This is a genomic window from Nocardioides xinjiangensis, from assembly GCF_017916455.1.
Classification (GTDB): Bacteria; Actinomycetota; Actinomycetes; order Propionibacteriales; family Nocardioidaceae; genus Nocardioides; species Nocardioides xinjiangensis.
Map to the genome: position 1 here is coordinate 2106966 of NZ_JAFMSY010000001.1, position 113805 is coordinate 2220770.

Annotated in this window: 107 protein-coding genes, 1 tRNA gene and 1 riboswitch (2 of these 109 running past the window's edge); of the genes, 69 read left to right on the forward strand and 39 right to left on the reverse strand. The window is 73.7% G+C overall.

Annotated features, from left to right (window positions below):
- The 3 genes from J3P38_RS09900 to topA form a co-directional block, all read left to right on the forward strand.
- Positions 1–1991: the 3' portion of a PQQ-dependent sugar dehydrogenase gene (locus J3P38_RS09900; RefSeq protein ID WP_210503437.1), read on the forward strand. Its footprint begins 148 nt before the window's first position; only the last 1991 of its 2139 coding nucleotides appear in the window; its start codon lies off the left edge, out of view; it ends in the stop codon at positions 1989–1991.
- Positions 1992–2061: 70 nt separating this feature from the next.
- Positions 2062–3063, forward strand: a complete 1002-nt coding sequence (locus tag J3P38_RS09905; protein WP_210503438.1) for a sugar phosphate isomerase/epimerase family protein — start codon at positions 2062–2064, stop codon at positions 3061–3063.
- A 176-nt stretch (positions 3064–3239) separates the two neighbouring features.
- A complete protein-coding gene (gene topA, locus J3P38_RS09910; RefSeq protein ID WP_210503439.1) occupies positions 3240–5951 on the forward strand; it encodes a type I DNA topoisomerase in 2712 nt (903 codons plus the stop codon).
- Positions 5952–6016: 65 nt separating this feature from the next.
- Here topA and J3P38_RS09915 read toward each other — a convergent pair whose 3' ends face one another.
- From J3P38_RS09915 to J3P38_RS09925, 3 genes are all read right to left on the reverse strand, one after another.
- On the reverse strand, positions 6017–6385 hold the full coding sequence (locus J3P38_RS09915) for a rhodanese-like domain-containing protein (RefSeq protein ID WP_210503440.1): 369 nt from the start codon (positions 6383–6385) through the stop codon (positions 6017–6019).
- Between the two features lie 70 nt (positions 6386–6455).
- On the reverse strand, positions 6456–6851 hold the full coding sequence (locus tag J3P38_RS09920; protein ID WP_210503441.1) for a hypothetical protein: 396 nt from the start codon (positions 6849–6851) through the stop codon (positions 6456–6458).
- Positions 6852–6939: 88 nt separating this feature from the next.
- Positions 6940–7845: a GNAT family N-acetyltransferase gene (locus J3P38_RS09925; RefSeq protein WP_210503442.1), complete on the reverse strand. Its 906-nt coding sequence runs from the start codon at positions 7843–7845 to the stop codon at positions 6940–6942.
- A 123-nt stretch (positions 7846–7968) separates the two neighbouring features.
- On the opposite strand from J3P38_RS09925, the gene tmk reads away from it, so the two are divergent.
- The 3 genes from tmk to J3P38_RS09940 are packed head-to-tail and all read left to right on the forward strand — an operon-like array spanning position 7969 to position 11347.
- Positions 7969–8607, forward strand: coding sequence for a dTMP kinase (tmk, locus tag J3P38_RS09930; RefSeq protein WP_210503443.1), 639 nt, complete (start codon positions 7969–7971; stop codon positions 8605–8607).
- Entirely contained in the window at positions 8604–9782 is a 1179-nt protein-coding gene (locus J3P38_RS09935; RefSeq protein WP_210503444.1) for a DNA polymerase III subunit delta', read from the forward strand. The genes tmk and J3P38_RS09935 overlap by 4 nt, the downstream gene beginning before the upstream one ends.
- Positions 9782–11347, forward strand: coding sequence for an alpha/beta hydrolase (locus J3P38_RS09940; RefSeq protein WP_210503445.1), 1566 nt, complete (start codon positions 9782–9784; stop codon positions 11345–11347). The genes J3P38_RS09935 and J3P38_RS09940 overlap by 1 nt, the downstream gene beginning before the upstream one ends.
- 311 nt (positions 11348–11658) lie before the next feature.
- Here the strand turns inward: J3P38_RS09940 and J3P38_RS09945 are convergent, their stop codons facing one another.
- Entirely contained in the window at positions 11659–12102 is a 444-nt protein-coding gene (locus J3P38_RS09945; RefSeq protein WP_210439588.1) for an OsmC family peroxiredoxin, read from the reverse strand.
- Between the two features lie 136 nt (positions 12103–12238).
- On the opposite strand from J3P38_RS09945, the gene J3P38_RS09950 reads away from it, so the two are divergent.
- A tRNA-Thr gene (locus J3P38_RS09950) sits at positions 12239–12311 on the forward strand.
- Positions 12312–12491: 180 nt separating this feature from the next.
- A complete protein-coding gene (locus J3P38_RS09955; RefSeq protein ID WP_210503446.1) occupies positions 12492–13601 on the forward strand; it encodes an aldose epimerase family protein in 1110 nt (369 codons plus the stop codon).
- On the opposite strand, the gene J3P38_RS09960 is transcribed toward J3P38_RS09955, so the two are convergent.
- The gene (locus tag J3P38_RS09960) at positions 13555–14127 is read right to left on the reverse strand and encodes a TetR/AcrR family transcriptional regulator (RefSeq protein ID WP_210439601.1); all 573 of its coding nucleotides are present in this window, start codon (positions 14125–14127) and stop codon (positions 13555–13557) included. The genes J3P38_RS09955 and J3P38_RS09960 overlap by 47 nt on opposite strands.
- 72 nt (positions 14128–14199) lie before the next feature.
- Here J3P38_RS09960 and J3P38_RS09965 point away from each other — a divergent pair, with 72 nt between their 5' ends.
- Positions 14200–15342 carry an MFS transporter gene (locus J3P38_RS09965; RefSeq protein WP_210503447.1) on the forward strand — a complete coding sequence of 381 codons (1143 nt, stop codon included), beginning with the start codon at positions 14200–14202 and terminating at the stop codon, positions 15340–15342.
- Here J3P38_RS09965 and J3P38_RS09970 read toward each other — a convergent pair.
- Complete coding sequence (locus J3P38_RS09970; protein WP_210503448.1) at positions 15339–15701, reverse strand: hypothetical protein; 363 nt, start codon at positions 15699–15701, stop codon at positions 15339–15341. The genes J3P38_RS09965 and J3P38_RS09970 overlap by 4 nt on opposite strands.
- Before the next feature lie 190 nt (positions 15702–15891).
- Here J3P38_RS09970 and J3P38_RS09975 point away from each other — a divergent pair, with 190 nt between their 5' ends.
- Positions 15892–16461 carry an RDD family protein gene (locus J3P38_RS09975; RefSeq protein WP_210503449.1) on the forward strand — a complete coding sequence of 190 codons (570 nt, stop codon included), beginning with the start codon at positions 15892–15894 and terminating at the stop codon, positions 16459–16461.
- Positions 16462–16551: 90 nt separating this feature from the next.
- Positions 16552–19458 carry an AfsR/SARP family transcriptional regulator gene (locus tag J3P38_RS09980; protein ID WP_210503450.1) on the forward strand — a complete coding sequence of 969 codons (2907 nt, stop codon included), beginning with the start codon at positions 16552–16554 and terminating at the stop codon, positions 19456–19458.
- A gap of 17 nt (positions 19459–19475) precedes the next feature.
- Here the strand turns inward: J3P38_RS09980 and J3P38_RS09985 are convergent, their stop codons facing one another.
- Positions 19476–20738, reverse strand: a complete 1263-nt coding sequence (locus J3P38_RS09985; RefSeq protein WP_210503451.1) for an ROK family protein — start codon at positions 20736–20738, stop codon at positions 19476–19478.
- 89 nt (positions 20739–20827) lie between these two features.
- On the opposite strand from J3P38_RS09985, the gene zwf reads away from it, so the two are divergent.
- From zwf to J3P38_RS10050, 14 genes are all read left to right on the forward strand, one after another.
- Positions 20828–22339 (forward strand): glucose-6-phosphate dehydrogenase, encoded by a 1512-nt coding sequence (gene zwf, locus J3P38_RS09990; RefSeq protein WP_210503452.1) that lies wholly within the window; start codon positions 20828–20830, stop codon positions 22337–22339.
- Positions 22336–24210 carry a phosphogluconate dehydratase gene (gene edd, locus J3P38_RS09995; RefSeq protein ID WP_210439608.1) on the forward strand — a complete coding sequence of 625 codons (1875 nt, stop codon included), beginning with the start codon at positions 22336–22338 and terminating at the stop codon, positions 24208–24210. Before zwf ends, edd begins: the two co-directional genes overlap by 4 nt.
- Positions 24194–24832 carry a bifunctional 4-hydroxy-2-oxoglutarate aldolase/2-dehydro-3-deoxy-phosphogluconate aldolase gene (eda, locus tag J3P38_RS10000; RefSeq protein WP_246855656.1) on the forward strand — a complete coding sequence of 213 codons (639 nt, stop codon included), beginning with the start codon at positions 24194–24196 and terminating at the stop codon, positions 24830–24832. Before edd ends, eda begins: the two co-directional genes overlap by 17 nt.
- Positions 24833–24980: 148 nt before the next feature.
- On the forward strand, positions 24981–25712 hold the full coding sequence (locus tag J3P38_RS10005) for a hypothetical protein (RefSeq protein WP_210439609.1): 732 nt from the start codon (positions 24981–24983) through the stop codon (positions 25710–25712).
- 133 nt (positions 25713–25845) lie between these two features.
- A complete protein-coding gene (locus tag J3P38_RS17725) occupies positions 25846–26886 on the forward strand; it encodes a glycosyltransferase family 2 protein (RefSeq protein WP_210439610.1) in 1041 nt (346 codons plus the stop codon).
- Positions 26883–29075 (forward strand): glycosyltransferase family 2 protein, encoded by a 2193-nt coding sequence (locus J3P38_RS18365; RefSeq protein ID WP_307807833.1) that lies wholly within the window; start codon positions 26883–26885, stop codon positions 29073–29075. Before J3P38_RS17725 ends, J3P38_RS18365 begins: the two co-directional genes overlap by 4 nt.
- Positions 29072–29887 (forward strand): polysaccharide deacetylase family protein, encoded by an 816-nt coding sequence (locus J3P38_RS10015; protein WP_210439612.1) that lies wholly within the window; start codon positions 29072–29074, stop codon positions 29885–29887. The genes J3P38_RS18365 and J3P38_RS10015 overlap by 4 nt, the downstream gene beginning before the upstream one ends.
- Positions 29884–30954, forward strand: coding sequence for a GNAT family N-acetyltransferase (locus J3P38_RS10020; RefSeq protein WP_210439613.1), 1071 nt, complete (start codon positions 29884–29886; stop codon positions 30952–30954). The genes J3P38_RS10015 and J3P38_RS10020 overlap by 4 nt, the downstream gene beginning before the upstream one ends.
- A 112-nt stretch (positions 30955–31066) precedes the next feature.
- Positions 31067–33310, forward strand: coding sequence for a phosphotransferase (locus tag J3P38_RS18370; RefSeq protein WP_210503454.1), 2244 nt, complete (start codon positions 31067–31069; stop codon positions 33308–33310).
- Positions 33307–35097 carry a hypothetical protein gene (locus J3P38_RS10030; RefSeq protein WP_210439615.1) on the forward strand — a complete coding sequence of 597 codons (1791 nt, stop codon included), beginning with the start codon at positions 33307–33309 and terminating at the stop codon, positions 35095–35097. The genes J3P38_RS18370 and J3P38_RS10030 overlap by 4 nt, the downstream gene beginning before the upstream one ends.
- On the forward strand, positions 35094–35480 hold the full coding sequence (locus tag J3P38_RS10035; protein ID WP_210439616.1) for a hypothetical protein: 387 nt from the start codon (positions 35094–35096) through the stop codon (positions 35478–35480). The genes J3P38_RS10030 and J3P38_RS10035 overlap by 4 nt, the downstream gene beginning before the upstream one ends.
- Positions 35477–35659 carry a hypothetical protein gene (locus J3P38_RS10040; RefSeq protein ID WP_210439617.1) on the forward strand — a complete coding sequence of 61 codons (183 nt, stop codon included), beginning with the start codon at positions 35477–35479 and terminating at the stop codon, positions 35657–35659. Before J3P38_RS10035 ends, J3P38_RS10040 begins: the two co-directional genes overlap by 4 nt.
- A gap of 77 nt (positions 35660–35736) precedes the next feature.
- Positions 35737–36606, forward strand: coding sequence for a glycoside hydrolase family 16 protein (locus tag J3P38_RS10045; protein ID WP_210503455.1), 870 nt, complete (start codon positions 35737–35739; stop codon positions 36604–36606).
- 90 nt (positions 36607–36696) lie between these two features.
- Positions 36697–37578 carry a hypothetical protein gene (locus tag J3P38_RS10050; protein WP_210439619.1) on the forward strand — a complete coding sequence of 294 codons (882 nt, stop codon included), beginning with the start codon at positions 36697–36699 and terminating at the stop codon, positions 37576–37578.
- A 37-nt stretch (positions 37579–37615) separates the two neighbouring features.
- Here the strand turns inward: J3P38_RS10050 and J3P38_RS10055 are convergent, their stop codons facing one another.
- The 3 genes from J3P38_RS10055 to J3P38_RS10065 all read right to left on the reverse strand — a co-directional run bounded on the left by J3P38_RS10055 (position 37616) and on the right by J3P38_RS10065 (position 42089).
- A complete protein-coding gene (locus tag J3P38_RS10055; RefSeq protein WP_210503456.1) occupies positions 37616–39196 on the reverse strand; it encodes a peroxidase family protein in 1581 nt (526 codons plus the stop codon).
- 41 nt (positions 39197–39237) lie between these two features.
- Positions 39238–39852 carry a hypothetical protein gene (locus J3P38_RS10060; RefSeq protein ID WP_210503457.1) on the reverse strand — a complete coding sequence of 205 codons (615 nt, stop codon included), beginning with the start codon at positions 39850–39852 and terminating at the stop codon, positions 39238–39240.
- A 137-nt stretch (positions 39853–39989) separates the two neighbouring features.
- Complete coding sequence (locus J3P38_RS10065; RefSeq protein WP_210439622.1) at positions 39990–42089, reverse strand: acyltransferase family protein; 2100 nt, start codon at positions 42087–42089, stop codon at positions 39990–39992.
- Positions 42090–42371: 282 nt separating this feature from the next.
- On the opposite strand from J3P38_RS10065, the gene J3P38_RS10070 reads away from it, so the two are divergent.
- The gene (locus J3P38_RS10070) at positions 42372–42746 is read left to right on the forward strand and encodes a PaaI family thioesterase (RefSeq protein WP_210439623.1); all 375 of its coding nucleotides are present in this window, start codon (positions 42372–42374) and stop codon (positions 42744–42746) included.
- A gap of 4 nt (positions 42747–42750) precedes the next feature.
- Here J3P38_RS10070 and J3P38_RS10075 read toward each other — a convergent pair whose 3' ends face one another.
- Entirely contained in the window at positions 42751–43416 is a 666-nt protein-coding gene (locus J3P38_RS10075) for a PAS and ANTAR domain-containing protein (protein WP_210439624.1), read from the reverse strand.
- 181 nt (positions 43417–43597) lie between these two features.
- Between J3P38_RS10075 and J3P38_RS10080 the strand changes: the two genes are divergently transcribed.
- The gene (locus tag J3P38_RS10080; RefSeq protein ID WP_210439625.1) at positions 43598–44287 is read left to right on the forward strand and encodes a GAF and ANTAR domain-containing protein; all 690 of its coding nucleotides are present in this window, start codon (positions 43598–43600) and stop codon (positions 44285–44287) included.
- A 437-nt stretch (positions 44288–44724) separates the two neighbouring features.
- A complete protein-coding gene (locus J3P38_RS10085) occupies positions 44725–46218 on the forward strand; it encodes a S8 family serine peptidase (RefSeq protein WP_210503458.1) in 1494 nt (497 codons plus the stop codon).
- A gap of 183 nt (positions 46219–46401) precedes the next feature.
- On the opposite strand, the gene J3P38_RS10090 is transcribed toward J3P38_RS10085, so the two are convergent.
- Both J3P38_RS10090 and J3P38_RS10095 read right to left on the reverse strand, forming a co-directional pair.
- Complete coding sequence (locus tag J3P38_RS10090; protein ID WP_210439627.1) at positions 46402–46845, reverse strand: RidA family protein; 444 nt, start codon at positions 46843–46845, stop codon at positions 46402–46404.
- Positions 46846–46848: 3 nt separating this feature from the next.
- Positions 46849–47298 (reverse strand): cupin domain-containing protein, encoded by a 450-nt coding sequence (locus J3P38_RS10095; RefSeq protein WP_210439628.1) that lies wholly within the window; start codon positions 47296–47298, stop codon positions 46849–46851.
- 122 nt (positions 47299–47420) lie between these two features.
- Here J3P38_RS10095 and J3P38_RS10100 point away from each other — a divergent pair, with 122 nt between their 5' ends.
- The 4 genes from J3P38_RS10100 (at position 47421) to J3P38_RS10115 (ending at position 51424) form a co-directional block, all read left to right on the forward strand.
- Positions 47421–48137 carry a winged helix-turn-helix transcriptional regulator gene (locus tag J3P38_RS10100; protein WP_210503459.1) on the forward strand — a complete coding sequence of 239 codons (717 nt, stop codon included), beginning with the start codon at positions 47421–47423 and terminating at the stop codon, positions 48135–48137.
- Positions 48138–48152: 15 nt separating this feature from the next.
- A complete protein-coding gene (locus tag J3P38_RS10105; RefSeq protein ID WP_210503460.1) occupies positions 48153–49763 on the forward strand; it encodes an amidohydrolase in 1611 nt (536 codons plus the stop codon).
- 136 nt (positions 49764–49899) lie between these two features.
- Complete coding sequence (locus tag J3P38_RS10110; protein WP_210503461.1) at positions 49900–50454, forward strand: M15 family metallopeptidase; 555 nt, start codon at positions 49900–49902, stop codon at positions 50452–50454.
- A gap of 379 nt (positions 50455–50833) precedes the next feature.
- Positions 50834–51424 carry a rhomboid family intramembrane serine protease gene (locus J3P38_RS10115; RefSeq protein ID WP_210439632.1) on the forward strand — a complete coding sequence of 197 codons (591 nt, stop codon included), beginning with the start codon at positions 50834–50836 and terminating at the stop codon, positions 51422–51424.
- 70 nt (positions 51425–51494) lie between these two features.
- On the opposite strand, the gene J3P38_RS10120 is transcribed toward J3P38_RS10115, so the two are convergent.
- The 3 genes from J3P38_RS10120 to J3P38_RS10130 are packed head-to-tail and all read right to left on the reverse strand — an operon-like array spanning position 51495 to position 53175.
- Positions 51495–52508 (reverse strand): cation transporter, encoded by a 1014-nt coding sequence (locus tag J3P38_RS10120; protein WP_210503462.1) that lies wholly within the window; start codon positions 52506–52508, stop codon positions 51495–51497.
- Positions 52505–52981 carry a transporter substrate-binding domain-containing protein gene (locus tag J3P38_RS10125; RefSeq protein WP_210439634.1) on the reverse strand — a complete coding sequence of 159 codons (477 nt, stop codon included), beginning with the start codon at positions 52979–52981 and terminating at the stop codon, positions 52505–52507. The genes J3P38_RS10120 and J3P38_RS10125 overlap by 4 nt, the downstream gene beginning before the upstream one ends.
- Positions 52981–53175, reverse strand: a complete 195-nt coding sequence (locus J3P38_RS10130) for a hypothetical protein (protein ID WP_210439635.1) — start codon at positions 53173–53175, stop codon at positions 52981–52983. Before J3P38_RS10130 ends, J3P38_RS10125 begins: the two co-directional genes overlap by 1 nt.
- Before the next feature lie 541 nt (positions 53176–53716).
- On the opposite strand from J3P38_RS10130, the gene J3P38_RS10135 reads away from it, so the two are divergent.
- Complete coding sequence (locus J3P38_RS10135) at positions 53717–54337, forward strand: flavodoxin family protein (protein ID WP_210503464.1); 621 nt, start codon at positions 53717–53719, stop codon at positions 54335–54337.
- Positions 54338–54376: 39 nt separating this feature from the next.
- Here the strand turns inward: J3P38_RS10135 and J3P38_RS10140 are convergent, their stop codons facing one another.
- Positions 54377–55051 carry an HAD family hydrolase gene (locus J3P38_RS10140; RefSeq protein WP_210503466.1) on the reverse strand — a complete coding sequence of 225 codons (675 nt, stop codon included), beginning with the start codon at positions 55049–55051 and terminating at the stop codon, positions 54377–54379.
- A 127-nt stretch (positions 55052–55178) separates the two neighbouring features.
- On the opposite strand from J3P38_RS10140, the gene J3P38_RS10145 reads away from it, so the two are divergent.
- From J3P38_RS10145 to J3P38_RS10155, 3 genes are all read left to right on the forward strand, one after another.
- The gene (locus J3P38_RS10145) at positions 55179–55838 is read left to right on the forward strand and encodes a hypothetical protein (RefSeq protein WP_210439638.1); all 660 of its coding nucleotides are present in this window, start codon (positions 55179–55181) and stop codon (positions 55836–55838) included.
- Positions 55839–55924: 86 nt separating this feature from the next.
- Positions 55925–56701, forward strand: coding sequence for a helix-turn-helix transcriptional regulator (locus tag J3P38_RS10150; protein ID WP_210439639.1), 777 nt, complete (start codon positions 55925–55927; stop codon positions 56699–56701).
- On the forward strand, positions 56698–57660 hold the full coding sequence (locus J3P38_RS10155) for a TIGR03557 family F420-dependent LLM class oxidoreductase (RefSeq protein ID WP_210439640.1): 963 nt from the start codon (positions 56698–56700) through the stop codon (positions 57658–57660). Before J3P38_RS10150 ends, J3P38_RS10155 begins: the two co-directional genes overlap by 4 nt.
- 13 nt (positions 57661–57673) lie before the next feature.
- Here the strand turns inward: J3P38_RS10155 and J3P38_RS10160 are convergent, their stop codons facing one another.
- From J3P38_RS10160 to J3P38_RS10175, 4 genes are all read right to left on the reverse strand, one after another.
- Positions 57674–58156, reverse strand: a complete 483-nt coding sequence (locus tag J3P38_RS10160; RefSeq protein WP_210439641.1) for a hypothetical protein — start codon at positions 58154–58156, stop codon at positions 57674–57676.
- 61 nt (positions 58157–58217) lie between these two features.
- On the reverse strand, positions 58218–58892 hold the full coding sequence (locus tag J3P38_RS10165) for a DUF6766 family protein (protein ID WP_210439642.1): 675 nt from the start codon (positions 58890–58892) through the stop codon (positions 58218–58220).
- A gap of 82 nt (positions 58893–58974) precedes the next feature.
- Positions 58975–59382, reverse strand: coding sequence for a hypothetical protein (locus J3P38_RS10170; protein WP_246850035.1), 408 nt, complete (start codon positions 59380–59382; stop codon positions 58975–58977).
- A gap of 63 nt (positions 59383–59445) precedes the next feature.
- Positions 59446–59979 (reverse strand): CinA family protein, encoded by a 534-nt coding sequence (locus J3P38_RS10175; RefSeq protein ID WP_210439643.1) that lies wholly within the window; start codon positions 59977–59979, stop codon positions 59446–59448.
- Between the two features lie 176 nt (positions 59980–60155).
- Between J3P38_RS10175 and J3P38_RS10180 the strand changes: the two genes are divergently transcribed.
- From J3P38_RS10180 to J3P38_RS10190, 3 genes are read left to right on the forward strand one after another with little or no spacing between them, the layout of a single operon-like run.
- Positions 60156–61337 (forward strand): zinc-dependent alcohol dehydrogenase, encoded by a 1182-nt coding sequence (locus J3P38_RS10180; RefSeq protein WP_210503468.1) that lies wholly within the window; start codon positions 60156–60158, stop codon positions 61335–61337.
- Positions 61334–62290: an iron-containing redox enzyme family protein gene (locus J3P38_RS10185; protein ID WP_210439645.1), complete on the forward strand. Its 957-nt coding sequence runs from the start codon at positions 61334–61336 to the stop codon at positions 62288–62290. Before J3P38_RS10180 ends, J3P38_RS10185 begins: the two co-directional genes overlap by 4 nt.
- A complete protein-coding gene (locus tag J3P38_RS10190; protein WP_210439646.1) occupies positions 62287–62487 on the forward strand; it encodes a CDGSH iron-sulfur domain-containing protein in 201 nt (66 codons plus the stop codon). The genes J3P38_RS10185 and J3P38_RS10190 overlap by 4 nt, the downstream gene beginning before the upstream one ends.
- Before the next feature lie 15 nt (positions 62488–62502).
- On the opposite strand, the gene J3P38_RS10195 is transcribed toward J3P38_RS10190, so the two are convergent.
- The 7 genes from J3P38_RS10195 to J3P38_RS10225 are packed head-to-tail and all read right to left on the reverse strand — an operon-like array spanning position 62503 to position 69300.
- The gene (locus J3P38_RS10195) at positions 62503–63120 is read right to left on the reverse strand and encodes a methyltransferase (protein WP_307807834.1); all 618 of its coding nucleotides are present in this window, start codon (positions 63118–63120) and stop codon (positions 62503–62505) included.
- Positions 63117–64778 (reverse strand): phytoene desaturase family protein, encoded by a 1662-nt coding sequence (locus J3P38_RS10200; RefSeq protein ID WP_307807835.1) that lies wholly within the window; start codon positions 64776–64778, stop codon positions 63117–63119. The genes J3P38_RS10195 and J3P38_RS10200 overlap by 4 nt, the downstream gene beginning before the upstream one ends.
- Positions 64775–65212, reverse strand: coding sequence for an SRPBCC family protein (locus J3P38_RS10205; RefSeq protein ID WP_210439647.1), 438 nt, complete (start codon positions 65210–65212; stop codon positions 64775–64777). The genes J3P38_RS10200 and J3P38_RS10205 overlap by 4 nt, the downstream gene beginning before the upstream one ends.
- The gene (locus tag J3P38_RS10210; protein ID WP_210439648.1) at positions 65209–66066 is read right to left on the reverse strand and encodes a glycosyltransferase family 2 protein; all 858 of its coding nucleotides are present in this window, start codon (positions 66064–66066) and stop codon (positions 65209–65211) included. Before J3P38_RS10210 ends, J3P38_RS10205 begins: the two co-directional genes overlap by 4 nt.
- The gene (locus J3P38_RS18375; protein ID WP_210503470.1) at positions 66063–67094 is read right to left on the reverse strand and encodes a glycosyltransferase; all 1032 of its coding nucleotides are present in this window, start codon (positions 67092–67094) and stop codon (positions 66063–66065) included. Before J3P38_RS18375 ends, J3P38_RS10210 begins: the two co-directional genes overlap by 4 nt.
- Complete coding sequence (locus J3P38_RS10220; protein ID WP_210439650.1) at positions 67091–68158, reverse strand: glycosyltransferase family 4 protein; 1068 nt, start codon at positions 68156–68158, stop codon at positions 67091–67093. Before J3P38_RS10220 ends, J3P38_RS18375 begins: the two co-directional genes overlap by 4 nt.
- Positions 68155–69300 carry a glycosyltransferase gene (locus J3P38_RS10225; RefSeq protein ID WP_307807836.1) on the reverse strand — a complete coding sequence of 382 codons (1146 nt, stop codon included), beginning with the start codon at positions 69298–69300 and terminating at the stop codon, positions 68155–68157. The genes J3P38_RS10220 and J3P38_RS10225 overlap by 4 nt, the downstream gene beginning before the upstream one ends.
- Positions 69301–69461: 161 nt before the next feature.
- Between J3P38_RS10225 and J3P38_RS10230 the strand changes: the two genes are divergently transcribed.
- The 3 genes from J3P38_RS10230 (at position 69462) to J3P38_RS10240 (ending at position 72224) form a co-directional block, all read left to right on the forward strand.
- Positions 69462–70172 carry a GAF and ANTAR domain-containing protein gene (locus J3P38_RS10230; protein ID WP_210503474.1) on the forward strand — a complete coding sequence of 237 codons (711 nt, stop codon included), beginning with the start codon at positions 69462–69464 and terminating at the stop codon, positions 70170–70172.
- 129 nt (positions 70173–70301) lie between these two features.
- Positions 70302–71282, forward strand: a complete 981-nt coding sequence (locus J3P38_RS18380; RefSeq protein ID WP_210439652.1) for a helix-turn-helix transcriptional regulator — start codon at positions 70302–70304, stop codon at positions 71280–71282.
- A gap of 117 nt (positions 71283–71399) precedes the next feature.
- Complete coding sequence (locus J3P38_RS10240) at positions 71400–72224, forward strand: sigma-70 family RNA polymerase sigma factor (RefSeq protein WP_210439653.1); 825 nt, start codon at positions 71400–71402, stop codon at positions 72222–72224.
- 50 nt (positions 72225–72274) lie between these two features.
- Here the strand turns inward: J3P38_RS10240 and J3P38_RS10245 are convergent, their stop codons facing one another.
- From J3P38_RS10245 to J3P38_RS10255, 3 genes are read right to left on the reverse strand one after another with little or no spacing between them, the layout of a single operon-like run.
- The gene (locus J3P38_RS10245) at positions 72275–73711 is read right to left on the reverse strand and encodes an NAD(P)/FAD-dependent oxidoreductase (protein WP_307807837.1); all 1437 of its coding nucleotides are present in this window, start codon (positions 73709–73711) and stop codon (positions 72275–72277) included.
- Positions 73708–75078, reverse strand: coding sequence for an aspartate aminotransferase family protein (locus J3P38_RS10250; protein ID WP_210439654.1), 1371 nt, complete (start codon positions 75076–75078; stop codon positions 73708–73710). The genes J3P38_RS10245 and J3P38_RS10250 overlap by 4 nt, the downstream gene beginning before the upstream one ends.
- Positions 75071–76630, reverse strand: a complete 1560-nt coding sequence (locus tag J3P38_RS10255) for a CoA-acylating methylmalonate-semialdehyde dehydrogenase (RefSeq protein WP_210439655.1) — start codon at positions 76628–76630, stop codon at positions 75071–75073. The genes J3P38_RS10250 and J3P38_RS10255 overlap by 8 nt, the downstream gene beginning before the upstream one ends.
- A gap of 150 nt (positions 76631–76780) precedes the next feature.
- Between J3P38_RS10255 and J3P38_RS10260 the strand changes: the two genes are divergently transcribed.
- The 5 genes from J3P38_RS10260 (at position 76781) to J3P38_RS10280 (ending at position 81538) form a co-directional block, all read left to right on the forward strand.
- Positions 76781–78376 carry a PucR family transcriptional regulator gene (locus J3P38_RS10260; RefSeq protein ID WP_307807838.1) on the forward strand — a complete coding sequence of 532 codons (1596 nt, stop codon included), beginning with the start codon at positions 76781–76783 and terminating at the stop codon, positions 78374–78376.
- Positions 78377–78425: 49 nt separating this feature from the next.
- Entirely contained in the window at positions 78426–78761 is a 336-nt protein-coding gene (locus J3P38_RS10265; protein ID WP_210503476.1) for a cupin domain-containing protein, read from the forward strand.
- Positions 78762–78779: 18 nt separating this feature from the next.
- Positions 78780–80207, forward strand: a complete 1428-nt coding sequence (locus J3P38_RS10270; protein ID WP_210439657.1) for an aminobutyraldehyde dehydrogenase — start codon at positions 78780–78782, stop codon at positions 80205–80207.
- Between the two features lie 82 nt (positions 80208–80289).
- Positions 80290–80679 (forward strand): hypothetical protein, encoded by a 390-nt coding sequence (locus J3P38_RS10275; protein ID WP_210439658.1) that lies wholly within the window; start codon positions 80290–80292, stop codon positions 80677–80679.
- A gap of 94 nt (positions 80680–80773) precedes the next feature.
- Positions 80774–81538 (forward strand): SurA N-terminal domain-containing protein, encoded by a 765-nt coding sequence (locus J3P38_RS10280; RefSeq protein ID WP_210439659.1) that lies wholly within the window; start codon positions 80774–80776, stop codon positions 81536–81538.
- A gap of 22 nt (positions 81539–81560) precedes the next feature.
- On the opposite strand, the gene J3P38_RS10285 is transcribed toward J3P38_RS10280, so the two are convergent.
- A complete protein-coding gene (locus tag J3P38_RS10285) occupies positions 81561–81905 on the reverse strand; it encodes a response regulator (protein WP_210503477.1) in 345 nt (114 codons plus the stop codon).
- 121 nt (positions 81906–82026) lie between these two features.
- Here J3P38_RS10285 and J3P38_RS10290 point away from each other — a divergent pair, with 121 nt between their 5' ends.
- Positions 82027–83982: an ATP-binding protein gene (locus tag J3P38_RS10290; RefSeq protein WP_210439661.1), complete on the forward strand. Its 1956-nt coding sequence runs from the start codon at positions 82027–82029 to the stop codon at positions 83980–83982.
- A gap of 19 nt (positions 83983–84001) precedes the next feature.
- Here the strand turns inward: J3P38_RS10290 and icmF are convergent, their stop codons facing one another.
- From icmF to J3P38_RS10305, 3 genes are read right to left on the reverse strand one after another with little or no spacing between them, the layout of a single operon-like run.
- On the reverse strand, positions 84002–87250 hold the full coding sequence (gene icmF / locus J3P38_RS10295) for a fused isobutyryl-CoA mutase/GTPase IcmF (protein ID WP_210503478.1): 3249 nt from the start codon (positions 87248–87250) through the stop codon (positions 84002–84004).
- 39 nt (positions 87251–87289) lie between these two features.
- The gene (locus J3P38_RS10300) at positions 87290–87778 is read right to left on the reverse strand and encodes a MarR family winged helix-turn-helix transcriptional regulator (RefSeq protein WP_210439663.1); all 489 of its coding nucleotides are present in this window, start codon (positions 87776–87778) and stop codon (positions 87290–87292) included.
- Between the two features lie 11 nt (positions 87779–87789).
- The gene (locus J3P38_RS10305; RefSeq protein WP_210439664.1) at positions 87790–88536 is read right to left on the reverse strand and encodes a helical backbone metal receptor; all 747 of its coding nucleotides are present in this window, start codon (positions 88534–88536) and stop codon (positions 87790–87792) included.
- Positions 88537–88619: 83 nt separating this feature from the next.
- On the opposite strand from J3P38_RS10305, the gene J3P38_RS10310 reads away from it, so the two are divergent.
- Positions 88620–89768: an aldehyde dehydrogenase family protein gene (locus J3P38_RS10310; RefSeq protein ID WP_210439665.1), complete on the forward strand. Its 1149-nt coding sequence runs from the start codon at positions 88620–88622 to the stop codon at positions 89766–89768.
- Here J3P38_RS10310 and J3P38_RS10315 read toward each other — a convergent pair.
- Together J3P38_RS10315 and J3P38_RS10320 are read right to left on the reverse strand one after the other, a co-directional pair.
- Entirely contained in the window at positions 89725–90165 is a 441-nt protein-coding gene (locus J3P38_RS10315) for a GNAT family N-acetyltransferase (protein ID WP_210439666.1), read from the reverse strand. The two genes, J3P38_RS10310 and J3P38_RS10315, sit on opposite strands and share 44 nt — an antisense overlap.
- Positions 90162–91061: an alpha/beta hydrolase fold domain-containing protein gene (locus J3P38_RS10320; protein WP_210503479.1), complete on the reverse strand. Its 900-nt coding sequence runs from the start codon at positions 91059–91061 to the stop codon at positions 90162–90164. The genes J3P38_RS10315 and J3P38_RS10320 overlap by 4 nt, the downstream gene beginning before the upstream one ends.
- A 43-nt stretch (positions 91062–91104) precedes the next feature.
- A riboswitch (TPP riboswitch) is annotated at positions 91105–91214 on the forward strand.
- On the opposite strand from J3P38_RS10320, the gene J3P38_RS10325 reads away from it, so the two are divergent.
- The 5 genes from J3P38_RS10325 to J3P38_RS10345 all read left to right on the forward strand — a co-directional run bounded on the left by J3P38_RS10325 (position 91204) and on the right by J3P38_RS10345 (position 98347).
- Positions 91204–92307, forward strand: coding sequence for a thiamine ABC transporter substrate-binding protein (locus J3P38_RS10325; RefSeq protein WP_210439668.1), 1104 nt, complete (start codon positions 91204–91206; stop codon positions 92305–92307). It overlaps the preceding riboswitch by 11 nt.
- Positions 92283–94010 (forward strand): ABC transporter permease, encoded by a 1728-nt coding sequence (locus tag J3P38_RS10330; RefSeq protein ID WP_307807839.1) that lies wholly within the window; start codon positions 92283–92285, stop codon positions 94008–94010. The genes J3P38_RS10325 and J3P38_RS10330 overlap by 25 nt, the downstream gene beginning before the upstream one ends.
- Positions 94011–94014: 4 nt before the next feature.
- The gene (locus J3P38_RS10335; RefSeq protein ID WP_210439669.1) at positions 94015–95016 is read left to right on the forward strand and encodes an ABC transporter ATP-binding protein; all 1002 of its coding nucleotides are present in this window, start codon (positions 94015–94017) and stop codon (positions 95014–95016) included.
- A 21-nt stretch (positions 95017–95037) separates the two neighbouring features.
- Complete coding sequence (locus J3P38_RS10340) at positions 95038–96084, forward strand: phosphatase PAP2 family protein (RefSeq protein ID WP_307807840.1); 1047 nt, start codon at positions 95038–95040, stop codon at positions 96082–96084.
- 799 nt (positions 96085–96883) lie between these two features.
- On the forward strand, positions 96884–98347 hold the full coding sequence (locus J3P38_RS10345) for a C40 family peptidase (protein WP_210503480.1): 1464 nt from the start codon (positions 96884–96886) through the stop codon (positions 98345–98347).
- A 15-nt stretch (positions 98348–98362) separates the two neighbouring features.
- Here the strand turns inward: J3P38_RS10345 and J3P38_RS10350 are convergent, their stop codons facing one another.
- The gene (locus J3P38_RS10350) at positions 98363–99238 is read right to left on the reverse strand and encodes a sulfotransferase domain-containing protein (RefSeq protein ID WP_210503482.1); all 876 of its coding nucleotides are present in this window, start codon (positions 99236–99238) and stop codon (positions 98363–98365) included.
- 35 nt (positions 99239–99273) lie between these two features.
- Here J3P38_RS10350 and J3P38_RS10355 point away from each other — a divergent pair, with 35 nt between their 5' ends.
- A complete protein-coding gene (locus J3P38_RS10355; RefSeq protein WP_210503483.1) occupies positions 99274–101346 on the forward strand; it encodes an acyl-CoA dehydrogenase family protein in 2073 nt (690 codons plus the stop codon).
- Positions 101347–101430: 84 nt separating this feature from the next.
- Positions 101431–102006, forward strand: coding sequence for a hypothetical protein (locus J3P38_RS10360; protein ID WP_210503484.1), 576 nt, complete (start codon positions 101431–101433; stop codon positions 102004–102006).
- 90 nt (positions 102007–102096) lie between these two features.
- Here the strand turns inward: J3P38_RS10360 and J3P38_RS10365 are convergent, their stop codons facing one another.
- Positions 102097–102633, reverse strand: a complete 537-nt coding sequence (locus J3P38_RS10365) for an inorganic diphosphatase (protein ID WP_210440743.1) — start codon at positions 102631–102633, stop codon at positions 102097–102099.
- Positions 102634–102735: 102 nt separating this feature from the next.
- On the opposite strand from J3P38_RS10365, the gene dacB reads away from it, so the two are divergent.
- The 13 genes from dacB to J3P38_RS18385 all read left to right on the forward strand — a co-directional run.
- A complete protein-coding gene (dacB, locus tag J3P38_RS10370; protein WP_210503485.1) occupies positions 102736–104217 on the forward strand; it encodes a D-alanyl-D-alanine carboxypeptidase/D-alanyl-D-alanine endopeptidase in 1482 nt (493 codons plus the stop codon).
- Positions 104218–104309: 92 nt separating this feature from the next.
- Positions 104310–105326 (forward strand): zinc-dependent metalloprotease, encoded by a 1017-nt coding sequence (locus J3P38_RS10375; RefSeq protein WP_210439674.1) that lies wholly within the window; start codon positions 104310–104312, stop codon positions 105324–105326.
- Positions 105323–106297 carry a tRNA lysidine(34) synthetase TilS gene (tilS, locus tag J3P38_RS10380; protein WP_210503486.1) on the forward strand — a complete coding sequence of 325 codons (975 nt, stop codon included), beginning with the start codon at positions 105323–105325 and terminating at the stop codon, positions 106295–106297. Before J3P38_RS10375 ends, tilS begins: the two co-directional genes overlap by 4 nt.
- 99 nt (positions 106298–106396) lie before the next feature.
- Positions 106397–106762, forward strand: a complete 366-nt coding sequence (locus tag J3P38_RS10385) for a response regulator (RefSeq protein ID WP_210503487.1) — start codon at positions 106397–106399, stop codon at positions 106760–106762.
- A gap of 34 nt (positions 106763–106796) precedes the next feature.
- Positions 106797–107348, forward strand: coding sequence for a hypoxanthine phosphoribosyltransferase (hpt, locus tag J3P38_RS10390; RefSeq protein ID WP_210439677.1), 552 nt, complete (start codon positions 106797–106799; stop codon positions 107346–107348).
- Between the two features lie 114 nt (positions 107349–107462).
- Entirely contained in the window at positions 107463–109520 is a 2058-nt protein-coding gene (gene ftsH / locus J3P38_RS10395) for an ATP-dependent zinc metalloprotease FtsH (RefSeq protein WP_374222611.1), read from the forward strand.
- A gap of 38 nt (positions 109521–109558) precedes the next feature.
- Positions 109559–110137 (forward strand): GTP cyclohydrolase I FolE, encoded by a 579-nt coding sequence (gene folE, locus J3P38_RS10400; protein ID WP_307807860.1) that lies wholly within the window; start codon positions 109559–109561, stop codon positions 110135–110137.
- 41 nt (positions 110138–110178) lie between these two features.
- Positions 110179–111015 (forward strand): dihydropteroate synthase, encoded by an 837-nt coding sequence (folP, locus tag J3P38_RS10405; RefSeq protein WP_210503679.1) that lies wholly within the window; start codon positions 110179–110181, stop codon positions 111013–111015.
- Entirely contained in the window at positions 111012–111386 is a 375-nt protein-coding gene (folB, locus tag J3P38_RS10410; RefSeq protein WP_210503489.1) for a dihydroneopterin aldolase, read from the forward strand. Before folP ends, folB begins: the two co-directional genes overlap by 4 nt.
- On the forward strand, positions 111379–111948 hold the full coding sequence (gene folK / locus J3P38_RS10415) for a 2-amino-4-hydroxy-6-hydroxymethyldihydropteridine diphosphokinase (RefSeq protein WP_210439680.1): 570 nt from the start codon (positions 111379–111381) through the stop codon (positions 111946–111948). The genes folB and folK overlap by 8 nt, the downstream gene beginning before the upstream one ends.
- 7 nt (positions 111949–111955) lie before the next feature.
- Positions 111956–112450: a DUF3180 domain-containing protein gene (locus J3P38_RS10420; protein WP_210503491.1), complete on the forward strand. Its 495-nt coding sequence runs from the start codon at positions 111956–111958 to the stop codon at positions 112448–112450.
- Between the two features lie 10 nt (positions 112451–112460).
- Complete coding sequence (locus J3P38_RS10425; RefSeq protein ID WP_246855657.1) at positions 112461–113078, forward strand: hypothetical protein; 618 nt, start codon at positions 112461–112463, stop codon at positions 113076–113078.
- 108 nt (positions 113079–113186) lie between these two features.
- A protein-coding gene (locus tag J3P38_RS18385) for a GNAT family N-acetyltransferase (protein WP_210503492.1) crosses the window boundary here: on the forward strand, positions 113187–113805 show its 5' portion. Its footprint extends 470 nt past the window's final position; only the first 619 of its 1089 coding nucleotides appear in the window; the start codon lies at positions 113187–113189; its stop codon lies beyond the right edge, outside the window.

Here is a 113805-nt window from a genome sequence, read left to right on the forward strand (position 1 = left end):
AGAAGGTCACCCTCAACGACCGCCCCGGTGAGCCCGTGGACCTCGCCGTGCTGCCCAACGGCGACGTCCTTCACACCACGCGCGCCGGCGTCATCTGGCACAACGACGCCAAGACCGGCGTCAACAGCATCGCGGGCCGGATCCCGGTGTACCTCCACGACGAGGAGGGCCTGCAGAGCATCGCCCTCGACCCGGGCTACGACGGCAAGAAGAACAAGTGGATCTACCTGTACTACTCGCCGCCGCTCGACACCCCGGCCGACGACCCGGCGACCGAGTCCATCAACGAGGGCGACGCGCCGGAGACCGGCACGGCGGCGGACTTCGCGCGCTACAAGGGCTTCCTGCGGGTCTCGAAGTTCCGCTACTCGGGCGGCCAGGTCAGGCTCGGCACGGAGCGCAAGGTGCTCGACGTGCCGGTCGACCGCGGCATCTGCTGCCACGTCGGCGGCGACATCGTCTTCGACTCCAAGGGCAACCTGATCCTGTCCACCGGTGACGACTCGAACCCGTTCCAGTCCGACGGCTACGTGCCCCTCGACGAGCGGGCCGACCGCAACCCCGCGTTCGACGCCCAGCGGACGTCGGCCAACACCAACGACCTGCGCGGCAAGATCCTGCGGATCAAGCCGAAGCCCGGCGGCGGCTACACGATCCCGAAGGGGAACCTGTTCAAGAAGGGCACCCCGAAGACGCGCCCGGAGATCTACTCGATGGGCTGGCGCAACCCGTTCCGCATCGAGATCGACCCGGTCACCGACGACCTGTGGGTCGCCGACTACTCGCCCGACGCCAAGAAGCCCAAGGCCGACCGCGGTCCCGCCGGCCACGGCAAGTGGGCGGTCGTCGACGAGCCCGGCAACTACGGCTGGCCCTACTGCGCGACCGCGCGGCTGCCGTACAACGACTACGACTTCGGCACCGAGAAGAGCGGCAAGAAGTTCGACTGCGCGGCCCCGGTGAACACGTCCGTCCACAACACCGGCAAGCGCAAGCTCCCGCCGGTCGAGCAGCCGGAGGTCTGGTACAGCTACGGGAAGTCGAAGAGGTTCCCCGCGCTCGACAAGAAGGACGGTGGCATCGGCCCGATGGCCGGCCCCGCCTACCAGTTCGACCGCAGGGACACCCTCGGCCGCAACCCGGTCGCCTGGCCCCGGCGCTACGACGGCACCCCGCTCTTCTACGAGTGGACCCGCGACTACATCAAGGGCTTCCACGTCGACGGCGCGAGGGTCGGGATCGAGGACGTCGTCCCGGGCATCGTCACCGACAACCCGATCGACATGGAGTTCGGCCCCGACGGCGCGCTCTACGTCCTCGAGTACGGCGACGGCTACTTCGCCGAGAACCCCGACGCCCAGCTCTCTCGCATCGACTTCATCGGCAAGGGCGGCAACCGCAGCCCGGTCCCGGCGATCGAGGCGGAGCCGACGGCCGGCCGCGCACCGCTGACCGTCGCGTTCTCGAGCAAGGGCACCAAGGACCCGGACGGCGACAAGAAGCTGCGCTACGCCTGGGACTTCGACGGTGACGGCAAGGTCGACAGCCGCAAGGCACGGGCCAGCTGGACCTACACCGAGGACGGCACCTACCGCGCCAGCCTCCGCGTCACCGACCGGGGCGGTCGCCGGGCCTCGACCGACGTGGACATCGTCGTCGGCAACCAGGCGCCGGAGCTGGAGTTCGTCACCCCGGTGGCCGAGCAGCCGTTCCGCTTCGGCGACACCGTGGCGTACGAGGTCAAGGTGACCGACGACGACCCCGTCGACTGCAGCCGGGTCACCGTGACCTACGTGCTCGGTCACAACACCCATGGGCACCCGCAGTCCACAGCCACCGGTTGCACCGGCTCCCTGGTCACCACGGTGCCCGGCGGGCACGACCCCGCGACCGACGACCTCTCCGCCGTCTTCGTCGCGGAGTACACCGACGCGGGCTCCCAGCCCGGTCTCAGCGGATCGGCCGAGGTCGTCCTCGAGCCGGCCGGCTGAGCGCCGACATCCACGCAAGTCCCCCGAGAAACCCCCGAGAAATCCCGAGAAACCCAGGAAGTAGGCACACATGTGTTTCGGATATGACGGCGACGCCGCGCTGAGCGAGTCGCTGGAGCGAAAGGGCGCCAGCCGACGCGGCCTGCTGCGTGGCGCCGTGGCGGGTGCGGCCGGTGCGGCCGTGGTCGGTGCCGGGTCGCCGGCCCTCGCCGCCCACCCGGGCAAGGGCAGGGGCAACGGCCACGGGCGGAAGCGGGAGGTCCCCACCGACCTCATCAGCATCCAGCTCTACACGCTGCGCGACGCGATGAAGACCGGCGAGAGCGTCCGGCGGCAGCTCGACCAGCTGGCGAAGTTCGGCTACGAGCGTGTCGAGCGGGCCGGCCTCTACCCGGACGCCGGCATCGACACGGCTGCGAAGCTCAAGGCCGAGTTCGACGCTCGTGGCATCTGGGCGTCGTCCAGCCACGACGGCATCAGCAGCAACGCGGCCGCCCTCAACAAGAAGCTCGACGACGCCCAGACGTTCCGTCAGAAGTACATCGTCGTGCCCTACCTCAACTCCAACAACAAGAGCGACTGGCAGAAGTGGGCCGCGCAGATGAACACCGAGGCAGCCGCCGCCCGGCGTCGCGGGCTGCGCTACGGCTACCACAACCACGCCCACGAGTTCACGATCGAGTTCGCCGACGGCACGACGCCGTGGGAGGTGCTGATGTCCGAGCTCGACCCGAAGCTCGTGCACCTCGAGGTCGACCTCTACTGGGCGTACACGGCGGGCGTGAACCTCGGCGTGTCCGACCCGCTGGCCTTCGCCAACCAGGTCATCCGCACCTCGCCGTTGAAGGTCCGGCAGTACCACGTGAAGGACCGCCACGGCGCCGACGCGGCCGTGCTCTACAAGCAGCAGCCCGGCGACATGGCCGACCTGGGCCTGGGGGTCATCGACTTCCGGGCCATCTTCAAGAAGCACCAGGTCGAGGAGTACATCGTCGAGAACGACACCCCGGACTTCTCCCCGGCGGCGACCGCCAACACGGGGTTCCGCTACCTCGAGGGCCTCGAGTTCTGACCCGTACGCCAGCCTGACGCGCTCGGGCCCCACGTCCTCGCGGCGTGGGGCCCGAGCCGTGTCCGGCGGCTGGTCGCGAGGCCCCTGTGGACCGCGCGGCGTGGAGATATGGGCTGGTGGCGCTACGGTTGCGGCGCTGAGCAACATCGCAGCAGCAACAAGAGGGAGCACACCAAGTGGCAAAGCTCGTGATCGTCGAGTCGCCTGCGAAGGCCCGCACCATCGGCGGGTACCTGGGCAAGGACTACGTCGTGGAGTCCTCGATCGGTCACATCCGCGACCTGCCGAACAACGCCGCGGACACGCCGGCCAAGATCAAGGACAAGCCGTGGGGTCGGCTGGCCGTCGACGTCGACAACGGCTTCGAGCCCTACTACGTCGTCCCCCGCGACAAGAAGAGCCACATCTCCAAGCTCAAGAAGCTGGTCAAGGAGTCCGACGCGCTCTACCTCGCCACCGACGAGGACCGCGAGGGCGAGGCGATCGCCTGGCACCTGCTCGACGAGCTCAAGCCGCCGAAGGGCCTGCCGGTCCACCGGATGGTCTTCCACGAGATCACCAAGCCCGCGATCCTCGCCGCGGTCGAGAACCCGCGCGAGATCAACGACGACCTCGTCGAGGCCCAGGAGGCGCGGCGCATCCTCGACCGGCTCTACGGCTACGAGGTCTCGCCCGTGCTGTGGAAGAAGGTCATGTCCGGCCTCTCCGCGGGCCGCGTGCAGTCGGTGGCGACCCGCCTCGTCGTCGACCGCGAACGGGAGCGGATGAAGTTCCGCGTCGCCTCCTACTGGGACCTCGACGCCACCTTCGACGCCGGCACCGGCCACGACCCGCGGATGTTCCCCGCCCGGCTCCACTCTGTCGACGACGTCCGGGTGGCCCGCGGCTCCGACTTCGACAACACCGGCGAGCTCAAGCGCGGCGAGCGCGTCCACCTGTCCCGCGCCGACGCCGAGGGGCTGGCCGCCGGCCTCGCCGAGACGACGTACGACGTGCGCTCGGTCGAGTCCAAGCCCTACCGCCGCTCGCCGTACGCGCCCTTCCGCACCACCACGCTGCAGCAGGAGGCCAGCCGCAAGCTCGGCATGAGCGCGAGCGTGACCATGTCGGTCGCGCAGCGCCTCTACGAGAACGGCTTCATCACCTACATGCGCACCGACTCCACGACGCTGTCGGACGCGGCGGTGGGTGCCGCGCGCGACCAGGTGCGCGAGCTCTACGGCGCGGAGTACCTCCCCGACGCGCCCCGGACCTACGCGTCGAAGGTCAAGAACGCCCAGGAGGCGCACGAGGCCATCCGCCCGGCCGGCGAGACGTTCCGCACGCCGGCGCAGACGGGCCTGTCGGGAGAGCAGTTCCGGCTCTACGAGCTGATCTGGATGCGCACCGTCGCCTCGCAGATGAAGGACGCCACCGGCAACTCGGTCACCATCCGCCTCGGCGGCGCCGCCGCCGACGGCCGTGACGTCGTGTTCAGCGCGAGCGGCCGCACGATCACGTTCCACGGCTTCCTCAAGGCCTACGTCGAGGACATCGACGACGCGTCCAAGCGCCGCGACGACGCCGAGACCCGGCTGCCGAACCTGACCGAGGGGGCCGCGGTGTCCGCCGCGACGCTGACGCCGGAGGGCCACGAGACCAAGCCGCCGGCGCGCTACACCGAGGCGACGCTGATCAAGGAGCTCGAGGACCGCGAGATCGGCCGCCCGTCGACGTACGCCTCGATCATCGGCACCATCCTCAACCGCGGCTACGTCTACAAGAAGGGCACGGCGCTGGTGCCGGCGTGGCTGGCGTTCTCCGTGGTGCGGCTGCTGGAGGAGCACTTCCCGCGGCAGGTGTCCTACGAGTTCACCGCCTCCATGGAGGACGTGCTCGACGAGATCGCGAGCGGCCGGCGCGACCGCGCGACCGAGCTCGCCGAGTTCTACTACGGCTCCACCGACGTCACCGGCCTCAAGACCCTCGTCACCGAGCTCGGCGACATCGACGCCAAGGAGATGGCGACGTTCCCGATCGGCGAGCCGGAGGACGGGATCAACCTCCGCGTCGGGCGCTACGGGCCCTACGTCGAGGGTCCCGGGCCCGACGGCGGCGACGCCGCGCCCGTGCGCGCCAACGTCCCCGACGACCTGCCGCCCGACGAGCTCACCGTGGCCAAGGCCAAGGAGCTGCTCGCCAACCCCGCCGGCGAGGAGCAGGTCGTCGGCACCCACCCCGACACCGGGCTGCAGATCGTCGCCAAGAACGGCCGCTTCGGTCCCTACGTCACCGAGGTGCTGCCCGACGACGCGCCGAAGTCGGCCAAGCCCCGCACCGGCTCGCTCTTCTCGTCCATGTCCCTCGACACGGTCACCCTCGAGCAGGCCGTGAAGCTCCTCGACCTGCCGCGCATCGTCGGCGTCGACGACGACGGCACCGAGATCACCGCGCAGAACGGCCGCTACGGCCCGTACCTAAAGAAGGGCACCGACTCGCGCTCGCTCACCAGCGAGGACCAGATCTTCGACATCACCCTCGACCAGGCCAAGGCCATCTACGCCCAGCCCAAGCAGCGCGGGCGCGGCGCGGCCACCCCGCCGCTGAAGGAGCTCGGCAACGACCCCGTCTCCGGCCAGCCGGTCGTGGTGAAGTCGGGCCGCTTCGGCGAGTACGTCACCGACGGCGAGTACAACGCCACGCTCCGCAAGGACGACACCGTGGAGTCGATCACCCTCGAGCGTGCGGCCGAGCTGCTCGCCGAGCGGCGCGAGCGCGGCCCGGCCAAGAAGGCGACCAAGGGCGCGAAGAAGGCCCCCGCCAAGAAGACCGCCGCGAAGAGGACCGCCGCGAAGAAGACCGCGACCAAGAAGACGGCCGCGAAGAAGACCGCTGTGAAGAAGGCCTGACCGGCCGCCTGACCGCCCGCACCGATCGGGCCGCACCCGATCGGGCCGGGCTGGGCCGGCGTCCGTCAGCAGACGGGCAGGCCCTCGTCCTTCCACGCCCGGAACCCGCCCACCAGGTCGGTCGCGCGGTGCACCCCGAGCCGGCGGAGCGTGGCGGCGGCGAGGCTGGAGGAGTAGCCCTCGTTGCAGACCACCACCACGTGCAGGTCGTACGCCGCCTCCGGCAGCCGGGCCTCGCACGCGGGGTCGAGCCGCCACTCGAGCACCGTCCGCTCGACCACGAGCGCACCGGGCAGGCCGCCCTCGCTGACGCGGTTGGCCTCGGGGCGGATGTCGATGGGGACGGCACCGTCCTCCTGCGCCTGCAGCGCCTCGGTCGGCGAGAGCCGCACGAGGTCCGCCCGGGCCTCCGCCAGCAGCTCGTCGATGGTCATGGGTCCATCCCAGCGTGGCCGCCGGTGCGGCCGCCACGCCCGAGGAGGCGGGCGGTGGCAGCAGCCGGACTCAGCTCGACGTGACCGCGGTGCCCTGCCGGGCGTCCTTCAGCTCGAGCAGCCCGCCCATCACCCAGGCGATCCCGCCGAACAGGGTCAGGTAGAGACCGATGGCAGCGGCGCCGTTCATGTCGAGCAGCCCGATGAGCGCGACCAGCGCCGCGAGGACGAGCGACGCCACGAGGCTCGCCTTCGCGGGAATGCGCAGCTGGGGGAGCAGACCGGTGCGCGTCGCGAGCGCCACGGCGCCGAGCACAGCCAGGACGAGCGTGATGACCCCGTCGCCTCGGATGCCGGACACGCTGATCCCGAAGATCGACACCCACGGGAGGAAGGCCGCGAGCGCGACGACGAGGATGGCGATGCCGGACACGCGCTGCGGCGTGGAGAAGCGGGTGAGGTCCATGGCGGGCAGGTTATCGGCGCCCGGCCGCGTGCGCGGGCGTTTCGACGAAGCGCTGTCCGGGCCGTCGTCGACGCTCCGGGCCCGCGCCTCAGAGCGCGATCGCCCGGTTGACCCAGGTGGACGCGACCTCCATGCCGACCTTCTCGTAGAGACCGCGGGCGCCGGCGCGGGTGTCGGTCGAGAGGTAGCACCGCACCGCTCCGTGCTCCCGGGCTCGGGCGAAGGCGTCGACGAGCATCGCCGGCGCCAGCCCACGGCCCCGGTGGTCGGGGCGGACGGCGATGCGGGCGACGTACGCACCCTCGCCTGCGAGGAACACGTGCGTGGCACCCACGACGCGGCCGTCGGGTGCGGCAAGGAGGCGCAGGTTCCAGGGCTGGTGGCCCGGACGGCCCCACACGCGGGCGCCGAAGTCCTCGAGGCTCATCCGCTCCCGCTCCGACCACTCGAGGAAGCAGTCCTCCAGCAGCGTCCAGACGACCTCGTGGTCGGACTCCTCGGCACTGCGGATCGCGAAGCCGTCGGGCAGCGGCCGGGCGGCGACCTCGCGCTCGGGCGGCAGCTCGAGGTCCCACGCGGTCCAGCGCACGGCGTAGCCGAGGTCGGCCATCAGCCGGTCGGCGGCGCTGCCCTCGGGCACCTGCGTGCCGATGCGCGCCGAGCCGGCCGCCCGCGCCCTGGCCTGCAGCCAGTGGGCGAGGGCGGTGCCGATCCCGCGGCCCTGGTGGTCGGGGAGCACGGCCGTGTAGGCCACGTCGGCGTCGCTGTGGTCGGCGTAGGCGACGAGCCGGTCGCCGTCGAAGACGCCGATCGTGCTGGCGGTGATGTCGTAGCTGGGCCGCTGCCAGTCGGCCACCACGTCCTCCACGGTCATCTCGGACTCGCCGAGGTCGACGACCTCCTCCGCGGCGATGACGGCGTGGACCGCCTCGGCGTCGGCGAGGGTCAGGGGACGGGTGCTGAGGCCCGCGGGCAGGCCGTCGATGGTGGTCATGGCAGCAGTGTGCGGCCCGGACCTTGCGGATCGCTTGCGGCTGGGTCGCGGACCGTCCACCCGCCCCGGGCGCGAGCGGGCTCGCCGCGCATCCCTGTCCCACCGCGCCCGTAGGGTGTCCCCGTGAGCGCAGGAGTGTTGTCGGAGCGCGGGCTGTTCGTCTGCTTCGAGGGAGGCGAGGGAGCCGGCAAGTCCACGCAGTCGCGCCTGCTGCACGACTGGCTCGTGGAGCGGGGCGAGACCGTGCTGCTCACCTTCGAGCCGGGCGACACGTCGGTCGGCAAGGAGCTGCGACGCATCGTGCTCGACCCGGCGACCGGCGACCTCTCCGACCGCACGGAGGCCCTGCTCTACGCCGCCGACAAGGCCGAGCACGTCGACCACGTCGTGCTGCCCGCCCTCGCCCGCGGCGAGGTGGTGATCACCGACCGCTACGTCGACTCCACGCTGGCCTACCAGGGCGCCGGGCGCACCCTCGACGTCGGCGAGGTGGAGGCCGTCGCCCGGTGGGCCACCGGCGACCTGCGCCCGCACCTCACCGTCGTGCTCGACCTCGACCCGGAGGCGGGCCTCGACCGCCTGTCCGGGCGCGACCGCATCGAGGGGCAGTCGCTCGCCTTCCACCAGCGGGTCCGTCAGGGCTTCCTCGACCTCGCGGCCGCCGACCCCGAGCGCTACCTCGTCCTCGACGCGCGTGCCCCCGTCGACGAGATCGCGGGGTCGATCCGGGAGCGCGTCGCGCCCCTGCTGGAGCGGTCGTGACCACCGCGAGCGCCACTGCCAGCGTCTGGTCCGGGCTCGTCGGCCAGCGCCCGACCATCGAGGTGCTGCAGCAGGCGGCGGAGGGTCACGGCATGACCCACGCCTGGCTCGTCACCGGTCCCCCCGGCTCCGGCCGCTCCAACGTCGCCCGGTCCTTCGCCGCCGCGCTGCAGTGCGAGCAGCGCACCGGGTGCGGCCGGTGCGAGGCCTGCCGGCTCGGCATGAGCGGCTCCCACCCCGACATCACGTGGGTCAGGTCCGAGACATCGGTCCTGTACGTCGACGACATGCGCGACCTCGTGCAGTCGGCCGCGAAGTTCCCCGCCATCGGCCGGTGGCAGATCGTCGTCATCGAGGACGCCGACCGGCTCGGCACCCCGGAGAACCCGCGCACCGGCAACGCGCTGCTCAAGGCGATCGAGGAGCCGACGCCCCGCACGGTCTGGCTGCTGTGCGCCCCGACCGTGCGCGACGTGCTGCCAACCATCCGCTCGCGCTGCCGCACCCTCACCCTCGCCACACCCGGCACGGAGGACGTCGCGGCCTTCCTCGTGCGCAACGAGGGGGTCTCCGAGACCCTGGCCGGCTTCGCAGCCCGCGCCAGCCAGGGCCACATCGGCCGGGCGCGCGCGCTCGCACTGGACGAGGAGACCCGTTCGCGCCGGCGCGAGGTGATCAGCATCCCGGCACGGCTCACCTCGCTCGGGTCGTGCATGACTGCGGCGACCAACCTCGCCGAGCTCGCCAAGGAGGAGACCGAGGCGATCACGGCCACGGCCGAGAGGCGCGAGCTCGAGGAGCTCCAGTCCATCTTCGGCAGCGAGCGCAAGGACCTCGCCAACCGGTCCTACCGGGCCGCGCTCGCCGGGCTGGAGAAGCTGCAGAAGCAGAAGGCGAAGCGTCGGGTGCTCGACGTGATCGACCGCGCGCTGATGGACCTCGTCTCGGTCTACCGCGACGCCATCGCGCTCTCGGTCGGCGCGCCCGGCGTGCTGGTCAACGAGGAGCTGCGCGGCGACGTGGCACTGGTGGCCCGCGCCGCCTCGCCGGAGCAGCTGCTGCGGATGATCGACGCGATCTTCACCGCCCGCGAGCAGATGCTGGAGTTCAACGTGCCGCCGCAGCTGGCGCTCGAGTCGATGACGGTCGCCCTGCGGCTGCCCGGAGGTCGCTGATGCGCAGGCTCCTCGCGCTCCTGGTCGTCTTCGCGCTGGCGGTGACCGCCTTCGTCGCGGTCGGGCTCGCCATCCAGGGCGGCGGCCGCGACGCCGCCGACACCTCGGACGCCCCGCCGACCCCGTCGCCGACGACACCGCCGCCTGCCGCCGTGACCGAGGCGCCGGACCCGTCGTTGGCCGACTTCTACTCCCAGCGCATCGACTGGCAGCCCTGCGAGCGCGACGAGGCGCAGGACTGCGGCTTCCTCACGGTGCCGGTCGACTACGCCGACCCCGCCGGCGACACGATCGAGCTCGCCCTGCTGCGGGTGCCGGCGAGCGGGTCGCGCGTCGGCTCGCTCGTGGTGAACCCTGGCGGCCCCGGCGCCCCCGGGACGTCGTACGCCGCGCTGGGCCGGCAGGTGTTCCGCGAGCCGCTGCTCGACGCCTTCGACGTCGTCGGCTTCGACCCGCGCGGCGTCGGCCGGTCGGCGCCGGTGGACTGCCTCAGCGACGCCGAGCTCGACGCCTACCTCGCCGGCGACCCCACGCCCGACACCCCTGCCGAGCAGGCCGACCACCGCGAGGCGGTGCTGTCGTTCGGCGAGCAGTGCGCGGAGGGCTCGGGACCGGTGGTCGGGCACGTCACGACGACCGAGGCCGCCCGCGACATGGACGTGCTGCGCTCCGCGCTCGGCGAGGAGCAGCTGGCCTACTTCGGCGCCTCCTACGGCACCAAGCTCGGCGCCACCTACGCCGAGCTCTTCCCCGAGCGCGTCGGCCGGTTCGTGCTCGACGGCGCGGTCGACGTCTCCCTCGACGCCCGGCAGCTGGCGCTCGAGCAGGCCACCGGCTTCGAGACCGCGCTGCGCGCCTACGTCCAGAACTGCCTCGACTCCACCGACAACTGCTTCCTCGGCGACACCGTCGACGAGGGCATGGCGACGATCTCCGGGCTGCTCGAGGAGATCGAGCAGCAGCCGTTGCCGGCGGGCGAGCGCGAGCTCACGGTGGGCAACGCGTTCTACGGCATCATCACGCCGCTCTACAACCGCGACTACTGGTTCCTCCTCAGCACTGCCCTGGCCTCGGCCCTGGAGGGCAAGGGCTCGGCGCTGATGAACCTCGCCGACGCCTACGCCTCCCGCAACCCCGACGGCAGCTACGCCGACAACTCGGTCGAGGCGAACTACGCGATCAACTGCCTCGACGACCCCACCTCGGTGCCCTTCGCCGAGGTGCCGTCGCTCTTCCCGGCCTTCGAGGAGGCGTCGCCGACCTTCGGCCGGGTGTTCGCGTGGGGGATGACCGGCTGCCGCGGCATCGAGGTGACCTCGCGCGAGGAGCCGTTGACGATCCGGGGCGAGGGCGCGGCGCCGATCCTGGTGCTGGGCACCAGCCGCGACCCCGCGACGCCGCTGAGGTGGGCGGTGGCACTGGCCGAGCAGCTCGAGTCGGGCGTGCTCGTCGAGCGCGACGGCGATGGCCACACGGCGTACAACGCCGACAACGCGTGCATCGACACCGTCGTGGAGGACTACCTCATCGACGGGGTCGTGCCCGACGACGGGACGACGTGCTGACCTGACGTCGCGCGCTGCCCGGGCGCCGGGGGCTCGGGGGCCTTCGGGCTCCGGGTCGGCGCTTCCCGCCGGCGGCGGCCTGCGTCATCCGGATCGGCACCTATTGGTACGCCTTCGTATGACGCTGGGGCGGCGGGCCCGGGCGACGTCATACGGACCAGCGCCTATTGGTGCGGCTTCGTATGACGCTGCGGCGGCGGGCCGGCCGGCGTCATACGGACCAGCACCTATTGGTGCGGCTTCGTATGACGCTGGAGCCGACCGGCCGAGGGGCGGCGGGGCCGGCCAGCAGCCGGCCGGCCCGGCCGCAGTCAGCCCTCGAGCGCCGCGTCGAGCGTGATGTCGACGGCGGCGAGCGCCTTGCTGATCGGGCAGCCGACCTTGGCCTTGTCGGCGGCCTCCTTGAAGCCGGCCTCGTCGAGGCCGTCCACCTCTCCGCGGACGGTGAGCTTGATGCCGGTCAGCTTGTTGCCGCCGGCCTGCTCGTCGGGCCCGAGTGTCACGTCGGCGTTGATGTCGAGCGCGTGCACCGTGCCGCCCGCGTCGCCGACGATCTTCGACAGCGCCATCGCGTAGCAGGCCGAGTGCGCCGCCGCGACGAGCTCCTCGGGGCTGGTCGTGCCGTCTGCGGACTCGGCCGCGCGCTTGGGGAACGAGACGTCGTAGGTCCCGACGCCGGAGCTGGTCAGCTCGACCTGGCCGGAGCCGTCCTGGAGGCCGCCCTTCCAGGCGGTGCGTGCGGAGCGAGTGGGCATCGTGTCTCCTGTGTGACGAGGCGGGATGTCGGGTCGTCCTCGAACCTAGCCGGTGCCTCCCACCCCGTGATTTCTGTCCGGGTGAACGTCGTCCGTATACTCGCCCGCGGCCCTTCGAGCAGCGCTCCCGGGCCACGCCGCCTTAGCTCAGTCGGTAGAGCGAATCACTCGTAATGATTAGGTCGTCGGTTCGATTCCGACAGGCGGCTCCGACTCCCCCGTGGACCCGAGACCACGGGGGAGTCTTCTGTGTCCGGCCCCGGCTTCGCCCACAGCACGTCCGCACGAGCCGGCGCAAGCCCGTGCGGCGTGGACCCGGCCGCGGGCGGCGGACGGGAATCCCCGGCCGGCCGGATCCGGCACGGAGGCGATGACCGAGGATGGAGCCCGTGACCCGGAACCACGTGTTCGGCCGGCTGCCCGACGGGCGTGACGTCCACCTGCTCCCGATCGGCGCCGCCCCGGGCGTCGAGGTCGAGGTGCTGACCCTCGGGGCGACCGTCCACCGGATGGTCGTCACGGGCGGCGACGGCGAGCGGCGCAACGTCGTCCTGGGCCACCCCGACGTCGAGGAGCGGCTCGCGAGCGGCGACTACGTCGGCGGGACCATCGGGCGCTACGCCAACCGCATCGCCGCCGGCCGCTTCCCGCTCGCGGGACGCGAGGTCGAGGTGCGGACCCACGACCGGGGCAACAGCCTGCACGGCGGGCCGGACGGGTTCGACGCGCGCCTCTGGGACGTCGTGTCGCACACCGCCGACGAGGTGGTGCTGCGGCTGGTCAGCCCCGACGGTGACCAGGGCTTCCCCGGCGCGGTCACCGCGACGGCGCGCTACGTCGTCGACGGCGACACGGTGCGCGTGACGATGGAGGCCACGACCGATGCGACGACGGTCGTCAACCTGACCAACCACGCCTACCTCAACCTCGACGGCGAGGGCGCCGGGACGATCGACGGCCACCTGCTCGCGGTCGAGGCCGACGAGTACACTCCCGTCGACGCCACCGGCATCCCGCTCGGCGGGCACGCCACGGTGGCGGGCACGCCGTTCGACCTCCGCGAGCCGACCGTGCTGGGCCCGGCGCTGCGTGCCGAGCACCCGCAGGTCGTGGCCGCGCGGGGCATCGACCACGACTACGTCGTCCGGGGCACGGGGCTGCGCCGCGCCGCCGTGCTCTCCTCGCCGGTCACCCGGACGTCCGTCGAGGTCTGGAGCGACCAGCCGGGCCTGCAGGTCTACACCGGCAACTTCCTGGACGGGACCCGCCGCTCGACCAGCGGCGCGCGCTACCGGCAGGGTGACGGGATCGCGCTGGAGCCGCAGCTCTTCCCCGACTCGCCCAACCGGCCGGAGTGGCCCTCACCCGTCCTCGAGCCGGGGGAGACCTACCGCTCCACCCTGGAGTGGCGCTTCTCCACCGAGCCGGTTTTAGGTCTCGGCGTACGCCGTCTCAGGTCGCCCGCAGGAACGCCCGCGCCGCGTCCCGGGCATGGGTGACCGGGTCGGCCGGCGTGCCTCGCAGGAGGCTCGCGAGCACGCCGTTGTAGAGCAGGAGCACGACCGCGGTGAGGGCGTCGGGGTCCGGGTGCCGGGTCTCGCCCGCGAGCCGGCGCAACCGGGCGGTGAGCGCCCGGGTGTCCTCGGCGACGAGCTCGAGGGCCGGGTCGGCACCGTCGCTGGGCGCCGCGCGCTCCGAGGCGGTCGCGAGGAAGCAGCACCACTGTGTCGGCTGGGCAGCGGCGCGGAAGGTCGCGATCGCGTCGAAGATCGCCAGCACCCGGTCGGCGGGCGACGCGGCAGCCTCGACGGCGGCGTCCCAGTGCTCCGTCCACGCGGCGAGCCGTCGGGCGAGCACCTCGCGCAGCAGGTTGTCCTTCGAGCCGAAATGCTTGTAGAGCGTCACGACCGCGACGCCGGCCTCGGAGGCCACCCGGTCCACCCCGGTGACCGCGATGCCGTCGCGGAAGAACAGCGCCTCTGCGGCGTCGAGCACACGCGCGCGCCGCTCAGCCGTGGGATCCACGCAGGTACTGTAACGCTCGTTATGGCAAAACGATCGTTTCACCTCGCGGGCCTAGGCGCGGCGGTCGCCGGCATGCTGCTCATCGCCGCGACCTACGGACTGGCGCGGTTCGGCGTCGGCCTCCACGCGCCCGGCCTCGCGGCGACTCGTCCCCAGGTGGCGGGCGTCCTCGGCTGGGCTGCCGCGGCCCAGTTCCTCTCGTACGCGACGGCCGCCGTGGTCGCCGCGAAGCTGGTCGACCAACGGCCGCGCGCCGGACTGGTGCTCGCCGGCGCCACCGCGACCGCGGGCTGCGTGGGCGTCGCGGTGGCGACGCACCCGGCGGCGTTCGTCGCTGCGGTGGTGGTGGGCGGCATGGCCGGAGGGTTCGCCTCGCCCGCACTGGTCCCGGTGGTGGACGCCGTCACGGTTCCTGCGCGCGCAGGCACGGCGCAGTCGCTGGTCAACGCCGGCACCGCCGTCGGGGTCGTCGCGGCCGGCGCGACGGCGGCCGCCTTCAGCTCGACGACCGCCGCCTGGCTGGCGATGGCAGCGGCGTGCGCGGTGGCCACGCTCGAGGCGTGGTGGCCCGTCCGGTCGCGCGAGGACCTCGCCGCCGCCGCAGGCACCCGACCCGCCCGCGGTGCCGTCCGGAGGCGAGCGCTCGCGGTGCCGGCCGTGGCGGCGGTCGTGGTGGGCGCCGGGTCGGCACTCACCTGGACCTTCGGGCCGCTGCTGCTGACCGGGGCCGGCGTCCTGCCGGCGAGGAGCGTGGGCGAGCTGTGGACGGCGCTCGGGGTCGGCGGCCTCCTCGGTCCGCTCGCCGGGGTGCTGGTCGTGCGAGCCGGGCTACGGGGGGCCTGGGCCCTCTGCTCGGCCGCGCTGGCGCTCGCCAGCGCGGGGGTGGGAGTGGCGGTCCCGACCGACGACCGGTGGCTGGCCCTGGTCGCGATGGCGGCGTTCGGAGCCGGCTACATGGCGATGTCCGCGGTGCTGATCCTGTGGGCTCGGCGCGCGTGGCCGCGGCGCTCGGGTGCCGGCACGTCGGTGCTCTTCGTCGCCCTGGCGACCGGTCAGGCCCTGGGGTCGGCTGCGTTCGGGGTGGCACGGTCCCACGTGAGCACCCCGTGGCTGGCCGCGGTGGCGGCGTGCCTCTGCGCGGCCGGTGCGGGCATCGGCCTGGTCGGTCGTGGCGCCGCACCGCGGGGCACGGTGATGTCCCGACACCGGGGCTAGACGTCGACCAGCCCGCCGGCGTCCACCACGACGACGCGCGCTCCGGACAGCGAGGGGCGTACGACGTACGCCCGCCCGCTCAGCACGCGGAGCGTGGCGCCGTCGAGCACCGCCGTGCTGTCCTCGCCCAGCCCCAGCGCGACCGGCGAGGCGCCGGAGGCCACCTCGGACACCAGCCGCCCGAGACCGGTGAGCCCGCGGTCCAGCGCCGCGACGGGACCGCGCACCGCGCCCGAGCCGGGTGTGCCGAGCCCGGTGACTGCCCGGCCGGCCACGACCTCGTCGTGACCGGTCGCCCACGGCGCCCGGAGCAGAGCCGAGGCGGTGGTCGATGCGTCGGTCGTGAGGAGCGTCGCCATGGGGTGCCTCCTGGTGGTGAGGGGGTCGGGGGAGGGCCTGCACACGATCGTGCGGGACCGCGCTTGCGCGAGGCTTGCGCCCCGACGGCGTCCGGGCGGGCCGGTCGTGGTCGCAAGGCCGGCGCAAGCACTCCGCAAGGCCGCCGACACACGCTCCTCCGGTCACCCACTCACGAAGGAGAGCACGTCCGTGTCCACCGCCCCGCCCAACACCCCTTCGAACGCCACCCCGAGCGCCACCCCGAACGCCAGCCCGACCGCCACGTCAGACCCGTCCGTCCCCGACCCGCACCTCGGCGGGGTCTGGGAACGCGTCGCCGCCCGCGTCGTCGACCACGTCCTGGTGGCGGTCGCCTGCGCCCTGCTGCTCCTGCCCCTCGCGTCCGTCGGGGCCCTGCTGCCCCAGCCGGGCGGATACCTCCTCGGCGCCGTCGGGACGCTCGTCGCGTCGGCACTGACGGTGGGCTACTTCACGGTGCTCGAGTCGCGCGACGGGCAGACGCTGGGCAAGCGGCTGCTGGGGCTCCGGGTCGTCGACCACGCCGGCCGGGTGCCGACCCGCGAGCAGGCGCTGCGCCGCAACCTCTGGACCGGCCTCGGCGTCGCCGGCGTCGTCCCCGTGGTCGGAGGCCTCGTCGGCGCGCTCGCCACGACCGTCGCGGCGGTGCTGATCCTGCTCGGCGTCCTGTCCGACGTCGCCGAGCGGCGCGGCTGGCACGACCGGCTCGCCGGCGGCACGCGCGTGCTCCACACGCGCTGACGGTCCTCGGCGCGCTCCGGAGCGCTCGGAAACGACCTGCGGGCACGGTTCACCCTCGGTACTCTCCCTCCCGAAACGAGGGGGACGTACATGGCTCACACAGCCACAGGTGTGGAGTTCCGGGTGCTGGGGGCGCTCGAGGCGCACCTGGACGGGACGCCGGCGCGGGTCACCGCGGCGCTGCAGCGCGAGGTGCTCGCCCAGCTGCTCGCCGCGCAGGGACGCTGGGTCAGCGACGAGCTGCTCGTCGACTGCCTGTGGCCGGAGCACCCTCCGGAGGGCGCCCTGGACAACCTGCGCGCGCTGGTGTCCCGCCTGCGTGCACTGCTGGACCCCGGCAAGAGGGGCCTCATCGCCCGCGAGCCGGGCGGCTACCGCCTCTCCCGCGAGCGCGCGGTGGTCGACGACGCCGTGCTGGAGGAGGCGCTGGAGGGCGGATCCGCAGGACCCCGGTCCGCCGCGCAGCGGATCGACCTCCTCGAGCGCGCGCTGGCGACCTGGCGGGGTGAGCCGTACGCCGGACTCTCGGACCGCGGGCACGTCGCGGTCGAGCGTGCGCGACTGCTCGCGCTCCGCGAGGAGGTGCGCCTCCAGCGCCTCGCCGTCCTGCTCGACGCGGGGCGGACCTCGTCCGTGCTGCCGGAGCTGGAGCGGCTCACCGTCGAGGCGCCGACGCACGAGCGCGCGTGGGAGCTGCTGGCGCTGGCGCGCTACCGCGCCGGTGACCAGGTGGAGGCGCTGGCGACGCTGCGCCGGGCCCGCTCCCTGCTGCTGGACGACCACGGCCTCGACCCCGGACCCCGGCTGCGCCGGCTCGAGGCGGACATCCTGGCGCAGGACCCCGCCCTCGACCTCACCGCGCCGGACCTCCCCGCCTCGGATGTCACCGCCTCGGACCGCCCAGCGCCGGACCGCCCCGACGCGTCCTCGGTCGGCGCCCACGCGGTGTCCTCGCCGGACGGGACCGGAGGCGGCGCCGGCGCGCCGCCCTCGCCGGCCCTGCCTCGCCCGCTGACGTCGTTCGTGGGCCGTGACGGCGAGGTCGCCGAGCTGGCGGCGCTCCTCGCAGACCACCAGCTCGTCACCGTCGCCGGCGTCGGCGGCATCGGCAAGACGCGGCTCGCGATCGAGGTGGCCGCCCGGCACGGCGACGCGTACTTCGTCGACCTCGCCGCGGTCCGCGAGGCCGACCGGCTGGCCGACGCCGTGGCCGAGGCCCTCGGGGTGCTGCCGACGGGTGGTGAGGCCGGACTGCTGGCGGCCGTCGGCGGACGCGACCTCCTGCTCGTCCTGGACAACTGCGAGCACCTCGTCGGCGAGGTGGCGGCACTCGTGCAGCGCGTCCTCGGCGCGGGGGCCGGCCTGCGCGCGCTGGCGACCTCGCGCGTGCCGCTCGGCGTGGAGGGTGAGCGCGTGCTGAACCTCGCGCCCCTCGAGGCCGGCTCCGCGGGCGTGGACCTGTTCCTGCAGCGCGCCGGCACCGTCGGCGCCGAGACGTCCGGGCTGCGGGACGCCGCGCTCGTGGAACGCATCTGCCGGGGCCTCGACGGGGTCCCGCTCGCCCTCGAGCTGGCGGCGGCGCAGTGCCGCGTGCTGAGCGTCCACCAGGTCGCCGACGAGCTCGACGAGGGCTTCGAGCTGCTCACGACCCCGGCGGCCGAGCGCGGCGAGGGCCGCTCCCTCGAGACCGTCATGACGTGGAGCGTGGAGCGCCTGCGCCCCGACGTGCGGCTCGCCTTCGAGCAGTTCTCCGTCTTCGAGGGCGGCTTCGACCTCGCCGCCGCCCGCGCCGTGCACGGGAGGGGCGGCGTCGTCCACCTCCTCGTCGAGCTGCTCGACGCCGGCCTGATCGTGGTGACCGACCACCGCGAGGGGCGCCGCTACCGGCTCCTCGAGCCCCTCCGCGCGCTCGCCCGGCGGACGGCGAGCGAGGAGGTCCTCCGTGGGGCCCGTGACGCCCACGCCCGCTGGGTCGCCGACCTCGTGACGGCGGCCTCCGGGGAGCTCCGCGGCCAGCACGCCGCGGCCTGGTTCGAGCGCCTCGACACCGACCTCCCCAACGTCCGCGCGGGGCTGCGGCACCTCGTCGACACGGGCGCGTGCGACCTCGCGCGAGCCGTGGCCGGCGGCATGGGCTGGTTCTGGTACCGCCGCGGCCAGGTGGCCGAGGGTCTCGCGCGGTACGCCGAGGTGCTGGCCATGCCCGTCGCCGAGAACGACGTCGAGGCCAGGTGGGACCTCGGTCGGTGCCAGATCGGCGCCGGCATGCTCCACTACCTGTCGGGCGACGTCCCGGAGCTGCTCGCGCTGGGCACGGCGGCCGCCGCGTCCGCCACCGCTGCCGGCGACGCGCAGACCGCGGCGCTGAGCACCGCGTACCTCTCCTACTTCATGGCCTACTCCGGCGACCTCGCCGGCTCGCGGGAGGCAGGGGCGCAGGCGCGGAGCCTGGCCGGCTCGGCGCCCGACTGGGTGCTGGCCGAGGTCCTGATGGTCGAGGGCCAGCTGCTGCGCGCCATCGGCGACCACGAGGGCGCCGCCGACACGCTGCAGCGGGCCACCGCGATCGCCGACCAGCACCACCACGGGTGGGCGGTGGGCTCCACGCTGTGGATCGCCGCGAAGGTCGCGTGGGACAGGGGCCGCCCCGAGGAGGCGCTCGAGCACGCGACCCGCGCCGCCGTTCGGCAGCGCTCCGACGGCGACGTGACGTCCTGGCTGGTCTCCCTGCACGTGGCGGCCGGCTGTGCCGCTGCCTGCGGTCGAGCGGCCGAGGGCGCGAGGCTGCTCGGTGCGGTGCGGGCGCGCGCCGCCCAGGTCGGCTTCTCCCCCGAGGTGATGGACCCGCTCGACAGCCCGCGCACCGTGTCCGCGGTCCGTGACGGGCTGTCGCCCGACGAGCTGGAGCGCGAGACCGCGGCGGGAGCCGCGCTGGGGGATCGCGAGCTGCAGGACCTGCTGGGCTCGCTCGCGGGGGAGACGGCCGCCCTGTCCTGACCGCCGACGGGGCTGGCTCAGCCCCGGCGCGCCAGCGCCGCGTCGACGGCGGCCGGGGACAGCACCGACTCCAGCGCCAGGCGGACGCAGCCCACGAGGCCGGCCCGGTCGCCGTACGTCGCCGGCACGACCTGGAGGTCCCGCCCGGCCAGCGCGGTCGTGGCGCCGAAGAGCGCCTCGCGGAGGCCGGCGGAGAAGGTGTCGAAGGCGCCCGCCATGTCGCCGCCCACGACCACGACGCGGGGGTTGAGCACCGTGACGGTGGCGGCGAGCGCCTCGCCGATGTGCCGGCCGGACTCGCGGACGACGGCACGCGCCCGGCCGTCGCCACGGACGGCCCGCGCGACGAGGTCGCGGACGTGGTCGACCTCGGCGCCGGCGCCGCGCAGCCGCTCGACCAGCGCCCAGCCGCTCGCGACGGTCTCCAGGCAGCCGCTCTCCCCGCACCGGCACGTCAGTCCGGCGGCGGCCGGAACCTTGACGTGCCCGAGCTGGCCTGCGGCGTCGCGGTGCCCACGCACCAGCCGGCCGTCGGCGACGAGCCCGACGCCGATGCCGGTCGAGGCCTTGAGCACCAGCGCGTGGTCGCGCTCCAGCAGCGACGACCCGGCGTCGGCCGGGCGCGACACCGGCAGCTGCGAGAGCGCCATGACGTTGATGTCGCTGTCGAGGACGAGGGGCGCGGGCGTCACCTCGGCCAGGTGGGGACGCAGGGCCACGCCGTCCCACCCGGTGAGGGCCGGGGAGTCGACGCTCGTGCCCGCCACCGGGTCGACGGTGCCGGCCAGCGACATCCCCACCCCGCGCACGTCGTCGCCGGTGCGGCCGAGCTCGCCGAGCATGCGGTCGAGGTGGGCGACGACCACGGGCATCAGCACGTCCGGGCCCTGGCCCGCCTCCTGGTCGACGCTCACCGCGGCGAGCTCGCGCCCTCGCAGGTCGCACACGGCCAGCTGTGAGCGGCTGCGCCCGACCGCGACCGCGAGCACGAGGCCGGCGTCGCCGTTGAGGACGAGGGTGGTGGCGGGCCGTCCGCCGGTCGCCGACTCCTCGTCCCCCTCCAGCACGAGCTCCGCCCGCGCGAGCGCCGCGAGCCGGGCGTTCACCGCGGTGCGCGAGAGGCCGGTGACCCGCCCGAGGGCGCCGCGGGTGGTGGCGCGGCCGGAGCGGATGTGGGCCAGGACCTCCCCCGCCGTCGCGGGGGCGCCGGGGGCAGGCGGTGGGCCCGCGGGCGACGTGCTGGCCGCGGTGGGCTCGGTGATCGGCTCGCTGGTCGGCATGGTGACCGGCATTGTGGCACTCGCAGATATGTCTCGAAAAGTCCTAAGTTCGGTTGTCACGCTGCGGAAGTGTCCGTACGGTACGGCGCATGGACATCCACACCGCGGCCGCGCCCGACGGCCAGCCGGCCGTCCTCCCCGTGGACGCGTGCGACTTCACCGTCTTCGGCGGCACCGGCGACCTGGCGCTGCGCAAGCTGCTGCCCGCCCTCTACCTCCGCGACCGGGACGGCCAGCTGCCCGACGGCTTCCGCGTGATCGGCGTCTCGCGCGCGACGATCGACGACGACGGCTACCGGAGCCTCGTCGCCGACGCCCTCCACGAGCACGTGCTGCCGACGGACCTCGACCAGCACGTCGTCGACCGGCTGCTCGCCCGCCTGCACTACGTGACCCTCGACGTCGAGGACGTCACCGCCTGGCACCGGCTGCACGACCGCCTCAAGGACGGCGCCGCCAGCGAGGACGTGACCCGGGTGTTCTACCTCGCGGTCGCGCCGGGGCTGTTCGGGACCATCTGCGAGCGGCTCGACCAGGTCGGGCTGGCGACCGAGCACGCGCGGGTGGTGCTCGAGAAGCCGCTCGGCACCGACCTCGCGACGGCGCGTGCCGTCAACGAGGCCGTCGGCCGCGTCTTCGACGAGTCGAGCATCTTCCGCATCGACCACTACCTCGGCAAGGAGAGCGTCCAGAACCTCCTCGTCACCCGGTTCGCCAACACCTTCCTCGAGCCGCTGTGGAACAGCCGCTGGGTCGACCACGTGCAGATCACCGTCGCGGAGTCGATCGGCGTGGGGGAGCGCGGCTCCTACTACGACCGCTCCGGCGCGCTTCGCGACATGGTGCAGAACCACCTGCTCCAGCTGCTGTGCCTGGTGGCCATGGAGCCGCCGACCTACGTCGACCGCGAGACGGTGCGCGACGAGAAGCTCAAGGTCCTCCAGGCCCTGCGGCCGATGACCCCCGAGCTGGTGGACCGCGACACGGTCGCCGGTCAGTACGGCCCGGGCCTCTGCGCCGGCGAGCCCGTGCGGTCGTACGCCGACGAGGTGGGCCACCCGACCAGCACCGAGACCTTCGTGGCGCTGCGGACGGAGGTGCAGAACTGGCGGTGGGCCGGCGTCCCGTTCTACCTCCGCACCGGCAAGCGGCTGCCCGAGCGCGTCTCGGAGATCGTCGTCGTCTTCAAGGAGCCGCCGCACGCGATGTTCCCGCACAGCGAGGGGACGACCGAGGCCAACCGGCTGCACATCCGCGTCCAGCCCGACGAGGGAATGCGGCTGCACATGACGGCCAAGGAGCCCGGCCCCGGCGGGATCAGGCTGCGTCCGGTGTCGCTCGACCTCAGCTACGCCACCGCGTTCGGCGCGCGCTCGCCCGACGCCTACGAGCGGCTGCTGATGGACGTTGTGCGCGGCAACACCACGTTGTTCATGCGGCGCGACGAGGTCGAGGCCGCGTGGACGTGGGTGGCGCCGATCCTCGACCGCTGGTCGCAGCCCTCGCACACTCCCCGCCGGTACCCCGCCGGCACGCACGGCCCCGTCGCCGCCGCCACGCTGCTCGAGCGCGACGGCCGATCCTGGCAGGAGACAGAATGAGCCGCACCAGCGTGAACCCGGTCGTCGCCGAGGTCACCGAGCGCATCGCCCGCCGCAGCGCCGGCACCCGCGCCGCCTACCTCGCGCGGGTCGATGCCGCCCTCGACAAGGGTCCGGCCCGCGGGCGGCTGGCCTGCGCCAACCTCGCGCACGGCTTCGCCGCGGCCGAGGAGCCGATGAAGGCGGGCCTGCGGGCCGGTCGCAAGCCCAACGTGGCCATCGTGTCGTCCTACAACGACATGCTGTCGGCCCACCAGCCGTTCCGCGACGTGCCCGAGGTGCTCAAGAAGTCGATCGTGCGCGCCGGCGGCCTTGCCCAGTTCGCGGGCGGCGTGCCTGCCATGTGCGACGGCATCACCCAGGGCCGGGCCGGCATGGAGCTGTCGCTGTTCAGCCGCGACCTCATCGCGATGTCCACCGCGGTCGCGCTGTCCCACGACATGTTCGACGCCGCGATGATGCTCGGCGTCTGCGACAAGATCGTGCCCGGGCTGCTCATCGGGGCGCTGTCCTTCGGCCACCTGCCCACGATCTTCGTCCCGGCCGGGCCGATGACCTCGGGCCTGCCCAACGGCGAGAAGGCGCGCGTGCGCCAGCTCTACGCCGAGGGCAAGGTCGGTCGCGAGGAGCTGCTCGACGCCGAGGCGGCGTCGTACCACTCGAAGGGCACCTGCACGTTCTACGGCACCGCCAACAGCAACCAGATGCTGATGGAGGTCATGGGGCTGCACCTGCCCGACGCGACGTTCGTCAACCCCGGTACGCCGCTGCGCGCGGCCCTCGACCGCGCCGCGGGCGAGCGGGCCGTGGCCATCACCGCGTCGGGCGGCGAGCCCACGCCCGTCGGGCACCTCGTCGACGAGAGGGCGATCGTCAACGCGTGCGTCGCGCTGCTGGCCACCGGCGGGTCGACCAACCACACCATGCACCTCGTCGCGATGGCGGCCGCCGCCGGCATCACGCTCACGTGGGACGACCTGTCGGACCTCTCGGCGGCGGTCCCGCTGCTCACCCGGATCTACCCCAACGGCTCCGCCGACATCAACCACTTCGTGGCCGCCGGCGGCACGCCGTTCCTCGTGCACACGCTGCTGAAGCACGGCTACCTCCACGACGACGTGCTGACGGTCTCGGGCCGCGGGCTGTGGCGCCACACCCGCGAGGCGCGCCTCGACGGCGACGCGGTCGTCTGGGAGGAGGGACCGAAGTCCTCGCTCGACACCGACGTCCTGCGCCCGGCCGACGACCCGTTCGCCCCCGACGGCGGGCTGCGGATGCTGTCGGGACGGCTCGGCCGCGCGGTCGTGAAGACCTCGGCGGTGCGTCCCGAGCACCGCGTCGTCACGGCGCCGGCGATGGTCTTCGACGACCAGGCCGACTTCCTCGCCGCCTTCGCCGAGGGGCGCCTCGACGGCCGCGACCTCGTCGCCGTGGTGCGCTACCAGGGTCCGGCCGCCAACGGCATGCCCGAGCTGCACAAGCTGATGCCGGCGCTCGGGGTCCTGCAGGACCGCGGCCAGCGCGTCGCGGTCGTCACCGACGGGCGCATGTCCGGGGCCTCGGGCAAGGTGCCGGCGGCGATCCACGTGACGCCCGAGGCGGCGCTCGGCGGCCCGCTCGCACGGGTCCGGGACGGCGACCTCGTCACGGTGGACGCCGAGGCCGGCCTGCTCGAGGTGGACGTGCCCGACGCCGAGCTCGAGCACCGACCGGCGACCGGGCGCGCCCCGCACGACGTGGAGTGGGCAGGCACCGGGCGCGAGCTCTTCTCCGGCTTCCGGGCCATCGTCGGCACCGCGGAGACCGGCGCCAGCGTGATCCGTCCCCTGCCCGCCCCCACCCAGGAGGCCCCCGTTGTCCAGCCCGTCTGAGTCGCTGCTGTCGCTGGTGCCGGTGGTGCCGGTCGTCGTGATCGACGACGTCGCCCACGCCGTGCCCGTCGCCCGGGCGCTCGTGGCCGGCGGGCTGCCCGTCGTCGAGCTCACGCTGCGCACACCGGTGGCGCTGGACGCGATCGCGGCGATCGCCGCCGAGGTCCCCGACATCCTCGTCGGTGCCGGGACGGTGGTGTCGCCGAGCCAGGTCGAGCAGGCGGTCCAGGCCGGAGCCGGGTTCCTGGTCTCGCCCGGCTCGACGCCGAGCCTCCTCGCGGAGATGTCCGCGTGCGGGCTGCCGTTCCTGCCCGGCACGGCGACCGTCTCCGAGGCCATGGCCGTGCTGGAGGCCGGACGCACCGAGATGAAGTTCTTCCCCGCCGAGGCGTCCGGGGGCGCGGCGTACCTGAGGTCCCTCGCCTCGCCGCTCCCGGCGGCGAGGTTCTGCCCCACCGGCGGGATCACGGCGGTCACCGCCGCGTCGTACCTCGCGCTCCCGAACGTCGGATGCGTCGGCGGGTCCTGGCTGACGCCGGCCGACGCGCTGGCCGCCGGCGACTGGGACCGCGTCCGCGCCCTGGCGGCAGAGGCGGCGGCGCTGGGCACGTCCGGCTCCTGACGGGACCCGGGACAGGAGGTCCCCGGGGCCGTCGGCGCTCGCCCGTGGGGCGGTAGCGCCGCTCGCAGATCCCAAAAATGGGTGACAGCCTCGCCCCGGTCCTGTGCCTACGGTGGTCGCTCAGTTGGCGATTCCACGTGGGGAAAGCATGGGCGACGAGCGTCGAGAGGTCCCCGCGACCGTCCTGGCGGTCGTGGTAGGGCTGCTGGCGGGTGTGGGCGTGGGCGCCGTCGCGGTGCTGGCGTGGGTCGGCGGGATCGACCCGGAGGACCCGGCGCCTGCTGGCGACGAGTCCACCTTGACGGGTCTGGGCGGCCCCTTGGGCGATTCCGAGCCGACCGCCGACGTCCCGGCGGACTCCACGATGCAGCGCTGCGTCAGCGCCGCTCGCGCCCTCGAGGCGCCGCTCGAGGCCGCGGGGGCGGCACTCGAGCAGTGGGGCGTGCACATCCAGGCGATGAACGACCTCGTGGTCGGGGAGATCAACCTCCAGCAGGCGCGTGAGTTCTGGGACCGGACGAGGGTGGTCGCGCGACGCCGCGTCGACGACTACGACAGCGCCTGGACGGCGGTCCGGCAGGAGGGTGTGGACTGTCCATCGCCCCGCCTCGCGCCCCCCGATCCGGCCCTGCGGCCGTGCATCGGCCAGGTCGCGGCGCGGATCCGGGTCCTCGAGGCGGCTGCGACCTCGATCCGCATGTGGGACCACCACGTCCGGGACATGGAGATGCTGCGCAGGGGCACGCTGTCACCCGGCGAGGCCACCGCCATGTGGCTCGCCACGTGGCAACGCGGCGACCGGGGGTTGAACGCCTACCGCGAGGCTGCGCGCGACGAGCGGGCACACGACGGATGTCTCGAGGAGGCGACCTCGGGCTGACGGATGTGGGTCAACGTCATCGGATGGACCGGTGGTGGCCGTCGGGCGGAGTCCGCGGCGCCGTCGGGTCGAGAGCACTGGGTCGTCTCGACGGGGGCGCGACGCCCCTGTCGCACATGTGGGGTGGATTGACATGCAGCACGCGTACGAGTTCGGCAACAACTGTCACGACCAGGGTCGATCCCCGTTGCACGGGGATCGAGCCCGGCGAAATCTGAAGAACCCGCGCGTCAGCGTCGTGATCCCGACGCTGAACGAGGCGAAGAACCTGTCGGTGGTGCTGCCGCGGCTCCCCGAGGGACTGTTCGAGGTGCTGCTCGTAGACGGCGGCTCCACCGACGGCACCGTCGAGACGGCGCGCGAGCTGCGTCCCGACGTGCGCGTCGTCGAGCAGACCGGCCGGGGCAAGGGCAACGCGCTCTACACCGGCTTGGCCGCGGCGCGCGGCGACATCCTGGTCACCCTCGATGCGGACGGGTCAGCCGACCCGGCTGAGATCCCTCGGTTCGTGGCGGCGCTGGTCGCCGGGGCCGACGTGGCCAAGGGCTCCCGGTTCGCCCAGGGAGGGGGCAGCGCCGACATCACGCGCGCCAGGCGGCTCGGCAACCGGGCGCTGTGCATCCTCGTGAATCGGATCTACGGCACCTACTACACGGATCTCTGCTACGGCTACAACGCCTTCTGGGCCGACTGCCTGCCGGCGCTCTGCACCCCGAGGCCGTTGTACGCCGCCGACCCGGCCCTGGAGTCGCCCCTCGGTGAGGGGTTCGAGGTCGAGACGGTGCTCAACGTGCGGGCGGCCAAGGGGGCGCTGCGGGTGTGGGAGGTGCCCAGCTACGAGCTGCGCCGCATCCACGGCCAGAGCAACCTCAACGCCCTCCGCGACGGCATGCGGGTCGTCCGGACGATCTGGGGCGAGTGCCCCGCCATCTCCGCGCGCTACTCGCCGACCGCGGCCGCCCCGGCCGACGCCGTGGCAGGGACGCTGCCGGAGTCCGTGACCATCACGGCGGCCGAGGCTGCGATCCCCCTGCGCGAGCGGATGCCGCAGCTGTCGGCGTCGGGCGACGGCGTGACCGAGCTCGGGCGGCGTCCGCTCGAGGCGGGGACGGCCGACGTCCGGCCCGTGGCCGGTCGGAGCACCCCCAACGGGCACGGGTCGACGGACCGGTGACCGCTTCGGTCCTCCCCGGGTCTCTTCCGGTCACCGTCGTCGTCTGCGCCTACACCGAGCGGCGCTGGCACGACCTGACGGCGGCGATCGACGCCCTCGGCGCCCAGAGCCGTCCACCGGACCAGGTGGTCCTGGTCATCGACCATGACGAGTCGCTGCTGCGGCGCGCCCGGAGCACCTGGGAGCCGCACGTCGAGGTCGTCGGCAACCAAGCGTCCCGGGGTCTCTCCGGTGCTCGCAACACGGGGATCATGGCTGCCACCGGCGCGCTGATCGCCTTCCTCGACGACGACGCCACCCCCGCACTGGACTGGCTGGAGCACCTGACGGCGCCGTTCGCGGACCCGCGGGTGGTAGCGGTCGGAGGGGCGGCGACGCCCAGGTGGGACGGCGTACGTCCCCGGTGGTGGCCGGCGGAGTTCGACTGGGTGGTCGGGTGCACCTACCTGGGGATGCCGCCAGCCGGTGGGGAGGTCCGCAACGTCCACGGCGCCACGATGGCGTTCCGGGCCGAGGTCCTCGCCGAGGGCGAGTGCTTCTCGCCCCTCGTGGGGCGGATCGGGGCAGCGGCCACCGGCTGCGAGGAGACCGAGCTGTGCATCCGGATCCGACAGCGCCGTCCGGGCGCGCGCATCGTGTTCGAGCCGCGTGCCGTCGTGCACCACCGGGTCACCCGGGACCGCGCGCGGTTCGGCTACTTCGCTCGACGGACGTTCGCCGAGGGCCGGTCGAAGGCGACCGTCGCCGGCCTGGTCGGCCCTCGTGACGCGCTCAGCACCGAGCGCTCCTACGTGGCGAGAACCCTCCCTGCCGGTGTGGCCGCCGGGTTGGTCGCCACGCTCCGGCGCGGCGACGCCTTCGGCGCGGCACGTGCCGGGGCCATCGGCTTCGGCCTGGCGTCGACCGCGGCCGGCTACGCCATCGGCCACGCCGCCCGGCTGCGCCACCGGGTGCCCGCGACGGGCGGAAACCGCTCGAGGGACGACGGCTTCACCCCGGTGCGCCTGATGGAGGTCGAGCTGACGGACCCCTCACCGCCCCCGCCGGCGCCCGGGTACCGGCGGGCGCGCGTCCTGGTCCGGCGCGCGGGACGCCCCGTCGGCGCCGCGGACGTCGCCCTCCACGACGGCCGCATCAGCCCGGAGGACGACGCCCGGATCCGGGCCGAGCACGCGAGCACCGAGGCCACGTCGAGCCCGACGGGTGCGGCGCGGCGAGCGGCCGGCGGCCCCGGCGTGACGGTCGTGGTGGCGACCCACGACCGTCCCCGCCAGCTCCAGCAGTGCCTCGAGTCGCTGCTGGCGACGCGGTACCCGGACCTGCAGGTCATCGTCGTCGACAACGCGCCGAGCTCCTCCGCGACCGGCGACATGGTGCGCCGCGACTACCCGGAGGTGACGTACGTCCGCGAGGACGTGGCCGGCCTGGCGCGCGCCCACAACCGCGGGCTCGAGCACGTGTCCACCCCGGTGGTCGCCTTCACCGACGACGACGTCGTCGTCGACCGCGACTGGATCGGCAGCCTCGCCCAGCACTTCTCGTCCGAGCGGGTGGGCTGCGTGACCGGACTGATCTGGCCGGCGGAGCTCGAGACCCCGGGCCAGGCGATGATCGAGGCGCACGGTGGGTTCGGCAAGGGGTTCACGACCCGCGCGTTCAACCTCAACGGCTCACGTCCCGACGACCCGCTGTTCCCGTACACCGCGGGCGCCCTCGGATCGGGCGCCAACATGGCGTTCCGGACGGACGTGCTGCGCAGCCTAGGAGGCTTCGACCCGGCGCTGGGTGCCGGGAGCGCGGGCCGGGGAGGGGACGACCTCGCGGCCTTCCTCGACGTCATCGAGGCCGGCTACACGGTGGTCTACGAACCGTCGGCGATCGTCCACCATCACCATCGCCGCGCGCCGGGCGACGCCCGATCGCAGGCGCTCAACTACGGCATCGGCCTCGCGGCGTACCTGACCCGTGCCGTGGCGCGCCGGCCCTCGCGGCTGGTGACGTTCGCGCGGCTCGCTCCGCGCGGGCTGGTGCACCTGGTCGCGGCCTCCCCGGCGGACGGCCCGGCACGCGGTGCGCGGAGGCCGCACGCACTGCTGCCCTGGCAGCTCCTCGGCGTGGCCCGCGGGCCGTTCGACTACGCCCGCAGCGTCCGCGAGGCACGTCGCACCCCGTCGGGGACGGTGCGATGACGCGCGTCCCGGTCCTGATGTACCACAGCGTCGCGGGGCAGGCCTCCGCACGGTTCCGCCCCTGGGTCGTGCATCCCCGCCGGTTCGCGGCACACATGGAGCACCTGTCCCGTCACGGCTACCGCAGCCTGACGCTCAGCCAGCTCGAGGACCACCTTCGCCCGGGAGGACCGCCGATGCCCGACCGGCCGGTGGTGATCACCTTCGACGACGGCTTCGCTGACTTCCACTCCACGGCCCTGCCCGTGCTGGAGGCGCACCACCTGATGAGCACGTTGTACGTCGCGACGGGTTACCTGGGCGGGACCGCGCGCTGGCTGGCCCGCGAGCGGGAGCAGGGCCGTCCGATGCTCCACCCCGAGCAGCTGCACGACGTCGCCGACCGCGGGGTCGAGATCGGGGCGCACAGCCACACCCACCCCAGGCTCGACGAGCTGAGCGCGACCGAGGCCCGGGCGGAGATCCGACGCAGCAAGGACGTGCTCGAGCAGGAGCTGCAGCGGCCGGTCGCCACCTTCGCCTACCCCCACGGCTACTACAGCCGGCGGGTGCGCGATCAGGTGATCGAGGCGGGGTACACCTCGTCCACGGCCGTTCGGCACGCCATGTCCTCGACCGAGGACGACGTGTTCGCGCGGGCCCGCCTCATGGTGCTCGCCGACACCTCGACCGAAGAGCTCGAACGGCTCCTCCGCGGGGACGGGGTCCCGCAGGCCCCCTTCCGCCCGCGGCCGCGTACCGCCCTGTGGCGGACCGCCCGGCGCACCCGACGTGCGCTCACGCCGGCACGGAGAGGACCGCGGGCGGCATGACGGACACCCGGTCGACCCACCCGCTGACCCGCACCCGGCCCGCCTCCTCCCGGGACTGGCGCGAGCTGGTCGCGTCCGACCCCGACGCGCTGCCCACCCAGTCGCCGGAATGGATCGAGAGCCTGTGCGCCGGCGGTCGGTACGTCGACGCCAGCACGTGTCACGAGCTCCCGGACGGCCGCCGCGCGCTGCTCCCCCTGGTCCGCAGCGCGCGCCGCTCCGGCCGGGCGGCGACGCTCGACTCCATGCCGCCCAGCTGGGGTTTCGGCGGGCCGCTCGTCGAAGGCGGCGTCACCGCCGACGCCGTCGCGGCCGTGGTCGACGACCTCGTGGCTCGCCATCCGCTGCGCATCCACCTGCGTCCCAACCCCCTGCACGCCGACGTCTGGTCGGCCGCCATGGCCGCCCGACCGGGCGTCTCCGCCCGTCCCGCGTGCGCACACGTGCTGGACCTGAGCGGTGGCTTCGGCACCGTCTGGCAGCAGCGCTTCAAGGCAGCCACCCGCAGCCAGGTCCGCAAGGCCGAGCGGATGGGAGTGGTGGTGGAGACCGACACCGCGGGTCGCCTGCTGCCGGAGCTGCACGCCCTCCTGCGCACGTCGGTCGACAGGTGGGCCCGCCACCAGCACGAGCCGGCCCGACTCGCGCAGGCCCGGTTCGCGCGCCGGGACCCGCCGGCCAAGCTCCAGACGGTTGCCGCTCGCCTCGGTGCGTCCTGTCGGGTCTCGCTCGCCCGCCACGACGGTCGCCCGGTCGCTGCCATCCTGGTGCTCCAGGGACGCAACGCGCACTACACGCGGGGCGCGATGGACGAGGAGCTGGCTGCACAGACCCAGGCGAACCGGCTGCTGCACAAGGTGGCGATCGAGGCGGCCTGCGAGGCGGGGTGCCGGACGTACCACATGGGCGAGTCCGGCACCTCCGCCGGCCTGTCGCAGTTCAAGAGCCGGTTCGGGGCGGTGGCGCACCCGTACGATGAGTACGTGCTCGAGCGGGTCCCGCTGAGTCGTCTCGACCAGCTGGCCCGGACGAGCGTGAAACGTGTGCTGGGGGTCCGCGATGCCTGAGCGGCGACGAGGGCCGGTCACGGCGGGCGCCCGGACCGCGTCGAAGGGCGGGTGACCGGCGGTGTCCGTCGACGTCCGACCCCGGCGGCTCCGCTCCCGGCTGGGCGACCACGTGCGTCACCCCCTGCTGCGCAACGGCTACGCGCTGGTCCTCAACTCCGGCGCGACTGCCGTGCTGGGCATGGGGTACTGGGTGCTGGCCGCGAGGCGCTACACGGTCGAGGAGGTGGGGGTCGGCTCGGCCCTGGTGGCCGCCCTGACCCTGTTGTCGACGATCGCCCAGCTCAACCTGTCCAACGTCCTGGCCCGGTTCCTGCCCGCCGCAGGGCGGCACAGCGGTCGGATGATTCTGGCGTGCTGCCTGGCGACGGGCGCTGCGGCGGTGGCGGTGGGCTCGGTGTTCCTCGCCGGCAGCCGGTGGTGGGCACCGTCGCTGCCCCTAGGCGCGCACGGCCCGGGCCTCGACCTGTGGTTCGTGGCGGCCCTGGTGCTGTGGTGCCTGTTCGTGCTGCAGGACGGCGCGCTGTCCGGGCTCCGCCGCTCGGACTGGGTGCTGGCCAAGAACACCGCTCACGGGGTCCTCAAGGTGGTCGCCCTCGTGGTCCCCGCGATCGCGCTCTCGTCGTCCGGCGTCTTCCTTGCCTGGACGATCCCGGTGGTCCCGCTCATCGCTGTGGTGGGCCTCGTCATGGTCGTGCGCCTCGTCCCGGCCCACGTGGCGGGCACCGCGCACCTGGCGCCGAACGTCGCGCCCGGACAGGTCGTGCGGTTCGCCTCACTGGACTACGTCGTCGCGCTCGTGGGCACGGGCGCCACGAGCGCGCTGCCCCTCGTCGTGCTGGAGTTGTCCGGCGCGGCGGCCGCTGCGTACTTCACGCTCGCGTGGAGCATCTACTACGCGCTCTACCTCGTGAGCCGGAGCATGGCGACCTCCCTGCTGGTCGAGGGCGCGAGCGACACCGCCCGGCTGGACGAGTACAGCTGGCGGGCGATCGTGCACATCACGGGAATCCTGGTCCCCCTCGTGGCCGGGACGGTCCTGCTCGCTCCGGTGCTGATGCGAATGTTCGGACCCGACTACGCCGCCGAGGGGACCACCACGCTGCGGCTGCTCGCCCTCTCGGCGCTCCCGTCGGCGGTCATCGTCGTCTACAGCGCCGTGGAGCGCGTCCGGAGGCGGATGCTCCGACTGGTCCTGGTGACGGTCGCGGTCAACGCGACCGCGCTCGCGCTGATCTGGGTGCTCCTGCAGTCGCACGGGCTGCCCGGCCTCGGCCTGGCGTGGCTGGGCACGCAGTCGGTCGCCGCAGTCGCCCTGCTGAGCACCACGTTGGTCCCGATCTGGCTTCCCCGCCTCGACGGCCGGGCGGCGGCCCGGCTGGTCCAGGTGGCGAGCGCCGCCCGGGCAGCCGCCCGCCGGCGGGCACAGCGCCAGCTCCTGCAGCGGCGCTACCCCGGCGTGGCCGCCGCCCTCGGGCTCGAACCCGGCTGGCGCCTGCAGCGGGTGTTCTCGACCGTCGGCGACGTGGCCGTCGCCGAGGTGGGCGGCACGGTCCCCGAGGCCGTCCTCAAGCTGGCGCTGACTGACCGCGGGAGCGACGCGCTGCTGGACTCATGCCGTGCGGTGGACGCCCTCTCCGTGGACGCCCGGCTCGACGGCTGGGTGGCGCTGCTGCCCCGGACCCTCGCGGCCGGCCGCGACGGGGACGGCCGGGCGGTGCTGCTGGAGCGGTACGTCTCGGGCAGGGACGGTCGCGAGGTGATCGGCTCGGCGCCCGACGAGGCGCCGGTGGCGACCGTGATCGAGCAGGTGGAGGCGCTGCACCGGCTCACCGGCCGGACAGCGGTGGTCGACGCGCGACTGCAGCGGGCCTGGGTGGACGAGCCGGTGGAGGTGCTCGAGCGCTGGCTCGGCGCGACGGGGTCGGCAGAGGCCACCCGCGGCCTCCGGCAACGGTTGCGCGACGGGCTGCGGGGCCGGGCGGTGATGCTCGGCTGGACCCACGGCGACCTCGCGCCCGGCAACGTGGTCTTCGCGGCCGACGGCCGTCGGGTCACGGGCATCCTTGACTGGGAGAAGGCCCGCCCCGACGGGCTGGCCGACGTCGACACGGCACACCTCCTGCTGACTGTCCGGATGCTCCGGGAGGACCGTGAGCTCGGAGACCTGGTGTGCGACCTCGTACGACGACCGGGATCTGGCCGAGGCGTGCTCGGCGACCCCACACTGGTGCTGCTCGCCTGGTTGCACCACGTCACCGGCGTCATCACCAAGACCGAGCGCTGCTCTCCCGACGGCTTCTGGGCTGCACGCAACGTGCACCCGGTGCTCGCCCGGCTCAGGAGCGGCACGTGAGCGCCACGCTGAAGACCGAGGTCCGCCCCCCGGCCCTCGCCGTGGTCGGACGCCGCGTCCGCACGAGCGAGGCCGGATCGCTCGCGGAGCTCGGCGGCGTGGTCGGCTTGTGGCTCCTCGCGCTGGGACGGGTCGACCTCCGCGCGATGACGGACCTCGGGCTGCTCTCGGTGCTGCCCTGGACGGCGTGGGGCGCCGTCGTGCTGATGGCGTTCAGCTTCGCCCGGGCGCTCGCCCGGCCGACGTCGCCCGTCTGGTTGCTCACGACCTATCCCGTGGCCCTGTCGACCCTCGTCTTCTGCACCCCGCTGATCCTCTACGGGACGCCTAGGTACTCCTGGGCGTGGAAGCACGCCGGGATCGTGGACTACGTCTCCCGCCACGGGGCGGTGGACCAGCACATCGACGTGCTGCCCATCTATCACAGCTGGCCGGGGTTCTTCGCGGCCAACGCGATGCTCAGCGACCTGGCCGGGTTCGACACCAGCCTGCACTACGCCGCCTGGGCGGAGCTGTTCTTCAACCTCCTGGCGCTCGCGGCCGTCCTCGGCATCCTTCGTGCCCTCACGCCGGATCCCCGCACGACGGCGGTCGGTGGCTGGTTGTTCGTCCTGGGCAACTGGGTGGGTCAGGGGTACTTCTCGCCGCAGGGCATCAACTACGTGTGGTACCTGCTCGTGGTCGCCGTCCTGCTCCGGTGGTTCCCCGGCCGGTCCGCCGTCCCCTCCCCGCCTGAGCTGAGCGCGACCAGACGGGTGGGGCTGTGTGCCCTTGTCCTGTTGCTCCTCGTCAGCATCGCGAGCACCCACCAGCTCACGCCCGTGGTTACGATGCTGACGCTCGGCGCGCTGGCGCTGTTCCGGCGGACCAGCCTGCTGAGCCTGCCGTTCTTCCTGGGAGTGGTGGTCGCGGCGTGGGTGCTCTACGTCGCCGCGCCGTTCAGCCGAACGGCGCTCCGAGAGGCCCTCGGCGAGGTCGGGGCCGTCACCTCGAACCTCCAGAACACCCTGATCGGCTACGGAACCGCCAGCGACGGCCAGGTCCTGGTGTCGCTCGTCACGCGGGGGTTCACCGTCGCGTTCTGCCTGCTGGCAGGCTGCGGGATCCTCGCCTCGTGGCGGTCCCGGCGACGTTACGCCTCGGCGCTCGTGCTCGCCCTCGTGCCCTTCCTCATGGTGGCGTTCAGCACGTATGGCAACGAGATCGTGTTCCGGGCGTACCTGTTCGCGATGCCAGGCCTCGCCTTCTTCGCCGCCCTCCTGCTGTGGCCGCCGGGGACCTCGGCGTGGCGGCACCGGGCGGTTCTGGTGGGCCTCCTGTCGGTGTACCTGATGGGCGGGTCCGGGATCGCCCAGTTCGGCAACGACCGCCAGTACCACTTCACTCCCGAGGAGGTCGCCGCCGCCGAGTATGTCTACGACAACGCGCCGCCCGACACCCTGCTGATCGAGGGCTCGCGGAACTACCCCAGCCAGTTCCGCAACTACGAGCACTTCACCTACGTTCCGATCGCCCGGGAGGAGCCGCGCGACATCCAGCGGATCATCGAGAACCCCGTGGGGACGATGACGCGCTGGATGAGCGACACCGACACCTATCGGGCCTCGTACCTCATCATCACGCGGTCCCAGGTCGCCGCCACAACGGCGCGGGGCGAGATCCCGGGTGACGGGCTCCTCGCGATCGAGCAGGCGCTGAGGTCCTCGCCGCTGTTCCGGGTGGTCTTCGAGAACCGCGACGCCACCGTGTTCACGCTGGCCGCCGCACCCGAGGGCGGGAGCTCGTGAACCGCCTCGAGTCCTCGGCGACGGTCCGCGCGGCGGTGACCGTCGGCTCCGCAGTGGTGGCCGTCGCCGCCGTGATGGCGGACGTCGGTGCGCCGGCGCAGCCGATCCTCGTCCTCTGGTTCGTGCTGGTCTGCCCGGGGGCGGCGTTCGTCGGCCTGGTGCGCCTGCCGTCGCCGGGCTTCGCGTTCGCCCTGTCGGTCGCGACGAGCTGCGCCCTGGCGGCCGTCGTCGCCCAGGTGATGCTGTTCGCGGGGGTGTGGAGCCCGTTGGGGGGCCTGGTCGTCCTGGCGGAGCTCACGATCGTGGCGGCCGTTGCGGGCCTCGCGGTCGACCTGCGCGCTTCCCGGCTCACGGCCGCACCGGGGAGGGGGGAGCGCCGATGAGTGTGACACTCCCGCTGGTGTGCCTCATCGCCCTCCTCGGCCTGCTCGCGCTGATGCGGGCGCACCACCCGGGCGAGGTGAGGGACGCGGACCGGGCGCTCGCCGCGGTCGCGTCGGCTCAGGGCCTCGTCGTGCTCGTCCTGGCGCTCACCCAGGTGGTCGCGCTGACCCGGCCGTGACCGCTCGCGCGGTAATCTGGGTGCATGGGGCTCGCTCGCCCCGTCCCTGGAGTCCGACTGAGTGGAACTGATCTCTCGTGGCCACCCCGCACCGCCGTGTCACCACGGTCGTCGCCAGCCTCCTCCTCGCCACCGTGGGCGCCGCGACTCCCGCGACGGGGATGCCCGCCGAACCCGCCCGACCCGCCGTGGCACAGCCGCGCTCGTCGGCTGCGCAGCCCTTCGGCGTGCGGGGTGGATGGCGGCTGGTCTTCCGCGACGAGTTCCGCGGGACCCGCCTCGACCTCGACAAGTGGCGCCCCAACTGGCTCGCCGGCTCCGACCGGGTGATCACCAAGCCGGTCAACAGCGCCGAGCTGGCGGCGTACGACCCCCGACAGGTCCGGGTGGCGAAGGGGTCGCTGCGCCTGCGCGCGGTGCGCCGCGACACGACCGACAACCGCGGCAGGAGCTATCGCTACGCCTCCGGTCTGGTCGAGTCCTTCCACGACTACCAGTTCTCCTACGGGTACGCCGAGGCGCGGATCTTCCTCAAGGCCAACACCGATCCCTCGCTGGGCGACGTCGGTAGCTGTGGTCCGAACTGGCCCGCGTTCTGGCTCAACGGGAAGGACCATCCCGAGGACGGCGAGATCGACGTCATGGAGTGCCTCAGCGAGGACGACGTGGCGTGGCACTACCACTGGGGCGAGGGCAGCAACGGCGGCTACCCCGATCGCTGGAGCGGCCGCATGCCCGGCGGCGGGGGCTGGCACACGTTCGGGGTTAACTGGGAGCGTGACCGCCTGACCTTCTACTACGACGGTCGCAAGGTCGGCACCCAGAGGGCAGGCGTCACGGGCTCCCCCCACTACCTCATCCTCAACAACGGGCTCAGCGGCACTGCGATCAAGACGCCCTCCACCCTCAAGGTCGACTACGTGCGGGTCTGGAAGCCGACGCGGTAGAAGGCTCGCGTCTGCGACCATGTCGAGGCGGCGCGCAGCCCGCGCGCTGCGGCGACCACGGTCGGCGAGACGGTTGGAGGACTCCCTGTGGTGCCTGGTGCCGACGGCTCGTCGATCCGGCGGAGGCTGGAGCTCGGCCGGCTGCTGGTCGGCTCGCTGCTCGAGGTGGGGATCAAGGCCTACGGCGCGGGCGCGGCCCTGAGCGTCGCCGTCAGCGACGCCGAGACGGTCGGCGGCAAGAGCGAGGACGCCCTGGCCGCGGTGCCCAACCTGGTGGAGCGGTACCGCGCAGCTCAGTACGTGGTCGACCACCGGCAGGAGATCCAGGCCGCCCTCGACCACGTCAACCAGCACACGCCACCGCAGGAGGAGCTCGAGGACGCGGCGGAGCGGAGCTCCGAGACGCTCCGCGGCATCGACACGACGTACAGCGAGCTGCTCCAGGCCTGGGACACCCTCGACCGGTTCCCGCCGCGGCCGGACGAGGCGCTGGGGCACGTCCGCGACGCGTGGGGCGCGAAGCCGGACCTGGACTCCATCCGTGACCTCGCCGAGGCGGCCGGGCAGGTCGGTCCCTACGTCGACCAGGTCGACGTGCTGATCCCCGTGTACTCCGGCAGCCTGCTCCCCGTCGTGGACAACTTCGCGAGCGACGAGGTCGCGGCCACGCTCGGCGTGATGGCAGGGGTGCTCGCGCTGGCCTTCGTCGTCGGCCGGGCCGTCGGGTTCTGGGTCCGGAGGGGCCGGCCCGGGTTGGTCGCCCGCACGCTCCAGCGCTGGGGGGCGCGCACCTACCGGCGCTGGTACGTCCGCAACCTGCCGTACGCCCTCAGCCCGCCGCTCTACGCGGCGGCGCGCGAGCGCATCCAGCGCGACATCGTGGCGGACCCGCAGGAGGCGCTCGACCCCGAGACCCTCCGGGAGCTCGAGCTGTACTTCGCGCACAGGGCCGGCGACGACGCCGCAGGGTGAGCCGGGCGGCAGGTCAGGCGGCGGGTCAGGTGGCTGCTCAGGCGGCGCCCGCGAACCTCAGCAGGTCGACGAAGCCGAACTGGCCGGTGGCGGGGGCGATGGGGGGCGCGGGCTTCCACGCCGGGTCGAGGTAGAGGTACGAGGTCGGGTCGCGCTGCAGCAGGCCCACCAGGACCTCGGCGACGATCCTGCCGCCCACCGCGCCCAGCCGCTCGGCGTTGTTCGGCGGCAGCTCGGCCTCCTTGAGGACGTAGTACCAGAGCGGCGCCTCGCCACCCCACCCCGGGTCGTTGCTCAGGCCGAGGGCGGCGTTGGTGAGCACGGGTGCTCGCATGAGCCGTGCCACCTGCTGCCCCGACGGGAGCCCGACGGCCTTGCCGCGCAGGGAGTTGCGCACGGCGAGGTGGACCGTCGGGTCCGGAGGCGGCACGACGGGGGCGGGCAGCGTGGTGAGCGGGAGCGACAGCCTGGTGTCGATCCGGCGCGGCCGGCGCGCGGGGAAGGCCGGGTCGACGGGGAGGATGTGCTTCCACTCCACGACCAGGTCGGGCGGCACCGGGCGCCCGCCGTTGAGGTTGAACCCGCCGTCGGCGCCGAAGACCGGGACCCCGCCGCGATCGGACGTCGACTGGTTGATGACGTAGAAGGGCCGGATGAGGCTGTGGCCGAACCGGTACGCCGCGACGGCGAACTCGACCGGCATGAAGGGGCGGCCGTCCTTGTTCGTGGGCCGGTAGTAGGTCAGCGTGAGGACCGGCGGCCGGCCGGCGACCTCCCGGTACACCGTGCCGTTCGGGCCGACGAGGGCGTCGCCGACGAAGCGCGGCAGGAAGTCGTGCGTCACCGCCCACTGGTAGTGCCACCGGGTCAGCCGGCGGGCGGTCTCGAACACCCACTCGCGCCGGATCCCCTGCGCCCGGGCGTGGTCGACGAGCCGGTTGTGGAACCGCGCGACCGCCTGGTGGAGCTGGACGAGGATGAGGTTCTCGTCGTTGCGCCCCTCCGGGATGATCGCGCGGCCGTCGCCGCCCCGCGGCACGTCGGGGACGCCGTGGACGTTCGGTGTCACCAACAGCTTGTCCGGGTCGGCGGGGTCGTAGAACTGCGGTTCGAGTGCCGGGCCCCGGCCGTACACCGAGTCGAGGTCGTAGCGCGGCGTGCGGAAGTTGGTCGTCGCGTAGGGGTCCGCCTCCTGCTGCGCGAGCGGGGTGTTGTCGAAGGTGATGTCGTGGTCGATGAACTGTCCGATGAACGTGTAGCCGGCGAAGAGCCGCGGGTTCGTGTTGAGCAGGCTGTCGTCGGGGACCGTCTGGTCCTCGACCATCGACTCGCTGAGCCCGCGCAGCAGGTCGTCGCTCGGCGCGTACGGCGGGAGCTTCTTGAACATCATCCCGAACCGGCCCTCCGCGGTCCGGTTGCGGCTCGTGAGGTACATGCCGCGAAGCTCCACACCGTGGGGGACGTGTCCTGCCGGCGCCGCGCTCACGGCGGCGTGGGCCAGCGACCGTGCCCGGCCGACGAGCGCTCCGGCGGAGAGTCCCGCCGCGCCGGCGAGGAGGGCGCGCCGGGCCAGCCGCCCGTGCCCGTTCGACTCCGACCGACCATGCGCGAGGTCCATCGCTCCGGCTCCTTCCAGGTCCGACCGAGCAGTGTGGGGTGTCAGTCGACCGTCAGGTTGCCGCTGCGCAGCAGGCCGGCGCGGGCGTAGAAGACGGTGGCCGGGTCCAGCTCGGACGAGAGCGCGGTCCCGCTGGACAGCTTGATCGAGAAGAAGTCACCCGCCGAGGGGGCTCGATCGCTGTCGTTGTCCCGCACGACCACCTCGAAGCGGCACAGGGACCCGCTGGTCGTGCAAGCCGGCGCGAACCCGGCCGGAGCCGGGCCCGAGGACCGGTAGCGCCCCAGGAAGATCAGCTCGTTGCCTCCCGGAGGAGGCTCCTGGCCGATGCAGATCATCGACTCGAGCACCGGGTCGAGGGTGTCGACGGTGCCGTGGACGGAGAACCCGGACCCGAGCAGGTTCCGCCCGTGGTCGGTGTACGACAGCTGGATGCGCAGCCGCCCCGCCGACGGCTGCGGCCGGGTGCTCTTGGACGAGCGTTCACAGCTGAAGCTGAAGCCGAACGACGCGGCGCCGGCGAACAGCAGGCCGTCCGGCGGCAGCTGGCCGCCGCCGCGACCGGTGCACGCCGACAGCGTGGCCACGAGGATGCTGACGAGCCCGATCGCGACATGTCGCTGTCGCCGTCGTGGGCGCGTTGAGGCAAGCGTCATCACGAGTCCCTCCCCAGGGCTCCAGTGACGGGTCCGCCACCTGCTGCGGCGCCCGCCACTCACCGTTTGGACTGGTCTACACCAGGAGTGCGGCGTCGCGCCGTCCCCCAATTTGGCTAAAACGGCCGTCGTGTCGCTCAGTGCTGGCTCCGAGCGTGGGAGTGGCGTCGCTCGGGCACGGCGTCGATCAGCTGGGGCAGCAGCCACGGTGCGATCCAGCCCTGCACCCCGGAGGGGGTGAGGTGCAGACCGTCCGAGCGGACCTGGTAGCCGCCCGCGTCCCACGTGAAGCGGCCTTCGGGCGAGACCCGCCTGCCCAGGTCCACCACCTGGACTCCCGGGTGGTCGGCGGCGACGCTCCGCAGCAGCGCGTTCCACAGGGTCACGCGCTCGGGCTGGTCCTCCGGGTAGAGGCTGCCGTCGAGCTTCTCCCACCGTCGGTTGTACGGCTCGGTCGCGAGCAGCACGTGGGCTCCCCGAGCGCCCGCCACGTCGATGGCCAGGTCGAGCTCCGCCCGCAGGTGCGCGTCGAAGTCGGGCTGACCGATGTGGGTCCACCGGCCGTCGAGCACCCGGTCCATGGTCTCCCAGCGGCCGACGAGGATGAACGCGACGTCCGGGTCGTCGGCCGCGATCGCGGCCCGCCAGAGGTGCGGCCAGTCCCGGCACGCCGGCGCGAGCCCACGGTAGAGGCGGTCGCCGTAGCGGAAGGGGGCGGTCCGGGTGATCCCGCACCCCATCAGGGTGTGGTCGCGGACGTCGAGCTCCGGGTGGTCCGGGAGGTAGGTGACCAGGGTCCACGCCACCGAGTCGCCGAACACGTCGACCACCACGGGCTGTCCCGGGATCCTCGTGTGGAGCCTCGGTGGGGGCGGCCGCGACGTCGCCTTCTCGACGCGAGGCCTCCGACGGTCGTCGGGAGCCACGACCGCGCCCTGCTCCGCTCGTGCCAGGAACCGGTCCACGGCACGGCCGACGGGGACGTCCCCGGGGCCGGGCTGCAGCGGGTGCACCGCAGTCGAGAGCACGAGGGCCGCGGCGCCACCGGCGATGGCGGCGCCGGTCAGGCCCAGCGCGGCGAGCGGACGCCGGACCCTGACCCGGAGCCGGACGGGGCGTTCGACGAGCGTGTAGGACACGACCGCGAGCGCCAGGGTGAGCAGGCACCGCGTCGCGAAGAGTGGCAGGCCCTCGAGCCCGGTCCGGTCGGCGTTCGCCGCGAGGAAGACCGGCCAGTGCCACAGGTAGATGCCGTAGGAGATCCGGCCCAGGGCCGGCAGCGGTGGCAGGGAGAGCAGCCGGGCCGGGACCCCTGTCGGAATCAGCACCACGTGCGCGATCACGGCCGCGACGGCGAGCGCGATGCCGGCCATCGCCCCGCGGTAGAGCGCCTCGTCGGTGCCCGAGAGATGGGTCGAGGCCCACCCCAGGACGCCAGCCGCACCCGTCGCCGCCGCGCCGAGAGCCAACCGTCGGCCTCCGGCGACGGGGCGCGCCGCGTCGGGCGCTGGGGGCCTTCCGGGCAGTCCCGGGCGACCTGCCGTGCGGAGCGCCACGAGGCCGGCCAGCCCGGCCCCGATCAGGATGGCCCCACCCCGGGTGTCCGTCCCGTAGTACGCCCGCCCGGGGTCGTCCGGGCTGTAGACCAGCGCGAGGGCGATCGTGGACGTCACCGCACCTGCCGCGCACACCGCGACAAGCCAGGACAGGCGCTGCCGCACCCGCCGGTCCGCGCCGACGGGCCACGGCGCGCGGCCCGGGCGCGCGCCGTACAGCACGGCGTACACCACCACCGGCCACACGAGGTAGAACTGCTCCTCGATGCCGAGCGACCAGGTGTGCTCCAGGGGCGAGGGCGCCGCCGTGAGCGCGAAGTAGTCGCTGCCGCGGAAGATCATCCGCCAGTTGGCGACGTACAGGAGTGCCGCGACCCCGTCGCCTCGCAGCAGCCGGACCTCCTCCGGAGGGAGCATCGTGCGGGCGAGGACCGCCACGGTCGTGATCATCAGCACCAACGCCGGCAGCAACCGCCGTACGCGCCGGCCCCAGAAGGCGATGAGGTCGATGCGTCCCTCGTGGCGGGTCCACTCGGCGAGCAGGAGCGAGGTGATGAGGTAGCCCGACAGCACGAAGAAGGCGTCCACGCCGAGGAAGCCGCCGGTGGCTCCGGGCAGCCCGCCGTGGAACGCGAGCACCGCTCCGACCGCCAGGGCCCTGACGCCGTCCAGGGCGGGCACATGCCCCGCCGTGGCGCCCCCGCCGGTCCGTGCCCCGGGGGCCGCGTGCCGAGGCAGGTGGCTGTGCCATCGAACCGGACTTCCGACGATCGAGGCCATGTGGTCCTCCACCACGACTTGGCGCGTCCTGTCATGGTCCGCCTCCGGGACGCGAGGAGTCCAGAGCTCCGCATGGGCGCTCGACGCTCACCCACCTGGGCGCGCGACGCCTGCGCCGGCCGGGGGCGGCACCGACATCCGCGGACTGCGGATCGTGCGACGTGCCACGGGTACCGCCGTCAGGTGACTGACACCGAGGACGGCTTCACTTCGACGATCGGCGCTGGTTCCCCCCGAGCGGCTGACGGGCGGGCCACCTTGGAGGTGCGGGCCGATGAGCGGCATCTCAATGCGGCCGGCACGATCCATGGCGGCATGCTCGCCACCCTGGTCGACGCGACGATGGGCGCAGCCATCAGAAGTGCGGTCGGGGACGAGACGCCGGCCACCAGTCAGCTCACGCTCACGTACCTCCGCCCGGGCACGCCCGGCGACCTCGTCGTGACAGCGGAGGTACGCAAGAGGGGGGACAGGCTCACCATCTGCGAGGCCGACGTCGAGCAGGACGGGAAGTCCCTCGTGCACGCGCTCGCCACCTTCGCCCTGCTGGACGGCTGACGCGTCAGGCGGACGGCGAGGCGGAGGGAGGCAGGTCGGCGTACAGGCGGTCCAACATGGTGTGGGCCGACGCGGCCCGGCGCTTGGCCGGCGTGCGGTCGCTGCTGGCGGCGGCGACGAGCACGGCCGCGATGTCTCGGATCCTGCGGTTGGTGTCGGCCGAGAAGACACGCAGCAGCGCGAAAGCCGTGTCGACGTCCACGCTGTAGAGCTGCGCCAGCACGCCCTTGGCCTGCTCGATGACGGCCCGGTGCTCCACGAAGTCGATCACCGCGGTCTCGACCTCCGCGGCCACCGCCCGCTTCTGCACCGTCGTGATGTCGACCAGGTGACCGTGCACGACGGAGGCACCGTCCTCGCGGGCGAGGTGCCCCGCCGCCACCACCACGCGGAGGTCGCCGGTCGCGGTGCGGATGCGGTGCAGGAACGAGAACGGCTCCTGTCGCCCGACGACGTCCTCGCGCGACTGCCACGCCGCCTCGCGGTCCTCGGGATGGATGTGCCGCAACACCAGCTCGGTCGTCGGCACCACGGATCCGGGCTCGAAGCCGTGGATGCGGAACATGTTGTCGGACCACCACCAGCTGTCGGTGTCCGGTCGGTAGGTGTAGCGGCCCACGAGGGCAAGGCCGGAGGCGTGCAGATCCCTGTCCGCCTCCCGCTCTCGCATGGTGTGAGTGTGTCGGAGCCGGCACGCGCGCTCAACCTGTTCCGACCTTTCCGCCGCAGCCACCACCACTTGTCGGCGTCGAGCAGAATCGGATCGTCGGGTCGCGGGGGCCGCCCGACTCCGGATGGTGCCCACGCGCGCGTCGCGCCGGGCGCCTCGCGATGGACAGACAGGAAGAACGGTGGCTGGGGAGCACACGAGCATGCGGGACTTCGCCGACCTGGCCCGGGCCTTGAGGTCGGCCACGCAGGAGGCGGACCGGCTGATGCTCGCCGTGGAGGCGGCGGTGGAGCTGGTTCCCGGCTGCTCGTGTGCGGGGCTGACGATCAACCGCGACGGCGAGTGCCGGACGCTCGCCGCCACCGCGGAGGCGCTCACGGCGGCGAACACGCTGCAGAACGAGCTCGGCGAGGGCCCGTGCTTCCCGCCCGGGCGGGAGGAGGAGACGGTCGTCTCCCAGGACCTGGTCCGCGACGAGCGCTGGCCCGTGTGGGGCCGCCGGGTCCACCAGGACCTGGGCCTGGGCTCCATGATGTCGGTCCTCGTCTTCAGTGGTCGGCACGTCTACGGCACCCTCAGCGTCTACGGCACCGGCCCCGGGACCTTCACCGCCGACGGCCTCGCCACGGTCCAGGCCCTCGCCGGGCACCTCGCGGTCTCCCTGGCCGCCGGCCGCGAGATCGACGGGCTGGGCCTGGCGCTGACCAGCCGGACGGTGATCGGGCAGGCCGAGGGCATCGTGATGGAGCGGCTCGGGGTCGACGCCGACCAGGCGCTGGCCTACCTCAAGCGGATCTCGTCGCACACCAACACCAAGCTGGTGGAGGTCGCGCTGCGCCTGGTCGAGAGCCGGGAGCTCCCCGAGGGCTAGGCGGTCACGAGCGGGGCGGCGTCCACGTCCGCGGATGCGCGCCGCCACGACGGGCTCCGCCCGGGGGAGGTGCCGCCCGCCTCCGGACGGAAGGCGGGCGGCCGGTGCCGCCGGACGGGGGAGAACGGCGGCGTGACCAGCAACCCCCTGCGGTCGGCGAGCAGGTACCCCGCAGGCCGACGGGAGATGCGGCCTCGCGCGGATTCCACCCGTAGGAAGGGGCGGAGGGGGCGGAGCGGGCGTGTGCGTCCGTGGGTGGGATCGGGCCCTGGTGGCCGGCGGGCTGCCGCCCGACGCCGGCCCACGAGACAGCGTGCCCGTGTCCCTCCCATCGTCCGGGAGATGCGCCGGTGCAAACCCGGGACACGACACGACGGTAACCACCGGACGGGCGCGTCGTTGGGACTGTCAACAACTCGCCACGGAGGCTCACCCCCATGCTTCGACCCACCCGGCGTCTCGCGTCGCTCCTCGCCGTCCTCACGACCAGTGCTGCCGCGTTCGTCGCGCCGGTGTCCGCCACTGCGAGCCCTGAGCTCGCCTTGACCGCCCCGTCGGTGCCCACCGACGCGGCAGGGCGCGGGAAGGTCATCGTGGCCTTCCAGGACGGCGTGGTCCCGACAGGCACGCTCGGCGTGCTGCGGGACCTCGGCGTGCACCGGGCGATCGAGCTGCCGACGATCGGAGCCGTGGCGGTGACGGCGGACCTCCCGGTCGTCGACGCCCTCGGCACCCTCCCGGGCGTCATCGCGGTGGAGCCGCAGCGCCAGCTGGTGTCCCACCTCTACGCCTCGAAGCAGCAGATCAACGCGCTCGGCGTCGACCAGCCCTCGACGTACACCACCCGCGTCGGCGGCAAGCGGGTCACCGCGACCCGTCCGGGCGTGTCCGGTGAGGGCGTGACCGTGGCCGTGCTCGACTCCGGCATCTTCGCCGCTCACCCGGACTTCGGTGACCGGGTGGTCAAGGGCCTGAACTTCTCCTACGCCGAGGCCGCCCAGCAGGTGGGCTTCTCGGCCGCTCAGTGGGACGCGTACGCCGAGTCGACAGGCGCGCTGGCGCTCCAGGACGAGATCGGCCACGGCACCCACGTCGCCAGCACGGTGGGTGGCGACGGCAGCCTGTCCGCGTCGCAGGGCGGCCCGGACCTCGCGGGCGTGGCCCCGGGCGTCTCCCTGATCTCCATGCGGGTGGCGACGCCGGGCTTCGGCATCGCCGACGACCTGGACTGGGAGGAGGCCGCGCTCGCGGCGTTCGACTGGACGATCCGGCACCACGAGCAGTACGGCATCGACATCACCCAGAACTCGTGGGGCCTGCTCCCCACCGAGCCCAACTGCCTCGGCCTCGACTGCGGTGAGCCCACGGACTTCGACGCGATGTCGCAGATGATCGGGTCGGTCGTGGACAGCGGTGTGCACGTCGTCTTCTCGGCCGGCAACAACGGCCCCGAGGCGGGCACGATCGGCGGGTACCACGACCCGGCCAACGGTGCTGTCCTCGTGGGCGCGGCCTGCAAGTCCGTGGACTCCCAGTGCGCGGCGGGGGAGCAGATCACCGACTTCTCCAGCCGAGGTGCGGCCGACGGCACCGGCCCGCAGGTCGACGTCGTGGCGCCCGGCGACGCGATCATGGCCGCGCTGTCGCCGTCCGTGCTCGCCCCGCTGACCGAGTGCGCGGAGACCCAACAGCCCGGCTACTTCTGCATCTCCGGCACGTCGATGTCGTCGCCTCACGTCTCCGGCGTCCTGGCGCTGATGCTCCAGGCGAACCCGAGGGCGACGCCGGCCCAGGCGAAGCAGTGCCTGCTCTCCACGGCGGTCGACATGATGACCCCCGGCTTCGACATCCACTCCGGGCTCGGGATGGTCGACACCAAGGCCGCGCTGACCTGCGTCCACTCGCTCACGTTGACCAAGAAGTCCCGCTGACCGGGTGACGGCGGCCGCCCGCCCCGTCGGGCTGGGCGAGCGGCCGCCGGATCAGGCGTCGGTCGCCACGCCCTCGAGCACACCGCGCGTCGGTGCCCCTCGGCCAGGACGTGGAGTTCTCCATCGGTCGGGAGGAGCCTCCCTCGACCTCGCGGCGCGGCTGCGGCCTGCCTGGTCGCTCGGTCAGAGGTCGTCGACCTGGACGATCGCCTCGATCTCGACCGCGAAGCCGAGGGGGAGTGCGGCCACCCCGACAGCAGAGCGTGCCGGCCTGCCGCGCTCACCGAACACCCGCACGAGGAGATCGGTGGCGCCGTTCGCGACGAGGTGCTGCTCGGTGAAGGCGGGCGTCGAGCTCACGAAGACGACCACCTTGACGAACCGCTCGACCCGTCCGAGGTCGCCGAGCTCGTCCTGGACGGTCGCGAGCAGGCCGAGCATCACGGCCTCGGCAGCACGCGCACCCTGCTCGGTCGTGAGGCTCGCGCCGAGGCGACCGGTGTGGATCGGCCTCCTGTCCTCGAACGCGCCGTGTCCGGAGAGGAACACCAGCCCGCCCGCGTGCACGGCCATGCTGTAGGTGCCGACGGCGCGCGCCGGCGGCGGAAGCGTGAGCTCGAGGTTCATGGCCTACACCGGAACCGAGTCGTAGCGGCTCGAGACCGCAGCACGCACGGCTGGGTCCCGGATCGCGTCACCCGACAGGCTCGCCAGCTCCACGAACATCTCCTCGAGGCCGCCGGGAACCATCAGCAGCAGGAACCTGCCGCCGCCGCGCGCGGCCTCGAAGACGTGAGCGGTTCGCCGCGGGACCAGCACGTACGAGCCGGGCGTCGCCTCGATGCGCTCGTCTCCGACGCTGAACGTGAAGAGGCCGTCGAGGACGTAGAAGGACTCCTCGAAGCCGCGGTGCAGGTGCGGCACCGTCCACGGTCCCGCGGCGGTGCCGGACATCTCGGCCACGGTGAACGCGGAGCCGGTGGTCTCGCCGCTCGCGATGAAACGCATGGACGCGACGCCGAGGTCGATCGTCCTTCCCTGCCCCGGCCGAACCGCGTAGGCCTCGCTCGGGATCGTCATCTCCACCACCACTTCCGTCGTCGTGTGTCTGGCCCGCCGCCCCAGCGTCGTCCCGTGCGGTGACAGCAGCAAGATCAGAATGTGAAGTTGCCGCGCGCGACCCGCGGGGGCACTCTGGACGGGTGGGTGACTACGGTCAGTTCTGCCCCATAGCGAGGAGCTCTGAGCTGCTGGCTGAGCGATGGACGCCCATCATCATCCGCAACCTGCTCAACGGCTGCCGGACGTTCAGCGAGATCCGTCAGGGAGCTCCCGCCATCTCGACGGCGCTGCTCACGCAGCGCCTCCACACGCTCGAACGCCACGGCGTCCTGGTGCGCACGACGAACGGGTCCGGCCGAGGCGCTACGTACGAGCTCACCGAGATGGGCCGCGACCTTGAGACGGTCTGCGACGCCATGGGCCGCTGGGGTGCGAGATGGCTCGAGCTGGAACCGCGGCACCTCGACCCGGCCTACGTCCTGTGGGCGACCACCAAGCTGGTCGACGTGGAGCAGATCCCCCCGGGCACGACGGCCGTCCGGTTCTCCCTGCGCGACCAGCCCTCCGACAACTACTGGATCCTCCTGCGGCGCCCGCAACCCGAGCTGTGCACCCGCGGCGCCGGGTACGACGAGGACCTGGTGGTGCGGACCGACTCTATGACCTTTGTGGACCTGCACCTCAGGCACACGTCCTACCGGGAGGCGCTCAGGACGGGCCGGCTCGAGCTGGAGGGGCCCGTGGCGCTCACGCGTCGGTTCTCCTCATGGTTCCGGGCCAGCCCCTTCGCCGCGGCGGAGCCGGCGGAGCGGGCCGGTGCCCACGTCATGGGCGTGCTGGCCAGCGACCCGCGCTGACGCCACGATGAGCGCATGGCCGACCTCCTCCTCACCCATGCCCGCGTCTTCGACGGTCACCGCTACCTCGGCGGTGTAGGCGACGTGCTGGTGCGCGACGGCCGGGTCGTCTCGGTCGGCGGCGCCGAGCGCACGCCCGGCGCCGAGGTGGTCGACTGCGGCGGGGCGCTCCTCCTGCCGGGCTTCGTCGACGCGCACGTGCACCCGGTCCAGGGCGGGCTCGAGCGGCTGACGTGCGACCTCAGCGAGGTCGCCGCCGAGCCGGCGGCGTACCTCGGCCACGTCGCGGCGTACGCCGCCTCCCGCCCGGACCTCGACTGGGTCCAGGGCGGCGGCTGGGCGATGGCCGCCTTCCCGGGCGGGCTGCCGACCGCCGCCGCCCTCGACACGGTGCTGCCCGACCGGCCCGCCGCGCTGGTCAACCGCGACCACCACGGGATGTGGCTCAACAGCCGGGCGCTGCGGGTCGCCGGCATCACCCGCGACACCCCCGACCCGGCCGACGGCCGCATCGAGCGCGACGCAGCGGGGGAGCCGACCGGCGTGCTGCACGAGGGCGCGATGGGACTGGTGCTGGCGGTGCTGCCCGTCGCGGACGCCGACGCACTGCACGCGGGCCTGCTCGAGGGCCAGCGCCACCTGCACTCGCTCGGCGTCACCGGCTGGCAGGACGCGATCGTCGGGGCCTACGCCGGCATGCAGGACACCGGTCCGGCGTACCTCCGCGCCGCGCGGTCGGGGGAGCTGACCGGCTCCGTCGTCGGGGCGCTGTGGTGGGAGCGGGAGCGCGGGCTCGAGCAGGTGGCGGAGCTGGTGGAGAGGCGGGAGGCGTGCTCCCACGGGCGCTTCGCCGCGACGTCGGTCAAGATCATGCAGGACGGGGTCGCCGAGAACGGGACGGCGGCGCTCGTCGAGCCGTACCTCGACCGCTGCGGGCACCCCACCGCCAACGCGGGCATGTCGTTCGTCGACCCGGCGTCGTTGCGCAGCATCGTGTCGGCCCTCGACGAGGTGGGCTTCCAGGTCCACGTCCACGGTCTCGGCGACCGGGCGGTGCGCGAGGCGCTCGACGCGCTGGAGGGCACCGAGCCGCTGCACCGGCACCACGTCGCCCACCTGCAGCTGGTGCACCCCGACGACGTGCCGCGCTTCGCCGAGCACCGGGTCGCCGCGAACATCCAGGCGCTCTGGGCCTGCTACGACGAGCAGATGGTCGACCTAACGATCCCGTTCCTCGGCCCCTCCCGGGCGGCGCGGCAGTACCCGTTCGGCGACCTCCACCGCGCCGGCGCCCGCCTCGTCGCCGGCAGCGACTGGCCGGTCAGCACGCCGAACCCGCTCGAGGCGATCCACGTCGCCGTGCACCGCACGGCGTACGGCGATCCCGGCCGCGCGGGCACCGAGCCGTTCCTGCCCGACCAGGCGCTCCCCCTCGAGGTCGCGCTCGCCGCCTACACCTCCGGGTCGGCGTGGGTGTGCCACCGCGACGACGCCGGCCTGGTGCAGCCCGGTGCCGTCGCCGACCTGGTGCTGCTCGACCGCGACCCGTTCGACGCGCCGGACGAGGTCGGCGCGGCGCGGGTGGAGCGGGTGTGGATCGGCGGCGAGGCGGTCGTGGGCGGCTGAACCCGAGTCCGCTGCGCGCGTGCCAGGGCGCTCGGCGCGCGTCGTCCGGTGGGTGGAGACGGCCGGGACCCGGGGCGGGCGGGTCGGCACCTGGGAGGGAGGCCCCGGACCTCCCCTGCTCCCTAGCGTCGCCGGCATGTACGAGATCGGGACGCGCCTCCTCATCGGCGTCATGCTGGCCTCCTTAGGCCTCGCCGTCTTCGCCTGCGACGTCCCGGGCGGCGGTGACGGCATCCTTCGTCCGGCCGCCCAGCGGACCGTCGCGGAGGTGGCCGCGCGCGAGCTCGGCGAGGGGCTGCACGACAGCGCCGCACTGGACCGCCTCGACCCCGACCTGGTCGCGGCCGTGCTCGCAGCGGCAGAGGACGCCGCTGCCGACGGCCTCGACCTCCGGGTGACCAGCGGCTGGCGCAGCCGGGCGCACCAGGAGCGATTGTTCGAAGAGGCGCTGGCGACGTACGGCAGCGCGGAGGAGGCCCGCCGCTGGGTGGCCTCGCCCGACTCCTCGGCCCACGTCACGGGCGACGCCGTGGACATCGGTCCGACCGACGGTGCGCTGTGGCTGGGCGAGCACGGCTCGGCGTACGGCCTGTGCCAGACCTTCGCCAACGAGATCTGGCACTTCGAGCTGCTCACCACGCCGGGCGGGGTGTGCCCCGAGATGCTCGCCGACGGCAGCGCCGAGCGCTAGGGGGGTGGGGGGGTCCCCAGAGCGCGGGCGTCTGCGCGGGCTGGGGCGCCTGCGTCATACGAACCGGCACGTATAGGTGCGGTTCGGGATGACGTACGCCGGCTTCTCCGGGGGCCGGGACGCCTGCGTCATGCGAACCGGCACCTATACGTGCGGCTTCGTATGACGTACGCCGGCGCCGCCGCCGGGCTGGGCGGTTGCGTCATGCGAACCGGCACCTACACGTGCGGCTCCGTATGACGTACGCCGGTGCCGCCGTCGGGCTGGGCGGTTGCGTCATGCGAACCGGCACCTATAGGTGCGGCTCCGTATGACGTACGCCCGCGCCGACGCCCCGACATCGGCACGCCGTTTCACGACGGCTGTCACCATGAGCGACATGCCGACGACCGCGAGGGAGCCCGCCTGGAAGGGCGCCGCGCTGCTCACCGGCGGCTTCGTCGTCGTGCTCTGGGTGCTGGAGATCTTCGACGCCGCGACAGGCCACCCGCTCGACGCGTACGGCGTGCAGCCCCGCAGCGAGGACGGCCTGGTCGGCATCGCGCTCGCGCCGACCCTGCACTTCGGGTTCGACCACCTGGTGAGCAACACCGTCCCGGTGCTCGTGCTCGGCTTCCTGGCGCTCGCCACCGGCGTCGCCCGCGGGCTCGCCGCCACCGCGATCATCTGGGTCGTGGGCGGGCTCGGCGTCTGGGTGTTCGCGCAGCCCGGCAGCAACCACGCCGGTGCGTCGGTGCTGATCTTCGGGTGGATCGTCTACCTGGTCGTGCGAGGCTTCCTCAACCGCCACCCCAGCGAGATCCTCATCGGGGTCGCGGTGTTCCTGCTCTACAGCGGTGCGCTGCTCGGCGTGCTGCCCGGCCAGCCGGGCGTCTCGTGGCAGGGGCACCTCTTCGGCGCGATCGGCGGCTTCCTCGCCGCGCGGCTGCTGACCACGCGGCGCGGCCGTGAGGCGAGCCTCTCGTACTGACCGGTGACGAGCGCCGGACGCCGCCGGACGCCGCCGGGACTCGGCGCGGGCGCAACCCGGACGCCGACCGCTAGCGCGCGCCCTCCGCGCGGGGGTCCGGGATGGTGTCCGGCAGGTCGCGCACCGGCATCACGACGACGTCGTGCAGCTTCCAGTCGAGGTCGCGCAGCAGGTCGACGGCCTCCTCGAGCTGGTCGAGCGTCGGCGCCTGCCCCTCGGCCGGCCGCACGAAGGCCTCGACGTGGAACACGTGCCCCTGGTCGCGGACCCGGCTCCGGCTGTCGACGACCCACGGCAGGCGCCGCAGCGCCTCGTCGACGTCCTGCGTGAGCGGGTGCGGGTGCTCGTCGTCGTACGTCCGCGCGCGCTCGTCCATCAGCGCGGTGGACGCGTGGCGGAGGTTCGACCAGCCGTCCCGGACGATCGACAGCGAGATGAGCAGGGCCGCCGTCGAGTCCGCCCACCACCAGCCGACGCCGATGCCGAGCACGCCGGCGATGGTGCCGGCCGCGGTCATCCAGTCCGCCTTCTGCATGTCGGCGTCGGCGTAGAGCACCTTGTCGTGCAGCTCCTCGGCGAGCGGCAGCTTCAACTGGGCCAGGACGAACGGCCCGATGCCCGTGTAGACCATCGCCGCGACCATCAGCCACCCCGACCAGAACGTCTGGCCGAGCAGGTGCACGGTGCCGATCGGCGGGTGCTCGGCGCGCAGCAGGCCCATCGCGGAGTCCTCGATGAGCAGCAGCCCGACGGCGAGGAGCGCGACGGCTGCGGTGAGGTGACCGATGCCGGTGGCCCGGTGGTAGCCGTAGGGGTGGTCGGCGGACGGACGCCGGCGACCCACGCGCACGGCGACGAGGAAGGCGAGCGGCGGGATCAGCGCGAGCGAGTCCTCGATCCAGGCCGTCTTCATCGCCTGGGAGCCGCCCGCCGTCGCGAACACCACCGCGACGCACGTGGTCATGTAGAGGAACGTCACCACCTCGAGCCGCTCGGCACGCCTGAGGGCCGCGGCCTGTCGCGGCGGGAGCTCGGTGTGGCCGAAGCGGTGCCGCGATCCGGTCTGCTCGCCGGGGCCGCTCACGCGCCACCGCCGTGGACGTCGAGCCAGCGCTCGAGCTGCGACTGCAGGGCGTTCTCCCCCATCGGCACCATCATCACGTGGGCCTCCGTCGTCCCCGAGACGACGACCTCGGTGTAGGCGCGGGTGAGGCCGACCTTGTCGACCCAGGCGTTGTCCTCGGTGAAGCCGCCGACCGCCAGGTCGAGCTTCCCGTCCTCGAAGAGGCGCACGAGCTCCTCCTCGCCCGCCACCGTCCACTCCACCTCGGCGCCGAGATCGTCGGCGAACGCCGCCACGAGGCGGGGCTCGCGTCCCCCGGGCTGGCCGTCACCCGTCTCGACCCACCCCGGTCGCGGTGACGCGCCGACCCGCAGCACGCCCTCGGCGCGGATCCGGTCGAGCGTGCCGTCGGGATCGGTCGGGATGGACAGCCCGCACCCCGCGAGCAGGAGCGCCGCTCCCGTGAGCAGCGCGGCCCGCCGCGTCGCGGGCATCACTCCGCCTGCTCGTCCGTCCGGTCGTCGGCGTCGGACGTGGCGTCGCCGGTCGGCGTGCCGGTGCCCGAGTCGCCGCCCGCATCGGTGTCGGCGGCGTCGTCGGGCTGCGGGGCGGCGTTGACCGGGTCGGTGTCCACGTGCGTCTGCGGGTCGCTCCAGGGCGTCTGCGACTGGTCGTCGGAGGTGGTCATCGGCTCTCCTCGTGAGGCGGGACGGCAGGACGCACCGTACTCCGGTGGGCTCCGGCGCGGGCGGAGCGCGAAGGCGGTCGGCGGGGCGGTGCATGCATCCACCGTCGCGGGGTACAGGTGCTTCACCGCGGTCGTCCGCCACGACCACGGCGCTTCGGCCGCGAGACCCGCCGGACCTCACCTCCCGTACGCCGTGCGAGGTGCTTCCGGCGGGTTTCGTCCGTCCAGGCGCTGCCAGCCGTTCGCCCGCCCGAGCGGTGCGTGGGGCAGGTTCTGGGGGCCGGAAAGGTGTCTCACACACCGCCGCCCGCCGCCCGCCCGAGCGGTGCGTGGGGCAGGTTCTGCGGGCCGGAAAGGTGTCTCACGCACCGCCGCCCGCCCGCCGCCCGCGCGGGCGGTGCGTGGGGCAGGTTCTGGGGGCCGGAAAGGTGTCTCACACACCGCCGCCCGCCCGCCGCCCGCCCGAGCCCCAAGTCGCTGCCCGAACCCCGCACGCCGGCCGCGCTCGTATGGACACCCCGCCACCGGGTACCAGCACGGCATGACAGCACCCGCGCCGGACCTCACCTGCCTCGTGCTCACCTGCACCCTCAAGCCGGCGCCGACGGCGTCCAGCTCGGAGCTGCTGGGCCAGCAGGTCCTCGACGCCTTCGCCGCGCTCGGCGTCAGCGGCTCGATGGAGCGCGTCATCGACCACCGGGTCGCCTACGGCGTCAGCACCGACGAGGGCAACGGCGACGGCTGGCCCGCGCTGCGGCGCAAGGTCCTCGAAGCCGACGTCCTGGTGCTGGTCACGCCGATCTGGATGGGCCAGCCCGCCTCGGTGTGCAAGGTGGTGCTCGAGCGCCTCGACGCGGAGCTGGGTGAGACCGACGACGAGGGGCGGCCGCTGATGTTCGGCAAGGTCGCCGGTGTCGGCGTCGTGGGCAACGAGGACGGCGCGCACCACGTCTCGGCGGAGCTCTACCAGGCGCTCGACGACGTGGGCTTCACCATCCCCGCCCAGGCCGTGACCTACTGGGTGGGGGAGGCCATGCAGGCGGTCGACTACCAGGACCTCGACGCCACGCCCGAGAAGACGGCCAGCACGACGCAGGTGCTGGCGCGCAACGCGACCCACCTGGCGCGGCTGCTCAAGGCCTCGCCCTACCCCGCCGACTGACGCACACCGGCGGCCGCCGGCCAGGGCGGCCGTCGTCGCTCAGGGCAGGCGCAGCAGCCCGCCCCCGAGCTGGTCGAGCAGGTCGCGCGGACCGTCGTAGACGGCGTACGCGCCCGCCGACCTGAGCCGGTCGGCGTTGATCCCGCCGCTGCGGAACCCGATGCTCGCCGCCCCGGCGGCCTGCGCCGACACGGCGTCCCAGGTGGCGTCACCGATGACGACCGCGTCGCCTCCGCCCGCCTTCTCGACCGCCGCCAGCACCATGTCGGGCGCGGGCTTCGTGGCGGCGTCGTCGGAGCCCGTCACGACCGCGGTGAGGTGGCGGCGTACGTCGAGCAGGTCGAGCATCTCCTCCACGAGGCCGGTCTCCGACGAGCTGGCGAGCACCAGCCGGTGCCCGTGACCGGCGAGCGCCTCCACCAGCTCGGACGCGCCGTCGAGGGCGCAGACCGTGCGGAGGGCGGCCCGGAAGTACTTGTCGTGCAGCTCCCGCACGTCGTCGCCGACCGCCGACTCCGCGGCGTCACCGGCGACGTGCGCGACGAGCCGGTCACCGCCCATGCCGATGGCCTCGTGGATGCGCACCGTGGGGACGTGCAGCCCGACGTCGTGCAGCGCGGTGTGCCAGGCCACGACGTGCTCGTAGACCGAGTCGACCAGGGTGCCGTCGAGGTCGAGCACGACGACGGGGGGACTGGGCTGGTCCGCTGCCATCCGCGGACGTACCCCGGAGCGCTGCGCGGCATGCGCCGTCGGCGGTCGCCCGGGCGGGTGTGGTGTGGTCCGGCGGGCTGGAGCACGATCGACGAGCAGGTACCCGCCGGATGCCGAGGAGGAGGTCGTGGAGCTGCTGCCGCAGAGTCGGGAAGCCCTGGACGAGTACGTCACGCCGTCTGTCGACGACGTCGAAGGGCTGCTGCGGGTCATCGAGGGCTGGGCGGTGCGCGCGGTGCCGGACTGCGTCGCGCTGAGCGTCACGCTGCTCGACGAGGACATCACCTTCACGCTCGTGGACCGGGCGGCGACCGCCCCCGCGGACGCCGCCGGCGACGCGCCCGCCTCCGACGAGCAGCACGAGGAGGAGTACGCCCTCGACGAGCATGGCTGGGCCGAGATGGCCCGCGAGCGCGCCTTCTCCGGCATCGCCAGCACGGTGTCACTGCCGGTGGTGGAGCACGGCCGCGCCGTGCTGAACATCGACCTCTACGCCTCCACCGCGTACGCCTTCCACGACCGGATCGACGGGCTGGTCGAGGCGCTCGGTGCGTGGCAGGCCGGCGCCGTGACCAACGCCGACCTCGGCTTCGACACGCTCCGTCGCGCCGAGATGGCCCCGGAGCGCCTGCGCGAGCAGCGTCTCGTCGACGTCGCGGTCGGGCTGCTCGCCGCGCGGATGGCGCTGACCACCGAGGACGCCGCGGTCCGGCTGCGCGAGGCGGCGGAGCGCGCCGGCGTGGCCGAGAGCCAGGCGGCGTGCGTCGCGAGGGTGCTGCTGGCCTGACGCGCGCCGCGCCCGCCCCGACCGCCGGCTGGTCCATCGCACGGATCGGGCCTGTATGCAACCCGCCCTTCGGGGTACATCAGGCCATGGACCGACCTACTGCCCCCGGCACCCGTCGCCACGTCAAGGTGGCGTTGATGGAGGAGAGCGAGCTCGTCGTGCACGGCCTCCGCGCCATGCTCGAGCCGCACTCCGCGTTGATCTCCGTGGTGCCGCACCGGCCCGACGGTCCCGCGCCGCTGTGCGACCTCACGCTCTACGACCCCCAGCGGCGCGCAGCGGGCACCCGACCGGCTCCGCAGCGGTTCCCCACGCGCATGGTCGCGTTCGGCTGGGACTGCAGCCCGCAGGCGGTCTCGACCGAGATGTCGCGCGGCGCCGCCGGCTTCGTCAGCAAGTGGCTTCCCGGCCGCCGCCTGGTGTGGGACCTGCTCCAGATCGCCGACGGCCGCGTCATCGTCGACGACTGGACCGGCCAGGCCGAGGCGCAGCGCGCGCCGGCCGAGAAGTGGCCCCTCACGCAGCGCGAGACCGAGGTCCTGTCGATGATCGCGGCGGGCAAGGCCAACCGCGAGATCGCGGAGGAGACCAACCTCAGCATCAACTCGGTGAAGTCCTACATCCGCGGCGCCTACTCGAAGATCGAGGTGTCCTCGCGCTCGCAGGCGGTGCTGTGGGCCATCCAGCACGGACTGCTGCTGTCGGGCGAGGCCGAGACCGCCTCCCCGCGTGCCGCCGCCCCGCGCATCGCCGCGCCCAGGGCCGCGGGTCCGCGCGTCGCCGCCCAGCGGGTCGCGACTCCTCCGGTCGCCGCCCCGCGCGTGGCTGCCCAGCGGGTGGCCGCGCAGACCGCCCGCTCGTGACCCGCTTCGGTTACTTCCTCTCCTGCGAGGAGTACGCGCCGGAGCAGCTGCTCGAGCAGGCACGCCTCGCCGAGCGGGCCGGCTTCGACAGCCTGTGGATCAGTGACCACTACCACCCGTGGAACAACGCGCAGGGGCAGTCGCCGTTCGTCTGGTCGATGATCGGGGCGGTCGCGCAGGTGTGCGACCTGCCCGTCACGACGGCGGTGACGTGCCCGACCGTGCGCGTCCACCCGGCCGTCGTCGCGCAGGCGGCGGCGACGTCGGCGGTGCTCCTCGGCGAGGGCCGCTTCACCCTCGGCGTGGGCACCGGCGAGGCGCTGAACGAGCACGTGCTGGGCGATGCCTGGCCCCGCACCGAGAAGCGGCTGGAGATGCTGGAGGAGGCGGTCGAGGTCATCCGCCGGCTCTGGACCGGCGAGGTGGTCTCGCACGAGGGCCGGCACTACACCGTCGACACGGCGCGGATCTACACGCTGCCCGACGTGCCGCCGCCGATCTACATGAGCGCGTTCGGCCCCAAGGCGCTCGACGTGGCCTGCCGCATCGCCGACGGCTTCATCACCACCCAGCCCGACGCCGAGTCGGTGCGGACGTTCCGGGCGGCGAAGGGTGCCGACGCCCCGGCCCATGCCGGCTTCAAGGTCGCGTGGGGGCCCACCCGCGACGAGGCGATCGACGCGGCGTACGAGCTGTGGCCGAACTCCGGCGTGCCCGGTGAGCTCAGCCAGGTGCTGCCGAGCCCGCAGCACTTCGAGCAGGCCAGCGAGCTGGTGACCCGCGAGGCGTTCGCCGAGCAGGGCGCGTTCGGCCCCGACGCCGCCGAGCACGTCGAGGCCTTCGCGCCGTTCGTCGAGGCCGGCTTCGACGAGGTGTACGTCGCCAACATGGGCCCCCACTACGCCGACATGCTCGCGGCCTACGGCTCCGACGTGCTGCCGGAGCTCCGCGGCCGCTAGCCGCCCGCCCTCGTCACTCGAACTCGGGGTCGCCCTCGACGTCTCCCGGCCGGGCCTCGTGCCCCTCGCGCCCGCGGGTGCGGCGCAGCTCCTTCATCTCCGCCTCGAACACGTGGCGCTGGCCGTTCATCAGCTCGTCGAGCGCACGCTGGTGCAGGCCTTTGGTGCGGGCGTAGAAGCCGTCGTCGAAGGCGTCGACCATCTGGAAGGACCACATGCCGGGCAGCGGGTTCTGGCCCAGCACGTCGCGGTCCATCGCGTCGGCGATGTCGACGTGCCCCGCCTCGCGGACCAGCGCCTCGGCCTCCTCCAGCGTGCTCTCGGCGCTGCCCATCAGGCGGTGGAAGGCGTAGAGGTGGCCACGCGCGTCCTCGACGTGGTCGAGGGCGGCGGACAGCTTGCCCACCGCCTCGACGGTGGCGTCGGTGACGCCCTCGGGTCGGCGGCGCTCGGGCGCGGGGTGGTCGGGGATCGCGTCGGACGTGTGGTCGGGCATGGTGCGAGGCTCACAGGTGCCGGTCGGGTGCCGCCACCCACCAAGGGGTCAGTTGTCGCGCTCAGCCCTCGACGCCGGTGGACCCGTGCGGCTGGCCGACCGGCTTGCTCTGCGAGGACCCGCGCTGGCGCAGGTAGATCGTGAGCACGGCCATCGCGCCGACCGCGAGGAACTCGCTCTGCCAGTTCTGCAGGGTGCGCGCCCAGAAGTCGGCGTTGCGCAGGTAGGACGTCCACGACAGCGGGTCCTGGAGCTGCTGGAGGCGCTGCTCGTTGAAGGCGGCCCACCCCGCCACGGACTGGACGAGCCAGGACGCGAGGAAGATCGCGCCCATCACCATGGCCAGCGAGGAGGAGTAGACCCGGGTCCGCCAGCCTCCGGTCCTCGCCCACGCGGGGGAGTCGGCGACGGCGTGGGCGCCGATCTTCTGGTCCTCGTCGGACTCCCGGCCGGCCTTGTCGAGCTCCTTGGACTCCGGGGAGCCCTTCTGCAGCAGCCAGACGGTGGCCATCAGGTAGAGCCAGAACTGGAGGAACTCGCTCTGCCAGTTCTCCGCGACGTCGACGGCGAAGTCGGAGGAGGTCACGTAGCCGGTCCAGGTGAGCGGGTCGAGGTGCTCGGCCACCTGGAGGGCGTTGAGCTGGTGCCACCCGGCGACGGACTGCCCGGCCAGGCTCAGCACGAAGAGCGCCCCGAAGAACAGGCTCAGCGAGTTGTGGCGCAGGAACGTGCGCATCAGGCGTGCCTCAGGGCGAGGAGGAGCAGTAGGGCCAGGCCGACGCAGATCACGGCCAGGTAGGCGACGAAGACCACCCGCATCACGGCACCGCCACGCTGCAGTCGTACGGCCGCCCGGCGACGGGGGTGCAGGCGGCCCCGACCACCAGCCAGCGCCCGTCGAAGCGGGACAGGAACACCGTGTCGGCCCCGAGGCGCACCTGCGCCATCGAGTCGTACACCTCCACGTGCGCCGCGCCCGAGCCGCTGCCGAGGTCCTCCTGCAGCACCGCCCGCTCGCAGGGCCGGCCCGACTGCTGCTCGAGCTCGTCGCGTGCCGCCGGGGCGAGCAGGGCGCACGCCGCCGACCCGTCGCCGGTGTCGACGGCCCGGAGCAGCTGCTGCGCGGCGGACCGTGCCGGGGCGTCCTGCGACCCGGCGCAGGCGGCGAGCAGCAGCGCGCCGGCGCCTGTGAGCGCCAGCCGGGCGCCGACGGTCGTCCGGGTCATGCACGAGGAGTACCACCCCGCCGCCGCCGTCCGGCGGTGCGACGCGCGGCGGGGCGCATCGGCTCACCCGGCCGGGCGGTCCTCCGTCGCCGACCCAGCGCCGTCCTGGGTCACGGCCGCCAGCTCGCTCGCCAGCTCGTCCAGCGCGCGCCGGGTGGCGGCCACGACGACCTCGGACGGGTCCCCCTCCAGCCGCACGTGCAGCGACCGCGTGCCGTCCGGGCCGGCCAGCGCCAGGTGCACGGTCCCGGGCGGGCGGTCCTCCTGGGGCCCGGGACCGCCGACGCCGGTGATCCCCAGCCCCACGTCGGCCATCAGCAGCCGGCGCACCCCCTCGGCCATCTCCCGGGCGCAGCTGTCGGTCACCACCGGCCCGCGCGTCACGCCCAGCACGTCGAACTTCACCTCCTCGTCGTAGGCGACGACGGCACCTCGGTACCACTCCGAGGCGGCCTCGCCCCGACCGAGGAAGGCGGAGATCCGGCCGGCGGTCAGCGACTCCGCGGCGGCGACCCTCAGGCCACGCGACTGGGCGAGCTCTGCCACCCGCTCGGCGCGCTCCTCGTCGGTGCTCGGTGCCGGGTGCTCGTCTGGCATGTGGGGGTCCTTCCGCTCGGCGACCGGCTGTGCTCGGCCGTGGGTGCGCAGTCGTTCCCACCGGTGCGTGCGCCCATGCGCCGACGTATGCCCCGCAGGTGCCGGGGGCACTGGTCGTCGTTGACGCCCGCGGCTCCCGGCCGCACCCACGTCCAGACCGAGGAGGTCTCCGGTTCATGAAGGCAGTCACCTGGCAGGGCAAGCAGGACATGCAGGTGGTGGAGGTGCCCGACGCGAAGATCGAGGAGCGCACCGACGTCGTGGTCCAGGTGACCTCGACCGGTCTGTGCGGCTCCGACCTCCACCTCTACGACCCGCTGACCCCCTTCATGACGGCGGGCGACGTCGTGGGCCACGAGCCGATGGGCGTCGTGCGCGACGTCGGGTCGGCGGTGACCACCCTCAAGCCCGGTGACCGGGTCGTCGTCCCCTTCAACATCAGCTGCGGCACCTGCTGGATGTGCAGCCGCGGCCTGCACAGCCAGTGCGAGACCACCCAGAACCGCGACACCGGCACCGGTGCGAGCCTGTTCGGCTACAGCAAGCTCTACGGCCGGGTGCCCGGCGGGCAGGCCGAGCTCCTGCGCGTGCCGTTCGCCGACACGCTGCCGATCAAGGTGCCGGACGGCCCGCCGGACGACCGCTTCCTGTTCCTCTCCGACGTGCTGCCCACCGCGTGGCAGGCGGTCGAGTACGCCGACGTCGAGGACGGCGGCACGCTGCTCGTGGTGGGCGCCGGCCCGATCGGCGACATGGCGGCACGCATCGGGATGCACCGCGGGCTGCGGGTCATCGTGGTCGACTCGGTGCGCGAGCGGCTGGCCCGCGTGCACGGCCGCGGGGCCGAGACGATCGACCACACCCAGGTCGACGGGGTCGGCGACGCCGTCCGGGAGCTGACCGACGGCCGCGGCGCGGACGCCGTCATCGACGCGGTCGGCATGGAGGCGCACGGCTCCCCGGTCGCGGAGACCGCGCAGAAGGCGCTCGGGCTGCTGCCCAAGAAGGTGCAGGAGAAGGTGATGCTCAACGTCGGCTCCGACCGGCTCGCCGCGCTCCTCAGCGCCATCGACGCCGTGCGCCGGGGCGGCACGATCAGCATCTCGGGCGTGTACGGCGCGCCCACCGACCCGCTGCCGATGTTCGAGCTGTTCGACAAGCAGGTGCAGCTGCGGATGGGGCAGGCCAACGTGCGTCGCTGGAGCGACGACATCCTCGACCTGCTGCAGCAGGACGAGGACGTCCTGGGCGTGGAGTCGTTCGCCACGCACCACCTCCCGCTCGACGACGCGCCCGAGGCCTACCGCAAGTTCCGCGACAAGGAGGACGGCATGGTCAAGGTGGTGTTCAACCCGTGAGGCTGCCCAAGCCCCGCGGCGGCCTGAGCGAGTGGGTCGTCGCCCGGCTCGCCGACGCGGGTGCCGCCGGCGCCGCGCCCGCCGCCGACTCCCTCGAGGACGAGGCGCTCGCGCTGTGGACGCTCCACGAGCTGTCCTACCGCGGATTCGAGGACGCCGACGACCACGCCGAGTGGGACCCCGAGGTCCTGCACGTGCGCCACGGGCTGGAGGTGGCCCTGGAGGACCGGCTGCGGTCGCGCTGGGAGGCGGCACGGCCGGTTGCGGGCGACCTGCCCGACGACGTGCCCGCGGCGCTCGAGGCGCTCGTGGCCGCCGACGACGGGCCCTCGCTCGCCGACCACGTGCGGCGTCGCGCCGACCTCGACCAGGTGCTGGAGCTGCTGCGCCAGCGGTCGATCTACCACCTCAAGGAGTCGGACCCGTCGGCCTTCGTGGTGCCGCGGCTCCCGGTCCGCGCCAAGGCGGCGCTGATGGAGCTGCAGTACGACGAGTACGGCGACGGCGACCCCAACCGGCTCCACGCCCACCTGTTCGCCCGCGGCCTCGAGGCCGCCGGGCTGCGTCCCGAGTACGGCGCGTACATCGACGACGCCATCGCCGAGAACCTCGAGATGAACAACGCCGGCTCCCTGTTCGGGCTGCACCGCCGGCTGCGCGGCGCGGCGATGGGCCACCTGGCCGCGTTCGAGATGACCAGCTCGATCCCCTCGCGGAAGATGGCCCAGGGCCTCGACCGGCTGGGTCTCGACGGACCGATGGCCGCCTACTACGACGAGCACGTCGAGGCCGACGCCATCCACGAGCAGCTCGCCGCGCGCGACATCTGCGGCACCCTCGCCGAGGACGAGCCGGACCAGGCGATGGAGATCCTCTTCGGGGCGTGGACGTGCCTCGACGTCGAGGCCCGCTTCGCGACCGCGATGCTCGCCTCGTGGGGCGCGGACCGATGAGGGAGCGCGACTTCGACCACCCCGAGGTGGTGCTGTGCCCCGACGGGCCAATGCTGCTGCGCGGGGCGCGGTCGGTGCAGGACGCCGACGGCACCGTCCACCCGGTCCGGCGACCCGTCGTGGCGCTGTGCCGCTGCGAGAAGTCCAGCCGCCTGCCGTGGTGCGACGGGACGCACAAGGTCATCCCGAAGGGCTGAGACCGGCCGGGCCGCTCAGGCCCGGTCGATCCGCGCCAGCACGCCACGCACCTGCTGTCGTACCTCGACCACGGCGAGCCGGCCCTCGGTGAAGCACGGCTCGGACCGCAGCGCGTCGGTCTGCGCCCGGGTGCCGACCTGGAGGATCGCCGAGCCTCCGGGAGCCAGGTGGTCGTCGACCACGGCCAGGCAGGCGCGGGCCACGTCGAGGCCGTCGTCGCCGCCGTCGATGGCGGTGAGCGGGTCCGCGGGGTAGCGCCCGGTCTGCTCCCGCGGCACCCACGGCGGGTCGGCGATGACGACGGGGAACATCTCGCCGTCGGTCAGCGCCTCCTGCAGACGTGACTCCCGGACCTCGACCCGGTCGGCCAGGCCGTTGGCCACGGCGTTGGCCCGGGCGTAGTCGCAGGCGACGCCGTTGGCGTCGACGCACACCAGTCGGCGCCCGGTCGTCGCGACGGCGAGCAGGCCGATGTGGCCGGCGCCGGCGCACAGCTCGAGCACGGGACCGCCCGGTGCGGTGGCCATGAGGTCCGCGGCCCACTCCGACTGGGCCGCCGTCCACGCGCGCGGGCGCAGCACGCGGTCGTCGAAGGCGATGGTCAGCGAGCCGAACGCCATGTGCTCGGTCACGGGGTCTCCTGCGTCGTCGGGCCGGTCGTGGATCCGGAGGCTCGGCCCTTGGCGGCGCTGCGGCCCGGGCGCAGCCGGTCGGTGCGCTGCTGCCAGATCGCGGCGCGGGCGGCATTGGCCCCCGCGGCCCCGTGCACGCCGCCGCCGGGATGGGCCGACGCCGAGGCCAGGAACAGGCCCGGGAGGCCGGTCGCCGCGCGGCCGCGCATGGCCGGGACGGGCCGGAACACCAGCTCCTGGTGCAGCTGCGAGGTGCCGCCGTTGACGGCGCCGCCGATGAGGTTGGCGTCGCGCGCCTCGAGCTCGTGCGGGCCGAGGACCCGCCGGGCCAGCACGCGGTCGCCGAAGCCCGGAGCCACCGCCTCGATGCGGGCCTGCATCCGGTCGGCGAAGCGCTCGGCGTCGTCGTGGCCCCAGTCGCCGGTGACCTCGTCGCCGGCGTCGCGGCGGGTCATGCCGGGCTGCGGCACGTGCGTGTAGGCCCAGAACGACTCGGTGCCGGCCGGCGACCGGGTGGGGTCGCTGGCGGTCATCTGCCCGGTGAGCAGGAACGGCCGGTCCGGCACCACGCCGGAGGAGACCTGGGCGAGCGTCTGCGTCATCTCCTCCACCGAGTCCGCGACGTGCACCGTGCCGGGCGCGAGCTCGGGGCCGTTGGTCCACGGCACGGGTCCCGACAGCGCCCAGTCGACCTTCACCGTCCCCGGGTCCAGCTCGAAGTCGCGCATCCCGCGCACCAGGCGGGGAGGCAGGTGCTCCTCGGCGACGAGCCCGCCGAAGAGGTGCGCGGCGGAGACGTCGGCCAGCACCGCACGCGCGGCGTACGACCGCCCGTCGCGGGTGCGTACGCCAGCCGCGCGGCCGTCGCGCACGTCGACGTGCGTGACCTCCGCGTCGGTCACCAGCTCGCCGCCGAGCGAGGTGTAGCGCGCCACGAGCGCGTCCGTCAGGGACTGCGCGCCGCCGCGGGGCACGGGGAACCCGACCGTCTGGCCGAGCATCGTCATGAGCACGCCGAAGACGCCGGACCCCGGGGACGCGAGCGGGAAGTCGGCGTGGCCGGCGTTGCCCGCGAGCAGCAGCGCCGCGGCGGGCCCGGAGAAGAGCTCGCGACCCAGCGACGCGACGGGGGTCGCCAGGCGGCGGACGGTGTCCAAGCCGCCGGCGCGGGCGAGCGCGGGCAGCAGCCGCGCCCCGGCGCGCACCGGCGGGAACGGTGAGGTCAGGGCGTCGACCATCGAGGGCCCGATGCGGTCCCACGTGCGGCACAGGTCCAGCCACGCGTCACCGTCGCCGGGGCACAGCGCGTCGAGCCCGGCCGCCGTCGCCGCCCGGTCGCGGTGCAGCACCGCCCACTGCCCCTCGCCGAAGGGGTTGCCCAGCACGGCGGGGGCGTGGTCCCACACCAGGCCGTGGTCCTCCAGCCGCAGCGACGTGATCGCCCGCGAGGCCAGCGCCAGCGGGTAGAACGCGCTGAACGTGTCGTGCACGAAGTCCGGGTGCACCTCCCGGTCGCTGCGGACCGCGCCGCCGGGGGTCGGCTGGGCCTCCAGGACGACCACGTCCCACCCGGCGTCGGCGAGCAGGTTGGCGGCCACCAGTCCGTTGGGCCCGGCGCCGACCACGACGGCGTCGTACGACGCGGTCCCGGCGGTCACTTGACGCGGCCCTCCACCACGAAGGCCAGGCGCCGCAGCGTCTCGATGTTGCGCCAGTGCAGCTGCGCGTCGCGCAGCGGCTTGGGCACCAGCAGGCCCGGCCCGGCCGTCGCGTCCTCGGTGATCGTCACGACGGTGGTGTCGCCGTCGGGCTCGAGCGAGATGTCGACGTGCGCCTGACCGGCGGGCCAGCCGCGGGCGAGCAGCAGGATGCGCCTGCCCGGCTCGCTCTCGAGCACCTCGGTGTTGTCGTCGATCAGCAGCGGCCACGTGCCCACGCTGTGGTGCAGCTTCGCGCCCACGGCGGGCCAGGCCTCGTCGACGTCGCGCATCCGCGAGGCGCCGACGACGAACAGCGGGTAGAGCCAGCCGTCGGCGAGGACCTCCCACACCTGCTCCGGGGTGGCCTTCAGGGGTCGACTCGTCGTGCTCATGCAGTCCTCTCCTTCGCGTCCGGTGCCGGTCGTGCCCTCTCCCAGTGCCCACCTCGGCGGCGGACCAGTCCTCGACGCTCGAACTCCTCCAGCCACCCCCGCATCGGCCACTCCCCCCACCGGTCGTGGAAGAGCCTGCCGTTGCGGAGGATGTCGTCGAGGTGCTCGACGGGCGGGCTGCTCACCGGGTGGTGCTGGTGGTAGGCGCGGGCGGCGCCGACACAGCCGAGGGCGACGCCCCGCGACAGCGCCGCGCGGGCGAAGTCGGTGTCCTCACCGCCGTAGCCGGCGTAGTCCTCGCAGAAGCCGCCCGTCCGCGTCCAGGCCTCCCGGCCGACGGCGAAGGACAGCGACCAGAAGAGGTCGGGGTCCAGCGGCTCCACGAGCTGGCCGGGGACCGGTCGCGGCCGCGCCGGGTGCGGGTCGTCCCAGGCGTCGAGGGCCTCCGGGTCGTCGGGGTAGCCGTCGGCGGGAGGCGGGGGCAGGTAGGTCACCGGCCCCGACCAGATCGTCCGCGGCCGCGCGGTGACGACGTCGGCGTACGACGCCACCAGCCGCGAACCGGCGAGGCAGTCGACGTCGAGCAGGACGACGACGTCGGCGCCGCCGTCGAGCGCCGAGGCGACGCCGAGGTTCCGGGCGGCGGCGAGCGGGAGGGCGCCCTCACGCGTGCGCTCGATCCGCACCACGCGACGGGGCAGGGTCCCCTCCAGGTGGTCGGTGATGCCCGGGTCGTCCATGGCGACGGCGACGTAGTCGTCGGGCAGGGCGGTCCCCCGGGCCAGTGAGCGGTGCTGGGCCGCGAGGTGATGGTGCCGACCGTGGGCGATCGTGACGACGGCGACGCGGGTCACGACGCCGCCCCCGTCCCGGAGCGGCGGCGAGCCTCGAGCACCACCCGCGCGAACCGGTCGGCGGCCGCGCCGTCGCACCACTCGGCCCAGCGCGCCGGGTCGAGGGACGCCGCCCGGTCGAGGACCGGCGCCCAGTCGTCGGGCGCGGGCCAGGTGCCGCACACCACCGCGGGCCAGCCCCTCGCCAGGACGGCAGCGGTGGTCCGCTGCTCGTCGTGCGGGCGATGCTGCGGCACGACGACCGCGGGGCGGCGGGCCGCGGCCGTCTCGGCCAGGGCGTTCTGCCCGGCGTGGGTGACGACGACGTCGGACTCCGCGAGCACCGAGGCGGTGTCCGCCACCCAGGTCGACCGGTCCGCACCCAGCACGCGCCAGGTCCACCCCGGCGTGGCGGCGCAGGCGGCCTCCACGTCGGCGCGGTCGATGTCGTGCCCGCCGGTGCCGAGCAGCAGCGCGACCGTGCGGATCCCGGGACGGCGGTCGGTGCGGTCCCGGCGTACGGGATGGCGCGAGAGCGCCCCCACCGGCACGAGCTTCGCGCGCAGGTGGTCGGGCAGTCCGGGCGCCATGCCGTCGGCCGACTCGGGCCAGAAGCCCACGAGGACGTCGGCGACGCCCAGGCCGAGCAGGTGCGGCGGGTCGTCGCGGCGCCCGGGCAGCACCACGGCGACGACGGGGATGCCGTGCAGCCGCGCCAGCAGCGCCACCTCGACCGACACGTCGACCACGACGAGGTCCGGCCGGGCGGCCTCGATCCAGGCCGACACCGCGGCCGTCCGCGAGCGCAGCCCGTCGTGCTGCCGGGGCACCCAGTGCAGGTGGCCGCCCGCCGAGACGTCGGCCGCGGTGCCGCCGTCGTCGCGGGCGAGTCGCACCCAGTCGCCGGCCCAGCCGTCGGGCCGGGGAAGCGAGGAGAGACCGGTGACGCGGATCCCCTCGCGCTCCAGGCGCGCGGCCAGCACCTGTGCCCGGTGCCGGTGCCCGCTGCCGACGTGGTGGACGTAGTAGCCGACCACCGGCGCGGTCACGCCGCGTCCGCCTGCCCGGCGAGCTCGGTGTAGAGGTCGAGGTAGCGCTCCACCATCACGTCGGCGCTGCACGTGGCCTCGGCGTGCGCGCGCACCTCCCGGCGGTCGAGCAGGGCGGCGGAGCGCACCGCCTCGGCGAGCGCGTCCACGTCGCCGGGAGGCGCCAGCACGCCGGCCTGCGGCGCCACGACCTGGCTGAGCCCGCCACGGGCGAACGTGGCGACCGGGGTGCCGCTCGCCATCGCCTCGGCGGCCACCAGCCCGTAGGGCTCGTCCCACATGGGGGTCACGACGGCGACCGACGCCGCCCGGAGCAGGTCGGAGAGGTCGCGGCCCGTCAGGTGCCCGACCCACCGGGCGTCCGGCCCGAGCCGCGGCACGACCTCGCGCTCGAAGTAGCGCCGGTCCTGCACCGGCCCGGCGAGGAGCAGCGGCACGCCGGCGCGACGGCAGGCGTCGATGGCGAGGTGCGGCGCCTTCTCCGGGACCAGCCGTCCCGACCAGACCGCCGGCCCGCCCCCGTTGCCCGGGGGCCAGGCCGTGAGGTCGAGGCCGTTGAGCACGACCGCGCTGTCCACCGCGTGGCGCCACGAGGTCGCGGTCCAGTCGCTCACGGCGGCGAAGCGGGGCGGGCGGGGGCACAGGGCGAGCGCGGACTCGAGCATGGGCAGCGGCGGCGTGTGCAGCGTGGTGAGCATCGGCACGTCGAGGGCCGGGGACATCGCGATGGGGAGGTGGTGGAGGCTGTTGTTGTGCACGACGTCGTAGTCGTCGGCGCCGGTGCGCGCGAGGTCGAGCATCAGGGCGAGGTACGCGTGGTGCTCGGCCAGCCAGTCCGCGCCCGGGGCGAACTTGTCCGCCATCGCCGTGTCGCTGACCTCCACCTCCGAGAGCGGCAGGAACCGCACCGGGAGCGCGCTGTCGGAGCCGGCACCGGCGAAGAGGGTGACCTCGTGGCCCCGCTCCGCCAGCCCGCGCGCGATGGTGTGCGTCATCGACTCCAGCCCGCCCGCGAAGGGCTCTTTGATGGGGAATCGGCTGGAGGCGATGAGGCAGATCCTCACCGCGCGCCCTCCACCAGCGCCTCGTACAGGCGGGCGTGGGCGGCTGCGACGGCTGCGCGTTCTCGGCGCCGCTCGTCGACGGTGGGGGTGGGGGCGACCCGTCCGTCGTAGGCGGCGCGGACGGCCGCGGCCAGCCCGGCGGCGTCGAAGTGCTGCTCGTCGTGGCCGTAGGTCAGCACCGGAGCCTGGTCGGCGAAGTAGCCGCAGGTCGGGGCCACGACGGCGGTGCCGAGGTCGCGGCAGGCCTCGAGCCAGCCGCTGTGCGTGCCGAACCGGTAGGGCAGGACCGACACGTCGAGCGAGGCCAGGTAGTCCCAGAGGGCGTCGTCGTCGAAGTAGTCGTGGACCCGGAGGTCGACCTCGCCCCGGGCGGCGTGCGCGCGGAGGGCCTCCGCGAGCGCGGCGTCGTACCTCGCGCCACCGGGCTCGAGCACGTCGCGATGGCCGTTGACCTGGAGCACCGCGCCCGGCAGCTCGCGCACCGTCTCCACGAGCACGGGGACGACGACGTGCGGGTGCATGCCCGCGCGCAGGCTCTTGACGTGCACGCCGAGGCGGAACTCGCGCGAGCGGGGCCCCCGGCGGCGGACGTCACGCATGGCCGCCGCCCGGCGCATGACGTCCAGCGGGACGACATGGGGGTGCGGGAGCACGAGCGCCTCGCGGCCCCACCGGTCGCGGATCTCGTCGGCAGCACCGCGGGTGAGGGTGACCAGCGCGTCCGCGGCCGGGACGAGGACGTCGAGCTGCCGGTCGTGGGTCTCGCGCTCGACGTGGTGCGGGTTGCGCAGGTCGTGCACCGTGAGCACCAGCGGCTTGCGCCGCCGGCGCAGCACGGCGACGAGGTCCTCGAGGTCCGCGACGCTGCGGGAGTCGAAGCCGAAGTGCACGTGGAAGACGTCGAAGTCGTGGGCGTCGGCCCAGGCGGCGTCCAGCATCACCGGCGGCCACCACCGCTGCGTCTCCGCCGCCCCCTCCGGGACGGGGTCCGGCAGTCGCACCGGCCCGGAACCGTCCTCGGGCGCGATGTGGCGCACGTAGACGTGGTTGGCAGGCACCGAGGCGATGACCAGCATCGAGGCCCGCGAGCGGGGCAGCGGCAACACCGGCGGTGCACTCGCGGTCAGGTCAGAGATGGGCACGGTGCGAAGTACCCCGGAGCAACGATTCGCATGCGTCCACGGCGCAGGTGCTTCCGCAGGGTGGTTCGCGGGGTGGTCCGTGTCGGGGCGGGCGGGCGGCACGGTAACGTGTGCGCGACTCAAGAACACGGGTCGGAGATTGCTGTCCTCGAGGATCTGCATTGTCGTCCCACGACTCCTTGGCCGTGTTCGCGGCACTCGCTGCCGAGCTGCAGCAGGAGCCCGACGAGGTCCTGACCTCGCGCGCCATCGTCACGCGCATGCGTGAGTTCGTTCCCGAGGCCGACGAGGTCAGCCTCACCATCCGGACCGCCCGCGGCCACACCACGCTGGCGAGCAGCGGCTCCCTGGCGGAGGAGGCCGACTCCTTCCAGTACGAGCTGGGGGAGGGCCCGTGCGTCGAGATCTCCGACTCGGGCGGTTGGTTGCGCAGCGGTGACGTCGGCACCGACGCGCGCTACCCGCGGTGGGGCCCGAAGGCGGCGGAGCTCGGCGTCGGCTCGCTGCTCGCCGTGGCGGTGGCGGACGCCGACGTCCCCCTCGGCTCACTCAACGTCTACAGCAGCCACGCCGGCGCGTTCGCCGACCGCGACGTGGTCGACCTCGCGCTCGTCTACGCCGTGCACGCCACCACGGCGCTGTCCTCGGCGCGCCGGACGACCACGCTGCAGACCGCCATCAGCTCGCGCCACGTGATCGGCATGGCGCAGGGCATCGCGATGGAGCGCTACGGCATCGACCAGCACCAGAGCTTCGAGCTGCTGCGGCGGCTGTCGTCGACCACCAACGTCAAGCTCCGCGACGTCGCCGCGCAGATCGTCGAGACCCGGGCCATCCCCCAGAACCGCACCGACGAGCAGGCCGACGACTGAACCCCCGCCGACGCAACGACCTCGCCGCACGCCCCAGCACCTCCTCAGGGGTGGGATCGGCCGGGGTGGGCTACTGTGGACACGGCTCCAAACACAGGGCCGTCCCTGCGACACCACGAGGTGTGTCCTGTGCAGCAGCTCGGTGCTCGGCGCGCTCCGCCGGACGACGGCTTCGACTTCGAAGGCGCCGGCGAGGAGGCACGCCACTGGCTGGACCAGGCCTACGGCACGTCGTTGAACCTCGGCGGCCGGATGGGCACGGTGAGCCACCGGCGGATCGACCGCCACGGTGTCGCCTTCGACCACCTCAGGATCGGCTCGTCGGTCACCTTCGACGCCGACGCGATGCCGGTCCTCGTGGTGGTCGACGTCCTCCGCGGGGAGATCGAGTACACCCACGGCGCGACGACCGACCGCGGCCGAGCCGGCGACACCGTCCTGGCCGCGGGGTGGGACCAGCCCTTCGCGGGTAGCGGCAACGGCTACGACGTCCGCAACACCAGCATCACCGCCGACGTCCTGACCGCGGCGATCCATGACGTGGACCCCGAGATGTCGCGACACGACCTCACCTTCGAGCGCTTCGTCCCGCGCTCGCAGGTCGCCGCTGCCCAGTGGCGCGCGACCGTGGACGAGCTCAGCGCCTGGTTCCCCGACAGCGCCGACCCGGTCGCCTACGGCGAGGCGTCGCGGCTGCTCGGCCACACCCTCCTGCACACCTTCGACAACAACGTCGTGGGCGACGCGGCGGCGCGCGAGAGCGCCCGCGACAGGCGCGACGCGACGCAGTCCACCGTGCGCCGGGCCCAGGAGGTGATCGCGGCGCGCGCCCACGAGGACCTCTCCCTCGCCGACATCGCGCGGGAGTGCCGCGTCACCCCGCGCGCCCTGCAGTACGCCTTCCGCCGCCACCTCGGCTGCACGCCGCTGGCCTACGTCAAGCAGGTCCGCCTCGACCTGGTCCACCAGGCGCTGTGCGACGGGACCGCGCTCACGGTGAGCGATGCCGCGAGCCGCTACGGCTTCTTCAACCCGGGCCGTTTCGCCTCCGACTACCGGCGCGTCTTCGGGGAGAACCCTCGACAGACGCTCGCAAGACTCCTATCCTGACAGGTGTTTTCGCTTTCCGGCTGTTGTGCAGTCGGTGAGCATGGCACCTTGGACGTACGTTCTGGCTGGAGACCACGGCACAGAGCCACCGACTAAGGAAGCGAGCACGTGGTCCCCATGTCGATCGCACCTGAGTTCCCCCGCACCACCCTGTCCACCGCGCCCGTCCCGCCCCTGGAGGGCAAGGAACGAGCACGTCGCACCGACGACATCGTGTGCGACCTCCGCGAGGCCCGCCGGGAGGTCGACTCCCAGGAGCTGGTCCGCCGGCTGATCGAGACCAACGCGGCAGTGGCTCGGACGATGGCCTCCCGCTACCGCAACCGAGGCATCGACCTCGACGACCTCGAGCAGGTCGCGCTGCTCGGGCTCACCAAGGCCGCTCAGAGGTTCGACCCCGAGGCCGGCCACGACTTCCTGTCCTTCGCCGTGCCGACCGTGCGCGGCGAGCTCCGCCGCCACTTCCGCGACTCCGGCTGGATGATCCGCCCGCCTCGCCGCGTGCAGGACATGCAGGCCCGGATCGCGGCGGCGCAGGAGGAGCTCGAGCCCCGGCTCGGTCGCTCGGCGCGGCCCTCCGAGGTCGCCGAGCATCTCGGCGAGGACCTCGCCGACGTCGTCGAGGCGCTCGCCGCGGACGGCTGCTTCACCCCCACCTCGCTCGACGCGACGGTCGCCGACGGCACCTCCACGCTGGGCGACCTGCTCGGCCAGGAGGACCGCGCCCAGGCGCGCGTCGAGGCCAGGGTCATGATCGAGCCGCTGCTGCGGCACCTGTCCCCGCGCGACCGCACGATCGTGCGGCTCCGCTTCTACGAGGAGCGGACGCAGCAGGAGATCGCCGAGGCCGTCGGCCTCACCCAGGCCCAGGTGTCGCGGGTGCTGACGCGCATCCTCGCCTCGCTCCGCGCCGACCTGTCCGAGCCGAACCCGGCTGCCTGACCACCGGCCCGTCGGGTGCGCGACGCGACGCCGTCGCGCACCCGGGCGGGTCAGGAGTCGAAGCCGAGCCCGGCCCGGTCCAGGGCGCGCAGGAACGCATTGCGCCGCCCCTCCCGGTGGTCGGCGCGGTCGAGCGACCACCGCGTCAGGTTGATGCCCGCCGACGCCAGCGGCTCCGGCGGGAAGGGCAGCGGCCGGTCGTCGACCATCCGCAGCTGGGTGCGCCGCGTGGGCTCGCCGGCCAGCAGGTCGAGCAGCACCTCGGCGGCGAAACGAGTGGCTCCCACGCCGAGGCCCGTGAAGCCCGCCGCGTGCGCGACCCGGCCGCCGTGCGTGAGGCCGTAGAACGCGGCGAACTGCGTGGAGGTGTCGATCGCGCCTGCCCACCGGTGGGTGAACCGGACGCCCTCGAGCTGCGGGAAGGTCGCCAGGAAGTGTGCGGCCAGGCGGGCGTGGCTCTGCGGACGGTCCTCGTGACGCACGTGCAGCCGCCCCCCGGCCGGGTAGACGGCGTCGTAGCCGCCCCACAGGATCCGGTCGTCCCTGGTCAGGCGCGAGTAGTGGAACTGGTTGGCGAGGTCACCGAGTCCCTGGCGGCCGGCCCAGCCCACCGAGGCCAGCTGCTCCGCCGACAGCGGCTCGGTCATCAGCACGTAGTCGTAGACAGGGACCGTCATCAGCCGGTTGCGTCGCACCAGCGACGAGAACACGCTCGTCGCGAGCACGACGTGGTCGGTGGTCACCCTCGCGCGGTCGGTGGACACCTCCACGACCGTGCCTGACCGCCGGATGCCGGTGACGGCGGAGTGCTCGTGGACCTCCACGCCGAGCTCGCTGGCGGCCCGCGCCAGCTCGAGGGCCAGCCGGGCGGGGTGCACGAGCGCGGTCGTGTCCGGCTCGAGGGCACCGCCGAGGAAGAGCGGGCTGTCGACCTCCGCCCGCACCTGCGCGGCGTCCAGCACGGACGTCGAGCCCTCGAGCCAGGCCAGCTGGTGCTCCTCCACCGCCACCGACAGCGCTCCGGTGCGCTCCCACTCGCACGCGAGGCCGAGGTCGCGCACGTCGGCCTCGAAGGCATCGAGGTTCTCGGCGCCGAGCCGCTCGAGGACGTCGTGCTCCTCGGGCCAGCGCGCGCGCCCGTTGTCCGCGCCGTGGGTCAGCGAGGCCTCGCAGAACCCGCCGTTGCGCCCCGAGGCGGCCCAGCCGACCGTCTGGGCCTCCAGCAGCACGACGCGCCGGCCGGGGTCGCGCCGCTTCGCGTGCACCGCCGACCAGAGGCCGAGGTAGCCGCCGCCGACGACGGTGAGGTCGGCGTGCGTCGGCGCGGTGAGCGCGGGGTACGCCGGCCCGGGGCCGGCGTCCTGGAGCCAGAAGACGCCGAGCTCGCTGTCCACCAGCGCCTCGGCGACGAGCCGCGGGTCGGGCGCGTGCCGTTCGTACGCCGTCAGGTGGCGACGCGTGCCGGCGGACGGTGCCCGGGACCTCACCCGGCCGCCGCGCCGAGCGCCGCGTCGAGGATCGCCAGTCCGTCGCGGGCCTCCTCGTCGGTGATGGTCAGCGGCGGCACGACGTGGATGCGGTTGTGGTTGCTGAAGGGCAGCATCCCGCGCTCGCGGCAGCCCGTCACCACGGCGCTCATCTCCGGGCTGGCGCCCCCGTAGGGCGCGAGCGGCGTCCGGCTCTCGCGGTCGGCCACCAGCTCCACGGCCCAGAAGGCGCCGGTGCCGCGCACCTCGCCGACCCACGCGTGCTTCTCCGCCAGCGTCCGCAGCCCCGGGCCGAGCACGTGCTCGCCGAGCCGCTCGGCGCGCGCCACGAGGTCGTCGTCCTCCATCGTCCGGATGGTCGCGACGGCGGCCGCGCAGGCCAGCGGGTGGCCGGAGTAGGTGAGGCCCCCCGGATAGGCGCGGTGGGCGAAGGTGGCGTGGACCGCGTCGCTGATGGCCACGCCGCCCAGCGGCACGTAGCCGGAGTTGACCCCCTTGGCGAACGTCAGCAGGTCGGGGACGACGGCCCCGGCGTGCTCGACGGCGAACCACCGACCGGACCGGCCGAAGCCCGACATGACCTCGTCGGCGATGAGCACGATGCCGTGACGGTCGCAGATCTCCCGGACCCCCGCGAGGTAGCCCGGCGGGGGCACCATGATGCCGGCGGTGCCGGGTATCGCCTCGAGGACGATCGCGGCGATGGTGGAGGGTCCCTCCAGGCCGACGACCTGCTCGAGGTGCTCGAGCGCCCGCTCGCACTCCTCGGCCTCGGTGGTCGCGTGGAAGGCGCTGCGGTAGAGGAACGGCCCGAAGAAGTGGACGGTGCCGGCCGAGGCGTGGTCGCTGGCCCAGCGGCGAGGGTCGCCGGTCATGTTGACCGCGAGGTGGGTGCCACCGTGGTAGCTGCGGTAGGTGGTGAGCACCTTGTGCCGGCCGGTGTGCAGGCGCGCCATGCGGACGGCGTGCTCGTTGGCGTCGGCGCCACCGTTGGTGAAGAAGACGTGGTCGAGGTCGCCCGGCGTGTGCGAGGCGATCAGCCGGGCCGCCTCGGAGCGGGCGCCGTTGGCGAAGGCGGGCGCGATGGTGCACAGGGTCTCGGCCTGCTCCTTGATGGCGGCGACGACGCGCGGGTGCTGGTGGCCGAGGTTGGTGAAGACGAGCTGGGAGCTGAAGTCGAGGTAGCGGTGGCCGGTGCCGTCCCAGACGTGGCTGCCCTCGGCGCGCGTGATCACCATCGGGCTGATCTCCGCCTGCGCCGACCAGGAGTGGAAGACGTGGGCCCGGTCGAGCTCGTGGGTCCGGGCGGCGTCGTACGTCGGCGCGAGGTCCGCGGTGCGGGTGGCCGGCTCCAGGACGTCAGTCATTGCGCGGGAACCCCAGCTCGAGGCCGCCCTCGGGGCGGTTGGCCGGGTCGATCCACCGGGTGGTGACGACCTTGCCGCGGGTGAAGAAGTGGACGCCCTCCGTGCCGTGGGCGTGGGTGTCGCCGAGGAGCGAGCGCTTCCACCCGCCGAACGAGTAGTAGGCGACCGGCACCGGGACCGGCACGTTGACGCCGATCATCCCGACGGTGACGTCGGCCTCGAAGCGACGGGCCGCCCCGCCGTCGTTGGTGAACACCGCCGTGCCGTTGCCGTACTCGTTGGCGTTGACCAGCGCCACGGCCTCGTCGTAGGAGCCGACCCGGACGACGGACAGGACGGGTCCGAAGATCTCCTCCCGGTAGACGTCCATGTCCGGGGTGACCTCGTCGAACAGGGTGGGGCCCAGCCAGAACCCGTCCCGGCCGCCGCGCGCGGCCACGTCGCGGCCGTCGACGACCACCTTGGCGCCGGCCGCCTCGCCGGAGTCGATGAACGAGCTGACCCGGTCGCGGTGCGCCCTGGTGACCAGCGGGCCCATGTCGGCCTCGCGGGCGCCGTCGCCGGCCGCTCGGGTGGCGTCGGCGCCACCGTCGCCCACGAGCAGCGTCCGGGTCCTGTCGGCGACCCGCGCGACGAGCTCGTCCCCGATCGGGTCGACCGCCACGAGCACGCTGATCGCCATGCAGCGCTCGCCGGCGCTGCCGTAGCCGGCGTTGACGGCAGCGTCCGCGGCGAGGTCGAGGTCGGCGTCGGGGAGCACGACCATGTGGTTCTTCGCCCCGCCGAGGGCCTGCACGCGCTTGCCGTGCCGGCTCGCGGTCTCGTAGACGTACTCGGCGACGGGAGTCGACCCGACGAAGCTGATCGCCTGCACGTCGGGGCTGGTGAGCAGCGCGTCGACGGCGCTCTTGTCGCCGTGCAGGACGTTGAAGACCCCGTCGGGCAGGCCCGCCTCCTGCCAGAGGGCGGCGAGCCAGGTGGCGGCGCTCGGGTCCTTCTCGCTGGGCTTGAGCACGACGGTGTTGCCGGCCGCGATCGCGATGGGGAAGAACCACATCGGGACCATCGCCGGGAAGTTGAACGGGCTGATGATGCCGACCACGCCGAGCGGCACCCGCTTGCTGTGCACGTCGACCCCGGTCGAGGCCTCCTCGCTGTGCCCGCCCTTGAGCAGGTGGGAGATGCCGCAGGCGAACTCCACGACCTCCAGCCCGCGGGCGATCTCGCCCAGCGCATCGGAGTGCACCTTGCCGTGCTCCGCGCTGATGATGGCGGCGAGCTCCTCCTTGCGGCGGTTGAGCAGCTCGCGGAAGGCGAACAGCACCTGGGTGCGCCGGGCGAGCGACGTGGTGCCCCACGCCCGCGCGGCGCGGGAGGCGGCGGCGATGACCTCGGCCGCGTCGGCCTCGCTGGCGAGGGCGACGCGGCGGGTCACCCGGCCGGTGGCGGGGTTGGTCACGTCCGCCCAGCCGGCGGGGCTGCCGGTCAGCGCCGCTCCGTCGGCCCAGTGGACGATCTCGGTGGGGGTGTCGTTCGGCGCGCCGTCGGTCATGCGCACATCCTGCGCCGCCGCCGGCACCCCCGACGGGTGTCGGATCGTAGGCTTTGGGCGTCCCGCGTGGACATTCCGTCGGCATCGCCGGGCGTAGGCTGCTCGCGTGCTCCCGGGTGTGGGCGAGGTGAGGTCGACATGATGGCCGGCGTGACGCTGCGCGAGGCGCTGACCCTGCCCGAGCTCCGCCGGGCGGCGCCCGAGCTGGTCGCCGGGGCGGCCGGCGCCGACCGTCCGATCCGGTGGGTGCACGCGACCGAGCGGCTCGACGTCGGCCGGCTGCTGCGAGCCGGCGACCTGCTGCTCACGATGGGCACCGGCCTCCCGCCCGACGACGACGTGGCGGGCCTGTCGGCGTTCGTCGACGAGCTCGCCGACGTCGGGAGCGCCGGGATGGTCGTCGAGCTCGGCCGCAGGTGGGACTCGGCCCTCCCCGACGCACTCGTCGACGCCTGCGAGCGGCACCGGCTGCCCCTGGTCGCGCTGCACCGCGAGACCCGGTTCGCCGCGCTGGCGCAGGAGATCGGCGAGCGGGTGGTCGACCAACAGCTCACCGAGCTCCGCGAGGCCCAGCGGGTGCACGAGACGTTCACCGAGCTGAGCTTCGCGCAGGCGGGCCCGGTCGAGATCCTGCAGGCGGTGCAGCAGCTGGCCGACGGCCCGGTGGTCGTCGAGAACGCCCACCACCGGCCGCTGGACTACTTCGCCGGCCCCGGCGACGCCGGAGGGTTCCTCGACGGATGGCCGGCGCGCTCGCGCCGGGTGGCGGTGGCGGGCCGCACCGGCTGGGACGCCGCCAACGGGTGGCTGGTCACCCGGCTCGGCAGCGCCGACCAGGCCTGGGGCCGCCTCGTGATCGGCTCGCCGGACGGCCCCTCGCAGCGCCTGGCCGCCGTCGCCGAGCGCGCCGCCGCAGCCCTGGCGCTGCACCGCCTGCACGACCGCGACCGCGGCACGCTGATGCGGCGCACGCACCTGGAGCTGCTCACCGCGCTGACCGACGACCCGGACTCCGAGGACGTGCAGCGCCGCTGCGAGCTCGCAGGCTTCGCGGTACGACGGCGGGGCTTCGTCGGCGTCGTCGTCCGTCCGCGCATCGGCGGCTCCGCGCCCGCCGACCTCGACGACGTGGCGGCCACGGTGGTGCGCGCCGCCCACGGGCTCCGCGTGCCGGCGCTGGTCTGCGAGGTCGAGCGCGACCTGCGGGTGCTGCTCTCGGTGCCGGCGACGAGCGGGGCCGATGACCTCGTCGACCGCCTGGCGGCTCGCGTGGTGCCGCACCACGACGTCCTCGTCGCCGCGGGGCGTCCCGTGCCCCGGCGTGCGGGCGTCGGGCTCACGCTCGCCGAGGCGGGCCAGGTCGCCGACGCCGCTCCCCAGTCGCCCCGCGACGAGGGCGCCGGTGTGCACCGCCTGGCCGACCTCCACCTGCGCGGCCTGCTGGCGCTCCTCGGCGAGGACGAGCGGGTGCGCCTGTTCGTCGAGCGCGAGCTCGGGGCGCTGCAGCAGCACGACCGGGCCGACCGGGCGCGCACCGAGCTCGTCGCGGCGCTGCGGGCGCTGCTGCTGCACCCCACCAGCAAGACCGAGGCCGCCGCGAGCCTGCACCTGTCGCGGGCCGCCTTCTACGACCGGCTGGCCCGCATCGAGTCGGTCCTGGGCGTCGACCTCGACGACCCCGACGTCCGGGTCTCGCTCCACGTCGCGCTCGTGGCGGACGAGCTGTTCGCCGGGCCGCCGAAGTGACGACACATCGTCGGGGCACGGGACGCGCTGCGCTGGGACGATGCTGCGCATGAACCGTGTGCCCACCCGCGTGCTGGACGTCGCCGCCACCGTGCCGACCGCCCCCCTGGACGCCGCGACAGTCGTCACGGGCGCTCCGGAGGCCGGGTCACGCGCCCTCGCCGCGGTCGCCGGCGTCGAGGTGGGCGTGTGGGAGATGACGCCCGGCACCGCGACGGACGTCGAGGTCGACGAGGTGTTCGTCGTGCTGTCCGGCTCGGCGACGCTCACCTTCGGCGACGGGGAGCAGGTCGTCCTCGGCCCCGGCAGCGTCGTCCGGCTGCGAGCGGGCGAGCACACCACGTGGGCCGTCCGCGAGACCATCCGCAAGATCTACGTCGCCTGAGCGCCCGGGAGGACTGCCATGACCGAGACGATCCGCAACTTCATCGACGGCGAGCTCGTCGCCTCGGACACCACCGAGCACATCGAGCTGGTCGACCCGGTCACGGGGAAGCCCGACGGCCGATCGCCGGTCTCGACCCACGAGGAGGTCGACCGGGCGTACGCCGCCGCCGAGCGCGCGTCGGTGCAGTGGAAGCGCCTCACCCCGGGCCGTCGCCAGGCCCACCTCCTCGACGTCGCCGCGGCCGTTGCTGCACGGCGCGACGAGATCAGCGCGGTCCAGGCCCGCGACACCGGCCAGCCCGTGCGCCACGTCGCCAGCGAGGAGGTCGACCAGGGCGTCGACCAGCTGCGCTTCTTCGCCGGTGCGGCGCGGCTGCTGGAGGGCAAGTCGTCCGGGGAGTACCTCGAGGGCCACACCTCGGCGATCCGCCGCGAGCCGATCGGCGTGGTCGGACAGGTGACCCCGTGGAACTACCCCTTCGCGATGGCGATCTGGAAGATCGCCCCCGCCCTCGCGGCCGGCAACACGGTCGTGCTGAAGCCGAGCGACACCACGCCACGCTCGACCGTGCTCCTGGCCGAGATCGCCGGTGCCGTGCTCCCGCCCGGCGTGCTCAACGTGGTCAACGGTGACGCCACTACCGGCCGCTACCTCGTCGAGCACCCCACCCCGGGGCTGGTCGCCATCACCGGCTCGGTGCGGGCCGGCATCGAGGTCGCCACCTCGGCCGCCAAGAGCCTCAAGCGCGTCCACCTCGAGCTCGGCGGCAAGGCGCCGGTCGTGGTGCTGCCGGACGCCGACCTGTCGCGCGCCGCGGAGCTGGTCGCCGCCGCCGCCTACTTCAACGCCGGCCAGGACTGCACCGCCGCGACCCGCGTGATCGTGCACAGGAGCGTCCACGACGAGCTGGTCGAGCTGCTGGTGAAGGAGGCCGAGGGCACCCGGCCCGGCCCGCCGTCGGACGAGGGAGCCGACTACGGCCCGCTCAACAACGCCGCCCACCTCGCGAAGGTCGAGGCGTTCCTCACCGGGCTCCCCGACCACGCCGACGTGCGCACCGGCGGCACCCGCGTCGGCGGCACCGGGTACTTCTTCGCGCCCACCGTGGTCACCGGCGTGCGCCAGGACGACCGCATCGTGCAGGAGGAGGTCTTCGGGCCGGTGCTGACGGTGCAGTCCTTCGACGAGGAGGCCGAGGCCGTGGCCATGGCCAACGGGGTGCCGTACGGTCTCGCGGCCAGCGTCTGGACCCGGGACGTCGGGAGCGCCGACCGGCTGACGCGCGAGCTCGACTTCGGCTGCGTGTGGGTGAACACGCACATCCCGTTCGTCTCCGAGATGCCTCACGGCGGCTTCGGCCACTCCGGCTACGGCAAGGACCTCTCCGGCTACGGCTTCGACGACTACACGCGCGTCAAGCACGTGATGACCGCTCACTACTGAGTCCTCGCGGGCACCGGCGCCGCCACTCACCGGGGAGGACCACGCACGCCACCGCGATCCGCCCGTCGGGCATGCTGGTGGCATGCGCTTCACCGAGCACGAGCTGACCGTCGCCGTCACAGCCGCGGCGAAGATCGTCGCCGGCGGCAAGGCGGGGCGTCGTCCCCGGGGGGAGGCCGCGTGGGAGGCGATGAGCAAGATCGAGCGCTACCACCTGCTCGAGGCCGTCGGCAGCCAGGTGCTGCCGGTGCTGCTCGCGCTGCCCGACGTCGAGGTGCCCGCCGGCACCCGACCGACGTTCACCGACGCCCAGATCACGAGGGCCGTCGAGGAGACGCTCGGCGAGAGCGGCGTCGGCAGGCTGCGGCAGAAGGTCGCCGTGGCGGCGCGGCTCACGCTCGTGCGAGCGGCCCTCGCCCAGCTCCCGGTGCGGCAGGACCCCGACGCGCTGGTCGTGCCCGACCACCCCTGATCCGGTTCTGATCCGGCTCTCATCCGGCTCTCATCCGGCCCCTGACCCGGCCCCTGAGAGCGGCCCTCAGGTCGGGCGCGTACCGTCGGGGGCGATGACTCCTCGCACCCGCACCGCCCTCGGCGCCCTCGCCGCCGCCCTCCTGACGCTCTCCGCCTGCGGCGGCTCGGGCTCCGGCTCGAGCTCCGACGCCGAGCCCTCGACCAGCGCCTCGGACGCGCCCTCGGACGCCGCTCCGGACGCCGCCTCCCCCGACCTCGACGCCATCCCGGACGTGGTGGCCGAGGTCAACGGCGAGGAGGTCACCAAGGAGGAGTTCGTCCCGATCTACGAGGCGGCCTACCAGCGGGCGACCGCCGAGGCGCAGGCGGGCGGCGCGGAGCCCGACGAGGCGCAGCTGCGCCGCCAGACCGCCAGGGACCTCGTCGACACCGAGCTGCTCGCCCAGGAGGCCGAGGCCCGCGGCATCACCGTCGACCAGCAGGCCGTCGAGGCCGAGCTCGACGCCGTGGCCGGGCAGAACGGGATGGAGTCCGGCGAGGAGCTGCTCGCCGCCGTCGTCGCGCAGGGCGGGGTCACCGAGGAGGAGGCGCTCGCCCAGGTGCGGACCCAGGTGATGGTCGAGCTGCTCGTGGCCGACGAGGACGGCTCCGCCGAGCCGACCGAGAAGGACCTGCGCCGGCTCTACGCCCGGGTGAAGAAGCAGGCCGCGACCGGGCAGGGCGCCCAGCAGATCCCGCCGTACGCGCAGGTGCGCGACCAGCTCGCGGAGCAGGCGCAGGCCGAGCGCGTCGGCACCGTGGCAGGCGCCCTCGTCGAGGACCTGCGCAAGGACGCGGACATCACCGTCAACCTCTGAGGCGGCCCCCGCGCTGGCCGGCCTAGGCGTCCTCGAGGAGCCGGGTCACGGCTGCCGTGAGCTCCTTCCGGTCGAACGGCTTCGGCAGGAAGTACGGGCACTGCTCGCCGACGTCGAGGTCCCCCGACATCAGCAGGACCCGCGCGGCCGGCCGCAGCACGCGCAGCTGCGCGGCGACCTCGAGCCCCGTCATCCGGGGCATGTGGTGGTCGAGCACGACCAGGTCGAACTCCTCGCCGGCGGCGCGGGCCAGCGCCTCGGCGCCGTCGCCGGTGACGGCGACCTCGTGCCCGGCGCGCTCGAGGACGTAGGAGATGAAGAAGCGGATGTCCTCGTCGTCGTCGGCGACCAGGAAGCCGGTGGGCATGGCCTGAGTCTGCTGCACGAGGCGAACGGTGGGGCAGTCCGCGTGCCGAGCTGTTCACCGCTTCGTGAAGTACGTCGCAGGACCACCTGCGAGCGAGCCGTCCGCTCCGTAGGGTTCGGCCATGCCCCCGCTCACGGCCCTGGCCTTCGGGCTCGCCTACGCGCTCCTCACGTGGGTGGGCCGGCTGACCGTGGTGGACGGCCAGGTGGTCAGCCTCGTCTGGCCGGCGGCCGGCGTGGCCATCCTGTGGTTCCTCGCCGAGTCGCCCCGCCGCCCCGAGTGGGTCCTCGTCCCCCTGATGGCCGTGCACGCGGGCGTCGTCATGGCCACCGGCGTGTCCCCGGTGCTCGCGTTCTTCGGCTCCCTGTCGGTCACCGTCCAGACCGCCGTGGTGGGACTGCTCGTGCGCCGGTGGTGCCCCTCCCTCCTCGGCGCCGGGGGGCACGCCAGCATCCGCTCGCCCCGCGACCTCGCGGCGACGGGTGCCGCCGCGGCGATCGGCTGCGTCCTGGGTGCGCTCATCGGCACGACGGGCCTGTGGCTCGACGGGGCGGACGTCACGCCGCTGTCCACGCTGGCCTGGTTCGCCCGGCACATGGCGGGCGTCCTCACGGTCGGCGCGGTCGGACACCTCGCGTGGGAGTGGCGCACCCAGGCCGTCCCCCAGCGGACGCACAGCGGCAGCCGCACGGAGCTCGTCGTGCTGTGGGTGGTCTCCCTCGCGGCGACCGCGGGACTGTTCCTGCAGCCGTACCCGCTGGAGTTCCTCGTCATCGGGCTTGCGGTGTGGTCGGCAGCCCGGTTCCGCACCTTCCCCGCGGCCGTGCACTGCCTCGCGCTCGGTGCCGTCGCGGTGGTCCTGAGCCTCACCGGGCACGGTCCGATCGCGGAGCTCGACGGCCGGGTCGTCGAGGTGCTGGTGTCCCAGCTCTTCATGGTCACGCTGCTGGTCACCGGCCTCGCGGTCGGGGCGCTCGGCGACCGCATCGACGAGCTCTACGCCAGCGCGACGCGGGCCAGCCGCGACGCGGCCGAGCAGGCCCAGCTGCTCGCGGAGATGACCGAGAGCATGGGCGAGGGCCTCGTGGTCCTCGACCGCTCGGGACGCATCGACCGCAGCAACGGCGCCAGCCGGCGACTGGCCCACCGGGTCAGCCTGGGCGCGGGGGACGACGAGGCGCTGGCGCGGCTCGTCGACCTCGTCCTGCGCCCGGCCGCCCAGAACACCGGGTCGGCACGGGCCGAGCTGGGCGTCGGGGACGTGGTCATCCCCCTGGAGAGCGGCGAGGAGGTCGTCCTGGCCGTCACGCGCACGCCCCTGGCCGGTGCGGCCGGCGGCGGGCCCACGGGAGTCCTGCTCGTGCTGCGCGAGGTGACCGACCACCGCTCCGGGCTCCGCCCGCTGGCGAACTTCGCCTCGACGGCGGCGCACGACCTCCGCGGACCGCTCACCGCGATCCGGTCCTGGCTCTCGATCGCCGTGGAGGACCTCGAGGACGGGTCGGACGCGCTGGCCCCCCTGCGCCGCGCGGAGCGCGCAGCCGAGCACATGGGCGAGCTCATCGGCGACCTGCTCGCCCACGCCCTCGCCGAGTCGGGCGAGCTGGCCGCGCAGGACGTCCCCCTCTGCGGGGAGGACGGCGTCCTCACCCAGGCCGCCGACCTGCTCGGCCCCGACGACGTGCTCGACGTCCCCGACGACCTGCCGGCCGTGCACGCCGACCCGGTGGCCGTGCGCCAGCTCTTCGGCAACCTCGTCGACAACGCCGTCAAGTACGCCGTGCCGGGGCAGCCGGCCCGGATCCGGGTCCGGGCGCACCGGCAGGGGTCGCGCGTGGTCGTCGAGGTGCAGGACGACGGCGTGGGGGTGGAGGACGAGGAGCGCGCGCTGGTCTTCCAGCGCTTCCACCGCAGCGGAGCGGTGCGCGCCCACTTCCGCGGCACCGGGATGGGGCTGTCGATCTGCCAGACCATCGTGCAGCGCCACGGCGGCACGATCGAGTGCCTCGCCGTGCCCCCCGGCACCGGGTCGGTGTTCCGCTTCGACCTGCCCGCGGCGGCCGAGGGTCCTCCGTAGGTCGTCGCCGCCGGCCGGCTCAGACGTTGCGCCGGTACTGTCCGCCCACCTCGAAGAACGCCTCGGTGACCTGCTGGAGCGAGCAGACACGGGCGGCGTCCATCAGGACAGCGAAGACGTTCTCACCCGACACCGCCGCGTCCTTCAGCCGCGCGAGCGCCTCCTGCGCCTCGGCCCCGTGCTCGGCCTGGAAGGCCCGCACGCGGGCGAGCTGGGACTCCTTCTCCGCCTCGGTGGCGCGGGCCAGCTCGATCTCCTGGGGACCCGACGACCCGGCGTCGCCGCCGTTGCCACGCAGGAACGTGTTGACCCCGATGATCGGCAGGGTGCCGTCGTGCTTGCGGTGCTCGTAGAGCATGGACTCGTCCTGGATCCGCCCACGCTGATAGCCGGTCTCCATCGCGCCGAGCACGCCGCCGCGCTCGTTGATCCGGTCGAACTCCTCCAGCACCGCCGCCTCCACGAGGTCGGTGAGGTCGTCGATGACGTACGAGCCCTGGAGCGGGTTCTCGTTCATCGCCAGGCCCCACTCCCGGTTGATGATGAGCTGGATCGCCAGCGCCCGGCGCACGGACTCCTCGGTCGGGGTCGTCACGGCCTCGTCGTAGGCGTTGGTGTGCAGGCTGTTGGCGTTGTCGTAGATCGCGATGAGCGCCTGCAGCGTGGTGCGGATGTCGTTGAAGTCCATCTCCTGCGCGTGCAGCGACCGGCCGCTGGTCTGGACGTGGTACTTGAGCTTCTGCGACCGCTCGGACGCGCCGTACTTCTCCTTCATCGTGACCGCCCAGATCCGGCGGGCCACGCGGCCGAGCACGGAGTACTCCGGGTCCATGCCGTTGGAGAAGAAGAACGACAGGTTGGGGGCGAAGTCGTCGATCGCCATGCCCCGCGCGAGGTAGGCCTCGACGTAGGTGAAGCCGTTGGCGAGGGTGAAGGCGAGCTGGCTGATCGGGTTCGCCCCGGCCTCCGCGATGTGGTAGCCGGAGATCGACACGGAGTAGAAGTTGCGCACCTGGTGCTCGATGAACCACTCCTGGATGTCGGCCATCATCCGCAGCGAGAACTCCGTCGAGAACAGGCAGGTGTTCTGGCCCTGGTCCTCCTTGAGGATGTCGGCCTGCACCGTGCCGCGGACGTTGGCCAGGGCGTACGCCGCGAGGCTGGCGCGCTCCTCCTCGCTCGGCTCGCGTCCCTCGCGCTCCCGGAAGGCGTCGACCTGCTGGTCGATCGCGGTGTTGAGGAAGAACGCCAGCACCGTGGGGGCGGGGCCGTTGATCGTCATGCTGACCGACGTGGTCGGCGCGACCAGGTCGAAGCCGTCGTAGAGCGCCTTCATGTCGTCGAGGGTCGCGACCGAGACGCCGGACGTGCCGACCTTGCCGTAGACGTCGGGGCGCGGGTCGGGGTCGCGGCCGTAGAGCGTCACCGAGTCGAACGCGGTCGACAGGCGGGTCGCGGGCTGGCCCTCGGACAGGATCTTGAAGCGGCGGTTGGTGCGCGCCGGGTCGCCCTCGCCGGCGAACATCCGGGCGGGGTCCTCGTTGTCGCGCTTGAACGGGAAGACGCCCGCGGTGAAGGGGAAGTAGCCGGGCAGGTTCTCGTTGCGCCAGAAGCGGACCAGCTCGCCGTGGTCGGTGAAGCGCGGCAGCGCCACCCGCGGGATCTTGTTGCCGCTGAGCGACTCGCGGGTGAGCCTGGTGGTGATCTCCCGGTCCCGCACGCGCACCACCTGCTCGTCGCCGGAGTAGGCCTCGACCACCGCGGGCCAGCCGGCGATCTGGTCGGCGAGCTCGTGCGGCACCGCCTTGCGGGCCTGCTCGAGCAGCGCGGGCACGCCGCCCGGGTCGCCTTCGCCGAGCTGGTCGGCGACGTGCTGGACGCGCTGCAGGTGGCGGGCCGCCTCGGCGAGCTCCGCGGTCCGCGCGTGGTAGCCGCGGACGGTCTCGGTGATCTCGCTGAGGTAGCGGACGCGGTCGGCCGGCACCACCTGGCGGATGCCGGAGGAGTGGCGCACGTCGACGCGCGGCAGCGTGCCGTCGGCCACCTCCAGGCCCGCGGCGGCGAGCTCGTCGCGCAGGTGCTGGTAGAGCGCGGTCACCCCGTCGTCGTTGAACGTCGCCGCGCTGGTGCCGAAGACGGGCATGTCGTGCGGCTGCTTGCCGAAGGCCTCGCGGTTGCGCACCAGCTGGCGGCCGACGTCGCGCAGCGCGTCCTTGGCGCCGCGGCGCTCGAACTTGTTGATCGCCACGGTGTCGGCGAAGTCGAGCATGTCGATCTTCTCCAGCTGCGAGGCGGCGCCGAACTCCGGCGTCATCACGTAGAGCGAGTGGTCGACGAGGGGCACGATGCCGGCGTCGCCCTGGCCGATGCCGGGCGTCTCGACGATGACCAGGTCGTGGCCGGCCGCCTTCAGCACGTCGATGACGTCGGCGAGGTGCCCGGGCACCTCGTGGGCGCCGCGCGTCGCGAGGGAGCGGAAGAAGACGCGGTCCCCGTCGAGCGCGTTGGCGCGGATCCGGTCGCCGAGCAGCGCACCGCCGCCCTTGCGGCGGGTGGGGTCGACGGCCACCACGGCGATGCGCAGCTTGTCCTGCTGGTCGGTGCGGAAGCGACGGACGACCTCGTCGGTCAGCGACGACTTGCCCGAGCCGCCGGTGCCGGTGATGCCCAGCACGGGCACGACCCGGCGCTGCGCCGCCGCCCGCAGGTCGGCGAGCATCGCCTCGTCGAGGCGGCCCTCCTCGGCGCCGGTGATCGCCCGGGCGACCGCGAACCGGTCGCCGGACAGCACCTGGTCGACCGTCACCGGCTTGTCCGACCACAGGTCGATGTCGCAGTCGGCGACGACCGAGTTGATCATCCCGACGAGCCCCATCCGCTGACCGTCCTCCGGCGAGAAGATGGTGACGCCGGACTCGCGCAGCCGCGCGATCTCCGAGGCGACGATGACGCCCCCGCCGCCGCCGACGACCCGCACGTGGCCGGCGCCCGCGGCGCGCAGCGACTCCACGAGGTACTCGAAGTACTCGACGTGGCCGCCCTGGTAGGACGACACGGCGACGCCCTGGACGTCCTCCTCGAGGGCCGCGTCGACCACCTCCTGCACCGAGCGGTTGTGCCCGAGGTGGATGACCTCGCAGCCCTGGCTCATCAGGATGCGCCGCATGATGTTGATCGACGCGTCGTGGCCGTCGAAGAGGCTCGACGCCGTGACGAGGCGGATCGGGTTCTGCGGGCGGTGCAGGGCGGGGCGGGCGAGGTCGGCCATGGGCCGATAGTAGGACTTCCTACTATTACTCGCGAGTTCTCACCCGTCGCCCAGCCCGGCGCGCAGCGACGTGAGCCGCTCGGTGAGGTCACGCACCGCGGTGCCGGGCAGCCCGGGCGCCTCGAAGACCTGGCGGTTGAGGGCCGCGGTCGCCTCCTCCACGGCCTCGCGGCCGGCCTCGGTGAGCACCGCGCGCACGACCCGCTTGTCCTCGTCGCTGCGCACCCGCTCGACGTAGCCCTGCGCGACCAGCCGGTCGACGGCGCTCGTGACGCTGGTCGGGTGCACCTGCAACAGCGAGCCGAGCCGTGACATCGGCATCGCGGCGTCGCGGGTGAAGGACAGCAGCCGCAGCACCTCGTAGCGCGCGAACGTGAGGGCTCGCGGGCGCAGCACGGCGTCGATGCGCTCCATCAGCAGCTGCTGGGCGCGGACCACCGAGGTCACCATCGCCATGCCGTCGGCGGCGTCGTGCCAGCCGTGGGCGACCCACTGCCGGTGGGCCTCGCTGATCGGGTCACGCGCCATGGGGCACGACCCTAGCCAGCCAGTGCGGTGAGCACCTCGTGCGCCTCGACCATGGCGGGTCCGTACCACGTGAGCAGTCGTCCCGAGACCAGGCGCGTGGGCGTGCGCAGCGCCTCGGGGCCGTCGTCGGCGGTGAACACGTACGGCTCGTCGGGCAGCAGCACGACGTCGGCGCCGGCCGCGTCGATCTTCTCCGGCGTGACGCTCGGGTAGCGCCCCTCGCGGTCGGCGAGCACGTTGGTCAGGCCGGCGCGGCCCAGGAGGTCGTCGGTGTAGGTCGGCGACCCGACGACCATCCACGGGTCGCGCCAGATCGGCACGGCGACCGAGAGCCGGCGCGGCGCGGGCGTCGACCACATCGCGCGCGCCGCGACGAGCCACGCCGGGTCGGGCAGGGCGAGGGCCGTCGAGAAGAGCCGCGTCATCGAGTCGAGCGCCTCCTCGACCGTCTCGATGCGGGTCACCCACACCGCGACGCCGGCGTCGCGCAGCCGGCGCACGTCGAGCTCGCGGTTCTCCTCCATGTTCGCCACGACGAGGTCGGGGGCGAGGGCGCGCACGGCCACGAGATCGGGGTTCTTCGTGCCCCGCACGCGCGGGACGTCGAGGCCGGCGGGGTGGGTGCACCAGTCGGTCGCGCCGACCAGACGGTCGGGTGCAGTGGCGGCCAGCGCCTCGGTGAGCGACGGCACCAGCGAGACGACGCGGGCGGGAGGAGCGGCGAGGCCGACGTCGGCCCCCAGGTCGTCGAAGGGCATGGCGCGACCCTAGGGGCTGGACCGGCCGCCCTTCGGGTGAGGGGGCGTTGGTGCCGCCCGGTGCTCGTGGTGGAGTTCTCCGCATGACCCAGCACGCCGGACCCACCGCCGGGCTGCCGATCGACGGCGCCGAGCGGCCGACGGCGGACGGCTGGACCTTCCCGGTGCGCAACCCCGCCACGGGCGAGCGGCTGTGGGACGTGCCCGACGCCGGGCTCCCCGACGCCGAGGCCGCCGTGGAGGCGGCCTGGCGGGCGGTGCACGCGACCGGGTGGAGCACCGACACCGCCATGCGACTCGGCGCCGTGCGCCGCTTCCAGCAGGAGCTGGCCGCCCGGGCCGACGACCTCGCCGCCCTGCTCGCCGTCGAGACCGGCGTCCCGGTGGCGCTGCGCCGGACGTACGTCGACGCGCCGGTCGAGGGCCTGCGGAACGTGATCGGGCGCGGCCGGCCGGCCGTGACGGTCGTCCTCACGCCGGCGACCGCGCCGCTGTCGGTGGCGCTCGCCGAGATCGGTCGCGTGCTGGGCGCCGGCGGCTCCGTCGTGCTCAAGCCCGCACCCGAGGCCGCGAGCGCCGCGCTCGAGGTGGGCCGCATGGGGCTGGACTTCCTGCCGCGGGGCGTGCTCAACGTGGTCGCGACCCGTGACGTCGACGTCGCGATCGCGCTGACCCTCGACCGCCGGGTCGACGAGGTGAGCTTCACCGGCTCGCCGGTCGCCGGGGAACGGGTCCGCGGCGCGGCAGGCGGAGCGGGCAAGGGCGTGCGCCTCGACCTGGGCGGCCCCGCTCCGGCACGGCCGGCCGACGACGACCGCCTCGAGGCCGTCGTCGCGCAGGCGGCGATGGACGTGGCGGCCAACGCCGGCCAGGGGTGCCGGCTGCCGGCCAGCGTCATCGTCCCGGTCCGCCGCTACGCCGACGCGCTGCGCGCCGCGATGGCCGCCATGGAGGCCGTGGCGGTCGGCGACCCGCTCGACCCGCGGACGCTGTGCGGGCCGCTGCGCTCGCCCGTCGCGCTCGACCGGGTGCTGCGCTACGTCTCGCTCGCGCGTGCGGAGGGCGGCGACGTGGTGCTGGGCGGCCGGCGCCTCGACCGCGACGGCGGGTGGTGGATGGCGCCGACGGTCATCGGCGGGCTGGACGTCGAGTCGCGGCTGGTGCGCGAGGAGCTGCTCGGCCCCGTGCTCATGGTCGTGCCGGAGCCACCCGGGTCATCGGCACGTGCCTGATGCCGTCCTCGTCGAACTCGGGACCCGCGACCGCGAAGCCGAAGTCCTCGTAGAACCGGGTCAGCCCGACCTGGGCGTCGAGGCGCACCTCGCGGTCGCCGCACAGGGCCACGGCCTCGGCCATCATCCGGGCGGCGAGGCCCCGGCCGCGGGCGGCGGGTGCGACGACCACGCGGCCGATCCGCATCCAGTCGCCGTCGTCGAGCACCCGCAGGGTGCCGACGACCGACCCGTCCTCGAGCAGCACCACGTGACGGGTGCGCTCCTCGAGGTCCCGGCCGTCGAGGTCGGGGTAGGGACACTCCTGCTCCACGACGAACACCTGCTGTCGCAGCCGCCACACGTCGTATGCCAGGCGCGCGTCGAGCCCGTCGAACGGGACGGTCAGCACCCTCACCGCACGAACTCCACGACCTGGCGGAACGCGCGGGCGCCCTCGGGCACCAGGGGCAGCAGGCCGTAGACGTGGATCAGGCCCGGCTCCTCCACCGCCGTCAGGTCCCAGCCGGCCTCCGCCGCACGTCGCACGAGCAGGCGGCAGCCCGGGTGCAGCAGGTCCCGGGTGCCGTAGAGCACCAGGCCGCGCGGCAGGCCGGCGAGGTCGGCCAGCGCGGGCGACACCTCCGGACGATCGAGGTCGTCCGCCGTCCCCGCCCACCAGGCTGCGTACGCCTCGAGCTTGCCGAGGAACAGCCACGGGTCACTGGCCGCCGCGTCGCGGGTCTCGGGTGTCGAGGTGGTCAGGTCGACCCACGGCGCGTGCAGCACCAGGTGCGTCGCCGCGGCGAGGCCGCGCTCGCGTGCCGCGATGGCCAGCGCGAGGGCGAGCCCGCCGCCCGCCGAGTCGCCGGCCAGGACGGCTCCGCCCGGCTGCTCCGCCCAGTGGGCGAGGTCGTCGACCAGCGCGTCGTGGGAGTCCTTCCACGTGTGCTCGGGGGCGAGCGGGTAGTCGGGCATGACGACCCGCGCGCCGACGGCGTCGGCGAGCCGGGTGGCGTACCTGACGTGGAAGGCGTCGATCGGCGCCATGAACGCACCGCCGTGGACGTAGTAGAGCGTGCGCGTGGCCGGCCGCCCCCTCGGCGTGAGCACCCAGGACGGGAAGCCGACGTCGCGCGCCGAGACCTCCCAGCGCCTCGCCAGTCCGGGCACCGCACGCGTCGGCAGGGCCCGGTCGAGGGTGCGGTGCCACGCCTCGACGCGGGCCCGCTCGGCCGGCTCGCTGTCGAGCTCGCGCGCCCGGCGCAGCCGCGGAAGGGCCAGCGCGAGCAGGTCGTGTCGGCGGCTCGGCATGGGACGCAGCGTAGGTGCTGCGCGGCACGGCGCTAGGGTGGGGACCACACGACAGGGGAGCACGTGCAGGCGTGCTGAGAGTGCGGACCAGCCGCAGACCCTCCGAACCTGATCCGGTTAGCACCGGCGCAAGGGAGTCCACATGGTGCACGTACACGTCCGCGCTGCCCTCGCCAGCCCCGTCACCGCGCTGGTGGCGGCACTGGCCCTCACCGGCTGCAGCCTCACGGGTGGTGGCGACGGCCCGACGGCCACCGAGCCGCCGGCGTCCTCCGAGACGTCGTCGGGCGCGTCGCAGGAGGGCGGGACCGTCGTCCTGGCGACCCACGAGTCCTTCCACCTCCCCAAGCGGCTCGTGCGGTCGTTCGAGGCCGAGACCGGCTACACCCTCGAGGTGCGCGCCGCCGGCGACGCCGGCACGCTCGCGACCAAGCTCAGCCTCACCGCCGACAACCCGATCGCCGACGCGGCGTTCGGCATCGACAACACCTTCGCCTCCCGCCCGCTCGGCGAGGGCGCCTTCGCCGAGGTGGAGACCACCGCGACGCCGCCGGAGGAGTACCTGCTCCCCGAGGGCAGTGACCGGCTGGTGCCGGTCGACTCCGCCAGCGTCTGCGTCAACGTCGACACCGCATGGTTCGAGGCGGAGGGCCTCGAGCCGCCGCAGACGCTCGACGACCTCGTCGACCCGGCGTACGCCGACCTCATGGTGACGCCGGGCGCCTCGACCAGCAGCCCGGGCATGGCGTTCTTCCTCGCCACGGTCGCGGCCTACGGCGAGGACTGGCAGGACTACTGGAGCGACCTGCTCGCCAACGGCGTGAAGGTCGTCGACGGCTGGGAGGACGCCTACTACGGCGACTTCACCGCCGGGGCCGACAACGGCACCCGCCCGATCGTGGTGTCCTACGACTCGTCCCCGGCGTTCACCGTCAGCGGCGGCAGGTCCACCACCGCTGCGCTGCTCGACACCTGCTTCCGCCAGGTCGAGTACGCCGGCGTCCTCGAGGGCGCCGACAACCCGGCAGGCGCGGAGGCCCTCGTCGACTGGATGCTCTCGGACGAGGTGCAGAGCGCGCTCCCGGAGTCGATGTACGTCTTCCCGGTCATGCCCGACGCCGAGATCCCCGCCGACTGGGCCGAGTTCGCGCCGCAGCCAACCGATCCCTACGAGGTCTCGCCGGAGGAGATCGCCGCGAACCGCGAGCAGTGGCTGACCGAGTGGACCGACGTCGTGTCGCGATGAGCCCCGGGGCGCGCGGGCGCGTCCACCGCCCACCCGGTCGGCACGGCAGGGCTCGGCACGGCAGGGCTGGGCGCCGCGTCGCCGGACTCCTGCTGCTGGCCGCCGGGCCCGTCCTGGTGCTCGGCGTGCTCTTCGTGCTGCCGGTGACCGGCATGATCGCGGAGGGCTTCTGGGTCGACGGCCGGTTCGCGCCGGGTGCCGTGCTCGAGGTCCTGTCCCGCCCGCGCGTCCACCGGGTTGCGTGGTTCACCGTCTGGACGTCGGGTGTCGCGACGCTGCTCGCGGTCGTGCTCGGCCTGCCCGCGGCGTACGCCCTTCACCGGCTCGCGCTGCCGGGCCGGTCGGCGGTGCGGGCCGCGCTGCTGGTGCCGTTCGTGCTGCCGACCGTCGTCGTCGGCGTGGCATTCCGCCAGCTGCTGGGGGAGGGCGGCCCGCTGGGGTTCCTCGGGCTCGACGGCACGCCGGTCGCCATCCTCTGCGGCCTGGTGTTCTTCAACGTCGCCGTCGTGGTGCGCACGGTCGGGGTGGCGTGGGAGTCCCTCGACTCCCGGCCGGGCCAGGCCGCCGCAGCCCTCGGCGCCTCGCCGTGGCAGGTCCTGCGGACGGTGACCCTGCCGGCGCTGCGCCCGGCGATCGTGGGCGCGGCGAGCATCGTCTTCCTGTTCTGCGCGACCGCCTTCGGCATCGTGCTCACCCTCGGCGGGGTGCGCTACGCGACGGTCGAGACCGAGATCTACCTCCTCACCACGACGATCTTCGACCTCCAGGCGGCCGCTGCGCTGTCGGTCCTGCAGATCGTCGTCGTGCTGGTCCTGCTCGCCGTCGCGGCGCGCCTGCGGGCGACGCCCGACCCCACCGCGCAGCGCGTGGTGGCGCCCGCCCGGGTCGTACGCCGCTCCGACGCGCCCGTCGTCCTCGCGACCGTGCTGGTGCTCGCCGCGATGCTGCTGCCGATCCTCACGCTGGTGCTCGGCTCCCTCTCCGTCGGCGACGGCTGGGGCCTGGACAACTACCGGGCGTTGACCACCGCCGGTGACGACCAGGCGCTGCTCGTGCCCGTGACGACGGCGCTCGCGACCAGCCTTCGCACCGCGGTCGACGCGACCTGGATGGCCCTGCTCGTCGGCGTGACGGTGTCGGTGCTCGTCACCCGGCGCTCGCACTCGGCGGCCGAGCGGCGGCTGCGCTCGGGCCTCGACGGCTTCTTCATGCTGCCGCTGGGGGTGAGCGCGGTGACACTGGGCTTCGGCTTCCTCATCACCCTCGACGAGCCGCCGCTGGACCTGCGTGACTCGCCGCTGCTGGTGCCGATGGCGCAGGCGCTCGTGGCGCTGCCGCTCGTCGTCCGGACCCTCACCCCCGTGCTCGGCGGCGTGGACGACCGGCAGCGACAGGCCGCCGCCTCCCTCGGCGCCTCGGCCTGGCGGACCTTCGTCACGGTGGACCTGCCGGTGGCGTGGAAGCCGATGCTCGCCGCCGGCGGCTTCGCGTTCGCCGCGTCGCTGGGCGAGTTCGGTGCGACGTCCTTCCTGGCGCGCGACACCAGCCCGACGCTGCCGGTCGTGATCTTCCGCCTGATCGGCCATCCCGGCGAGATGAACTACGGGATGGCGCTGGCGGCCTCGGTCGTCCTGGCCACCGTCACCGCGCTCGTCATGCTCGCGGTGGAGCGGCTGCGCGTGCCCGGTGTGGGAGCGTTCTGAGGCCATGCTGCAGCTCACCGACGTCACCGTCCGCTACGGCGGCACCGCCGCCGTCGACGACGTGTCGCTCGACCTCGACCCCGGGCACGTGCTCGCGGTCCTCGGGCCGTCCGGCTGCGGGAAGTCCACGCTCCTGCGCGCCGTCGCCGGGCTCGAGCCGCTCGACGCGGGCGCCGTCGCGTGGGACGGCGCGGACCTGGCGGGCGTGCCGACCCACAAGCGCGGCTTCGCGCTGATGTTCCAGGACGGCCAGCTCTTCGGGCACCTCACCGTGGCGCGCAACGTCGCCTACGCCCTCCGCCTCCGACGTATGCCGTCCGCGCGGGTCGCCGCCCGCGTCGCCGAGCTGCTGGAGCTGGTCGGCCTCGCCGGCTACGGCGACCGCCTCCCCGGCACCCTGTCCGGCGGCGAGCGGCAGCGCGTCGCCCTCGCCCGGGCGCTCGCCGTCGAGCCCCGGTTGATCCTCCTCGACGAGCCGCTGTCCGCGCTGGACGCGACGCTGCGCGAGCGGCTCGCCGGCGACCTCCGCTCGATCCTGCGCGCGGCGGGCACGACCGCGCTGCTGGTGACGCACGACCACGAGGAGGCGTTCGCCCTCGCCGACCGGCTCGCGGTGATGCGCCACGGCCGGGTGGTGCAGTCGGGCGAGATCGACGAGGTCTGGCGCGCGCCCGTCGACGAGGAGACCGCCCTGTTCCTGGGCTACGCGCGGGTGCTGCGCGGCGACGCCGCGGCGCGGGTGCTGTCGGAGGCCGCCCTGCCCGTGGCACATGCCGTCGCGCTGCGCCGGTCGGCGCTGGTCGTCGACCCGGCCGGAGGCCTCCGCGCGCGGGTCGAGTCCGCGCGGGTCACGCCGGAGCAGGTCCGGCTGGTGGTCGTCGCCGACGGCGTCGGACCGGTGGACGCCGTCGCGCCGCTGGGCAGCCGGGTCTCGCCCGGTGACGCGGTCGGCCTGCGCGTGGACGTCACCCGCCTCGCCGTCCTGCCGATCACGGCGGGAGGTTGACCCGTCCCTACACTGACGTCCGTGTACAGACCGGCCTATGCCCTCCTCGTGGGAGTCGCCGCCACCATGGGCGCGCTCGCAGTGACGGCCGCGATCTCGCTCGACCGACCGCTCGTGGACCCCGAGGGCTTCCTGGGTCCCTCGTGGCTGCGCCTGCCCCTCCTGGTCGCCGGCGCCTTCCTGCTCGACCTGCTGCCGCGGACGCTGTGGCTCTCGCGGATGAAGCCGGCGCTCATGCCGGCGATCGTCAAGGAGCGGATCCGCACCCACTGGGACCGTGAGCGCATCATCCTCACGGTGCTGGGCCTGGTGTCCTTCTACATCACCTACGTCTGCTACCGGAACCTCAAGTCGTTCCTGCCCTTCATCATGGGCGAGGACAAGTACGACCGCGAGCTGCACCTCATCGACCGGGCGCTGATGTTCGGCCACGAGCCTGCGACGATCCTGCACACGATCTTCGGCACCGGCTTCTCCGCGCACATCCTCTCCACCATCTACCTGTGGTTCCTGCCGCTGGTCCCGCTCGCCCTGGCCGCCTGGCTGGTGTGGTCGCGCAACATCACCTTCGGCTACTGGTTCGCCACCTCGCAGTGCCTGGCCTGGAGCCTGGGCACCGCCTCCTACTACGCCCTGCCGACCCTGGGCCCGGGCTTCCAGTACAGCTACCTCTACACCGACCTGCCGGACACCGGCTCGAGCGCGCTGATGGAGGCGCTGTCCTACGGGCGCAAGGGCGTGCTGCGCGACGGGGCCGAGGGAGCGGTGCAGTCGGTCGCCGGCTTCGCCTCGCTCCACGTGGCGATCACCCTGCTCGTGGCGCTGATGGTGCAGTACACCCTGCGCAACAAGGTGCTGCGCGTGGTCTTCTGGGCGAACTTCGCGATCACCGTGATCGCGACTCTCTACTTCGGCTGGCACTACATCGCCGACGACCTCGCGGGCGTCGTCATCGCCCTCTTCGCCTTCTGGCTCGGCGGGCTCGCGAGCGGCCAGAAGTTCGACCGGCGGGGCTTGGCGTCCCACCCCACCTCGACGACCCGCCAGGTCCCCGTCGACGCCGAGTGACGCCGGGTCGGCGCCCCCGCGCGGCTCCCGGCTCCGCCCGGCTCTCGCACGCGGCCCCGCGCAAATCCCCCGCTTAAGCGGGGGATTGCGAACTTCTAGGGGCGTGCAGACCACTGGAAGTTCGGAGAACCCTCGATGAGTCGGCCGTTCGCGGCGCTCCGCCCGGAGCCAGGGTGCGCGCTCTCCGGCCGGCGCTGCGTCATGCGGAGACGTACGCATGGGTGCGGGTTGGTATGACGCTGCCCGGCGGGGGGCCGTTGCGTCATGCGGAGGCGTACGTATGGGTGCGGGTTGGTATGACGCTGCCCGGCGGGGGGCCGTTGCGTCATGCGGAGGCGTACGTATGGGTGCGGGTTGGTATGACGCTGCCCGGCGGGGGGCCGTTGCGTCATGCGGAGGCGTACGTATGGGTGCGGGTTGGTATGACGCTGCCCGGCGGGGGGCCGTTGCGTCATGCGGAGGCGTACGTATGGGTGCGGGTTGGTATGACGCTGCCCGGCGGGAGGCCGTTGCGTCATGCGGAGGCGTACGTATGGGTGCGGGTTGGTATGACGCTGCCCGGCGGGGGGCCGTTGCGTCATGCGGAGGCGTACGCATAGGCGCCGGTTCGTATGACGCAGCCGCCGCCGGCGGGGCGGCTCATAGAACTACAAGCGTGTAGTTCGCAAGCCGACACGCCGTCAATGCGTGAGAAAGTTGGGAAAACTGTTCACAGTGTGACGAAAGTTCACTAACGTGCCTCGCGTTGCCCGTGCGATGGGGAAGTCGCGCGGTCCCGAGTTCACGTAGGGGAGCCACCGTGCCCGTCACCCGTCCGCACCACCCGTCACCGACCCGTCGGCGTACGACGTCGCGCTGGGTGGGTGCCGTCGTCCTGGTCGCCGGACTCGGGGCCGGGGGTGGCCACGGGGTGGCGTTCGCGGACGAGACCGTCCCCAGCGAGGCCGACGTCTCCGCCGCGCGCGAGAGCGTCGAGCAGAAGGGCCGCGACGTCGCCGCCGTCCAGGCCGACCTGATCCGGGCCGGCCTGGAGCTCGAGTCCGCCGGGGACCGCGCCGCGCGGGCCGCCGAGGCCTGGAACGGGGCTCGCTGGCGCGCTGCCGAGGCTCGCCGCGACGCCAGGGAGGCCGAGGCCGCTGCGGCCGCAGCACGTGAGGACGTGCAGCGCCAGCGCGACCTCTACGCCGCAACGGTCGTGCAGTCCTACGAGGACGGGAGCCAGGTGCAGGGCCTCTCGGCCATCGTCGAGGCCGACGGCGTCGAGGCGCTCATCGACCGCACTGTGACGATGGGCAACACCTCCGACGCGCTCGACCACCAGTACGACTCTCTCATCGCCGCGTCGGCCGTCGCCGAGGTCACCGCCAGCACGGCTGAGCAGGCGTCCGAGCGTGCCGCCGCCGCGGCTGCGGAGGCCGAGGAGGCCCGGGACGCGGCCGCCGCCGCCGAGGCCGCCGCCGGCGTCCGGGCGGAGTCGATCGCGACGACGAGGGCCGACCTCATCGCCGAGCTCGCCGAGCTCGAGGGCATCAGCGTCCGGCTCGCGGAGCGCCGCCAGCGCGCGCTCGAGCAGGCCGCCGCCGAGGCCGCCGCTGCCGCGGCCCAGGCCGAGGCGGAGGCGCAGGCGCAGGCCGAGCTCGAGCAGCAGGCGTCCACGTCCACCCCGACTCCCACGCCGACTCCCACGCCGACCCAGACGCCCACGCCGACCCAGACGCCCACGCCCACGCCGACTCCGAGCCCGACCGCCACGCCCACCCCCACCCAGACGCCCACCCCCACGCCCACCCCGACCCCGACAACGCCGCCCACCCCGACCCCGACAACGCCGCCCACCACGACCCCGACAACGCCGCCCACCCCGCCGCCCACGCCCACCCCCACCCCGCCGGCCCCGGCGACCGGCGCGACCGCCGCGATCGCCTTCGCGACCTGGCAGCTGGGCAAGCCCTACAGGTGGGGCGCCGCCGGCCCGGACGCCTGGGACTGCTCGGGGCTCACGTCGGCCGCCTGGGCGAAGGGCGGCCGGTCGCTGCCGCACTACTCGGTGGCGCAGTACACCCAGTCCACCAAGCTCACCGCCGGCCAGCTGGCTCCGGGCGACCTGGTCTTCTGGGGGTCCTCCAGCAGCCCGAGCTCGATCTACCACGTCGCGCTCTACGTCGGCGACGGCCAGATCATCCACGCCCCCCGCACCGGCCGGCCGGTGACGCGGGAGTCGATGTACTCCTGGCGCGCGCCGAACTTCTTCGCCCGGCCCTGACGACCAGGGCGCGGTCTACCGCACCTTGCGCGCGAACCGGTCGGCGAGCTCGCCGGGGTCCAGGTCCCCGTCGAGCACGAGCCGGGTCGGCCACGCCGAGGTGTCGATCCCCGAGAGCTCCTCGAAGAGGGCCAGGTCCTTGGCGTAGACCTCCGCGACGCGGGACAGGTCGTCGGCGGTCGGTGCCGTGCCCGGCACCTGCTCAGCGCCGGCGTGCCAGTTCCGCAGCGGCGGCACCTGCTCGAAGCGCGGCAGGCCCAGGAAGTCGGTCGTGCGGTGCACGGTCCCCTCGAAGTCGCCCAGCATCGCGCGCAGCTCGAGCAGCAGCCACTGCTGCCGGTCGAAGAGCTCGAAACCCCGCTGGAGCTGCTCGCCGTAGAACCCGCGTGCGAGTCCCGTCATGTGCCGCCACCGCATGGTGCGTACGTCGTCGGGCACCGCGTCGGGCAGCGACGTGTGCGGCCACTCGGTCAGGAAGTCGGGCCAGTCCGGCCACGCGAGGTTGCGCGAGCGCAGCATCACCCAGTGGGAGAACAGGCGCTCCAGCGGGTCGCGGAAGACCGCGATCAGCGGCATGTCGGGCTTGTAGGCCCGCATCCGCTCCAGCGCGCGCGGCCAGTACAGGTAGGTGGGCGACGCGTCGCCGAGCAGCCTGTGGACGGCCGCGCGCCGCGGCGCGGTGTAGTCGCGCTCGTAGTCCGGGGCCGACCAGTCGACGGTCTCGTCGTCGAAGTAGTGCCGCTCCTTGTCGGGCGCCTGGCACACCAGCCGGTGCTGGTTCAGCGTCACCGCCAGCGTCGACGTGCCGCCCTTCTGCACGCCGACGACGGCGAAGTTGTAGGGCATGGTCCCCAGCGGACCGCCCGAGGAGGTGGCATCCGACACGTTCATCGCGGTGAACCTACCCCCACGGCTACGTTGTCGGCATGGCCACCGACCAGGTCCCGCCCATCGCGGACGAGATCCCCACCGTGCAGCCCGAGTCGCCCGCCGTCGAGCGGGTCGAGGACGACGGCGTGCACGCCGACGACAGCGGCTACCGCCAGCCGTCCGTCGACGTCCCGGCCCTCCGGGCGCTGCTCGACGGCCGCCACCGCGAGGTGCGCGACCTCGTCCGCGCCAACCTCGCCGAGCACGCGCAGGTCCTCCTCGACCAGGAGCAGATGACCACCGCCGACTTCCGCGAGCGGGTCAAGGACGTCGTGGTGCTCATGGCCCGGACCGGGCAGACCGGCATGGGGTTCCCCGAGGAGTACGGCGGCGGGGGCGACATCGGGGCCTCCATCGCCGCCTTCGAGACCCTCGCCTTCGGCGACCTGTCGGTGCTGGTCAAGGTGGGCGTCCAGTTCGGGTTGTTCGGTGGCGCGATCCTCCAGCTCGGCACGAGGTCGCACCACGACGCCTACCTCGCCGACCTCGTCAACGGCCGCACCATGGGCTGCTTCGCGATGACGGAGAGCGGCCACGGCTCCAACGTGCAGGCCCTCGGCACGGTCGCCACGTACGACGTGGAGACGCAGGAGTTCGTCATCACGACCCCCGACGAGGCGAGCCGGAAGGACTACATCGGCAACGCGGCGGCCCACGCCGAGCTCGCAGTGGTGTTCGCGCAGCTCGAGGTCGGCGGCGAGCGCCACGGGGTGCACGCCTTCGTCGTCCCGGTCCGCGACGGCGGGCGGGTCGTCGACGGCGTGCGGATCGAGGACTGCGGCCCCAAGATGGGCCTCAACGGCGTCGACAACGGCCGGATCTGGTTCGACGCGGTCCGGGTGCCGCGCACCGCGCTGCTCAACCAGTTCGCCGAGGTGACGCCGCAGGGCCGCTACCTCTCGCCGATCGACAACCCACACAAGCGCTTCTTCACCATGCTCGGCACGCTCGTGCAGGGCCGCGTCTGCGTCGGCGGCGCCGGCATCAACGCCGCCAAGGTCGCGTTGACGATCGCGACGCGCTACGCCGAGCGGCGCCGGCAGTTCGAGGCGACCTCGCCCGACGAGGAGCAGGTGCTCCTCGACTACGGCATGCACCAGCGACGGCTGCTGCCGCTGCTCGCCCGGACGTACGCCCTCCACTTCGCGCAGGACGTGGTGTCCGGGCAGCTGCACGAGGTGTTCTCCGGACCCGGACCGACCGAGCCCGGCAGCGACGAGCACGCCCGGCGGGTGCTGGAGTCCCGCGCCGCCGGCACCAAGGCGCTGGGGACGTGGCACGCCACCCGCACCATCCAGGAGTGCCGCGAGGCCTGCGGCGGTGCGGGCTACCTGAGCGAGAACCGGTTCGCGGCCCTGAAGGCCGACACCGACGTCTTCACCACCTTCGAGGGTGACAACCACGTCCTGCTCCAGCTCGTCGCCAAGGGGCTGCTGACCGACTACGCGGGCGAGTTCGAGGACATGGACCAGCTCGGCATGGCCCGCTTCGTCGCGGGCCTCGCGGTCGAGACCGTCGTCGAGCGCACCGCGGTGCACAAGCTCGTCCAGTCGGTCCGCGACCTCCTCCCCAGCGGCGACACCTGGGACCAGGAGGCGGGGCTGCTCGACCCCAACTACCAGCTCGCGATGCTGCGCTTCCGCGAGGAGCACATGATCGGCAGCGTCGCCCGGCGGCTCAAGCGCGGCATCGACCAGGGGATGAACCCCGGTGCGGTCTTCTCGCGCGTGCAGGACCACGTCATCGCCGCCGCCCGCGCCCACACCGAGCGGCTCGTGCTGGAGGCGTTCGTGGCCAAGGTCGCCGAGCTGCCCGACGGAGACCTCAAGGTCACGCTCAACCTCCTCTGCGACCTCCACGCCCTCACCACCATCGAGGCCGACCGCGCCTGGTTCATGGAGCACGGCCGCCTCTCCAGCGCGCGCTCGAAGGCCATCAGCCGCGAGGTCAACGCGCTGTGCCGCAAGATCCGTCCCCTGGCGGTCGACCTCGTGGACGCGTTCGGCGTGCCGGAGGAGATGCTGCGCAGCCCGGAGCTCCTGTCGTGGCCGGTCGGGTCGGACGGCTGAGATGGGCGTCCCCGGCCGCGGCGACGGCCTGTCGCCGCTGCACGGAGCGCTGAGCTGCTGCCGAGGCACGAAGCGGGCCCGGCCATGACCTTCGGCGGCCTGCCGACCCGTTGGGAGCCGCCCGGCGCGAGCCGTGGCGTGGCGCTCGTCGCCCCCGGCCGGGCGTACTCACCGAGCGCGCCCCTGCTCGAGTTCGCGCGCCGCGCGCTGCTGCAGCACGGGTTCATCGTCCAGCAGCTGTGGTGGGACTCCACCACCCGCGGCGAGGAGGACCCCGGAACGTGGGTACGCCGGCACGTGGCCGCCGCGCACGCCGCCGAGGGCGCCGACCGCGTGCTCGTCGTCGCCAAGTCGCTCGGCACCCGCGCCGCGGCGTACGCCGCCGAGCACGGGCTCGACGGCGTCTGGCTCACCCCGCTGCTCGTCGAGCCGGTCGTCGCCGACGCGATCGGCGCCCATCCGGGCCGGCAGCTCCTCGTCGGCGGGCTGGCCGACGAGCTGTGGGACCCCGGCGTGGCCCGAGCGCTGGCCCGCGGCGGCTGCGAGGTCCTCGAGGTGCCCGATGCCGACCACTCGATGGGCACGTCGGACGCGGTCCGCACCGTCGAGATCCACGTGGAGGTCGCCCGGGCCGTGGACGCCTTCCTGGCACGGGCCTGACCCCTCGGCGCCCAGGGGGGCCGGGGCCGGGTCGGGGGGGTGGGGGTCAGGCCGCGAGCACGAGCCTGCCCACCGGGCCGGCCTGGGGGCTCAGGCGTCCTCGCCGAGGCTGTCGTCGGCCATGTTGTCGAGGTCGTTGCCGTGGCCCTCGGTCTCGAACCGCTCGAACGAGGCTCGGACCTCCGCCTCGGCCTCCGTGCGGCCGACCCAGTCGGCGCCCTCGACGGACTTGCCCGGCTCGAGGTCCTTGTAGACCTCGAAGAAGTGCTGGATCTCCAAGCGGTCGTACTTGGAGACGTGGTTGATGTCGCGCAGGTGCTCCAGGCGCGGGTCGTGGCTCGGGACGCAGAGCACCTTGTCGTCGCCGCCGGCCTCGTCGGTCATCCGGAACATGCCGATCGCGCGGCACTCGATGATGCACCCGGGGAAGGTCGGCTGCTGGAGGATCACGAGGGCGTCGAGCGGGTCGCCGTCCTGGCCGAGGGTGTTCTCGATGAAGCCGTAGTCGGCGGGATAGGCCGTCGAGGTGAAGAGCATGCGGTCCAGCCGGATGCGTCCGGTCTCGTGGTCGACCTCGTACTTGTTGCGCTCACCCTTGGGGATCTCCACCACCACGTCGAACGTCAGCACGTCTTCCTCCACTCTCCGGCACGTCGTCGGGCCGCTCGCCGCGACCGGGCGGCAGCCCGACGCGTTGTCCTCGGGGCAGTCTCGCGCACAATGGCCCCGATGCGCGAAGCGAAGAGGCCCGAACGGCGGCGACGTGACGTACGCCACCCCGTGACGGTGTGGCTGCCGACGGTGCTGGTCCTGGCGCTGTTGGCCACGGGGGTCGGCGCCCACCGGTTCGAGTGGGGACAGCGCTACCTGCCGTGGCTCGCCGCGGACCCGGTGACCGAGCCGGAGCAGGTGCTCCCGCCGGCGGGCCTCGAGCTGCCCGCGTGGTCCCCGCCCGTCGCCACCGCGCACCCGATCGACGCGTCGGCCCCGATCGTGCCGGCGCGGGTGGCGGCCGCGGTCTCCGACGAGCTCGCGGACCCCGACCTCGGCCGCCACGTCGTCGGCGCCGTCTCCTCGCTGGCGCCGGGACCACCGGTGTGGACCTCCGGCGACGGGCGCTACCTGCCGGCCTCGACGACCAAGCTGCTCACCCTCGGCGCGGCGCTCGAGGTCCTGGGCCCCGACCACACCTTCACCACGAGGGTCGTGCGCGGCGCCTCGCCGCGCGAGGTCGTCCTCGTCGGCGGGGGCGACCCGCTCCTGGCGAGCGAGCCGGTGACCCTCGCGGAGGCGGGCTCGGCGTACCCGCCGCGCGCGGACGTGACGACGCTGGCGCTGGCCGTGGCCGACGCCCTCGGCGGTCGCGGCCGGGTGGAGGTCCGCTTCGACGACAGCCTCTTCAGCGGCCCGACCGACAACCCGGCCTGGCGTCGTGACTACGTCCCCGACGACATCGTCAGCCCGATCACCTCGCTCATGGTCGACGGCGGGCGCGAGGCCGACGGGCAGTCCCGCTCGGACGACCCGTCACTGGCCGCGGCCCGGGTCCTCGCCGACGGCCTGCGGTCCGCGGGACTCCGGGTCGTCGGCGCGCCCCGGCGCGTCGCGGCCCCTCCCGGGGCCGAGCAGCTCGCCGCCGTCGAGAGCGCCCCGCTCTCGCAGGTCGCCGAACGCATCATCGACGTCAGCGACAACGAGGGCGCGGAGGTCGTCGCCCACCACGTCGGCATCGCCACGTCGGGCACAGGGTCCTTCGAGGCGGGCGCCGCGGGCGTGACCGGGACGCTCCGGGCGATGGGCATCGACGTCGCTCGCGACCGGGTCCGCGACGGCTCCGGGCTCTCGCGGCGCAACCGGGTCTCGACCGCGACCCTCCTCGGACTCGTCCAGCGTGCGGCCGGCCCGGACGGCGAGCGGCTGCGCAGCCTGGTCACCGGGCTCCCCGTCGCCGGCTTCACGGGGTCGCTGACCTACCGGTTCGCCGAGGCGCCTGCCGTGGCACGCGGCCTGGTCCGGGCCAAGACCGGCACGCTCACCGGGGTGCACGCGCTGGCCGGGATCGCGGTCGGCCGCGACGGAGCGCCGATGGCGTTCGTGCTCGCCGCCGACCGGGTCGCCCCCGAGGACGGCCTCGACGCCCAGGAGGCGCTGGACCGCGCCGCCTCCGCCCTGGCTGCCTGCCGCTGCTCGACGACTGCGCCGGCCGGCTAGGGCCTGCATCCCGCCGCGCAGCCGCGCGCTCGCGCGACGTCCCCCTGCCGCGGCCAGGAAGGCGATTCCTCGCCCCCGGCTAGGGTCGGGACATGGACCTCGTCGACTGGGACTTCGCCGTCACCGTGGGATCCCGCATCGCCGGGCCGGGACCCGACGTGTCGGCCGACGAGGCGGCCGCCGCCGTGCTCGAGCTGCGCGAGGGTGCGGCCCGCTCCACCCCGCTCGTGCGGGACTTCACCGGGCTGCAGGCGGAGGCCGGGACCGCGCCGGTGCTCGTCGTCGACCGCCGGGGCTGGCTGCGCGCGAACGCCGACGGCTTCGCCAGGATCCTCACCCCGGTCGTCGACCGGCTCGTCGAGAAGAGGGGGGCGCCCTCGGCCCTCGCCGGTGTCGTCGGCACCAGGGTGACGGGCGCCGAGGTGGGCCTGCTGCTCGGCTTCCTCAGCAGCAAGGTGCTCGGCCAGTTCGACCCGTTCCACGAGCCGCACGGCCGGCTCCTGCTCGTGGCGCCCAACATCGTCCACGTCGAGCGCGAGATCGGAGCCGACCCGACGGACTTCCGGCTGTGGGTGTGCCTCCACGAGGAGACCCACCGCGTCCAGTTCACCGCCAACCCGTGGCTCGGGCAGCACCTGATGAGCCAGATGCACGCGGTCGCCGACACCATCGAGCCCAGCGCCCTCCTCGACGGGCTGCGGCGCGGTGCCGAGGCGATCCGCGGCGGCGACGGCAGCATCATCGACCTCGTCTCCTCTCCGGAGCAGAAGGAGATCCTCGACCGGGTCACCGGCGTGATGTCGCTGCTGGAGGGACACGCCGACGTGGTGATGGACGGCGTCGGACCCACCGTCATCCCGTCGGTCGCGGAGATCCGCCAGAAGTTCAACCAGCGACGCAAGGGCGCGGGTTCGATCGACAGGCTCCTGCGCCGGCTGCTCGGCCTCGACGCCAAGATGGCGCAGTACCGTGACGGCGCGGTGTTCGTGCGCCACGTGGTCGACAAGGTCGGCATGGCCGACTTCAACGCCGTGTGGACGGGGCCGGAGACCCTGCCGTCGAAGGCCGAGATCGCCGACCCCGACGCCTGGGTCGCCCGCGTGCTGTGACCCTGCACCCCTCGGTCGCCGCCGTCCGCGTGCCGGTCCGGGCGGCGCTGTCCGAGGTGTCGCCCGGCGACACCGTCGCGGTCGCCTGCAGCGGGGGCGCCGACTCCCTGGCCCTCGCGTCGGCCGCGGTCTTCGAGGGACACAAGCTCGGTCTGCACGTCGTCGGCGTGACCGTCGACCACGGCCTGCAGCCCGGCTCCGCCGCGCAGGCCGACCGCGTCGTCTCCCAGCTCGCAGCGATGGGGGTGGACGAGACCCTCACCGCGCGCGTCGACGTGGGGACGGCGGCGGGGCTCGGTCCGGAGGCCGCCGCCCGCGAGGCGAGGTACGCCGTCCTGGAGCAGGTCGCCGCACACCTCTCGGCGCGGGCGGTGCTGCTGGGGCACACCCTCGACGACCAGGCCGAGACGGTGCTGCTCGGCCTCACCCGCGGGTCGGGAGGCCGGTCGCTGCAGGGCATGCGACCCGCGTTCGACGTCTTCGTGCGCCCGCTGCTGGGGGTGCGCCGCGTCGACACCGTGACGGCCTGCCAGGTCGAGGGCCTCGCGACCTGGGACGACCCGCACAACCACGATCCCGGCTTCACGCGCGTCCGCGTCCGCGACCACGTGCTGCCCGTCCTCGAGGCGGAGCTCGGCCCCGGGATCGCGGAGGCGCTGGCCCGCACGGCCGACCAGCTGCGCGAGGACACCGTCCTGCTCGACGAGCTCGCCGCGGCGGCGTACGACCGCGCCGCCCGGGACGGAGGGCTCGACGTCGCCGCACTGGCCGCCGAGGCGCCGGCGCTGCGGCACCGCGTCGTGCACCGCGCGGCGCTCGCGGCGGGTGTGCCGCCGTCGGAGCTCACCCGCGACCACGTGCTCGCGGTCGACGCGCTGCTGACGGACTGGCGCGGCCAGAAGTGGATCGACCTCCCCGGCCACCGGCGCGCCCTGCGGCGCAGCGGCCTGCTGGTGCTCGAGGCTCGGTGACGCGCTCGTTGGGGCACGCCCCCGTCCCGTAGGGTGCGCAGGGCCACGTACGTCGGGTCGTCGCACCCGGCCTCGGGTGCTCCAGAGCGGAGGAACGTCATGGACCGCGTCCTGGTCGTGGAGGACGACGACGACATCCGCGACCTCATCGTCCTCGCGCTGACCGGACGCGGGCTGCAGGTGCACGACTTCGCGGACCCGGTGGCGGCGCTGGAGTTCGCCTCCACGGCCACCTGCGACGCCGCGGTGCTCGACTGGAGCATGCCCCGCATGCACGGCGGCGAGCTCTGCGCCCGGCTGCGCGAGCTGCCGCACCTGCGCGACGCACCCGTCGTCATCGTCACCGCGCACGCCGACGCCGAGACGCGCGACCGGGCCACCGCCGCGGGCGCGACCCGCTTCGTCACCAAGCCGTTCTCGTTGAAGCAGCTCGCCGAGGTGGTCGTCGACCTGCTGGCGGGGTGAGGACCGCGCCGGCGCACGCCCTAGGCTGCAGCCCATGGACTCGTCCCACGTGGAGCACGACCTGGTCAACGTCCTCTTCACCGAGGAGCAGATCCAGCAGCGGCTCGCCGAGATGGCGTTGCAGATCTCCGAGGACTACGCGGGACGCGACCTGCTCGTGGTCGGCGTGCTCCGCGGCGCCGTGATGGTGATGGCCGACCTCGCGCGCGCGATGCCCGGCCACCTGGAGATGGACTGGATGGCCGTCACCTCCTACGGCTCGGGCACCAAGTCGTCCGGCGTCGTGCGGATCCTCAAGGACCTCGACACCGACATCAGCGGCCGTGACGTGCTCATCGTCGACGAGATCATCGACACCGGGCTCACCCTCAGCTGGCTGGTCAACAACCTCTCGAGCCGCAACCCGGCGAGCGTCGAGATCGCCACGCTGCTGCGCAAGCCCGAGGCCCTGTCGATGCCCGTCGAGCCGAAGTACGTCGGGTGGGACATCCCCAACGAGTTCGTCGTGGGGTACGGCCTCGACTACCGCGAGCGCTACCGCAACCTGCGCGACATCGGCACGCTCGCCCCCCACGTCTACAGCTGACCCCGCAGCGGCCGCCGCTCGCGGGGGTCGCCCCGCTACACCCCGCCTGAAAGAATGAGCCTCCCGGTGACGTCCGGCGTCGCCACCTCAATCCCCAACCGGTGAAAGTTGCCTGTGAAGCGCATATTCAAGGGTCCCTGGCTGTGGATCGTCCTGTCCGCCTTCGCGGTGCTCCTGGCGATCCAGTTCCTCGCGCCCAGTGACGGCTACGACGAGGTCAAGACCTCGACCCTCGCCTCCTACATCGACGACGGCTCGGTCGACGAGATCCAGTTCATCGACGGTGACCAGGTCATCGAGGCCACCCTCGACGAGGGCACCCGCGACGACGGCGACAAGGTGACCGCCCACTACATCCAGGGTGAGCAGGAGGCGCTGCTGGAGGCGGTCAAGGAGCAGTTCGCCGAGGGCACGATCTCCGACTACGACTCCGACAACCCGCAGCCCAGCTTCCTCGGCTCGCTGCTGGCGACGCTGCTGCCCTTCGCGCTGATCATCCTGCTGTTCGTCTTCTTGATGAACCAGGCCCAAGGCGGCGGCGGCCGCGGGGTGATGCAGTTCGCCAAGTCCAAGGCCAAGCTCATCACCAAGGACATGCCCAAGACGACGTTCAGCGACGTCGCCGGCTGCGAGGAGGCGATCGAGGAGCTCGGCGAGATCAAGGAGTTCCTCACCGACCCGGCCAAGTTCCAGGCCGTCGGCGCCAAGATCCCCAAGGGCGTGCTGCTCTACGGCCCGCCCGGCACCGGCAAGACCCTCCTCGCGCGCGCCGTCGCCGGCGAGGCCGGGGTGCCCTTCTACTCCATCTCCGGCTCCGACTTCGTCGAGATGTTCGTCGGCGTCGGTGCCAGCCGCGTCCGCGACCTCTTCGAGCAGGCCAAGGAGAACCCGCCGGCCATCGTCTTCATCGACGAGATCGACGCCGTGGGCCGCCACCGCGGTGCGGGCATGGGCGGTGGCCACGACGAGCGCGAGCAGACGCTCAACCAGCTGCTCGTCGAGATGGACGGCTTCGACGTGCGCGGCGGCGTGATCCTCATCGCCGCCACGAACCGCCCCGACGTCCTCGACCCCGCGCTGCTGCGCCCGGGCCGCTTCGACCGGCAGGTGCAGGTCGACGCCCCCGACCTCAACGGCCGCTACCAGATCCTCAAGGTCCACTCCCGCGGCAAGCCGATCGCGCAGGACATCGACCTGATGAGCATCGCCCGTCGCACCCCCGGCTTCACCGGCGCCGACCTGGCCAACGTGCTCAACGAGGCCGCGCTGCTGACCGCCCGCAGCAACGCCAAGCTCATCACCGACGCCTCGCTCGACGAGGCGATCGACCGCGTCATCGCCGGCCCGCAGCGTCGTACGCGCCTGATGAGCGAGCGCGAGAAGCTCATCACCGCCTACCACGAGGGCGGCCACGCCCTGGTCGCAGCGGCGCTGCCCGGCACCGACCCGGTGCACAAGGTGACGATCCTGCCGCGCGGTCGCGCCCTCGGATACACGATGGTGCTGCCCGACCGCGACAAGTACTCCCAGACCCGCAGCGAGATGCTCGACTCGCTCGCCTACATGCTGGGCGGGATGGCGGCGGAGGCGCTGATCTTCCACGACGTGACCTCCGGAGCGGGCAACGACATCGAGAAGGCGACCAACCTGGCGCGCGCCATGGTCACCCAGTACGGCATGACCGAGCGCCTCGGCGCGGTCAAGCTCGGCGACAGCAATTCCGAGCCCTTCCTGGGTCGCGACATGGGCCACACGCGCAACTACTCCGAGAAGACGGCCGCGGCGGTCGACGAGGAGGTGAAGGCGCTGCTCAACCACGCGCACCAGGAGGCCTTCGAGATCCTCGAGACCAACCGCGACGTGCTCGACGCGCTCGTGCTGGCGCTGCTGGACAAGGAGACGCTCGACAAGGCGGAGATCGCCGAGATCTTCGAGCCGCTCACCCGGCGCCCGACGCGCCCGGCATGGACGGGCTCGCCCGAGCGGGTGCCCTCCTCGATCCCGCCTGTCGACATCCCGCAGGAGATCCGCGACCGTGCCCTGGCCGGCGCGGCCGCCGAGGAGCCGGAGGCCGGCGCGATCCTGACGCCCCCGGGAGCCGGCGGCGACCTCCACGGCACGCCGGAGGTCGGTCCGGAGGCGCCCGTCCCGCCACGCCCGGACGCCCCGTGACCGACCCGATCTCCGCCCCGGACCGGGCGCCCGAGGACGTGCCGCCGTTCGACCACGCCCGCGCCGAGGCCGCGGTGCGCGAGCTGCTCGCCGCCCTGGGCGAGGACCCCTCTCGCGAGGGCCTGCGCGAGACACCGGCCCGGGTTGCGCGGGCCTACGCCGAGCTGACGCAGGGCCTTCGGCAGACGGCCGAGGAGGTGCTGACGACCACCTTCGACATCGGTCACGAGGAGATGGTGCTGGTCCGCGACATCGAGCTCTGGTCGATGTGCGAGCACCACCTGGTGCCCTTCACCGGGGTGGCCCACGTGGGCTACATCCCGGCGGAGAGCGGCAAGATCACCGGGCTGTCCAAGCTCGCCCGCCTCGTCGACGTCTACGCCAAGCGCCCGCAGGTGCAGGAGCGGCTGACCACCCAGGTCGCCGACTCGCTGATGGAGATCCTCGAGGCGCGCGGCGTGATCGTGGTCATCGAGGCCGAGCACCTCTGCATGACCATGCGCGGGGTCCGCAAGGCGGGCGCGCGCACCATCACGTCGGCGGTCCGCGGCGCCATGCTCACCAACCAGGCCACGCGTGCCGAGGCGATGGCGCTGATCCGTTCGGGCACCAGGTGAGCGAGGCCGGCCTCCGGCACGAGCCCGGGGTCCCCCGGGTGATGGGCATCGTCAACGTCACGCCCGACTCCTTCTCCGACGGGGGCCGCTGGGACACCACCGAGACGGCGGTCGCGCACGGGCGGCGGCTGCTGGAGGAGGGCGCCGACCTCCTCGACATCGGCGGCGAGTCGACCCGGCCCGGGGCCACCCGCCCGCTCGTGGCCGAGGAGCTCGACCGGGTGGTCCCTGTCATCGAGGAGCTCGCCGGCGACGGAGCCCTGGTCTCGGTGGACACCATGCGCGCGGAGGTCGCCCAGGCGGCCCTCGCGGCGGGGGCCCGGATCGTCAACGACGTCTCCGGCGGGCTCGCCGACCCGCGCATCCTCGACGTCGTCGCCGCCGGTGACGCGACCTACGTGGCGATGCACTGGCGTGCCCACGCCGACCGGATGCGCAACTTCGCCGACTACTCACCCGACGGCGTCGTGGCGACCGTGCGCCGTGAGCTGGCCGAGCGCCTGGACTCCGCCGTGGCCGCCGGCGTCGCGCTCGAGCGCATCGTCGTCGACCCGGGGCTCGGGTTCGCCAAGCAGCCGCACCACAACTGGGAGCTCCTGGCCGGGCTCGACGTGCTGCGCGGGCTCGGCCGGCCGCTGCTGGTGGGGGCGAGCCGCAAGTCGTTCCTGGGCTCGCTGCTGGCCGAGGACGGCGCCCCGCGCCCGGTCGACGGGCGCGAGCACGCGCACGCCGCCCTGGTCGCGCTGCTCGCCGGCCGCGGGGTCGACGTCCTGCGCGTGCACGACGTACGCGCCACGCGGGACGCCCTCGCGGTGGTGCGCGCGCTCGGTCCGGGAGGGCTGGGCGAGCCGGCCCCCCACGGGAAGGACGAGGGATGAGCGACGAGCTGGCCGTGACCGGCATCGAGTGCTTCGCGCACCACGGCGTCTTCGACTTCGAGAGGCGCGAGGGACAGGTCTTCGTCGTCGACCTCGTGCTCGGCATCGACACCCGCCCCGCGGCGGCGTCGGACGACCTCGCGGAGACCGTGAACTACGGGATGCTGGTCACCGACGTGAAGGCCGCCGTCGAGCGCGACCCGGTCGACCTGATAGAAACCGTCGCCCAGCGCATCGCCGATGTGTGCCTGTTGGACGGTCGTGTTCAATGGGCCCGAGTCACGCTCCACAAACCTGATGCGCCCATCGACGCGACGTACTCGGACGTCGCGCTGACGATCACCAGAAGGCGAGACAACTCTCATGACTGAGACACCGAACCCGAACATCGTGGACGCCGACTCCCTCACCGGTGAGATGCACCCGATCCGGCGGGTCGTCGTCGCGCTGGGGTCCAACGTCGGGGAGCGCCTGGCCTCGCTCCAGGGTGCCGTCGACGCGCTCGCCGACACTCCTGACTTCTTCGTCACCGGCGTCTCCCCGGTCTACGAGACCGAGCCGGTGGACGCGCCGGACGGCTCGGGGCCCTACCTCAACGCCGTCGTGCTGGCCGACACCACGCTCCCGGCGGCCCGCCTGATGGAGCGCGCCCTCGCGATCGAGGACGCCTACGCCCGCGAGCGCACCGACGTGCGCAACGCGCCCCGCACGCTCGACGTGGACCTCATCGTGGTGGGCGACCGCCGCTCCAACGAGGACTTCCTGCAGCTTCCGCACCCCCGCGCCCACGAGCGCGCCTTCGTGCTCCAGCCGTGGTACGACCTCGAGCCCGACGCGGTGTTCCCCGACCGGGGACCGATCGCCCAGCTCCTCGACGCCGCGGACTCCTCCGGCGTCAAGCGGCGCGAGGACCTGCACCTCGAGGTCGAGTGAGCCACGGGTGACCCAGGCCGGACCGGGCGACGAGCCGCCCGAGCCGAGGGGGCGGCTGCGCCCGACCTCGGCGCGCGCCCTGACGACCTGTGCGGTCCTCGGGCTCGCCGTCGGGTGGGGCGTCCACCGGGTCGGCGACGCCGTGGCGGGCCGCCCGCCGCTCGTGTCGTGGGTGCAGGCACTGGCCCTCGTGCTGGTCGCCGCGATCATGGCCTTCCTCGCCTGGCACACGTGGCAGACCGTGCACGTCCGCGGCGAGCGCCTCGACCCCCAGCAGGCCCTCAACCGCCTGGTGCTGGCGCGGGCGTGCGCCCTCGGCGGCGCCGTCGTCGCGGCGGGCTACGTGGGGTACGCCGTCAGCTGGCTGGGCGACCAGTCGGAGGTCGCCGACCGCTGGGTGCTGCGGTCGGTGGTGGCGGCGCTGGGCGGAGTCGGCGTGATGCTCGCCTCGCTCGCCCTGGAGCGTGCGTGTCGCGCGGACGGCGGCCGGCCGCGCACCTAGGGTGGGCGCCATGCCTTCCCAGCAGCCCCAGCAGTCACAGGTGTCGCGGACGCCCGCGCGCCGGCGCCAGCGCAGCACGCGCCTGGTCGTCGCCGTCGCGCTCCTCGCCCTCGGCGCCGCCTTCGTGGCCGGCGCTCTGGCGTCCGCCTCGGGCGTCCTGACCGCTGCCGCTGCCGTCGTGGCGGTGCTCGCCGGCGCCGCGGCCACCCGGATCACGCACGCCGAGCTCCTGCAGGCCCGGCGCGACGCCGCCCGCGACCGGGCCGTCCAGGCGCAGGAGTACCGCGCCCTCACCGAGCGCCGTACGGCCGAGTCGGCAGCCTTCGCCGCCGACATGGAGCGCCGCATCGCCGAGCGCGAGGACGCGATCCACGTGCTGGAGCGCGCCCTGTCGACCGCGCAGAAGAACGCCGCCGAGCAGAGCCTCAGGCGCGCGCAGGAGACGCGCCGCGCCGACGCGGCCGAGCGCGGCCGCGACACCGCCGAGCGGGGTCGCGACGAGGCCGAGTCCCGGGCCGCCGAGGCGATCGTCCTCGTCGCCGAGCTCGAGGCCGAGCTCGACGTCGTGCGTGCCGAGCTCGACTCGCTCCGCGCCGCCGCCGCGCGCCGCAACCACCGCAGCGCCTGACCCGCTTCCCCCGCACGGGCGGTGCGTGGGGCCACCTCGGGCCGTCCCGGCCCCGCTCCACTCACCGCTGGGGCGGCCGGCCCCGGGCGTACGGAAGAATGGGCGCTCGTGATCCCCGAGGACAACCGGTTCGAGAGCGACCCCGCCGAGGCCCTGCCCGAGGACCCGGGACTCCCCGCCGGCTGGGTCGTCGACACCCCTGACGGTACGGACCCCGCCACCGTCGAGCGGCTCACCGAGCTGCTGCGGGGCCACGAGCGGGCGGGTCGCGGGTGGGCCGCGTCGGGTCCGGGCGAGGTGCTCGTCGAGGTCTCCGAGCGTGGCCTGACGATGCGGGAGAACGTCGTCGTCCGCGACCCCGACGCTCGGGTGCGCGCCTGGGGCAGCGTGCACGACCGCGCCGAGGGCCGGATGCTGCTGGTCCACATCGTCGACCGCGACCTCGACGACCCGCTCGCCGACCGCTGCAGCGACCTGCTCCTCGAGTGGGCGGAGGCCCAGGCGAGGTCCGTCGGCGCCGCACGCGGGCTGGCGGTCCAGCAGGTCGACACCGGTGCCTTCGCCGACGACGAGCGCCAGCACCGGTGGCTTTCCGGCGCCGGCTTCCACCGGGTCCGCACCTGGTGGCAGATGAGCCGCTCGGTGGAGGCGGCCGAGGCCGACCTGGTCCCCGACCCGGCACGCTGGGAGCGCAAGGGCGTCGTGTTCCGCCGGGTCGAGCGGCAGG

Excerpts from the sequence above, each read along its gene's own strand:
- J3P38_RS10180 (WP_210503468.1), top strand. The coding sequence starts at position 60,156 with ATGAAGGCAGTCACCTGGCAGGGCAAGCAGGACATGCAGGTGGTGGAG.
- J3P38_RS09915 (WP_210503440.1), bottom strand. The coding sequence starts at position 6,385 with ATGACCATCGACGAGCTGCTGGCGGAGGCCCGGGCGGACCTCGTGCGG.
- J3P38_RS10255 (WP_210439655.1), bottom strand. The coding sequence starts at position 76,630 with ATGACCGACGGCGCGCCGAACGACACCCCCACCGAGATCGTCCACTGG.
- J3P38_RS10170 (WP_246850035.1), bottom strand. The coding sequence starts at position 59,382 with ATGACCCGGACGACCGTCGGCGCCCGGCTGGCGCTCACAGGCGCCGGC.
- J3P38_RS10275 (WP_210439658.1), top strand. The coding sequence starts at position 80,290 with ATGCGCTTCACCGAGCACGAGCTGACCGTCGCCGTCACAGCCGCGGCG.
- J3P38_RS09925 (WP_210503442.1), bottom strand. The coding sequence starts at position 7,845 with ATGACCACCATCGACGGCCTGCCCGCGGGCCTCAGCACCCGTCCCCTG.
- J3P38_RS10270 (WP_210439657.1), top strand. The coding sequence starts at position 78,780 with ATGACCGAGACGATCCGCAACTTCATCGACGGCGAGCTCGTCGCCTCG.
- J3P38_RS10075 (WP_210439624.1), bottom strand. The coding sequence starts at position 43,416 with ATGCGAGAGCGGGAGGCGGACAGGGATCTGCACGCCTCCGGCCTTGCC.
- J3P38_RS09970 (WP_210503448.1), bottom strand. The coding sequence starts at position 15,701 with ATGGCGACGCTCCTCACGACCGACGCATCGACCACCGCCTCGGCTCTG.
- J3P38_RS10055 (WP_210503456.1), bottom strand. The coding sequence starts at position 39,196 with ATGGACCTCGCGCATGGTCGGTCGGAGTCGAACGGGCACGGGCGGCTG.
- J3P38_RS10310 (WP_210439665.1), top strand. The coding sequence starts at position 88,620 with ATGACCCAGCACGCCGGACCCACCGCCGGGCTGCCGATCGACGGCGCC.
- J3P38_RS10250 (WP_210439654.1), bottom strand. The coding sequence starts at position 75,078 with ATGACTGACGTCCTGGAGCCGGCCACCCGCACCGCGGACCTCGCGCCG.
- J3P38_RS10350 (WP_210503482.1), bottom strand. The coding sequence starts at position 99,238 with ATGAACGTGTCGGATGCCACCTCCTCGGGCGGTCCGCTGGGGACCATG.
- J3P38_RS10290 (WP_210439661.1), top strand. The coding sequence starts at position 82,027 with ATGCCCCCGCTCACGGCCCTGGCCTTCGGGCTCGCCTACGCGCTCCTC.
- J3P38_RS09985 (WP_210503451.1), bottom strand. The coding sequence starts at position 20,738 with ATGCCGACCAGCGAGCCGATCACCGAGCCCACCGCGGCCAGCACGTCG.
- J3P38_RS10040 (WP_210439617.1), top strand. The coding sequence starts at position 35,477 with ATGAGTGTGACACTCCCGCTGGTGTGCCTCATCGCCCTCCTCGGCCTG.
- J3P38_RS10135 (WP_210503464.1), top strand. The coding sequence starts at position 53,717 with ATGACAGCACCCGCGCCGGACCTCACCTGCCTCGTGCTCACCTGCACC.
- J3P38_RS10125 (WP_210439634.1), bottom strand. The coding sequence starts at position 52,981 with ATGCCCGCGACGCGGCGGGCCGCGCTGCTCACGGGAGCGGCGCTCCTG.
- folK (WP_210439680.1), top strand. The coding sequence starts at position 111,379 with ATGACTGAGACACCGAACCCGAACATCGTGGACGCCGACTCCCTCACC.
- J3P38_RS10335 (WP_210439669.1), top strand. The coding sequence starts at position 94,015 with ATGCTGCAGCTCACCGACGTCACCGTCCGCTACGGCGGCACCGCCGCC.
- J3P38_RS10385 (WP_210503487.1), top strand. The coding sequence starts at position 106,397 with ATGGACCGCGTCCTGGTCGTGGAGGACGACGACGACATCCGCGACCTC.
- J3P38_RS10280 (WP_210439659.1), top strand. The coding sequence starts at position 80,774 with ATGACTCCTCGCACCCGCACCGCCCTCGGCGCCCTCGCCGCCGCCCTC.
- J3P38_RS10005 (WP_210439609.1), top strand. The coding sequence starts at position 24,981 with ATGGGCGACGAGCGTCGAGAGGTCCCCGCGACCGTCCTGGCGGTCGTG.
- J3P38_RS10150 (WP_210439639.1), top strand. The coding sequence starts at position 55,925 with ATGGACCGACCTACTGCCCCCGGCACCCGTCGCCACGTCAAGGTGGCG.
- J3P38_RS10265 (WP_210503476.1), top strand. The coding sequence starts at position 78,426 with ATGAACCGTGTGCCCACCCGCGTGCTGGACGTCGCCGCCACCGTGCCG.
- J3P38_RS10140 (WP_210503466.1), bottom strand. The coding sequence starts at position 55,051 with ATGGCAGCGGACCAGCCCAGTCCCCCCGTCGTCGTGCTCGACCTCGAC.
- J3P38_RS09965 (WP_210503447.1), top strand. The coding sequence starts at position 14,200 with ATGCTGCTCATCGCCGCGACCTACGGACTGGCGCGGTTCGGCGTCGGC.
- J3P38_RS10020 (WP_210439613.1), top strand. The coding sequence starts at position 29,884 with ATGACGGACACCCGGTCGACCCACCCGCTGACCCGCACCCGGCCCGCC.
- J3P38_RS10060 (WP_210503457.1), bottom strand. The coding sequence starts at position 39,852 with ATGACGCTTGCCTCAACGCGCCCACGACGGCGACAGCGACATGTCGCG.
- J3P38_RS10090 (WP_210439627.1), bottom strand. The coding sequence starts at position 46,845 with ATGAACCTCGAGCTCACGCTTCCGCCGCCGGCGCGCGCCGTCGGCACC.
- J3P38_RS10095 (WP_210439628.1), bottom strand. The coding sequence starts at position 47,298 with ATGACGATCCCGAGCGAGGCCTACGCGGTTCGGCCGGGGCAGGGAAGG.
- J3P38_RS10165 (WP_210439642.1), bottom strand. The coding sequence starts at position 58,892 with ATGCGCACGTTCCTGCGCCACAACTCGCTGAGCCTGTTCTTCGGGGCG.
- J3P38_RS10015 (WP_210439612.1), top strand. The coding sequence starts at position 29,072 with ATGACGCGCGTCCCGGTCCTGATGTACCACAGCGTCGCGGGGCAGGCC.
- J3P38_RS10110 (WP_210503461.1), top strand. The coding sequence starts at position 49,900 with ATGTACGAGATCGGGACGCGCCTCCTCATCGGCGTCATGCTGGCCTCC.
- J3P38_RS09980 (WP_210503450.1), top strand. The coding sequence starts at position 16,552 with ATGGCTCACACAGCCACAGGTGTGGAGTTCCGGGTGCTGGGGGCGCTC.
- J3P38_RS17725 (WP_210439610.1), top strand. The coding sequence starts at position 25,846 with ATGCAGCACGCGTACGAGTTCGGCAACAACTGTCACGACCAGGGTCGA.
- J3P38_RS10325 (WP_210439668.1), top strand. The coding sequence starts at position 91,204 with ATGGTGCACGTACACGTCCGCGCTGCCCTCGCCAGCCCCGTCACCGCG.
- J3P38_RS10190 (WP_210439646.1), top strand. The coding sequence starts at position 62,287 with ATGAGGGAGCGCGACTTCGACCACCCCGAGGTGGTGCTGTGCCCCGAC.
- J3P38_RS10115 (WP_210439632.1), top strand. The coding sequence starts at position 50,834 with ATGCCGACGACCGCGAGGGAGCCCGCCTGGAAGGGCGCCGCGCTGCTC.
- folP (WP_210503679.1), top strand. The coding sequence starts at position 110,179 with ATGGGCATCGTCAACGTCACGCCCGACTCCTTCTCCGACGGGGGCCGC.
- J3P38_RS09940 (WP_210503445.1), top strand. The coding sequence starts at position 9,782 with ATGCGCAGGCTCCTCGCGCTCCTGGTCGTCTTCGCGCTGGCGGTGACC.
- J3P38_RS10205 (WP_210439647.1), bottom strand. The coding sequence starts at position 65,212 with ATGAGCACGACGAGTCGACCCCTGAAGGCCACCCCGGAGCAGGTGTGG.
- J3P38_RS10320 (WP_210503479.1), bottom strand. The coding sequence starts at position 91,061 with ATGCCGAGCCGCCGACACGACCTGCTCGCGCTGGCCCTTCCGCGGCTG.
- J3P38_RS10425 (WP_246855657.1), top strand. The coding sequence starts at position 112,461 with ATGCCTTCCCAGCAGCCCCAGCAGTCACAGGTGTCGCGGACGCCCGCG.
- folB (WP_210503489.1), top strand. The coding sequence starts at position 111,012 with ATGAGCGACGAGCTGGCCGTGACCGGCATCGAGTGCTTCGCGCACCAC.
- J3P38_RS10160 (WP_210439641.1), bottom strand. The coding sequence starts at position 58,156 with ATGCCCGACCACACGTCCGACGCGATCCCCGACCACCCCGCGCCCGAG.
- J3P38_RS10300 (WP_210439663.1), bottom strand. The coding sequence starts at position 87,778 with ATGGCGCGTGACCCGATCAGCGAGGCCCACCGGCAGTGGGTCGCCCAC.
- J3P38_RS10305 (WP_210439664.1), bottom strand. The coding sequence starts at position 88,536 with ATGCCCTTCGACGACCTGGGGGCCGACGTCGGCCTCGCCGCTCCTCCC.
- J3P38_RS10285 (WP_210503477.1), bottom strand. The coding sequence starts at position 81,905 with ATGCCCACCGGCTTCCTGGTCGCCGACGACGACGAGGACATCCGCTTC.
- J3P38_RS10375 (WP_210439674.1), top strand. The coding sequence starts at position 104,310 with ATGGACCTCGTCGACTGGGACTTCGCCGTCACCGTGGGATCCCGCATC.
- J3P38_RS10360 (WP_210503484.1), top strand. The coding sequence starts at position 101,431 with ATGACCTTCGGCGGCCTGCCGACCCGTTGGGAGCCGCCCGGCGCGAGC.
- J3P38_RS09920 (WP_210503441.1), bottom strand. The coding sequence starts at position 6,851 with ATGGACCTCACCCGCTTCTCCACGCCGCAGCGCGTGTCCGGCATCGCC.
- zwf (WP_210503452.1), top strand. The coding sequence starts at position 20,828 with ATGGACATCCACACCGCGGCCGCGCCCGACGGCCAGCCGGCCGTCCTC.
- hpt (WP_210439677.1), top strand. The coding sequence starts at position 106,797 with ATGGACTCGTCCCACGTGGAGCACGACCTGGTCAACGTCCTCTTCACC.
- J3P38_RS09945 (WP_210439588.1), bottom strand. The coding sequence starts at position 12,102 with ATGCCCACTCGCTCCGCACGCACCGCCTGGAAGGGCGGCCTCCAGGAC.
- J3P38_RS10105 (WP_210503460.1), top strand. The coding sequence starts at position 48,153 with ATGGCCGACCTCCTCCTCACCCATGCCCGCGTCTTCGACGGTCACCGC.
- J3P38_RS10130 (WP_210439635.1), bottom strand. The coding sequence starts at position 53,175 with ATGACCACCTCCGACGACCAGTCGCAGACGCCCTGGAGCGACCCGCAG.
- J3P38_RS10355 (WP_210503483.1), top strand. The coding sequence starts at position 99,274 with ATGGCCACCGACCAGGTCCCGCCCATCGCGGACGAGATCCCCACCGTG.
- edd (WP_210439608.1), top strand. The coding sequence starts at position 22,336 with ATGAGCCGCACCAGCGTGAACCCGGTCGTCGCCGAGGTCACCGAGCGC.
- J3P38_RS10175 (WP_210439643.1), bottom strand. The coding sequence starts at position 59,979 with ATGCCAGACGAGCACCCGGCACCGAGCACCGACGAGGAGCGCGCCGAG.
- J3P38_RS09905 (WP_210503438.1), top strand. The coding sequence starts at position 2,062 with ATGTGTTTCGGATATGACGGCGACGCCGCGCTGAGCGAGTCGCTGGAG.
- J3P38_RS10085 (WP_210503458.1), top strand. The coding sequence starts at position 44,725 with ATGCTTCGACCCACCCGGCGTCTCGCGTCGCTCCTCGCCGTCCTCACG.
- dacB (WP_210503485.1), top strand. The coding sequence starts at position 102,736 with ATGCGCGAAGCGAAGAGGCCCGAACGGCGGCGACGTGACGTACGCCAC.
- icmF (WP_210503478.1), bottom strand. The coding sequence starts at position 87,250 with ATGGCCGACCTCGCCCGCCCCGCCCTGCACCGCCCGCAGAACCCGATC.
- J3P38_RS10240 (WP_210439653.1), top strand. The coding sequence starts at position 71,400 with ATGTCGATCGCACCTGAGTTCCCCCGCACCACCCTGTCCACCGCGCCC.